This window comes from Mesorhizobium sp. B2-3-5 (assembly GCF_006442395.1).
In the GTDB taxonomy this organism is placed as follows: Bacteria; Pseudomonadota; Alphaproteobacteria; order Rhizobiales; family Rhizobiaceae; genus Mesorhizobium.
The window spans coordinates 449080-532451 of sequence record NZ_VFVX01000001.1; the positions used below are offsets into that span (position 1 = coordinate 449080).

Here is an 83372-nt window from a genome sequence, read left to right on the forward strand (position 1 = left end):
GGGTGCCTGGTTCTCCTACAATTCGCAGCGCCTCGGCCAGGGCCGCGAGAATGCAAAACTGTTCCTGCGCGACAATCCCGACACCGCGCGCGAGATCGAACTGGCGCTCAGGCAGAACGCCGGATTGATCGCCGAGAAATTCCTTGAAAATGGTGGCTCTGAAGGTGGGGACGATGGTTTTGAGGACGAAGCCGGCGCGATGTAGGGCGATGGCCAGAGTTCGGCCATGAATTCAGCCTTTCACCTGATGCTTAAGTAACCGAGTTCTTTAGTACCGCGTTCCAAACCGCCGGCCTTCGCGCCGGCGGTTTCGTTTTGGCGAGCCCGCCAAGCTCCTGGATTGGCCAATTCCGTGTTTCTGGACAGGGTCGGGCGTGCCCGCTAAAAGGCCAAGTCTATTTTCTAAGAAGCAGAGACCAGTTTCCGCCGGCTGTGCCGGCGGTTTTCGCGAAAAGGCAGCAGTCATGAGTGGCGTGAACGAGATCCGGTCGACATTTCTCGACTATTTCCGCAAGGAGGGCCATGAGGTCGTGGCCTCGAGCCCGCTCGTGCCGCGCAACGATCCGACCTTGATGTTCACCAATGCCGGCATGGTGCAGTTCAAGAACGTCTTCACCGGTTTGGAGAAGCGGACCTATTCGCGCGCCACTACCGCCCAGAAAAGCGTTCGCGCCGGCGGCAAGCACAATGACCTCGACAATGTCGGCTATACCGCGCGCCATCTGACCTTTTTCGAGATGCTCGGCAATTTCTCCTTCGGCGACTATTTCAAGGAGCGCGCCATCGAGCTTGCCTGGAACCTGATCACCCGAGAGTTCGGGCTGAAGAAGGACAAGCTGCTGGTCACCATCTATCATACGGACGACGAGGCGGCCGGCTTTTGGAAAAAGATCGCCGGGTTCTCGGACGATCGCATCATCCGCATCGCGACCTCGGACAATTTCTGGGCGATGGGCGACACCGGTCCCTGCGGGCCGTGCTCGGAAATCTTCATCGATCGTGGCGAGCACATCTGGGGCGGACCTCCTGGCAGTCCCGAGGAAGACGGCGACCGGTTTCTCGAATTCTGGAACCTGGTGTTCATGCAATACGAACAGGTGACGAAGGAGGAGCGCATCGACCTGCCGCGCCCGTCGATCGACACCGGCATGGGCCTGGAGCGCATGGCCTCCATCCTGCAAGGGGTGGAAAGCGTCTTCGAGACCGACCTGTTCCGGCACCTGATCGATGCTGCATCCTCGGCGCTTGGGCGCGCTCCCGACGCGGAAACGGTGGCGTCCTACCGCGTCATTGCGGATCACCTGCGCTCGTCCTCCTTCCTGGTGGCCGACGGCGTGCTGCCCTCGAACGAAGGCCGCGGCTATGTGCTGCGCCGCATCATGCGCCGCGCCATGCGCCATGCGCAGTTGCTCGGCGCCCGCGATCCGCTGATGTGGAAGCTGGTGCCGGCGCTGGTGCGCGAGATGGGCCAGGCCTATCCCGAGCTGGTGCGCGGCGAAGAGATGATTACCGAAACCCTGAAACTCGAGGAGACCCGCTTCCGCAAGACGCTGGTGCGCGGGCTTGGGCTGCTGTCGGAGGCGACAGAAAAGCTCCATGCCGGCGACATGCTCGACGGCGAGACGGCGTTCAAACTTTATGACACCTATGGCTTCCCACTCGACCTGACGCAGGACGCGCTGCGGCAGCGCAACATCTCGGTCGATCTTGCCGGATTCACCGATGCGATGGAGCGGCAGAGGACCGAGGCGCGTGCACACTGGGCAGGCTCCGGGGAGGCCGCGACCGAGACGGTCTGGTTCCCGATCCGCGAGAAGACCGGTGCCACCGAATTCCTCGGCTATGAGACCGAACAGGCGGAGGGCCTGGTCCAGGCGCTGGTCAGGGACGGCAAGACCGTCGACAGCGCCAGCAAGGGTGAGGCGATTGCCGTGGTCGTCAACCAGACGCCGTTCTATGCCGAATCCGGCGGCCAGATGGGCGACACCGGCGTTATCTCGGGCGAGGGCTTCTCGATCGAAATCTCCGATACGCAGAAGAAGGCGGATGGGCTGTTCGTACATATCGGCAAGGTGACGAATGGCACGGTCAAGCTGGGCGCCGCCGTGGAATTGAAGGTCGACCATAACAGGCGCTCCAAGCTGCGCGCGAACCATTCGGCGACGCATCTCATCCACGAGGCGCTGCGCGAAGTGCTGGGCACCCATGTCGCGCAGAAGGGCTCGCTGGTCGCGCCCGAGCGCCTGCGCTTCGATATCTCGCACAACAAGCCGATCTCGGCCGAGGAACTCGAAGAAGTCGAGCGCATGGCCAACGAAATCGTCGTGCAGAACGGCCCGGTGACCACGCGGCTGATGTCGGTCGACGACGCCATTGCCGAGGGCGCCATGGCGCTGTTCGGCGAGAAATACGGCGACGAGGTGCGCGTCGTGTCGATGGGCACCGGCCTGCATGGCGCCAAGGCCAACCGGCCCTATTCGGTCGAGCTCTGCGGTGGCACGCATGTCAGGGCGACCGGCGATATCGGCCTGGTGCGCATCGTGTCGGACGGCGCGGTTGCTGCCGGCGTGCGCCGCATCGAAGCGTTGACGGGTGAAGCCGCGCGCAAGCATCTCGACGAGCAGGACCGGCGGCTGAAGACGGCGGCGGCAACGCTGAAGATTTCACCGGCCGACGTGCCGGCGCGTGTCGAGGCGCTGCTCGAGGAACGCAAGAAGCTTGAGAAGGAGCTGACCGAAGCGCGCAAGAAACTGGCGCTGGGCGGCGGTGCGGGGGCTGGCGCGCCAGCTGAAAACGAAGTGGTCGCGGGCGTCGGCTTCCTCGGCAAGGCGGTATCCGGTGTTTCGCCGAAGGATCTGAAGCCGCTGGCCGATGCCGGCAAGACATCGCTCGGCTCCGGCGTCGTCGTTTTCGTCGGCGCCGGCGAGGACAACAAGGCGAGCGTCGTCGTCGCCGTCACCGATGATCTCGTTGGCCGCTTCAGCGCTGTGGATCTGGTGCGCGTGGCGTCCGCCGCGTTGGGCGGGCAGGGCGGTGGCGGCCGGCCCGATATGGCGCAGGCCGGCGGCCCGGACGCGTCGAAGGCCAATGACGCGATCGCGGCGGTGAGGGCGGCGCTCGAAGCCGCATGATCGATTAAGGTTGGGCAATCGCTTCGGGGCGAATTGCTTTGTATTGAGGGGTGGCGCTGCCCCTCATCCGCTTGCCGGCACCTTCTCCCCGTATAGTGACGGGGAGAAGAGACCTGTGGCACACTCGGCACTTTCTTTTGCAAACGCCGGCGATTTGGCGAAATCATCGATGACATCATCCTTCTCCCCGTCACTATACGGGGAGAAGTGCCCGGCAGGGCGATGAGGGGCAGCGCTGGCGTCGACGGCCCCAAGCGATCGGCCTGCTTCGAGGGCGGGACCACGATTGCGGCCGTCGCCGGATCAGCCGACCTTCTCGGTTCTGGCAAAGCTCCGGCGAGCGGCGATGCGCCCATACCAGTCGCTTATGTCAGCGAAACGGGCGAGCAGCTCGCGTCCTTCGGCAACCTTGACGAAATAGCCGATAATCGGCGCCGCGTGCAGATCGGCCAGCGTCAGCTGGTCGCCAAGCAGCCATGGTCCTTCGGCTTTCAGCGAAGCCAGCACCTTGAGGACCGTCTCCGCCCGGCGCAGGCCGTCGGCGACCAAGTTCTCATCGGGCGTTGCCTTTTCCAGCCGTTCAACCGCCACGTCCCAGACCATGGCCCGATAAGCATAGGCATCAAGCATGCCGATGATCTGGCCCATCCTGGCGCGGCCACGCGCATCCGCCGGCTGAAGCGCCGGACCGTCGAACGCCTCGTCGACATAGCGCGCGATCGCACTGGTCTCGAAGAGACGGAAACCATCGTGCTCGAAAGCCGGGATACGGCCGAACGGATGGTGCTCAAGATACCACGCCGGAATGCCATCAGCGGCGAAGATGTCGAGCGGTACGAGCCCGTAGTCGATGCCCTTCTCCTCCAGCGCCATCCGTGCGATGCGTACGTAAACGCTGTAATCCGCGCCGTAGAGCACCGGTTTGGTCACGCTGCCAGCCATCGCTTTGCTCTCGTTGGCCAAAAAAGCGAAGGCTCCTTTCGGAGCCTTCGGCATGCGGAAATTCGGAGTTACGCCATCGCCCTCTGTAGGTTCTCATCGATCTTGTCGAGGAAGCCGGTGGTCGAGAGCCAGGGCTGGTCGGGGCCGATCAGCAATGAAAGGTCCTTGGTCATGAAACCGGACTCGACGGTCTGGATGCAGACCTTTTCCAGCGTCTCGGCAAAACGCTTCAGTTCGGCGTTGTCATCGAGCTTGGCGCGGTGGGCCAGCCCACGCGTCCAGGCAAAGATCGAGGCGATCGAGTTGGTCGAGGTTTCCTCGCCCTTCTGATGCTGACGATAGTGGCGTGTGACGGTGCCGTGCGCGGCTTCGGCTTCCACGGTCTTGCCGTCCGGCGTCATCAGCACCGAGGTCATCAGGCCGAGCGAGCCGAAACCCTGCGCCACCGTGTCGGACTGCACGTCGCCATCATAGTTCTTGCAGGCCCAGACATAGCCGCCCGACCATTTCAGGCTGGACGCGACCATGTCGTCGATCAGGCGGTGCTCGTACCACAGCTTCTTCGCCTTGAACTCGGCCTCGAATTCGGTTTCGTAGACCTCCTGGAAGATGTCCTTGAAGCGGCCGTCATAGGCCTTGAGGATGGTGTTCTTGGTAGACAGATAGACCGGATAGTTGCGCAGCAGGCCATAATTCAGCGAGGCCCGGGCGAACTCGCGGATCGACTCGTCGAGATTGTACATGGCCATGGCGACGCCCGCGCCAGGCGCGTCGAACACGTCATGCTCGATCACCTGGCCGTCCTCGCCGACGAACTTGATCGTCAGCTTGCCCTTGCCGGGGAAGCGGAAATCGGTGGCGCGGTACTGGTCGCCGAAAGCGTGACGGCCGACGATGATCGGCTTGGTCCAGCCGGGTACCAGGCGCGGCACGTTCTTCATGATGATCGGCTCGCGGAAGATGGTGCCGCCGAGGATGTTGCGGATGGTGCCGTTCGGCGACTTCCACATCTTCTTCAGCTTGAATTCCTCGACGCGCTGCTCGTCGGGGGTGATCGTCGCGCATTTCACGCCGACCCCATATTTCTTGATGGCGTTGGCCGAATCGATGGTCACCTGGTCGTTGGTAGCGTCACGGTGCTCGATGCCGAGGTCGTAATATTCGAGCTTCAGGTCGAGATAAGGGTGGATCAGCTTGTCCTTGATGAACTGCCAGATGATGCGGGTCATCTCGTCGCCGTCGAGTTCGACGACCGGGTTCGCCACCTTGATCTTCGCCATGGAAAGAATGCCTCGTTGCTGGGAATGAACGGCCTTGCCAGCATGGCATTCGGCCGGGGGATGCCGCCCGTATATCAAAGCGCTTTTGGCCGCGCAAACGGCGATCGGTCACGAATTGGAGCCTGGGCGGTCGCCATTTGCGAATGCTTCATTTTAGCGGCCAAATATGGCAGGGGACGCTGAAATGCCGCAAACAGCAGTTCATTGACAATCATGCCCGTCACCAAAGATCCCGATAACGCTTCAGCCGCCGGTCCGGCGATCATCCTCGTCGAGCCGCAGCTCGGCGAGAACATCGGCATGGTCGCCCGCGCCATGGCCAATTTCGGCCTGTCCGAACTTCGCCTGGTCAATCCGCGCGACGGCTGGCCAAGCGAGAAGGCGCGCGCCGCGGCCAGCCGCGCCGACCATGTCATCGATGCCGTCACCGTGTTCGACGATCTGGCCTCGGCGCTTGCCGACCTGAACTTTGTTTTCGCGACCACGGCCAGGCAGCGGGATGGCTTCAAAGCCGTGCGCGGCCCTGTGGAGGCGGGCAGGGTGCTGCGCGCCCGTCACGGAATGGGGCAGCGCACAGGCATCCTGTTCGGCCGCGAGCGCTTCGGCCTCTACAATGACGAGGTTGGCCTCGCCGACGAGATCGTCACCTTTCCGGTCGATCCTGATTTCTCCTCCCTCAACATCGCCCAGGCGGCCTTGCTGATGTCCTACGAGTGGATGAAGTCCGGCCTGGAAGACGAGACCAAAACCAACTTTGCGGGTCCGGACATGAAGCCGGCAAGCAAGGAAGAACTGCACGGCCTGTTCGCCTATCTGGAGGGCGCGCTCGAAGCGCGCGGCTACTTCCGCCCGGCACCGAAGAAGCCGAAGATGGTCGACAATCTGCGCGCAGTGCTGACGCGGGCTGGCTTCGCCGAGCCGGAACTGAAGGTGCTGCGCGGTATCATTTCCTCCCTCGACAGGTTTTCACCGGCCATGCCGCGCGGCGACGGCTCTCCGGGCGACGATCCGAGACGATTGCCTGCCGCGGCTGCACGCGCGCGCAAGGCGGATGTCGATCGTCCGGCGCCCGACGCCAATGGCGGCGACAACGACACGCCGCCGCTGGGTGGCAAGGGAACCGACAATGACTGACCGGCCGATCCTGATGTTCGATTCCGGCGTCGGCGGGCTGACAGTGCTGCGCGAGGCACGCGTCCTGATGCCGGACCGGCGCTTCATCTATGTCGCGGACGATGCGGCCTTTCCTTTCGGTGCCTGGGAAGAGCCGGCGCTGCGGACCCACATACTCGATCTCTTTGCCAGACTGCTCGACCGGTTTGCGCCGGCGATTTCCGTTATCGCCTGCAACACCGCCTCGACACTGGTGATCGATGCGCTACGCGACAGATTTCCTGGCCATCCCTTTGTCGGCACCGTGCCGGCGGTGAAGCCGGCGGCTGAGCGCACGCGTTCGGGCCTGGTCTCGGTGCTTGCGACACCCGGAACGGTGAAGCGGCAGTACACGCGCGACCTGATCAGCAAATGGGCACAGAAATGCCATGTCCGTCTGGTCGGCAGCGACAGGCTGGCGGGGCTTGCCGAAGCCTATATGCGCGAGGGCTTTGTCGACGAGGAGGCCGTGCGCGCCGAGATCGCGCCCTGCTTCATGGAACATGACGGTCTCAGGACCGACATCGTGGTGCTGGCCTGCACGCATTACCCGTTTCTGGTCAACCGCATGCGCAAGACCGCGCCATGGCCGGTCGACTGGATCGATCCGGCCGAAGCGATCGCCCGGCGAGCCCTTTCGCTGCTGACGCCGCTTGATGGGTCGCTGCCGCAGGGCGAGCCTGATATCGCCATCTTTACCTCCGGAAAGGCGGATTTCGCCGTCAGCCGCCTCATGCAGGGGTTCGGACTGGCGGTCGCCTGATCTGCGGAACATTGGCGTGTGCGTTGCGTTTTCTCCGACAGGACGATGAAGGAGAACGGCCATGCCAGCCACCTCGAAAGCCCAGCAAAAAGCCGCCGGAGCCGCACTCTCCGCCAAGCGCGGCGAGACGAAAAAGAGCGAACTCAAGGGCGCTTCCAAGGGGATGTACGATTCCATGAGCGAGAAGCAGCTCGAGGAGTTCGCCGAAACGAAGCGCAAGGGACTTCCCGAGAAGAAGTCGAAACACTGAAATCCTGTCGGCTGCATTTGAAGGACGTAGCCCGAACAGACCAAAGCCCGCAGCGCACCGCGGGCTTCGTGTCAGAGGCTAAAATTCTCGGCTAGGCTACCAACGGTGGCAGCGCCGCACCCTTTCGACGATCACCCGGCGGTGACCATGCCGCCACACCACCCTCTTCTTCACGATGACGCGGCAGACCTGTTTATGCCCGTGCCAGTGGCGGGCCATTGCCGGTTCCGGTGCCACCGCCATCGAACCCGCAAGCACCGCGGCGCCTGCCAGGGTAAGGAAGAATTTCTTCATAAGAATTGCGCTCCTCTCGCTCCAGTCCCTTCCTGGTGCCGTTGGCGCAACAACCTCCCGCCACATCCGGCACTGCATCAACGCGTGAAACGCTATATCGTTGTCCTGCCTGGTGCCAGTCATAAGCTTGACACCGGTTAAATCTCGGTTTAATCAGCCGCCAACGCCGGGCAGCGATGTCCGGTGTTTGTTTGTATACGCAAGATCAGTCACCCTGGTTGTCTCTGGTCTTGTTTGAACTGACGTGTCCCGTGGGTTTTCCGCCGCGTTGCGTGGGAAAACCCTGTCAGGTCTCGAAAACGGAGGCCAGAGGAGGGCGCGTTTCCTTCACCCGGACCATGAGGTTCCGGGTGTGTTGTTTTGAAAGGGAATGCGATGAGCAAGCGCGAATCCGCGAAGTACAAGATCGACCGCCGTCTTGGCGAAAATATCTGGGGCCGCCCGAAGTCCCCGGTCAACAAGCGTGAATACGGCCCCGGCCAGCATGGCCAGCGCCGCAAGGGCAAACTTTCCGACTTCGGCCTGCAGCTGCGCGCAAAGCAGAAGCTGAAGGGTCACTATGGCGACGTTTCGGAAAAGCAGTTCCGCAAGGTCTATGAAGAGGCCGACCGCCGCAAGGGCGATACCTCGGAGAACCTGATCGGCCTGCTCGAGTCGCGTCTCGACGCGGTCGTCTACCGTGCCAAGTTCGTGCCGACCATTTTTGCCGCCCGTCAGTTCGTCAACCACGGCCACATCAACGTCAACGGCAAGCGCGTCAACATCGGCTCGTACCGTTGCAAGCCGGGCGACGTCGTCGAAGTGCGCGAGAAGTCGAAGCAGTTGGTGATCGTTCTGGAATCGGTCGCACTCGCCGAGCGCGATGTGCCTGATTACATCGAGGTCGATCATAACAAGATGGTCGCGACCTTCGGGCGTATCCCGGGCCTGTCGGACGTTCCTTTCGCCGTCCAGATGGAGCCGAACCTGGTCGTCGAATTCTATTCGCGCTAAGCGAACATCCTTTGCCATGCCATCGAAAGGCCGCCCCTCGAGGCGGCCTTTTTGTTTCGCTCATCCGCTTTGGCGTTTCGATTTTCCGACCGATGCGCTAATCCGTGCGGACGTCACATTCCGGAGCCGCCGCGCCATGAACATGCAGCCAGACATCGAGACGCTTGAACCGGGCGCCGAAGGCGGCTCCCACCCGCTGTTTGCCGATGTGCCGTCCTCGGTCGAGTTCAACAAGTTGCGCAAGCGGCTGCTGCGGCTGACTCGTCAGGCGATCGAGGATTTTTCGATGGTCAAGCCGGGCGAGCGCTGGCTGGTCGCGCTGTCGGGCGGCAAGGATTCCTACGGGCTGCTCGCAATGCTGCTCGATCTCAAATGGCGTGGCCTGCTGCCGGTTGAACTGCTGGCCTGCAATCTCGACCAGGGCCAGCCGAATTTTCCCAAGCACATCCTGCCCGATTATCTCAACGCCAATGGTATCGCCCACCGCATCGAATACCGGGACACCTATTCAGTCGTCACCGACAAGCTGCCGCAAGGCAGCACCTATTGCTCGCTCTGCTCGCGGCTGCGGCGCGGCCATCTCTATCGCATCGCGCGCGAGGAGGGATGCTCGGCGCTGGTGCTTGGTCACCACCGTGAGGACATTCTCGAAACCTTCTTCATGAACCTCTTCCATGGCGGCCGGCTTGCCGCCATGCCGCCAAAACTGCTCAACGACGAAGGCGACGTCATGGTGCTGCGGCCGCTGAGCTACTGCGCCGAAGCAGATCTCGAGAAATTCGCAGCGGCGATGCGGTTTCCGATCATTCCCTGTGATCTCTGCGGCAGCCAGGAAGGCCTCCAGCGCAACGCCATGAAGGCGATGCTGGAGGACATAGAAAGACGCATGCCCGGCCGCAAGGACACGATGATCCGCGCGCTGTCCAACACCCGACCATCGCATCTGCTTGACAGGAACCTGTTCGATTTTGCCGCCCTGAACCAAACCCTCATCACAGGACAAGACGCTTCCGATGACATTTGATGATAACGCCATCGACTGGCTGGCCAGCCTGCTGGCCGAGGCGGCCGACATCGAAATCATGCCCCGCTTTCGCCGGTTGGGCGATGGCGACATCCGTCAGAAGACTTCGGCCGCCGACTTAGTCACGGAGGCCGATGTCAATGCCGAACGGCTGATCACCGCGCGGCTGCGCCAGCGTTATCCCTCGGCCATGGTTATCGGCGAGGAAGCCTGTTCGGACAATCCGGCGCTGCTCGACGGTCTGGGCGATGCCGATCTGGCTTTCGTCATCGACCCTGTCGACGGCACGTTCAACTTCGCATCCGGCGTGCCCCTGTTCGGCGTGATGCTTGGCGTCGCGGTCAAGGGGGAGACGGTCGCCGGCATCATCCACGATCCAGTCGGCAAGGACTGGCTGATTGGCGCCAAGGGTGCCGGCAGCCATATCCGCCACGCAAACGGCGCGCTGGAGAACGTGCGGGTTGCCGCGCCCGCGCCGATTTCACAGATGACCGGTGCGGTCTCCTGGCAGTACATGGCGGAGCCCGAGCGCACGCGGCTGGCCTGCAACCAGACCAAGACGCTGTCGCAATTCAACTATCGCTGCGCCGCGCATGAATACCGCCTGCTGGCGAGCGGCCACGGCCATTTCGTCGTCTACAACAAGCTGATGCCCTGGGATCATCTCGCCGGTGTGCTGATCCATGCCGAAGCCGGCGGCCATGCCGCGCGTTTCGACGGCAGCGCCTATCTGCCGGCGCATGTCGGTGGCGGCCTGCTGGTGGCGCCAGACAAGGAAAGCTGGCAGGAGCTACGCCGCGAGCTCTGGGCGGAGTAGGATCGACCGGGTTGTGCGACCGACAGATTGATGCAATTTCATGCCAATCGAGAGGGTTCCGTAGATGAAGTCTCGGTCCACGATTGTTGCAGCAGCCCTCGCCATCACCTTGGTTGTTGGCTCCAACCAGGCGAGATCGCAGCAGCGCCCATGCCGCAGTCCCGATCCTGTCGATACGATAAAGGAGATGTCCGCCGCGATCTTCGCTTGTTGGCAGCCGCCGCCTGGAACAGCAGGCATGTCCCTGACATTGCGTTTTTCGCTTCGCCGAAACGGTACGCTGATTGGCAAACCTCGCGCCACCTACTCCAAACTGGGAGGCGACGACGCGCTCAGCCGCGCCTTCGTCGCTTCCATTCTTGAGGCCCTCGACAAGGCCTTGCCGTTGCCCGTTTCAGACAGCATGGGCGAGGCAATCGCAGGACGTATGCTTGCTCCTCGCTTTACGGCAGCCCTCGTAGGCTCATCCTGATGCATCTCGCTCGAAAGCGTGTCGCCCAGAGTGTGCCGTGGCTTGGGACAACGACAAGCGCAAACGACAATTCAATGCAGGTCGGTGATGTGCCCTGAAACGGGTGGGTTGTGCGGTTGGAACATCTTGCCGCGCTCGGCAAGAAGAATCATCAACAGCGCCGCGACCGAGACGCTGCAGAAGCCGGCGGCAAGCGGCGTCACCGTTCCGTTGAAAGCTTGACCGATCAGCGTACCGAGAATGCCGCCGAGAAACGTCTGCATGAAACCCAGGATTGACGACGCCGTGCCGGCCAATTGACCGAGCGGCTCCATGGCCAACGCGTTGAAATTGGCGCCAAGCGCACCGAACGGAAGCATGGCGCCGGCAAAGAAGGTGATGAACAGCCAAAGCGGCATCTTCGTTTCCAGCGAAACGACCAGCCACGCCAGGCTGATGACCAGAAACAGCAGCAGCGCGCTCTGCGACAGGCGGCGCATGCCGATCCGGCCGACGAGACGCGAGTTAAGGTAGTTGGAGAAGGCGAGCACGCCAGCGACCCCGGCGAAGATCACTGGGAACATCTCGCCGACGTTGAAGATATTGACGTAGATTTGCTGCGCCGAGGCAATGAAGCCGAACATGGCGCCGAAAATGAAAGTACTGGCAAAGGCATAGCAGAGCGCGATGCGGTTGGTGAGCACGATGCGGAAGCCGCCGAGGATGGAGGAGACCGTTAGCGTCCGGCGATATTCGGGATGCAGCGTTTCGGGCAGACGCAGCAGCGACCATGCCGAGACGATCAAGGCGCCGATGGCCATGGTGACGAAGATCCAATGCCAGGTCGCGAACAGCATGATGAACTGACCGATGCCGGGAGCAATGACCGGTATCGCCATGAACACCATGAAGATTAGCGACATCACTTCGGCCATACGCCGGCCTTCGAACGTGTCGCGCACGATCGAAACCGCGATGACGCGGGTGGCGGCTGCACCAACGCCCTGCACGGCACGGCAAAGCAGAAGGGTTTCGAAACTTGGCGCAATGGCGGCCGCGGCGGCCGCCGCCACGTAGATGATCAGGCCGGCGACGAGTGGCGAGCGGCGTCCGTAACGGTCCGAGATCGGGCCGAAGAAGAGCTGGCCGCCGCCAAAGCCCAGAATATAAGCGGTGACGACATATTGCCGGTGGTTTTCATTCTCGACGCCGAGCGAGGCGCCGATCTGCTGCAGCGCCGGCAGCATGATGTCGATGGCCAGTGAATTGAGCGCCATCAGCGCCGCGCAAAGCGCAATGAACTCCCAGCGCGGAATGGGCACTTTGCTTGCCCGTTGCGGCGCTATCGATTGCTGGTCCACGGCAAGTCCAATCTCTCAAACGAAGACGCGCCGCCGGGCCGGCGCATTGGCTCGTCTTGGTCCCGACGTTAGGGATATACGACGTCAGAGACAAAAAAATTGCCGAGGTGGGGCCGCCCCGGTGCTCAGCGCAGTCGTTCCGAAATGCCCGAAACCGAAATCAGGCGGCGCCTTTGACGCTCACGCCCTTTTCGACCAGGAAGTCCTGCAACTCGCCGGCCTGGAACATCTCGCGCACGATGTCGCAGCCGCCGACGAATTCGCCCTTGACGTAGAGCTGCGGGATCGTCGGCCAGTTGGAATAGTCCTTGATGCCCTGGCGCAGTTCAGCCGAGTCCAGAACGTTCACGCCTTTATAGTCGGCGCCGATATAGTCGAGGATCTGGACGACCTGGCCGGAAAAACCGCACTGCGGAAAACCGGGCGTGCCCTTCATGAAAAGGACGACGTCGTTGCTCTTCACTTCATTGTCGATGTAGTCGTTGATGCCGCTCATGGAGGATCCTTTCACGCCTGTGGGAGTCAGGCTCGAAGCATGTCCTTCAGATAAACCCATAGGTTGCCCGAAACAAGACATTAGCCGCGCCGGGGCCGAAATGGCGCAAAGAGTGGAGCGTTTTGGGCCAAGCGGGTGCCGAGTTGGTTGATCCTCAGTCGGGAACGCTTGTCTGCAGCGCCAATGCATGCAGCACGCCGCCCATATTGCCCTTCAGCGCGTCATAGACCATCTGGTGCTGCTGGACGCGGCTCTTGCCGCGAAAGCTTTCGGCCACGACTTCGGCGGCGTAATGATCGCCATCGCCGGCGAGATCGCGGATCGTCACGCGGGCGTCCGGTATGCCGTCCTTGATCAGTTTTTCAATGTCGCGGGCGTCCATTGCCATTGCAGAATTTCCTGTTTCGGGCGGGCGGCGACTTGGCCGCCCGTGCGATGAGAGTCGGGGTAAACCTAAAGCCTTTCCGGCTGGGATTGAAGCCGTTCCGTCCGCCATCGGAGCGATTGTCGGCTACGAGGCATTCTCATCGTGATGGATCGCATCGTCCGCAGGCTCGTCATCGCGCATCGAGAAGGTGCGGCCAAGGCTGAAGACCAGCACATAGAGGGGAAGGTTCACCGCCAGATTGGCGATCGGCAGGTAGCCGGTCATCCGCCAGGCGGGCGAGAAGAACGGCTGGCCATAGCCATCGCAGACAAGCGAAGAGCCATATTCCCACAATGCCCCCAGCACGGCCGCGACAGCGAAAAGCTTGATGCAGGTGACGACCTGACCTGTTCGCGTGTTGTCCGGCAGAAGCCGGGTCCAAAGCACCAGGCAAATGATCGGAACCGCGTAGATGAGGTCCTGCAGCACCAGCATCGGAAGTGTGCCGTTGGCCGCGGCGAGAAATTCGGCGCGCGTTTCCAGCCTCGGACAAACCTCGCTCGAGGTTGTCGAGAGCAGGAAGAAACCGAACGGCCCGAGGAACCAGAAGAAGAACAGCGACGGCCAGAAGACAGCTGCGAGCAGCGCCCGGGCGGCCAGCCTCGTCAACTGGCCTGGTCCATGAAGCGCGGGAACCAGCCCTCATGCGCGGCGGTCAACGCGCTGACCGGGATCGCCCTGGCGTCGCCGAGCTTCAGCGCGGCGCCGCCGGTCGAGCCGATCCAGGGCGCGAAGATGCCGAGTTCGCCCTGCTGCTTGCGGATGGCGTCCCATTGCCCGCCATGTGGATCGATCGACAGCGTCAAGAGATAGCGGCCCTGATCCTCGCCGAACCAGACCGGTATCGGATCGGTGCCGACCAGTCCGGGAACGGTCGCGCCAAGGCCCGACGCCATCGCCATTTCGGCCAAGGCGACCGCAATGCCGCCGTCCGAAACATCATGCGCCGCCGTGACGATGCCGGACGCGATCAGCGAACGCACATGGTCGCCGACGCGCCTCTCGTGCTCGAGGTCGACCGGCGGCGGCGGGCCGTCGGTGCGGCCATGGATGTCTCTGAAATAGACGGACTGGCCAAGATGCGTGCCCCAGGAAGCGGGAGCGCCGACCAGCAGGATCATCTGGCCCTCGGCCGCGAAGCCGATCCGCACCATCTTCGACCAGTCGGCGATCAGGCCGACGCCACCGATGGTCGGTGTTGGCAGGATGCCCTGGCCGTTGGTCTCGTTGTAGAGCGAGACGTTGCCAGAAACGATCGGGAAGCCGAGTGCCCGGCAGGCGTCGCCGATGCCTTTCACCGCGCCGACCAGCTGGCCCATGATCTCGGGTCGCTCCGGATTGCCGAAATTGAGGTTGTCGGTGGCGGCCAGCGGCAACGCGCCGGTGGCTGTGAGATTGCGCCAGCACTCGGCCACCGCCTGCTTGCCGCCCTCATAGGGGTCGGCTTCGCAATAGCGCGGCGTGACGTCGGACGAGAAGGCGAGCGCCTTGGTCGGATGGCCCTCGACGCGCACCACGCCGGCATCGCCGCCGGGAAGCTGCAGCGAATTGCCCTGGATCAGCGTGTCGTATTGTTCCCAGACCCAGCGGCGCGACGAAAGATCCGGTCCGCCGAGCAGTTTCAGCAGTGCCTCGGCGACATCGGCCTGCGGAATATCGTTGGCGGCAAGCGGCGCCGGCTTCTTGGGTTCGATCCAGGGACGGTCGTATTCCGGCGCCTTGTCGCCGAGATCCTTGATTGGCAGGTCGGCGACCTGATCACCTTGATGCAATACACGGAAACGCAAATCGTCGGTGGTATTGCCGACAATGGCGAAGTCGAGACCCCATTTGTGGAAGATCGCCTCGGCTTCCTTTTCCTTTTCGGGGCGCAGCACCATCAGCATGCGCTCCTGGCTTTCCGACAGCATCATCTCGTAGGCGCTCATGCGCTCTTCGCGCACCGGCACCTTGTCGAGATCGAGCTCGATGCCAAGGTCGCCCTTGGCGCCCATCTCGACCGCCGAACAGGTGAGCCCCGCGGCACCCATGTCCTGGATGGCGATGACGGCGCCGGAGGCCATCAGCTCGAGGCAAGCCTCCAACAGGCATTTTTCGGTGAAGGGGTCGCCGACCTGCACGGTCGGGCGCTTCTCGTCGATCTTATCGTCGAATTCCGCCGAGGCCATGGTGGCGCCGCCGACGCCGTCGCGGCCGGTCTTGGCGCCGAGATAGACAACCGGCAGGCCGACGCCCTTGGCTTCCGACAGGAAGATGGCGTTGGTCTTGGCAAGGCCGGCCGCGAAGGCGTTGACCAGGATGTTGCCATTGTAGCGGGCATCGAAATTGACTTCGCCGCCGACCATCGGCACGCCAAAGGAGTTGCCATAGCCGCCGACGCCGGAAACCACGCCGGCGACGAGATGCCTGGTCTTGGCGTGGTCGGGAGCGCCGAAGCGCAATGCGTTCATCGCCGCGATCGGCCGCGCCCCCATGGTGAAGACATCGCGCAGGATGCCGCCGACGCCGGTCGCCGCGCCCTGGTAGGGCTCGATGAAAGACGGGTGGTTATGGCTCTCCATCTTGAAGACGACGCAGTCGCCGTCGCCGATGTCGACCACGCCGGCATTCTCGCCCGGCCCCTGGATGACCTGCGGCCCGGTGGTCGGCAGCGTGCGCAGCCACTTCTTCGAAGATTTGTAGGAGCAGTGCTCGTTCCACATCGCCGAGAAGATGCCGAGTTCGGTGAAGCTCGGCTCGCGTCCGACGAGATCGAGAATGCGCTGATACTCATCGGGCTTCAGCCCATGGGCGGCGATAAGTTCTGGAGTGATCGGCACGGAATTGGAAATGGTCATGGGCGGGGATGTATGTCCATGGAGCGGGGATTTTGAGTCCCCTCTTATCGCAAGCTTTGCGGCCGATACACCCGTCGGTTGGCGAAAACGCACGAAAACCTGACAAAGCCACAGGGAGGCCGATGGTTGGCGTCCCTGGTGCCCGAGGCGCTTCGCGGTTCAGGAGAAGCTGTCGTAGCCCGCGCGGCCCTCATCGAGGAGGCGCCTGATGATCGCAACGCCGTCGGCGACGTCTCCACGCAGTCTCGGCTGCGAAACACCGAAACGGACGCCATGAAAGACCTGTTCCGAGCGGCCGGCCTTGAACTCGTCCTCGTCGTCGATCAGCACGCCGTGTTCCAGGCAGGCGTTCTTGAAGGTGCCGGAAAGCCAGGGGTCGGGCAGGGTAAGCCAGACAAAGGGCACCTTGTCGTGTGACTTGAACGCGAAGCCGGCCAAGGTCTCGCGAACGATCGCGATGCGGGCGCTGATTTCGGCGATGCTGCGCTTGCGGATATCGCTGGCCTGCCCCGAAAGCACCAGACGGGCATTCACCTCGGCCAGCAGGAACGGCATGCCGCCGGTCATCATCTTGTGGGCGACGCGGATACGGTGGCGATAGGCGGGCGGGCAGGAGAGCCAGCCACCGCGCATGCCGGCCGCCACCGATTTCGACAGGCCGCCGGCAACGATCGTGCGTTCGGGCGCGAATTCGGCCAGCAGCGGTGTCGGGTCGTCGGTCAGGTTGCCGTAAAGGTCGTCCTCGATCATGACGACATTGTAGTCGCGCGCAACCCGCGCGATCGCCTCGCGGCGCGCGGCCGACAATGTCGCCAGTGTCGGATTCTGCGCGGTCGGCATCAGGAAGATCATCCTGGGATGCTTTTGCGCGCAGACGCGCTCAAAATCGTCGGGATCGATGCCTAGGTCATCCGATGCCACCAGCGCGGTGCGCCGGCCGATCAGCCCAGCACTGCGGGATATCTGCGAATAGGTGAGGTGTTCGAAGGCGACATAGTCGCCAGGCGTTGTCAGCGCGGCGATCGCGCCCATCACCGCGGCATGGGTGCCGAGCGTCGGAACGATGGCGTCGGCGGCTGGTCGAAAGGAATTGCGCGACAGCCACCGGGCGCCGGCTTCATACCAGCGGTCCGGAAAATCGCGCGTATAGCTTGAAATTTCGTGCGGATGATCCTGTGCGGTGCGCGACAGCACATCGGCGACATCAGCGCCCTGGCCGATATCGGGTGCCGCGGTGCTGTCGAAACGCAGCTTGTCCTTGGGCGCATCGACATAGCGCGTGCCTTCCACGCTGACGTCGAGGGCCTCCGGCTTCACGCCTTCGGCACGCTGGCCGAGCACATAGGTTCCTCGCCCCACTTCGCCACTCACCAGCCCGCGCTCGCGCAGCAATTGGTAGGCCCGGCCGACCGTGCCGACGGTGGCGCCGATGTCATAGGCGAGGTCGCGCTGCGGCGGCAGTTTCGCGCCGGCATCGATCACGCCCCGGTCGATATCTGACTCAATGCTGTCAGCAAGGCGCTGATAAAGAGGACCGGAACCGGCGGTGAGGTCTGGAAGCCAACTTGTCATGGTGACAATTTTGTATATTGCACCGAATTGTGAGTCAATACATATCGACAGCGTACCCGAGAAGGGGTACAATCGAGAAGTCCGGTAGATAAAAATGGATACAATCGCGACAATCCGTCATTCGAGACCCGAGCTATCAGGCCAGGCGCTACGCCCGTCCGGCCAACGCGGCTTTGTCGGCAGCATAGTGCGTGTGATCAGGTCGTTAGCCAGATGGATCGACCATTTGCTGGAGCGCCGCCGCAGCCGGCTGGCGTTGCTGGAGATGACCGACGATCAGCTCAAGGACATCGGCATTTCCCGATGCGATGCCCACCGTGAGGCCATCAGGCCTTTCTGGGAGTAGGCTGGTCTTAGCGGACACTCTTGGTCCGCAGACGCGCAACGCCAGGATCGACGAAAACGGCGACAACGCAGATCATCAGAAACATCGCTGTGACGGCCAGCGCCGCCATGGCAACACTGGCTGCACCGTTCTTGGCGACGTCGAGGAAGCGGCCGATGGGCTAGGCAGTTGCCGCACAGGCCGGGTTGCCGGCCTGCCAGCGGGCGATGTCGGCCCCGATGCGTGCGCCAAGCGGGTCGTTCATCAGCGGTCCGAACACGTCGACACGGCTCGAATTGCCTTGCGCCTGCACGACCAGCAACGGCTTGCCGCCATAGTGCTTGGCCGGCACCAGCAGGAAGCGCGGCGTGCCGCTGAAGGAGTTCAGCTCATTGGCCATCTGATATTGCCTGAAGGCCGGGTCCTTGCTGGCGATCCAGCATTTGTGGGCCGATATCGCCACCTGTTCCATGGCCAGCAGCGCAGCACTCTTGCCTGAAGGCACCGGCGTGCTCTTCGGGCTCGATTGGCACGATGCCAAGACAAAGCCTGCCAGGGCAACGAAGGTGATCGTCTTGCTCTTGATCAAGCGGCACCCATCTCGAGTTCGGACAGAAAGATTTTCAGGCCGTCGGTCATCTCGCCCCATACTCTCGACAATGCCGGGTGCTGCAGGGCGATCTGCTCATAGGCATCGAATTTGGGATAGGCGTCGAGCAGGTCTTGGCGGCCTATCATGGCGCGGAAATTGTTGAAGATGAAGCGCGTCGGCGTCAGCCAGGCGTCGGCGAAACTGATTTCGTCGCCGAGCGCGAAAGGGCCTTGCGCCATGCGCGCCTCGATCGCCGCCAGCCCGTGGTGCAGGCGGGCGAATTGGGTTTCGATCTCGGCATTGTTGCGCTCAGGCATGAAATGCAGTTCGAAAAGCTTCATAGTCGGCGCAAGCACATCGAGATCGGTGATGCGTGCGAACATGCGCACAAGAGCGCGATCCCTGGAATCAGCGGGCAGCAGTGCCGGTTCCGGAAAGCGTTCCTCGAGATATTCGGCGATCACCACCGACTCGACGATCGTTTCGCCCGAGCCGGTGATCAGCACCGGAATCCGGTTCATCGGCGAGATGGCGCGAAATTCTTCGGGGATCGGAAAACCCGGCGGTGGCGCGATGATCTTGAGCGGGACGTCCTTGATATAGGCCAGCGCCCGCACGATCGAAGAGTAGGGCGACAACGGCCGCGAATAGAGTTTCATGACCGTCTCTCTCCCCAGTGAAGCGAACTTTTCCAACGAGACGGGCTGGAATGTCCGGCTGTTCTCAACGCGTCCGCCTCGATGATTTCAGGCGGCGATGCCGAGGGCGCCTTCGAAAAGCGCACGGCCGTCGCTGCCGCCATGTGCGGTCTCGATCAGGTTTTCAGGATGCGGCATCAGACCAAGCACATTGCCTTGTTCGTTGATGATGCCGGCAATGTCGTTGATCGAGCCGTTCGGATTGGTGCCCTCCGCATAACGGAACACCACCTGGCCCTCGCCTTCGACGCGAGCCAGCGTCTCGGCGTCGGCAAAATAGTTGCCGTCGTGATGCGCCACCGGCGAGCGAATGATCTGGCCGGGCTGATAGCGGCGGGTGAACATGGTGTTGGCGTTGGTTATCTGCAGTTTTACCTGCCGGCAGACGAATTTCAGCGAGGAGTTGCGCATCAAGGCGCCTGGCAGCAGTCCGGCCTCGACCAGGATCTGAAAGCCGTTGCAGACGCCGATGACCATGACGCCCTTGGCTGCCTTTTCGGCGACCGCCCGCATGACCGGCATGCGCGCGGCGATCGCGCCGCAACGCAGATAATCGCCGAAGGAGAACCCGCCCGGAATGGCGATCAGGTCGACATCGGGGATTTCGGTATCGGTCTGCCAGACGGTAGCCGGCGCATGTCCGGAAATCTTGGTCAGCGCCGCGATCATGTCGCGGTCGCGATTGAGGCCAGGCAGAAGGACGACGGCTGATTTCATTTTGGTTCGAAAGGCCTCTGAGATTCGGCGAGTTCGCGCGGGTCGAGACGGCGGTCAATGCGTTCAAGCCGATCATCCTGACGGGCGAGAATTCCGTAGATGTTGTGGATATCGCTTTGCGTTGCCACCATGTGACCTCGCATTACATTCAATTCCCGTTTCGTCTCGGAGACATCCTGACGAAGTTCGCCGATTTCGTGATGCACGCCCTTCATAAGCTCAAACATCAGTTCGTTCGTGACTTCCGCCATCATGCCCTCCGACACAACCTCAGGTAAGCGTCACACTATAATTCTCAATCACCGTATTCGCCAGCAGCTTGTCGCACATGGCCTTGAGATCAGCCTCGGCCTTGGCCTTGTCGGCCCCGGCCAGCTCGACATCGAACACCTTGCCTTGCCGCACCGTGCCGACGCCATCGAAGCCAAGCCCCGACAGCGCGTGTTCGATCGCCTTGCCCTGAGGGTCGAGCACGCCATTCTTGAGGGTGACGGTAATGCGGGCCTTGATCACGCTGGACATGCTCCTGCTCGAATAGTGGTCTTGGTTAGTGCGGCTTGCCCTTGAGGCCATCGGTCGAGGCGACAAGCACCGGACCGGTGGGGCGGGGCGGCTCGTTCTCGTTCATGATGCCGAGGCGGCGGGCGACTTCCTGATAGGCCTCGACGAGGCCGCCCATGTCGCGGCGGAAGCGATCCTTGTCGAGCTTGTCCTGCGTCGCCACGTCCCACAGGCGGCAGGAGTCCGGCGAAATCTCGTCGGCGACGACGATGCGCATCATGTCGCCCTCGAACAGGCGGCCGCATTCGATCTTGAAGTCGACGAGCTGGATGCCGACGCCCATGAACAGGCCGGAGAGGAAATCGTTGACGCGGATCGCGAGCGCCATGATGTCGTCGATCTCCTGCGGGCTCGCCCAGCCGAAGGCCGTGATGTGCTCTTCCGACACCATCGGGTCGTCGAGCGCGTCGGCCTTGTAATAGAATTCGATGATCGAGCGCGGCAAAACCGTGCCTTCCTCGATGCCAAGGCGCTTGGACAGCGAACCGGCGGCGACATTGCGCACCACCACTTCGAGCGGGATGATCTCGACTTCCTTGATCAACTGCTCGCGCATGTTGAGCCGGCGGATGAAATGGGTCGGGATGCCCATGCGGTTCAGATGGTTGAAGATGTGCTCGGAAATGCGGTTGTTGAGCACACCCTTGCCGTCGACGACCTCGTGTTTCTTCTTGTTGAAAGCGGTGGCATCATCCTTGAAGAACTGGATGAGCGTGCCCGGCTCGGGTCCCTCATAGAGGATCTTGGCCTTGCCTTCATAAATGCGGCGGCGATTTTTCATTTGATTTTTCTCTGGATTTGCGGGCAGGCGGCAAGCGACCAGTTCCTGTCCGTCTGCCTAAATTAGTGCGGCGACGGGGGCGTTCAATGCCGGGTCTATCCCAATCACATCGTTTGCTCAATCGGCAAATCCTTTCAATCAACCGCTTTCAGGACCGAAATGCCGCAGCGCAGCATGCGACGAAGCATATTGACCGGCTCGCGACCTTTTGGTTTGTGCTTTGGCAATACACATATCCATCGCCAACGAATCGGATTTGACCCGGAGGGAAGCCATGAGCAGCATGAAGGATCGCGAAGAGGGCTTTGAGCGCAAGTTTGCCTTCGATGAGGAACTCCGGTTCAAGGCCTCGGCGCGCCGCAACAAGGCGCTTGGCCTGTGGGCTGCTGAAAAGCTTGGAAAGTCGGGCGCCGACGCCGATGCCTACGCCAAGGAAGTGGTTGTTTCCGATATCGAGGAAGCCGGCGATCACGACGTGTTCCGCAAGATCCGCAAGGATTTCGATGCCGCGGGCGTCGCCCAGTCGGACCATCAGATCCGTCGCACCATGGACGAACTGATGGCGCAGGCCATCGAGCAGATCAAGAACACCTGATCCGGGCCGAAGCAGGCTCCGCAAAAGTGTCTGCGACAAACCTAGGAATGACTGGACCAATCGACCGCCCGGCCGTTCCGGGCGGTTTTTCTTTGCCTTTGTCGCGCTTTCCGGCTGAACTGCCGACGTTAACAAGGAAAGAGATTAGATGTCCCTGAGGTCCCGCCTTGCCGCCGATGAAACGCTGGTTACCGCCTGGTCCGGCGTGCCGGATGCCCTGACCGTCGAGATTCTCGCCAGACAGGGATTCGATGCGGTTACGCTCGACATGCAGCATGGCGGCCATCACGAGGACAGCGTGCTTCGCGGTCTCATGCCGGTGCTCGCCGCAAACAAGCCCGCGCTGGTGCGCATTCCTGTCGGCCGTTTCGACATGGCGAGCCGGGCGCTCGATTTCGGCGCCGAGGCGGTCATCGCGCCGATGGTGAATTCGGTGGCCGACGCAAGGCTGTTCGCCGCGGCCATGAAATATCCGCCGCTCGGCGAGCGCTCATGGGGCCCGACCTATGCCTTCCCGCGCCATGGCAAGGGCGACCAAGCCGAATGGCTGCGCGACACCAATCAGCGCACGATGGCTTTTGCAATGGTCGAGACGCGCGCCGCGCTCGATGCTCTCGACGGCATCCTCGACACGCCGGGCATTGACGGCATTTTCCTCGGGCCGTCCGATTTCTCGATCGCCTGGACCAATGGCGCCACGGTCAGTTCCACGCTGGAAAGCATGATGGAGACAGTGGCGTCGGTTGCCGAGCGCACCCGCAAGGCCGGAAAACATGCCGCGATCTATGTCGTCGAACCGGCAATTGCCGGCCGTGTCGTGTCGATGGGCTATCGCCTGCTCGCCACCGGCTCCGAGCATGCACTGATTTCGTTGGGCGCGAAGTCCCTGCTGAAGAGCATGCGGGACTCGATCGGGTCCTGAGTCCGGACTGGACAAATTGCTCCCACAAGAGTCGCGTGGTCATGCCGTTTCGGGCGCCGCCGTGGCTGGCGCGCTGCGTCTGAATTTGTTGAACAGAGCGTTGAGTGCCTGGACCCACCAGTTGTTGAAGGCCATCAGCGGCAACGCGGCGACGATCGAACCCAGTATGGTGGCGGCGGTGGCGAGTGCGGCGGAGCCGCTGGCCAGCACCATCCATGACCCTAATGAGCAGATCACGGGTACATGCACGAGGTAGAGCGGGAAGGACATTTCGCCCAGGAAACGTGCTGCCTTGCTCGACAACCATGACGGCGGGTTCTCCACACTCAGCATGGCGTAGACCAACATGATGCTTGCCGGGATGGACACGCAGGCTTGCCGCAAGCCTACATCGGAAATCGCGATCTCAAGCACGGCGAAAGGGCGGTATATGCCTACGGCACTCCCAGCATAACCCAGCAGCATCAGGGAAACGGTCACCAAGGCACCTCTTACCCATGGCTTCGAGCGAATTACCCATGGCTTCGAGCGAAATTCCATGGCCAGAAGAGAATAGAGAACCAGGCTGGCCGGAAAGGCACAAAGGTAGAAATTGACCTGCAACGCCAAGAACACGCCTATTGCGACGCCGAACCAGGACAGCAGCGCCGAGCGGGCCTGGAGGAAAAAGATGATCGGGGCGAGGGCGAAGATCAGCACGCTCCCCCAGAACTCGACCACCATGGTCCACAGGCTGCTGTCATAATATTGGTCGCCGAAAATGAATGTCCGCCAAGCGCCCTGCAGGAACGCGTCGGCGAAACTCGCGGTCTCCGGCGAAAGCGTCTTTGAAGCGTTGCCGAAGCTGCTCAGCCACTTCGATTGGGTTACGGCGGCCGCATCCTCGAAGAAATATAGATCGAGCTTGAAGACAAGGCAGGACGACAGAGCCGTAACAAGCACCGGGCCAGCCAGGCGTGGCAGGCGCTTGATCGCAGCCAGCCGCAGATATTCTGCTTTGCGGGTCTGAAAATAACGCTTCACAAGCACATAGGAAGACAGGACGAAAAACAGATAGACGGCGGAGGCACCATTGAAGGCGACGAAAGCCGGACTGGTTTTGAGCGATTGCGCAGCGGCGTCTCCGGTGCCGTTTGCCGACGGAGCAAAAGCAGCCAAGTTATGCCCATTCAAAACAACAAGCGCCGCGACACCTCTCAAGAATTCTAGGGAAGCATCCTTGCGCAAGCATTGGCCCTTTGACTGAATATGAATAATACTTATTTCAGTCCGCTCTAAAATATACGTTCAACAAGCGGATGCGCTAGCATGGCAAATAAACGCGAGTTACATTAAGTTATTGTTTATTTCAGGTCCGCGGTTTGATTGCTGCCTCGGCGTAGAGTTTGGCCATATGTCAGAGTTCGGTCAGGAACTTGGCGAAGGTCATCGATCCCTCGGGCCAAGGGCCAAAGCCTGAATCCTCGCTGAGATGACCGGTCTCGCCGGCATCGATGAACAGCGAGCCCCAGGCGCCGGCAATGTCCTCGGCGACATCGAAGGCGCAGAACGGGTCGTTGCGGCTGGCGATCACGATCGAGGGAAAAGGCAACGGCTCGCGTGGGTAGGGGCCGAAGGTCATCAGATGCTTCGGCTTGATCTTGGGGTTCGCGACATCGGGCGGCGCCACGAAGAAGGCGCCTGCCACCGGCTTCACGAATTGCGACATGGCCTGCACGGCCGCCGCGACACCGAGCGAGTGAGCGACGATGACCACCGGTCTCTCGGCCTCGTTGACCGCTCTGGCCACGCTCGCCGTCCAGTCCTCGCGCACCGGCTTGGACCACTCCGCCTGCTCGACGCGCCGCGCCGTCGACAGTTTCGATTGCCAGCGGGTCTGCCAATGCTCGGGTCCGGAATTGGTGTAGCCCGGAACGATCAGAATATCTGCGTCTTTGACCTTCATGGCGCTGAGATAGCGAGCGCGATTGCCGCATGCAACCATTGATCGACGTGCTCCTGTTCGTAATGGTGAACACCATGTTCGCTTTTCGCCGTCTTGTGTGAACGATCGCGATGGACGATCTGTCGTCTGGAGAACCAGCCGTGGAGGACCGGGATTTTGGCGCTGACACGACGTACAATGATCGGCGGCGCCGGGTTCCTGGCCTTGGGAGCTTCCTCAAGCGTTGCCAAAACGGAGACAAGAATGAGCGAATTGCCATTTGCCGCCACCACGCCGGTGAGCGTTGCCCGTGTCGGGCTGAAGGCGCGCGATGCCGAAAGCCTCGCTGCTTATTACCGCCGGGTTGTCGGCCTTCAGGAATTAAGCCGGGCCGACGGCGCGATCACCCTGGGCGCCGCCAACCGTCCATTGCTGGTCCTCGAGCCGGATGCCTCCGCCAAGCCGGACGATCCGCGCAGCGCCGGCCTGTTCCACACCGCTTTCCTGCTCCCCAGCCGTGCCGATCTCGGCCGTTGGATCAACCACGCCATATCAGACAAGATCGCCGTCGAGGGTGCTTCGGACCATCTGGTCAGCGAAGCGCTCTACCTGACCGACCCCGAGGGCAACGGCATCGAGATCTACGCCGACCGCCGTCCACAGGACTGGACGTGGAACGGCGACAGGATCGCCATGGCGACCGAGCGGCTGAACATTCCTTCTGTCGTCGCCGAAGTACCGGCCGGCGACGCGGGCTGGCAGGGCGCGCCGGAAAACAGCATTGTTGGTCACGTCCACCTGCGCGTCGGCAGGCCGGAAGAGGCCGAGGCCTGGTGGAACCAGGAATTCGGCTTCGACACGGTGGCCAAATATGGCGGCCAGGCGGTGTTCCTGTCGTCAGGCCATTACCATCATCATATCGGTGCCAATTCCTGGCAGAGCGCCGGCGCCGGCCGCCGCGACCCGTCCCGCTCGGGCCTTGCCTGGGTGGAGATGCGCTCGGACAATGTTGCCAGCGAAACGACCCGCGAAGACCCTTGGGGCACGATCATCAGGACAGCCCCCGGTAAGGCCTGATCGGCAGTTGGTTGGCGAAACCGTCGGCGACAGCGTCTTTCTCCTGTATAGTGACGAGGAGAAGGAAAGCTCGCCTCAGGCCTTACCGAACACCCGCCTGAAAATCGTGTCGACATGCTTGGTGTGGTAACCTAGGTCGAACTTCTCGCGGATTTCCGCCTCGGGCAGGGCGGCGGTCACTTCCTTGTCGGCCAAAAGCTCCTCGATAAAATCGGCCCCTTGCTCCCACACCTTCATGGCGTTGCGCTGCACCAGCCGGTAGGAGTCCTCGCGCGACAGGCCAGCCTGCGTCAGCGCCAGCATCACGCGCTGCGAATGCACAAGGCCGCGGAACTTGTTCATGTTCTTCAGCATGTTCTCGGGGTAGACGACCAGCTTGTCGACGACGCTGGTCAGCCGCGCGAGCGCGAAATCGAGCGTCACCGTGGCATCCGGGCCGATCATGCGTTCGACCGAGGAGTGCGAGATGTCGCGCTCGTGCCAGAGTGCCACGTCTTCCATCGCCGGCAGGGCCATGGAACGCACCATGCGGGCGAGACCGGTGAGGTTTTCCGTCAACACCGGATTGCGCTTGTGCGGCATGGCCGACGAGCCTTTCTGGCCGGGAGAAAAATACTCTTCCGCTTCCAGCACTTCGGTGCGCTGCAGATGCCGGACCTCGATCGCCAGCCGCTCGATCGACGAGGCGATGACGCCAAGCGTGGCAAAGAACATGGCGTGGCGGTCGCGTGGGATCACTTGCGTCGACACCGGCTCCGGCTTCAACCCGAGCTTTGCCGCCACATACTCCTCGACATAGGGTTCGATGTTGGCGAAGGTGCCAACCGCCCCGGAAATGGCACAGGTCGCGATGTCCTCCCGGGCATGCACCAGCCGCTCGCGGCAGCGCGAGAATTCGGCGTAGGCCTGCGCCAGCTTGATGCCGAAGGTTGTCGGCTCGGCGTGGATGCCGTGGCTGCGGCCGATGGTGACGGTGTCCTTGTGCTCGAAGGCGCGGCGCTTGAGCGCGGCAAGCAGCGCGTCGATGTCGGCGAGCAGGATGTCGCTGGCGTGGGTGAGCTGGACGGCCAAGCAGGTGTCGAGAACATCCGAAGACGTCATCCCCTGATGGATGAAGCGCGCGTCGGGTCCGACGAATTCGGCAAGATGGGTCAGGAAGGCGATGACGTCATGCTTGGTGACGCGCTCGATCTCATCGATCTTTTCGACGTCGAATTTCGCCGCGCCGCCCTTTTCCCATATGGTTTTCGCCGCTTCCTTCGGGATGACGCCGAGTTCAGCCAACGCGTCGCAGGCATGGGCCTCGATCTCGAACCATATGCGAAACCGGGTTTCGGGCGACCAGATGGCGACCATTTCCGGACGGGAATAGCGAGGGATCATATGGATCGATTTCCAGCTTCGCGTTGCGTTGGCCGCGTCCTATCAGAGGTGGGCAAAATGCTCAACGTTGCTGCCGAGCAAAGCAGAGGCTGGTGGCAAACAAGGCGATGAAACCAGGCGGAAAATAGAGCCGGGATACCCAGCACCACGAAATGATGGAGCGCCAAAGTGAAGACGAGCTGAAAGCCCAGGTGAGGTGAAGACGGGTGCATGCCAGTCGGCATGGTGGGGATCGGTATTGCAAGGCATTCGATCTGGCGGTCGGTTCGACGGCCGAATCAAATGTCGTGCGCCAAAAAATGCATCCAAACGGCTCGTCATTTGTTATTGTCGGCAGTCCCCAACGGAGAACCACCATGACCGTCACCAGCAAAATTCGTGAGCATATGGAAGTCGTCGGTGCCGATGGCGTGCATCTGGGCACCGTCGACAAGGTCGACGGCCAGCGTATCAAGCTGACCAAGGCTGACAGCGGCGAGGGCGCCCACAAAGGCCATCATCATTATATCCCTCTGGCCCTGGTTGCCGAGGTCGATGGCAAGAAGGTGTGGCTATCGGCGAACTCGGATGTCGCGGTGACGTTCGAGGAAGAAAAATCCGATCCGGTCTGATTTGACGGCTTCGGCCAATCCCATCGGGGATTGCGTCAACACAACAAGATAGAACGGGTTGCTGTTTGCGTGAACGGCAACCCGTTTTAGCGACGCGACGACCAGACGGGAAACAGATCATTGTCGGCTGGCGTCGCGGCAAACACGCCGCGGCTGATGGCTCGGGCCATGGTGGCGCCGGCCGCGGCATAGAGGTCGATTGCCGCATCGGCTTCGAGCCGGATGCCGCTCTTGCCCGTCGCCAGCGCGAACACCAGATCGCCATCGGCTGGCGTGTGGGTCGGCCAGATGGCGCGTACGAAGCCGTCATGCGCCGACATCGCCAGGCGTTTTGCCGCGGCCTTGGTGAGGATCGCATCCGTGGCAATGACGGCGATGGTCGTGTTGCCGCCGGTTTCCATCTGCTGCCCGGCATACTTGTCGCGAAACTTCAGCAAGATGCTCTTCGCATCGTCCGGCATTGGTGAGGGGTATCCCTGCCCGCCGAATTCGTCACCGATTTCGAACGGCGCCGCCCAAAAATGGCGGGTGCGGCTGACTGTGACCGATCCGGTCGGGTTGACGGCGGCCAGCGCACCGATGGTGACGCCACTGTCCAGCAAGGTCGAGGCTGAGCCCAGGCCGCCTTTCAGCCCCGCGGTCAGCGCGCCGGTGCCGGCGCCGGTGGTGCCGAGTTGGAAATCGGTGGCGGCGGATTGCGCCGCCTCGTAGCCGAGATCCCGGTACGGGGGATAACGCCCCCAATCCTTGTCGCCGCCATTGCGCAGATCGAACAGGATCGCGGCCGGCACGATCGGCACGCGAAAGCCGCCGACCTCGAAGCCGATGCCGCGCTCGCGCAGCGCGCCCTGCACGCCGGACGCCGCGTCGAGGCCGAAGGCCGAGCCGCCCGAAAGCACCACGGCATGGACCGTCTCCACCGAATTGTGCGGTTCGAGAAGGTCCGTCTCGCGTGTTCCTGGCGCACCGCCCAGGATCTGTACACCAGCCACCGCCGGCTCGTCGCAAAGCACAGCCGTCACGCCGGATTTCAGTCTCGTATCGGACGCGTTGCCGACGCGCAGGCCGGCGACATCGGTGATCAGATTGCGCGGACCGGTGCGGAACATCAGTTGCTTTCCAGGGGCATGAAGCGCGTGCCATCGAAGCGGAAGACGCGGTAAAGGCTCTGGTTGAGGTCGCCCTTGGCATCGAAGCGGATCGGGCCGATCGCGGTGGTGAAATCATGCCCGGTCAGGGCGTCGGCGAGCGGCTGTCCCGAGCTCTCGGACAAGGCTGACGCCGCTTTGGCGATCTCGACCGCTGCGTAGGCCGGCAGCGTGTAGCCGTCCGGCACGATCTTTCGGGCGGAAAAGCTTTCCAGCACTTTGCGATCGGCGACATCGGCCCATTCGGGCGGCGCGATCATCAACGTGCCCGTTGCGTAGGGAACGTTGCTCGGCGGCGTGCGCAGATTTTCGCCGCCGGCAAAGACGATACCCGCCTGAAGCTGCGCGGCATCGCGGCCCATAATGGCGATGTCATCCCCGTCACCGCCGGCAAAGACGTGGGTGGCGCCGGCCTTTTTCAGCCGGCCGACGAGGCCGATCTGGTTGTCGAGCTGTGGCCGGAACGTGTCGACAAACACAGGTTTCAGCGCCGCCTGTTCCGCCGCCGCGCGAAATGTCTCGGCGATCTCGCGGCCATAGATGGTGCCGTCATCAATGATGGCGAACAGTTCGTTCTGCCACAGGTGGGTGAGAGCGGAAGCAACGGCGTTGCGCTCATCGTCGCCGCGCGGCCCGAGGCGATAGACCGGCCAGCCGGTCTTGGCGCGGCGGTCGGTCAGACTTTCGGTGCGCACGCCGACGGTGATGACCGGAATATTGGCGTCCTTCAGGATCGGCAACGCCGCCTCGATCGCCTCTGTGCAGAGGAAGCCGACCACGATACCGACCTTGGCCGCCGCGAAGCTCCTGGCCGCGGCCGCGCCGCCATCGGCGGTGCAGGCGTCGTCCTCGGTCTTGAGTTCGATGCCGTTTGCTTCCGCCGCAAGTTCGGCGCCGGTCTCGATCTGCTTGCCGAGGATGGCCGATGGTCCCGACAGGGGCGCGGCGACGCCGATGGTGAGCGTCTCAGCGCTGGCCGTGCTGGCCACGAACAGCCAGGCCAGTACGGATATCGTTGCCCCGGATCGCATCCTTTCGAAGAGTCCCTCCAAGCCCGCGAATAACAGCGCAGGCATCAATCCATCCAAGACCTAAAGGCTGCCCGGCCTTGGTGCAACACGCGAATTCAGGGATATGGGCCAAGCACTTCGCTTGTGGCATGTCATGTCTGGCCATATATAGCGGTAGGGTTTCTGGCTGTGGAAAATTCCGGTGCTGAAGAAGAACGATATTGGACCGCAGGCCTATCGCGACGCGATGAGCCATTTTGCCGGTCACGTCCATGTGGTCACCACGGACGGGCCGGCGGGCAAGCGTGGCGCGACGGTGATTGCTGCCTGTTCGGTATCGGACACGCCGCCGACCATCCTGGTCTGCCTCAACCGGGAGAATCCCAAGAACGAGCCTTTCGTGAAGAACGGTAGATTTGCCTTGAACACACTGGCGTCGCACCAGCAGCCGCTGTCGATTGGGTTTTCCGGCATCACCGGCCTGCCGGTCGAGGAGCGTTTCGCGCTCGGCGAATGGGACGTGATTTCCACCGGCGCGCCGACGTTGAAGGGCGCGCTCGCGGTGTTCGACTGCGAACTGATCGACACCAAGGATCTGGCGACCCATCGTGTGCTTTTTGGCAAGGTGACAGGCCTGCGCATGGCCGATAATTTGCGGCCGCTGATCTATCACGCACGCGGCTACCACGTTCTGGACAGTGGGGCAGCGGCGCCCACGGAGAAGGAATGAGCGATTTGAGACCGCGAGCCGTGCCGCGGACGATCGACGAGACGCTCGATCTCCTGACCGGCGCGGACTATGTGGCGGACCGGTCGCTGGCGACCGTGCTTTTCCTGTCGCTGCGCATGAACAGGCCATTGTTCCTCGAGGGCGAGGCTGGCGTCGGCAAGACCGAGATCGCCAAGGTGCTGGCCGAGGCGCTTGGCCGCCGGCTGATCCGCCTGCAGTGCTATGAGGGGCTCGACGTCTCCTCGGCCGTCTATGAGTGGAACTACGCCGCGCAGATGATCGAGATCCGCATGGAGGAGGCGGCCGGCAAGGTCGATCGCTCCGCCATGGAGCGCAACGTGTTCTCCGAAAAATACCTCATCCGCCGCCCGGTGCTGGACGCGTTGACCGGCAAGGCGGGGGCGGCCCCGGTTTTCCTCATCGACGAACTCGATCGCACGGACGAAGCCTTCGAGGCCTTCCTGCTCGAAATCTTGTCCGACTTCCAGGTGACGGTGCCCGAACTCGGCACCATCAAGGCGGAAGAACCGCCGATCGTCATCATCACCACCAACCGCACCCGCGAGATCCACGACGCGCTGAAGCGGCGCTGCCTCTATCACTGGGTCGATTATCCCAATGCCGAGCGCGAGCTGGAGATCGTGCGCCGCAAGGTGCCGCGGGCCAACCAGAGGCTCTCGGCGGAGGTGGTCTCCTTCATCCAGAAGCTGCGCCGGATGGAGCTGTTCAAAGTGCCGGGCGTCGCCGAGACCATCGACTGGGCCGGCGCGCTGACCGAACTCGACAAGGTGGCGCTCGATCCCGAGACCGTATCCGACACGATCGGCGTGCTGTTGAAATATCAGGATGACATTGCCCGCATCGAACAGGGCGAAGGGCGGCGCATCCTCAACGAGGTTAAAGCCGAACTCGCGGCGGCGGAGTAGCCGCAATGAAGGCGCCGCGTCCAGACCCCAGAGAGGCAACGGCGGACGGCCGCATCGCCGACAACATCGTCTATTTTGCCCGCATCTTGCGCAAGGCCGGCATGCGGGTCGGGCCGGCCTCGGTCAAGGACGCGATCGAGGCGGTGCTCGCCGCCGGCATCGGCTCGCGCGATGATTTCTACTGGACGCTGCATGCCGTGCTGGTCTCACGACATGAGGATCACCCCACCTTCGACGAGGCTTTCCGGCTGTTCTGGAAGTCGCGCGAACTGATCGAAAAACTGCTGGCGATGTTTTCGCCGGTGGCGCCCGACGTCAGGGAGAAGCAGAAGCCGCGCGCGGCTGAAAACCGTGTCGCCCAGGCGATGTTCGAAGGCCACCACAAGAACCAGCCGCCGCGGGAAGTTCCCGAGATCGAGGTCGATGCCCGCTTCACATTTTCCGGTAACGAGGTGTTGCGGGGCAAGGATTTTGCCCAGATGAATGCCGCCGAGATGGCCGACGCCAGGAAGGCGATCGCCGAGTTGCGGCTGCCCGTCGATATGGTGCGGACAAGGCGCTTCAAGGCCGATGCGCATGGCCGCCGCATCGATCCGCGCGCCATGATGCGCGCGGCCGCGCGCACCGGCGGCGAGTTGATCCTGCCGAAATTCCGCTCGGCCCGCGAAGTCCACCCGCCGCTGGTGGTGCTGGCCGACATTTCCGGTTCGATGAGCCAATATACGCGCATCTTCCTGCATTTCCTGCACGCGCTGACGGAAAAACGCCGACGCGTTCACACCTTCGTCTTTGGCACCAGGCTGACCAATCTGACGCGGCAAATGCGCCATCGCGATCCCGATGCGGCGCTCGCCGATTGTTCTGTGGCGGTCAAGGACTGGTCCGGCGGCACCCGCATCGGCGATGCGCTGGCCGAGTTCAATCTGACATGGTCGCGGCGTGTGCTGGGACAGGGCGCGGTCGTGCTTCTGATCACCGACGGGCTGGAGCGCGACGATGTCGCTGGCCTTTCGGATGAGATGGAGCGGCTGCATAAATCCTGCAGGCGGCTGATCTGGCTGAACCCGTTGCTGCGCTTTGACGGTTTTCAGGCGCGCGCTCGCGGCGTCAAGGCGATGCTGCCGCATGTCGACGAATTCCGCTCTGTGCACAATCTCGACGCGCTCGCCGACCTCTGCTCCTCGCTGGACAAGAAATCGGCGCTTTCCGTCGATCCCCGGCGATGGATGGATGCTGGCGCGAGGCGCGCCGCATAGCCATATGTTTTCTCGGCTCCTTGGAAAAACAGACCCCTGAGAGAAGCAACGATGAGCGACAGCATTTATCTCGACGAGGCCCGCGATCCGCTGATCATCGCGGAAGGCTGGATGAAGGAAGGCAGGGATGTCGCGATCGCGACCGTGGTCGAGACCTGGGGTTCGGCGCCGCGTCCGGTCGGCAGCCATCTCGTCATCGACGCGGACGGCAATTTCCACGGCTCCGTTTCGGGCGGCTGTGTCGAGGGCGCGGTGGTGACCGAGGCGATGGACGTCATCGGCTCCGGCAAGGCAAGGATGATGGAGTTCGGCGTCGCCGATGAGACCGCCTGGCAGGTTGGCCTGTCCTGCGGTGGCCGCATCAAGGTTTATGTGGAAAGGCTCGGCTGATCTTCCATGGATCCCTACGCGCTGAAGACACTTAACGCCGAACGACGCGCCCGCCGCGCGGTGATCCTCGTCACCGATCTTGGTGACGGCCGCGATCGTATCGTGCGTGAGGGCGACCAGGTTGCGGGCGAACTCGGAACGGCGATCGCCAGGGCTTTCCGATCAGGCAATTCCGGTTCCGTCGAAGCGGAAGGACGGACCTTCTTTCTCAATGCGCATCTGCCGCAGCCGCGCCTTGTGGTGATCGGCGCCGTTCATATCAGTCAGGCGCTGGCGCCGATGGCAAGGATCGCCGGCTATCCCCTCGAGATCATCGATCCGCGCACCGCTTTCGCCACGCCGGACCGCTTTCCCGATGTCGCCTTGCACGCCGAGTGGCCGGAAGATGTGTTGAAGCGCCAGCCGCTCGACGCCTACACGGCGCTCGCAGCCGTCACCCATGATCCGAAGATCGACGATTTCGCGCTGAAGGCGGCGCTTGACGCCAACTGCTTCTATGTCGGGGCGCTTGGCAGCCGCAAGACCCACGCCAAGCGCATCGAACGTTTGCTGGCGCTGGGCGCGAGTGCCGAGCAGATCGCCCGCATCCACGCGCCGATCGGGCTCGACATCGGTGCCGCGAGCCCCGCCGAGATCGCCGTTGCCATTCTCGCGCAGACCATCTCCGCCTTCCGCTCGCGCGGCCTCGATGCCTCTGCATCGCGCGTCCAGGTTGACGCGCGGCCTTCTGCGGGCGCGGTGGCGTGAAATTCGGTCCGATCCCAATCGAGGCGGCCGAAGGCGCGGTGCTGGCGCATGCCACCACCGCCGGCGAAAGGCGCTTTCGCAAGGCCCACAGGCTGAGCGCCGAAGATGTCTCCATACTCAAAGGAGCGGGGATATCGCAGGTCGTTGCGGCCGTGCTGGCCGCGGACGATCTCAGCGAGGACGCCGCGGCGCAAAGAATTGCCGAGAGCATGAGTTTCAGCGGCATCGAAGCCAGGCCAGCCGCCACCGGTCGGGTCAACCTCCATGCCAGGGCGGCCGGCATCTTCACGGTCGATGCCGCCATGATCGACGCCATCAACGCTGTCGATCCCGCCATCACCATCGCGACGCTGCCCCAGCACGCGCCGGTCGAGAAAGGCGGGATGGTCGCCACGGTGAAGATCATCCCGTTCGCTGTCGCCTCCACGCTTGTCGGCGCCGTGACGAGAATCTGCGCTGGCGGCGAGATCTTTGCGGTCAACGCCTATCAACCGGTGCGCGTCGGCGTCATCCAGACGGTTCTGCCGGGCATCAAGCCCGGTGTGCTCGACAAGACGTTGCGCGTCACCGAAGCACGGCTGGCGCGCACGGGCGGCAGGCTGACGGCGGAACGCCGCACGCCGCACGAGATCGCGCCGCTGGCCGAGGCTGCCAGCTCGCTGGCGCGCGACAACGACATGGTGGTGATCTTCGGCGCCTCGGCGATGAGCGATTTCGCCGATGTCGTTCCGGCGGCGATCGAAATGGCGGGGGGGACCGTCATCCGCGCCGGCATGCCGGTCGATCCCGGCAACCTGCTGGTGCTCGGCACGCTTGCCGGCAAGCGCGTCATCGGTGCGCCCGGCTGCGCCCGCAGTCCCAAGGAAAACGGCTTCGACTGGGTGCTTGACCGATTGATTGCCGGGCTCGACGTCACCGCCCGCGACATTGCCGGCATGGGGGTCGGCGGGCTGCTGATGGAAATCCCGACGCGGCCGCAGCCGCGCGAGCCGCTGCCCGCCAAGAGCAAGCTCAAGGTCGGGATCGTTCTTCTGGCGGCCGGCCGGTCGAGCCGCATGGGCGGGCCGAACAAATTGCTCGCGCTGTTCGATGGCCAACCGCTGGTGCGTCGTACCGTCGAGCGTACGCTCGCCTCGAAGGCATCGGGCACGATCGTCGTCACCGGCCATCAGCGCGAGCGGGTACGCGCGGCCTTGTCGGAGCTCGACGTCATCTTCGCCGACAATCCCGATTTCAGCGATGGCCTGTCCACCTCGCTGAAAGCCGGTATTGCCTATCTGCCCGAGGACGCCGCCGGCGCGATGATCGTGCTAGGAGACATGCCGGGTGTCGCGTCCGAAGACCTCGACAGGCTGATCGATGCCTTCCGCAAGGCTGGAGGCAATTCGGTGGTTCGCGCCTCGCATGAGGGCAAGCGCGGCAACCCGGTGCTTTTGCCACGCTCGCTGTTCCCGGCGATCGCCCATCTCGAAGGCGATACCGGTGCCCGCCATCTGGTCGAGGCCGAAGGGCTCGATGTCATCGATGTCGATATCGGCGAGGGCGCGTCAGTCGATGTCGACACCCGCGAGGCGCTGGAAGATGCCGGCGGCGTGCTGCAGGATTGACAAACCCAAGCTGTATTACGCATGGCTGAGGTATGGCTTTTCGTATCCTCTCCCCGCTCCATGGCCTTCTGGTCGCGACATTCGCTCTTTGCACTGCCGCCAATGCGCTTGAACTAAAGCCCTTCAAGGACGATCTCTTTGCCTATCCGGCCACGCTCTCGTCCGACACCAATGGCGCCTATACGGTCATCGACTACCGCGAGATGCGCGACATCAACCAGCGCGACGAGGTGCCGGAAAAACGCGTGCATCCGCAATATACCGATACCGGCGTGCGCAAGGTGCAGCAGGATCTGATGCTGAAGACGGACGCCGGCGATGTCAGGCATGTCGCTGTCGGCAAGATGCAAGGCGCTGCCATCATCGTGCTCTATCTGCATGGACAGGGCGGCAGCCGCAAGCAGGGGGTCGACGACTTCACTTTCGGCGGCAATTTCAATCGCATCAAGAACCTGATGGCCGGCAACGGTGGCCTCTATCTCTCTCCGGATTTCCCCGATTTCGGCGACAAGGGCGCCGCGCAGGTCGCGGCCATGATCGATCACTATGCCGAACAGTCTCCGGGTGCGAAGATCTTCGTCGCCTGCGGCTCCATGGGTGGCGCACTGTGCTGGAAGCTTGCGGGACGCAAGGATACGGGCGGCCGCATCGATGGCTTTCTGCTGCTCGGTTCGCTATGGGACGAGAGCTTTTTCGCCAGCCCCGCCTTCAAACGCCGCGTGCCGGTCTTCTTCGGCCAGGGCAGCCATGACGTAGTCTTTCCCGTCGCCAATCAGGAAGCCTTCTTCCGCTCGATCCTGGCCAGGTCGAAGACATATCCGACCCGCTTCGTCCGCTTCGAGACAGGCACCCACGGCACGCCGATCCGCATGGCCGACTGGCGGGGAACACTCAACTGGATGCTGTCGAAGGCGCCTTGACCGCCGCCGGCTGGAAGCCTGCCGGCCTTCAGGGGGCGGTGTTGTAGTCGACGACTGTCTGCGGGTTCTGCTCGCCGTCATAGGACGCGTCGACATCATACTGGACCAGCGAGAAATCGCCGTTGCGGAATAGATAGGTGCCCGACGAAGAGGCATCTGCGGCGCCACGCCATTTGTTGAAGTTGGTGATCGTGTGGGCATCCTTGTCATAGCTGGAATTGGTCGCCCAGCCTGTCGTCCGGAAGCCGTCGATGTGCATGGATTCGACCTTGCCCTCGCTGTCATTGTTCACGTAGCGGATATCCATCTCCGGCTCGGTGAACTGCAACTGCCGCACACCTGATACATCATCGCTCATGTAATAGATGGAGTTCTCATTGTAGGCCGCGGCCGAACAGGAGAAATGGAAAAGCCGTGTTTCCCGGTCGGGATCGCTGGCAGCCGCGTCCTTGTCCCTGTACTTGATCGAAAAAATTTCCGGGTCGTTGGCCAGAAGGTTTTTGTCGCATTGGTCGCCATACGTCGCCAGAAAAGCCTTCTTGGCCTGTTCGAGCGCGGTGTCCTTCTTGGGCGGCGGCGGTCCGTCGCCACAGCTTGCCGGCAACGCCCCTTCGAAATCGGCCGTGGAAGGTTTCAGCGCGCCTTTCTCGATATGGATGGGATCGAAGGGTGGCTCCGCCTGGGCCTGGGCATTGACCTGGCGCAGCGTGTAGCAGCCGGCGAAGACCTTTTCGCCGCCCTTCTTGTCCGTGGCACGGATGGCGACGGGCACGTTATAGTAGATGCTGCCGGCGGCTCCCTCGTCTGAAACCGCACCGGTCGCGACTTCGACCTTGTCGGTGCCGTCATAGCCCTTGACGAAACTGTCGAAATCATTAGCCGGCTTGGTATCGCCGAAATAACCCCAGGCGCGAGCGAACTCGTGGCGGCTGATGGCGCTATAGAGCGAACGGATGACCGCCTCGGCGCTCGACCTATCGTCGATATAGGGTGCTTCCGGAGCATCGCCGGCGGCGAGGGACGGCAGGCCCGTCGCGGCAAGGGAGAGAAGGGCAGTCGCTGCGAGAAGGACGCGTCTCATCGGGAATCTCCGCGTTCGATAACGCGGATTCTACCATTGCGATTGCGGCGGCGTGGTGACGCGGCGCTCATAGCGCTTGAAGAATCGCGCCTTGAGGCGCTAGCTCCAGCTGGCGGCGCTCAGACCGGACAGGAGATTTGACGTGACAATATCGATGTATGAGGCTTCCGTGCCGGTGTTCTCGGCCAGGCTGAAAGCCCTTTCCAGTGTTCTGGCGGCTGCCGAACAGAATGCGCTTGATCGCAAGATCGACCCGCAGGTGTTTCTGACGGCGCGGCTGGCGCCCGACATGTTCGCCTTGACCAGGCAGGTGCAGATCGCAACCGATCATGCCAAGGGCGCGCCCTCGCGGCTGGCCGGCCGCGAAGTGCCGAAATATGAGGACAGCGAGGCGAGCTTTGCCGACCTTGAGGCGAGGATAGCCAAGACGGTTACACATCTGACAACTTTTTCCGCAGCCGATATCGACGGTTCGGAAGACAAGACGATCGAGTTGAAGCTCGGTGGGCGTGAAACGACGATGGGCGGGATGAAGTACCTGCTGCATCTGGCCATGCCCAACTTCTATTTTCACCTCACCACCGCCTACGACATCCTTCGCCATAATGGCGTGCCGCTCGGCAAGGCGACATTCCTCGGAACGCGTTGAGGATTGAGGTCTTGAGATGTCCCGGATCGATCCGGGACATCTCGCAAACCAGCTTAGCGAACGGACATTTCGCGGGCGATGCGCGGAAAATCGGCTGGCTTGATGCCGATATCGGCACGGTCGGCATTGCTCATCGAATGAAGCAGCGCCAGTGCCGCACGGTATCTCAGATGTTCCTGCGGCCGTGGCCGGGCGAACATTTCAGTGAAGAAACCCATGATTCAGGCTCCTGATTGGTCCTCCACGGCCCTTAATATAGGTGAATCGTGACAATTGTGCAGTGCAGCATTCGCATGCCTGCCATGTGCGAATGATTTTCCATAAGATTTTTTCGCGAACCCGGTGAAACTTTCGCGCCGCACAAACCGTAAGCTTCGTCCCTGGCACATGGCCAGTTTTCCTCGCCACTCCTGGCGAATTTCCGGGCTGCACGAAAGTGCAGTCCGGCTTTTGTTGGGAACCGGGCGCGATCCTCCGAATGGCTAAATTCATCAAGACCGGTGGCATCTATTTTTAACGAGCCGGTTCTATGTTCTGATAACGGAACAGTCGGGCAAGGAGGAGGCTGACATCGCTACCAGCGCAAAGCGTGATTTCGCTTCGTTGCTCGACGATCTCTTCGTTGCTTCCGAAAAGGGTGACGGCATCGAGGCCGACGAGACGGGCGCGCGTCCGTCCATTCCCTTCGACTATCTCTCGGTTGCGGATGAACTCCATTCCGGCCGCATCAAAGTATCCGCCGCCGAATATCGTGAGGCTGGTGCCGATCTGGCGAGCGAATTTGCCGCCTTGCTGGACCACGCTAGGCTGGCGCTGGCCGGCGAGGAACCGAAACCCGAGGAAAAATTGCCCCCGATCGATCCTGAATCGATCGCGGCCGAACTGGGACTGGACCAGCCCAAGGGCGCTGCCGATTTCGGCCGCATGCGCCGCAGCTTTGCCTTCGCCAATCATCCGGACCGTGTCGCCCCGCATCTGCGCCAGCGCGCCATGGTCCGCATGCAGGTGGCCAACATGCTGATCGACGAGGCCAAGCGCCGCGCCGTAGCCCGCGTGCGCCGCTAAACGCCTCGACTTAAAAGTCCGGCCTTGCGAGACTTGGAGAGCGCCACCGCTTTCCTGTAAGGTGCGATTTCCTCCCCGCGCGGCCGCGCAAGCTTTCCCTCCGGAGCAGAATTCCATGCACAAACGCTGTCTCGGTCGGACCGATCTTCTTGTTACCCAGATTTGCCTAGGATCGATGACCTGGGGCCAGCAGAACACCGAGGCCGAGGGGCACGCCCAGATGGACCTGGCCTTTTCGCGCGGCGTCAATTTCATCGACACCGCCGAACTCTATCCGATTCCGCCCAAGGCCGAGACACAGGGGCGGACCGAAAAGATTATCGGTAGCTGGATGAAGGCGAGAGGTAACCGCGACAAGGTGATCCTCGCCTCCAAGGTCGTCGGTCGCACCGCCAACAGCTGGTTTCGCGGCGACAGGCCCTCGCAATTGGTGCGGGCCGATATCTTTGACGCCATCGACAAGTCGCTGGCCAAGCTTGGCACGGACTATCTCGATCTTTACCAAATCCACTGGCCGGAACGGGACATCCCCTGGGGCGCCAACCCAACACGCGTCGGCGCGGTAGCGCGTCGTGCGGATTCTGTCGGCGCGTCGGCTGGCGAAACGCCGATCGCCGAGACACTCGCAGTGTTCGATGAACTGGTGAAGGCTGGAAAAATCCGCCATTTCGGCCTGTCGAACGAGAGTTCGTGGGGCGTGATGCGCTTCGTCGCAGAGGCCGACAAAGGAATCGGTCCACGCGTCGCGTCGATCCAGAACGCCTACAATCTCGTGAACCGCACCTTCGAGGTTAACCTTGCCGAGGTCTGCTCGCGTGAGGACGTGTCGTTGCTCGCCTACTCGCCGTTGGCGCAGGGCTACCTGACCGGCAAATACGATCATGGCGCGCGCCCGCAGGGCTCGCGCTCGCAACTGTTCAACCGTGGCCAGCGCTATGAGACACCGAATGCGGCCGAAGCGCAGCTCGAATACAATGAGCTGGCGCGCAGTTTCGGGCTGGAGCCGGCCCTGTTTGCCAATGCCTACGTATCGAGCCGTCCCTTCGTCACGTCCAACATCGTAGGAGCCACCAGTGTCGAGCAACTCGACATGGCACTATCCTCCGTCGATGTGGTGTGGACCGAAGAGATGCAGAAGGCAGTGGATGCCATTCACCAGAGGGTCGGTAATCCCTGTCCTTGATCGGGTCCGGTTGCAGAATTATCGCGGCAAAACAGAGGGGTAGAGAGAATGGTTGGTTTTTCGATCGAGGCCGTGCGTGGAAAATTTCCCGCCCTCTCACTGACCGACAAGGGCCGCCGCCGTATCTATCTCGACAATCCTGCCGGCACTCAGGTGCCGCAAGCCGTCGCGGACGCCGTCTCCCACTGCCTGCTCACCACAAACGCCAATCTCGGCGGTTATTTCGAAACGACGGTCGCTGCTCAAACAGTCGTCGACGAAGCGCATCAGGCAATGGCCGATTTCCTTGGTGCGGAGAGCCCGCGGGAAATCATCATCGGCGCCAACATGACGACGCTGACCTATCACATGTCGCGCACGCTTGGCCGCACGTTGAAGCCGGGCGACGAGATCATCCTCACCCGCATGGATCACGAGGGCAATGTTTCGCCCTGGCTGCAACTGGCCGAGGATCTCGGCCTGGTTGTGCGCTGGCTGCCGTTCGATGAAAAGAGCTGGCAGGTCGAGGAGGCAACGCTGGCCGGTCTGCTGTCCGGCAGGACACGGCTCGTCGCCTTGAACTACGCCAGCAATCTCACCGGCTCGATCAACAGGGTTAGACCTCTGACCCAACTTGCAAAACAGGCCGGCGCCCTGGTCTATGTCGATGCCGTCCAGTTCGCGCCGCATGGTCTGATCGACGTACGGGATCTCGGCTGCGATTTCCTGATCTGCTCGGCCTACAAGTTCTTCGGCCCGCATATGGGCATATTGTGGGGCCGGCGCGACGTCATCGACAGTCTGGAAGCCTACAAATGCCGCTGTTCGTCCAACGGTTTGCCGGAGCGCTTCGAACTCGGCACGCCGCAAATCGAACTGATGGCCGGTCTTACGGCGGCGGTCGATTATTTTGCCGGGCTGGGTGCGGCGGCGGGCGAGGGCGGCTCGAGGAGGCAGAAGATCGCCAGGGCGTTCGAAGTGTCCATCGCCTATGAAAACCCGCTGGCGCAAAGGCTGATCGACGGCCTGTCCGATATTTCAGGCCTGACCATCCACGGCATCACCGATCCGAAACGGCTCGGTGATCGGGTGCCGACGGTCTCCTTCACCGTCGAGGGTATCGTCCCGGAAACGATCGTGCGGCAGATGAACGCCGAAAACATCTTCCTGTGGTCCGGCCATAACTATGCCTGGGAGATCGTCCACCAACTCGGCATTCCGGCCGAGCACGGTGTCGTTCGCATCGGCATCGCTCATTACAATACGGCTGCCGAAATCGACGAGACGCTTGAGAGCGTGCACCGGGTCATTGCCATGCTGAGACAGCAGCGCTCCTGAGGCCGCGTCGGAACGATATCACCGCGCCTTGCCGCCAAAACCGGTGAGGAAGGCGGTGAGATTGTCGCCGAGCGCGTCGCAAAGATAGCCGCCTTCCTGGACGATGACCGTCGGCAGGCCGAGACCGGCGATGGCCTCTCCGATGCGCGAGAAGCCAGGCGTCGTCACCGAAAGCCCGCCGAACGGATCGCCTTCGAAGGCATCGAGACCGAGCGCTACGACCAGCGCATCTGGGGCGAAGGCGCGAATACGCTGGAATGCCACTGAGAGCGCTTCGAGAAACGCGGCATCCGCGGATTTGCGCGGCAGCGGCAGGTTGAAATTGTAGCCGAGGCCGGGCCCTTCGCCGCGCTCGTCGGCATGGCCCCAGAAGAAGGGATAAAAGCGCACCGGGTCGGCATGCAGTGAGACGGTGAGCACGTCGGGCCGCGCATAGAAGATGCCTTGCGTGCCGTTGCCATGGTGCAGGTCGACATCGAGGATGGCCACGCGCGCGGCCTGCTTGCGCAGCACCTGGGCCGCGACGGCCGAATTGTTGATGAAGCAGAAGCCGCCGGCGACGTCGGCAAAGGCGTGGTGGCCAGGCGGGCGGCACAGCGCATAGGCGGCCGGCGCGCCAGCCATCACCGCCTCTGCGGCTTCAACCGCGCTCCAGGCGCTCCACAACGCGCTTTGCCAGGTTTCGCCCGAGATCGGGCAAGCGGTATCGGCCATGTGGTAGCCGGCTTGACCGACCGCCGAGGCCGGATAGAAGCCGCTGCGCACGATCGGGTGGATGTTGGGGATCACCTCGGCCGAGGCGCCCTCAATGCGCTGCCAGCGCGCGAAGATGTGCTCGAGGAAGTCGAGATATTCAGGCGTATGCACCGCCGAGACCGGACCGAGCCCATGATCGCGGGGCCGTTCAATCGTGCAGCCGGCAGATTTTGCGCCGGCTAACAATCTCTCGACGCGCTCCGGCTTTTCCGGATTGGGCTGCGGCGCGCCGCTGGAAAGAAAGGCCTTGGGATCGTGGCGCTTCTGCTCCTCGGCATAGAAGGCTTTCATTCCTGCTCTCCATTCTCCGGCGCGCCGGCAAAGGCAAGGAAGGCCTCGCCGATGATCTTCTGCGTCTGTTCATAGCTCGACCAGGCAATGCCCAGCCTTTCATAGAAGGCCTTGGCGCCCTCATTATCCGTATCGACCGAGAGCCTGAGATAGACGCCGCCTTCTTTCCGGCATTGCGCAGCGACGCGTCGCAGCAGGCGCTCGCCGATCTTGCGGCCGCGGAACCGGTCCTCGACATAGAGGTCCTGCACATAGACGCCGGGCCGGCCCATCCAGGTCGAGAAGATCGGGAAATAAAGGCAGAGGCCGGCGAATTCGCCGTCGATCTCGGCAATCAAGGTTGAAAAGGCAGGCTTTTCGCCGAACCCGTAGCGGCGAAGATCATCGGGCGTCGAAGTGATCTCCTGATGCGCGCCAATATGGGTGCCGAGTTTAAGAAGCGCGGCGTGGATCGTGTCCACATCGTCGATCCGGCCGGGGCGGATAAGGATGCCGCTCACGACAGGTAGGGCGCCAAGGCACCCCCCTCTGTCCTGCCGGACATCTCCCCCGCAAGGGGGGAGATTGACAGCTTCGATCCAGCCGCCCTTCTTGCAACGTTGGTGATTTGCGAAAGCCGGCGTGAAATCCGATCTCCCCCCTTGCGGGGGAGATGTCCGGCAGGACAGAGGGGGGTGGGACGGAACGCCAACATTTCAGATCATCATCATCAGAACGCCACCCGGTCGCCACCTTTCAGCGCCAGCATCTCACGTGCCTCTGCCGGCGTGGCAACTTCCAGCGACAATCCATCGAGAATGCCACGGATGCGGCGCACCTGATCGGCGTTGGATTTCGCCAGGTGGCGGCCGTCGTAGAGACTGTCTTCCAGCCCGACGCGGACATTGCCGCCCATCGCCGCCGCGATCGAGATCAGCGGCATCTGGTTGCGGCCGGCGGCCAGCACCGAGAACTGGTAACTATCGCCAAACAATTTGTCGGCGATGCGCTTCATATGGATGAGATTGTCGGGATCGGCGCCGATGCCGCCCAGAATGCCCAGCACGAACTGGATGAACAGCGGTCCCGACACGAGCCCCCGATCACGGAAATGCGCCAACGAATAGAGATGGCCGACATCGTAGCATTCGAATTCGAAGCGAGTGCCGCAGCCCTTGCCCAGCCTTTCCAAAACACTTTCCATGTCGGCGAAGGTGTTCTTGAAGATGGTGTCCCGCGTGGCCTCAAGCAGCTTGGGCTCCCATTCGTGCTGCCATTCCCGTGGCTTGTCGAGCATCGGGAAGAGCGCGAAATTCATCGAGCCCATGTTGAGCGAGCACATTTCGGGCTCGGCGCGTAGCGGTGCCGCCAGCCGCTGGTCCAGTGTCATCAGCGAGGAACCGCCGGTGGTGATGTTGATCACCGCTGACGTCGCCTGTTTTATGCGCGGCAGGAACTGCATATAGACGTCCGGATCGGCGGTCGGTCGGCCATCCCTGGGGTCGCGGGCATGCAGATGCAGGATCGAGGCGCCGGCTTCGGCAGCCGCGATCGCATCAGCCGCGATCTGGTCCGGCGTCACCGGCAGATAGGGCGACATCGATGGCGTATGCACCGAGCCGGTGACGGCGCAGGTGATGATGACTTTTCGCGGCGCCATTCCTTTACCCCCGGCCTTCGACGGGCAGGTCGAGTTCGGAAGCCAGAACCTCCAGCGAGTCGCCGATGATGGAGATGATCTCGCCGACCTGTTCGCCGGTGACGATCATCGGCGGCGCGACCATGAAATTGTCGCCGTCGATGCCGCCTTTGACCTTGCGGCCATAGATGATCAGCCCACGCTCATAGGCAAGGTCGAGCAGACGCTGCGTGGCTTTCTTGCTCTGGTCGATCGGCTTCAGCGTATCGGGATCGGCGACCATCTCGGCGCCGGTGAGCAGGCCCTTGCCGCGCACGTCGGCGATGAAGGGGAAGCGCTTGGCCAATCCCTTCAATCCATCCATCAGCACATCGCCCATGGCAGCCGCGTTGGCGATCAGGTCGAGTCGGTCCATTTCTCCGAGCACGGCGAGCCCAGCGGCGCAGGCGAGCGGATTACCGGCATAGGTATGGCCGTGCTGGAAACCGCCGGAAGCGAGCAGCGGCTGTACAAGCCGCAGGGGCGCTGCCAGCGCGCCGAGGGGCGCATAGCCGGAGCCCAGCCCCTTCGATAGCGCGACAATGTCAGGCTTGCAGTTCCAGTGGTCGCCGCCGAGGAATTTTCCGGTGCGGCCGGCGCCGCTCATGACTTCGTCGTGAATCAGCAGGATGCTGTAGCGGTCGCAGATATCGCGGATGCGCGCATAGTAGCTGTCCGGTGCCACCAGGGCCGCGGTCGCGGCACCGCCGATCGGCTCCATGATGAAAGCGACGACGCTGTCCGGGCCTTCGGCCAGGATCTTCTCCTCCAGCATGTCGGCGTAGCGGATGCCGCGCTGCTCCATCGACAGATTGTCGCGATCGCGCCAGGCGGTTGGCGCCGGCACCGTCGGCATCACCCGCATCATCGGCGTGAAGGTTTCGGCCAGCGCATCGTCGCCGGTGATCGAGAGCGAACCCAGCGTGCCGCCATGATAGGAGGGGAAACGCGTGATCACCTTCCAGCGGCTGGCCTGGCCGGTGGCGACGGCCCACTGCCGCGCCAGCTTGATGCAAGATTCCGTCGCCTCAGAGCCGCCGGAGACGAAGAAGATCCGGTCCATGCCTTCCGGCAGCTTGCCGGCCAATTCGCGCGCCAGCTCTTCCGCCGGTTCGTTTTCGAAATGCAGCCGATAGGCGAAGGTGGCGCGGTCCATCTGCCGCTTCATGGCGTCGAGCACGTTGCGGTTGGAATGGCCGATATTGGCGACCATCGGGCCGCTCGATCCGTCGATGAAGCGGCGGCCGTCCTGCGTCCACATGTAGATGCCTTCGGCGCGGTCGATCAGCGGCCGGCGCAGGCTGGAGAGGTAGAACAGATGCGATTGGCGCCGGGCGTCAGTGTCTCGAATGGCAGGCTGGACTTTCGACATGTCAGGACTTTCCAAGGTAGCGATCAAGGACATTCTGGGTGACGCGTTCGACCATTGGGTCTTGTCTTAGCAGGCCGGCGACCCATTCGCAGCTTCCGGCGTGGAACACCTCGCCCTTGCCGCGCGGGAAGTTGACGATCATGCCGTTGCTGCGTTTGACTTTTTCCAGATTGGCGTCGCTCCTGTCGCCGAAAAGCGTTTCGGCGCTGAAGCGGCCATCCTCGTCGGTGAGGAACTGGTCCTCGACCGGAATGTCGGCGCTTTCCTCGACCTGGGACGCCATGCCGACGGCAAGAACCTGCAGCCCATCAGGCGCGCCGCTGGTCGGGGTGGGATAGGGCAGACCGCCGCGTATCTCGAAATCGAGCCCATCGACCTCATAGCCATAGACATGGCTGTCGGCGCCGAGGAGATCACCATAGTAGATGCCGGTGCCGGCGAAAGCCCAGTGCTCCGGCCGGTAGACCGGAAAGCCGCGCACGCCGCGCGGCGCGCAGCCGCCCCAACCGGCGTAAAGGCCACGCGTGGCATTGAGCCCGAAGGTTGCGGAACCCGGCCGGCCGATTTCCGGCGCCTCCCAGGAATTGGTGGCGCGGGTCACGTCGCCACCGCGATAGGCCGGGTCCTCGGCGCGGGCGCGGTATTTGTAGCAGACCTGCCGGCGGCCTTCGTCCTCAAGGCGGGTCTGCCACATGAAATTGCCGGCGAAGCGCGCCGCATGACCGCCGCGCTCGACATAGTGGTCGACGGCGTCGCGCATTTCCCAGGTCCAGTATTCGTCATGACCGACGAAGACGGCGCAGTCGTAGCCGTCGAGAATTTCGGGCGAGAAATGCAGATCGTGCTGGCTGGCGAGATCGACGCCGTAGCCGGCACGTTCGGCAAAGCGAAAAAAATGGCTGTCGTAGCTGGCCCAGCCCGATGAGGCGTATTTCTTCGAATGGCCAGTGGCGAGCGCCCATTCCATATGCGGATAGCGCGGCACCGTCTTTGGCGGCACGGCGACCTCCAGCGGCACGCGCGGCGCATCTTTCGGCAGCACGACGAAGCCACGGCACCAGGGGCGCTGCGTCGAGACGATTGGCGAGTACTGGTTGCGATCCGGCCCGGTGATGCCCTGATAGTGGTTCGAGCCGCCCCAGGTGTTGTAGGCAAGCCAGGTGCCCGTCGCCGCCACCTGCAGCACGCGGCCGGACTTTCTCCCGGATTGGGGAGAGACGATGAACAGATGATGGCTGTGAATTGGCTTGCCATCGCGTCCGTCGGCGGTGAGCGTCACCCGATAGGCACCGGACGGCCAGTCATTCCCCACGCGCAATTCGAACGAGGCTTCCCAAGCACAGCCCTCCGCCGAGCATTGATCCGGACTTTCCTGCCAGCGCGCCGCGATGCCCGATTTCTCGAACATTTTTGTCTCGCTGCCGCCATCGCGGACGATCGTCATGCTGAAGGACGGTGCGGTCGAACTGACATGCAGCGTCACTGTCTCGCCGGCGCGATAGGAAAAGCGGTCGCTGTAGCACCAGATTTCGCCGCGATCGCCGTCCATCCCGGGCCATTCATAGTAGTGGCCGCGCACCGCGTGGCGGCGCTGCTCCTCTGTCAGTCCGAAATCAGGGAATTCCGTGGCTAATCTGGTCATCGGCGTGCTCAGGCGGAAAGATATTTCTTGAGGAAGCTGCGCGTGCGTTCTTTCTGCGGCGAACGGAAGATCTCGATCGGCGGGCCCTCCTCGACGACCACACCGCCGTCCATGAACAGCACCCTGTCGGCGACTTCACCGGCAAAGCGCATTTCATGCGTTACGATGAGCATGGTCATGTGCTCGGCGGCAAGCTGTTTCATCACCGCGTTGACCTCGTCGACGAGTTCGGGGTCAAGTGCGGAGGTGGCTTCGTCGAACAGCATCACCTTGGGCTGCATGGCCAGCGCACGGGCGATCGCCACACGCTGCTTCTGGCCACCCGAAAGCCGCGAGGGGTAGGCGTCGATCTTGTCGGCGAGCCCGACCTTGGACAACAGACCAACGGCCAGCGCCCGGGCTTCGGCCTTCGGCATGCCCTTCAGGATCACCGGCCCCATCGTGATGTTCTCGATCACGGTCAGATGCGGGAACAGATTGAAGTGCTGGAACACCATGCCCATTTGCTGGCGCACCTTGTTTATGTGCCGCTCGAAGGCCTGGCCGTGCAGCTTCTGGTTGACCTGCACGCCGTCGAGCCAGACTTCACCGCCGTTCAAGGTCTCGAGATGGTTGATGGAGCGCAGCAGCGTGCTCTTGCCGGAGCCGCTCGGCCCGATGATGGCCACGATCTGCCCACGCTCGACCGACAGGTCGATGCCCTTCAAAACATCGACGGCGCCGAAGGATTTGCGTGCGCCGCAAACCTCGACCATCGGCCGCTGCGTGTTCATCGGGAGACCTCCACATGTCTTTCAAACCGATGCAAGGCCGCTTCGAGCACGAGGTTCAAGAGGTAATAGAGCGCGGCGGCCGTGATGTAGAACTCGAAGGGGCGGAAGGTTTCGCTGATCGCGAGTTGTGCCGAGTGGACCAGCTCGGCGATGCCGATGACCGAGACGATCGAGGATTCCTTCAACAGCGCGATCAGGTTGCTTCCGATCGGTGGCGCCGTGTTGCGCACGGCCTGCGGTATGACGACATAGCGCAGCGTTTGCCACTTGCCGAAACCGATGCTGCGCGCCCCTTCCGTCTGGCCAAGGTCGACAGCCACTATGCCGGCGCGCATCACATCGGCATTGTAGACGGCAAAGTGCAGGCCGAGCCCGACGATGCCGGCGGCAAGCGCGGGGATGTCGATACCGACCTGCACCAGGCCGAAATAGATCAGGAACAGCTGCAAAAGCAGCGGCGTGCCCATGAACACCCACATGAAGGCACGCACGGGATAGGCGAGAATTGCCGGCGCATAGAGCACTATGACGGCAAACAGGATGCCGAAGATGAAACTGAGTGTTCCCGCCGAAACCGTCAGCACAGCGGTCCACAAGGCACCCGTCAGCAAGAGATCCCAATAGGGTGCGATGACGGTGAAATCCAAACCTTGCATCGTTGCTCTCCCCTCAGACGATGGCGAAGCGCTTGTCGAGCAGATCGACGAGGCGGGCGACGGCGTAGACCATGAGCATGTAGAGCAGCGCCGCGACGCCGAAGATCTCGAACGGCTTGTAGGTCGAGCCGATGAACCGCTGCGCGGTATAGGTCAGCTCCACCACCGAGATGGTGGATACCAGTGCCGACCCCTTGAGCAAGGCGACCGTATTGACGCCGAGCGGCCGGATCATCAGCCTGGCCGCCTGCGGAAGCACGACCTTGCGCAAGGTCTGGAACCGGCTGAAGCCGATTGTGCGGGCAGCTTCCGTCTGGCCCCGGTCGACCGCCATCACCGCGCCACGGATCGATTCGGCCATATAGGCCCCGATGTTAAGGCCAAGGCCGATCACACCAGCCGCGAATGGATCGAGGTTGATGCCGATCTGCGGGCCGCCGAAATAGAGCACGAAGAGCTGGATCAGGCAGGGCGTGCCGCGAAACAGGCTGACATAGGCCGTGCCGATGGCGCGCAGGATCGCCGACCTCGACATCCTCGCGGCAGCGGTCAGCGCTGCCGCGACTAGCCCCAGAACCAGGGCTAGGGCTGTCAGCTCCAACGTCACCAAAGCGGCTTCCAGGAAGAACGGAAAGACGCGTTGCATCAGGGAGAAATCCATGGAACGGCCCGGCGGAGTGGCGCTTGGGTCAGGTGGCCTTGGCAGCCACCTGAACCTGCGGGATTCAGCGGATGTCGCTGCCGACCCACTGCTTGGAGATCTTCTCATAGGTGCCGTCGGCCATCATCTCGTCCAGCGCCTTCTGCATGGCGGCCTTGAGCCCCGGATTGTCCTTGCGGATGGCGATGCCGATGGCGACGCTGCCGCCCTCGATATTGGGCGTGTCGAGCCTGCGGACCTTCTCGCCGGTTTCCTTGACTGCGACCATCACCGGAATGTTGTCGACGACAATGGCGTCGACGCGTCCGGCCTTCAGCTCCAGCAGAAGTTCCGGCAGGCCCTTGTAGGTGCGGACGTCCCAGCCGCCTTGTGCGCGTGCCCATTTCTCATGGGTTTCGCCCAGCGTCACGCCAAGGGTCTTGCCCCTGAGGTCCTCCAGGCCCTGGACCTTGGAAGCCTCGCTCACGAAAACAGCGCGGCCGGCGTGATAGTAAGGGCCGACAAAATCGACCACTTTTTCGCGCTCCGGCGTAATCGTCATCGAGCCGACGACGGTGTCGTATTTGTTGGCCAGCAGCCCGGCGATGATGCCGTCCCAGGCCGTGGTGATGATGGTGCCCTTGATGCCAATGCGCTCGGCGATGGCCTTGCCGATATCGGCGTCAAAGCCGACGACCTCGTTCTGGTCGTTGACGAAGTTGAAGGGCGGATATTGCCCGCTCATGGAAATTTTCAGTTCGCCCGCCGCCTTGACCTTTTCGAGATCGTCGGCCTGCGCCGAAACGGTGGTGAAGGCCGACGCAAGCAGCAGTGCGGCACCCGCGATGCCGGAGAATACCTTGTTCATCTGAAATTTCTGTCCTCTGGATGGAGCGCGAAGGCTTGTTCTTGGGAGGCGTTGGGGCGCTCTCCTGACGGCAATGATTGCTTTTGCGCAAGCATTACGCAAATAGATAATTGGAATAGGGAGCATAGATATCAGGAATGGCCTTGCCGCGCCCCGAACGTCTGGTCTGGGACCTCGACTGGAACCTTCTGCGGACGTTCGTCGTCATCGCCGAAGTGAAAAGCATCACCCGCGCCGCCGAGCGCCTCAACCTCAAGCAGCCCAGCGTCAGTAACGCTTTGCGGCGCCTGGAGGACCGCGTTGGCCGGCGGCTGGTCGAGCGCGATGCGACGCGCTTCGAACTCACCGAGGTCGGGCGGCTGGTCTACGAGCAGAGCGTCGAGGTCTTCGGCAGCATATCGCAGCTGCCGCTCTTGATGCGCGGCATCAGCGACGATGTCACCGGCCACGTCATGATCGCTACCGCCAGCCATGTCGTCTCGCCGCTGTTCGACCGCGCGCTGGCGGAATTCCACCGCAACTACCCGCGCGCCTCGATCACCATCTCGGTCGCGGCAAGCATGGACGTGGCCAAGCAGGTGAGGGAGCGTCGCGCGTCCTTCGGCATCTGCCTGGTCAGCCAGCGCGATCCGACACTGGATTATCAGATGGTCTATCGCGAGTTCTTCGGTTTCTTCTGCGGCCCGCGGCACGGGCTTTACGGGAAAACCGGACTGACACTGGCGGATCTGCGCGGCGAGCCCCAGGTCTCCTTCCAGACCGACCACATTTCGGACGCGTTGAGGCCTGTCGCGTTGCTGCGCAGCGAAGCCCGGCTGAACGCCGATGTCGTCGGCGTGTCCTCGAGCCTGGAGGAGGTGCGGCGCATGATCGTGGCGGGGCTCGGCATCGGCCCGCTGCCGCTGCATGTCGCACGGCGCGATGTGCGCGACGGCATGCTATGGCGGCTGCCACCCTACGATGCGCCGCCGGCCATCGACATCTTTCTGCTGACCAATCCCGACAAGGCGATGAACCGGGCCGAGAAGGCGTTGCTTTCGGGGCTTCAGACGCTGATCACCGAGACGCCGATGGCGGATCGCATCTACAACGGCTGAGCTGTCGAAGCCGGCCTATTCGATCAGGAACGCCGCCGCGCGGTTGCGCATCGGCTCTTCGAGCGCCATCGAGGCCCGCGCGGCAAGATCGAAGCGCACGCTGGTCGTGCGGCTCGATGCATGGACGACGCCGTCGAGCGATCCTGACATGACCTGTTCGAAGGTGACGGAGGTGCGGCCGATCTTCACAACATGCGAACGGATGGTAATCAGCGAGCCGGCTTTCGTTTCATGACGATAGTCGATCTCGGTGCGCACATCGGCCCACCCGGTCGCCGCTGCCTGGCTGCCATCCTGCCCGGCGATATGGCCGAGGAGCTGGAAACTGGCATCATCGAACATCGCCGCGTAGTGGCGCACATTCACGTGTCCCATCACATCGCACATCCAGGGATGGGCGACGCCGACGAAGGTGACGAGGGATTTGCTCATGGTTCTGTGGCCTATATTAGGATCGCGAGACGCCATAGCGAAACGCGTGGCGAGAGGCAAACCGGTGGACGGGCCGATATTCGTTAGCCGCGCCCTTGGCCCTCCTGAACAAACCGACTATCTCGGGAAGACGGCGGCGGTTCCGCCACGGGGGCAGGCATGCTGAGGGTGCAAAAGGTCAAGGTCGACGACATCTACGTGCCGACTGCGCGCAGGAAGACGCTGCATCCCGAGACGGTGCGGCATCTCGCCGAGGACATACTGGAGAACGGCATGAAGACGCCGATCCAGGTCCGCCACGACGGCAAGCGCCATGTACTCGTCGAAGGCCTGCATCGTCTGGAAGCAGCCAAGTGGCTCGGCGAGACCGAGATCGACGCTTATCTGGTGCAAGCCAAGCGCCACTGACGCGAGCTCGGTTCGCCATTCTTCCCAGCAATAATCTCCAGAGTTTTTTCGCTGGCCATGTCGGGTTGCGTTCTTCCGGCTCGTCCTTGGGACGGAAGCCAGATGAAACCCGAGGAGACCACCGTGACCACCAAGCTCGATATCGCCCCCGCCAATGACCGCGAACTGGTTGTCGCCCGCATTATCGATGCGCCGCGCGAGAACGTCTATCGCTGCTGGACCGACCCGAAACTGGTGACGCAGTGGTTCGCGCCAAAGCCGTGGACGACGCCGCGCGCCGAAATGGATGTGCGCACCGGCGGCTCAAGCCTTGTCGTCATGGCCGGCCCTGACGGCAATGAATTCCCCAACCCCGGCGTTTTCCTGGAAGTCGTTCCCGGCAAGAAGATCGTCTTTACCGATGCCTATACACAGGCATGGGAGCCATCGGAAAAGCCGTTCATGACCGGCGTACTGACCTTCGAGGACGAAGGCGAGGGCAAGACCCGCTACATCGCCCGCGTCCGTCACTGGAGCGTCGCCGACCGCGAACAGCATGAGGCGATGGGTTTTCACGCGGGTTGGGGCCAGTGTACCGACCAGCTTGAAGACCTCGCCAAAACGCTCTGACGCCAGCGCACGAGAGGAGATCGATATGTCCAAGACCCTGCTTTTCGCCATTCTTGCCTCGTTTGCAGCGCTTCTCGGCTGTCCGGGCACCACCAATGCAGAGGAACCTGCCATGACCACCGAAACGAAACTTCCGAAGCCGGAAAAGTCCGACCTGCTGCCGATCAACGGCCTGAACTATTATTATGCCGTCTACGGCAAGGGCGAGCCGCTGCTTCTCTTGCATGGCGGTCTCGGCTCCATCGATATGTTCGCGCCGATCCTGCCCAAGCTTGCCGAGAACCGCACCGTGATCGGCGTTGACCTGCAGGGCCATGGCCGCACGTCGCTCGGCGACCGGCCATTCAGTCTGGAAGCGATTGGCGACGACATGGCCGTTGTCGTGAAGGCGCTCGGCTACGACAAGGTCGACGTCATGGGTTATTCGCTGGGCGGCGGGGTGGCCTTCCGCATGGCGGTCCAGCATCCCGAGACCGTGCGGCGCCTTGTCCTGGTCTCGACCGGCTATGCCGCCGACGGCTTCTATGACGAGATGCGTCCGCAACAGGCACAGGTGAGCGCGGCCGCGGCCGAATTCATGAAGGACACGCCGATGTACAAATCCTACGTCGCCGTGGCGCCGCACCCGGAAGATTTTCCGAAACTGCTCGACGCGCTTGGCAATTTCATGCGTCAGAACTACGACTTCTCGGCTGACGTTGCCAAACTGAAGATGCCCGTCATGCTGGCTTATGGCGACAGCGACATGTACAAGCCCGAGCACGAGATCAAGTTCTACCAGATGCTCGGCGGCGGACTGAAGGATGCCGGCTGGATGCGTGAGAACCTGTCGCAGAACCGCCTGGCGATCCTGCCCAACCGTACCCATTATGACGTCTTCTTCGCTCCGGAACTGACGGCCGCCGCGCTGCCGTTCCTCAACGGCGAAACCAAGGTGAAGAGCTGGGACGAGGTGGTCAGCGAAACGAAATGACGAGCTGCCGCCGGCTGTCTCCCACGAGATGGCCGGTGTCTGTTCAGGAGGCCCGTGCCCGACGGGGCTGCCTGAGATGCTTGATGCCGCTCATCTCGACGAAATTCGTCGCCGAATCCCAGAGATAGTCGCCATAAAGAAACGGCTCGAAAGGTTCCGTGCCGCACAGTGGCAACGGAGCAATCTCGGCATCGACGCGCGGCTCGTAGAAAAACGGGATCGAAAAACGCACCGTCTTCGGCGCAATCACCCGGTGCCGCGTCGCTCGGACGCGGCCGCCGGTCCAGCGCTCCAGCAACTGGCCGAAATTGACCGCCAGCGTGCCGTTGGCAGGCGGCACGTCGACCCACTCGCCGGCGAGGTTTTTTGCCTGCAGGCCGTCGACGCCGTCCTGTGCCAGTAAAGTGACGAAGCCTGAATCGGCATGTTCGCCGCCGATGATGGTGCGCGTTTCCCCCTTATGGACCACCGTGACCTGCGGGCCACCAGCGTCGACGCCGGCATTGATGTCACGCAGGGGATAGCGGATCAGGCGCAGCGTCGAGATGCCCTGTTCGAAATAGGCATCGAAGATCGTCTCCGGCAGGCCAAGCCCGCGGGCGATCGACCGCATCAGCGCGTTGCCGACCGTCTCCATCGCGCGATAGTAGTCGGCCGCCGCGGAGCGCCAGCCGGGCAGGGCATTTTCGGCCGGCAAAGGTGTTGGCTCGCGCAAAGGATCGTCGGAGGCCAAAACACGCGTCGCATCGGCAAGGTCGGGCCCCATGTCGATGCCTTCCTTGTAGGAAACGGCTCGCGGCTGCAGCGGGAACCAACCGCGGTAGAAATTCTTCTTGGTGCGGTCGAAATTCCAGCGCAGCAGTTTCTGCTTCTCGGCATCGGGAAGCTCGAAGATGCGCAGCAATTGCGCACGCTTGTCCGGCGTCAGCCAGTCATCGCCGGGAAAATCGCGGACCGCCATGAAACCGATGCCCGAGGCGGCGGCCATGATCCTGGCGTCGGTGCGCTCGCGCGTAGGCGAGGGCGGCCCGAACAGGTCCGCAATGCCGATGGTTTCGATATCCGGCGTCATGGCTTCCGTTCCATCCGCATCATCATAATCGATGACCTTGTATCAAAGCTTTTCAATTGACCCAATCGGTTCCGCCGCTAGCCTGTCGATTACTCTCTCCGAGATTGGATCAGGACGATGGCTGGATATCAGGGCGGGTGCTTGTGCGGAGCGGTGCGCTATCGCGCCGACGTGGTTCCCGTCAATGAACGCATCTGCCATTGCCGGCTTTGCCAGAAGGCGATCGGCGCTGCCTTCAACGCGCGCGTGCTGTTTCGCATCGATGATGTGACGATCGAAGGACCGCTTGCGACTGTGAACACCTCGCCGGATCTCCAGCGCGGCTTTTGCCCGAACTGCGGCACGACGATGTTTTCGCGTCGCGATTCCGCCGGCATCATCGGTATCACCACCGGATCGCTCGACGACCCTTCGCTGTTTCGGCCGCGGATGCATATCTGGACCGGCTCGAAGCAGCCCTGGTTGGTGCTTGACGACGGCCTGCCGCAATATGAAGGCGCTCCGCCTCCGTAACCGCCCCCCTTTTCCTGCAGGGAGAGGACGAAGTCGTCCAGTCATGACAAAAAATTAATCCAAATCGACACGCGATAGCCGGCAAAACGTCATTGGCGGGCCATCTTTGCGTCCTATCTATGCTGCGCGGGCCGGCATTCGAGGAGACGACGGATGAACGACAGCATCAGCACCCTGGACGAGCTTTTGAGCGATCCGATGGTCCTGCTTGTGATGGAGCGCGACCGTGTGCGCCCGGAACAGGTACGCATGCTGCTCGAACGGGTGCGCCGACCATCGGCCGAGGAACCTTTCGTTCCCCCGGCCCATGTGATCGCCAGGACCTGCCAGAAACCCTGGCTGTGCCCGTAATTGCTTGCCGTTCTATCCCATGAGAACACCGGCCGGCCTCTTGGGCCGGTCCCGGACGACGTATTTCGACGCACGGCGCCAGCTTACAAATCCGTAAATTGATTATCCGATCCATGACGGTAAGGCTTGCGCGGGACCGGCCGACGCCGGTAACACCTGCGCAAGCTAGATCTCTCACACACGGAACCCGACATGGCTGACATCTGCACTCAGGGCGTGGATACGGGCTTTGTCGGCCTGGGATATGCCAAGGTCGCCTTTCTCGGCCTCGTTCAGGGCATCACCGAATTGCTGCCGATTTCCTCGACCGCCCACATGCGCATCGTGCCGGCGGTGCTTGGCTGGCAGGATCCCGGCTCCGCCTTCTCCGCGGCCATGCAGCTTGCCGCGCTCGCCGCCGTCATCAGTTATTTCTGGGTCGATGTCAGGGAACTCGTGTTCGGCTCGCTCGGGGCTCTCGTGCGGCGCGATTTCGCGGACCGCGACTTTCGGCTGGCTTCCTGGATCGTGCTGGCGACGATCCCGATCGTCATTGCCGGCGTGGCGCTGTCAGGCGTTCTTAACACCTGCAATTCGCCGCTGCGCAGCCTGAGCGTGATCGGATGGGCCTGCATCGTCATGGCGGTCCTGCTGGCGCTGGCCGAGATTTTCGCCCGCCACCGCCGCACCATGGGCGAAGCGTCGCTCGCCGACGCCCTTCTGGTCGGCATCGCCCAGATCGGCGCGCTGATACCCGGCGTCTCACGCTCGGGCTCAACTTTGACGGCGGCATTGGGGCTCGGCTTCAAACGGGCCGAGGCGGCGCGCTTCTCGTTCCTGCTCGGGCTGCCGGCGATCGCGCTGGCCGGTCTGAAGGAACTGTGGGAACTGCACAAGGTTCACCTTGATGCCCATGGGTGGTCGGTTCTTGCCACGGGGCTGGTCGTCGCCTCGATCTCCGCCTTCTTCGCCATCTGGGGGTTGATGCGCGTGCTGGAACGGTTCTCCGCCTGGCCCTTCGTCATCTACCGTGGCCTGCTCGGTGTCGTCCTGCTGCTCGGTGTGGCGATGGGATGGCTGGCCTAGCCTGGGAACCTGAATCCTGGTGTTGCGCCCCTGCAACCCCCGAAGGCCCGTGCGGCGCCAGCAAAGATGTGATCAGCCGCGTTCATTGACTTCGGGACATAACCGCCCTTAACGTTCCGTTAACAAAAACGATGGGCGGGGCCGCATGGCATCCTCGACAGGTTGGCGCCGCAAGGCGAAGGGGCTGGGGCTGGCGGCTGCGCTGACCGCTTTCTGTTCGGCGGCGAGTTTCGCCTATTCCGCGCCCGCGTCCATGGTTATCGGTGGCTCGACCTCCCAGCCGATCGGCCACTATGATTTTTGCAAGATCCATGTCGCGGAATGCTCCATCCGCTCCCACGACAGCGCGCCGGAACATATGACCGGCAAGCTGCTGCACGAGATCACGGCCGTGAATCTCTCCGTCAACACGCGCGTCAAGCCGATGAGCGACCTCGACAATTACGGCAAGGAGGAATGGTGGGCCTATCCCGACAACGGCTTTGGTGATTGCGAGGATTACGCGCTGGAAAAGCGCCGCGAACTCAGCAGTTTGGGCATTGCCATTGCCAATCTCCTGATGACGGTGGTGCGCAAGCCCGACGGCGAAGGTCATGCCGTGCTGACAGTGCGCACCGACAAGGGCGACTTCATCCTCGACAACCTGACAGACAAGGTCCGCCTCTGGAACCAGACCAGCTACGGCTACCTGAAAAGGCAGGCGAGCGACAACACCGGGCACTGGGTTTCCATCCTTGGCGGCGACGAACAGCTGGTCAGCGCTGTCAAATAGTCTCCGCGCCGCCGCATCCGGACCGTGTCCGCGCTCTCTTCAATCCGTCTTCCATAGTGGCGTCCAGCGATGCTATCCACGTCCGCTCATTGAAGCTGGCGATCCGGTAGGCGCATGGATTTTCCGACACTTCTCAACGCCGTCCCGCTGTTGGCGACCTTCGCCAAGACCGCGCTGCCGCAGGCGATCGCCACGATGATGGCGTTCGGCCAATGGTTCGCAACGGTGCCACCGTGCCGCGATTTTGCCTTTGAGGCGGCCAGCTATCTCGTCTGCGAGGTCGACCCGAAACGCTATTCGATCGAGCTGTTCTGGAAGGATCCAGCCGGTAAACCTTTTCAGTCGCTGCACAATCTCGACAATGCCCAGCGCGCGGCCGGCCGCACAATGCTGTTTGCCATCAATGCCGGCATGTATCACCCCGACCTCAGGCCGGTCGGCCTCTATATCGAGCGAGGCCAGGAAATGGCTGACGTGAAGACGGGATCGGGAACCGGCAATTTTTCGCTGCAGCCGAATGGCATCTTCTACATCAGCGGCGGCAAGGCCACGGTCCGGGCGACGAGGGACTTCGTCAGGAAGCGGCCGCCCACCGACTATGCGACGCAATCCGGGCCGATGCTGGTCATCGACGGCCAGCTTCATCCGAAATTCCAGTCCGACAGCACCTCGCGCAAGACCCGCGACGGTGTCGGCGTGCGAAAGGACGGTGTCGCGGTCTTTGCCATTTCGAATGGCGCGGTGACGTTCCATGGATTCGCCCGGCTCTTTCGCGATGCGCTCGGCTGCGACAATGCGCTGTTCCTCGACGGCTCGATTTCAAGCCTGCTCGCCCCGGCCATCGGCCGTAACGACGATTACTGGAATCTGGGACCGATGATCGGCGTGTTCAGGAAGCGCGGCTAGGCTGGCGCCTGCCGCGCAGCTTGACCGCGACCACCGCGATGATGACCAAGGCGATAGCAGCGATCGTCGCCATGCCGAACAGGCTGGTCGCATCGAGCTCGGGGAGACTGCCGGCTCCCTTGGCCACCAGCCATCCCGGCGACAGCACGGCTGGAGCCCAGATGACCGCCGACAGGATGTTGGCGATCTGGAAACGGTGGCGGTTCATGCCCATCATGCCCGCGACCAGCGGCACGGTGGCGCGGACCGGGCCGAAGAAGCGGCCGACGAAAACGGCCGCGAAGCCATAACGATGGAAGAATAGCCGCGCCCGGGCAATCTCGCGGCGGCAGCGATTGAGCGGCCATTTATGGACGACACCGCGTCCGAGCCATTTGCCAAGGAAATAGGAGACGGTGTCGCCGAGCGCCGCACCGACCATCGCTGCGAGAAGAACGGGCAAAGGCTGGACAATGCCTGCGCCCACTAGACCGCCGACGATGACCAGGACCGTGGTGCCGGGCAAGAGGATGCCGATCAGCACCAGCGACTCGCCGAATGCCAGCAGCCCGACCACGACGCCTGCCCAGGCCTGATGGTTTTCGATGAAACAAACGCTCTGGTCGATGAACGACTGCACGCAAGCTCCTTGATAAAAGCGTCTCTCAGCTGCCGCTGTCGAGCAGGCTCCTGAGTTCGTCGAGCTTGTCGTTGACGAGCCAGCCGTAATAATTCTCCACCGGCCGCTTGCGGCCCTTTCCACTGGCGGCTGCCGCGCGCAGGTCGGCCGCTCGCTGCCGGGGTTGGCCGACATTATAGAGCGTGGCCGTTACGCCCGGATTGCCCGATATGTCGAAGCCCTCCTGTTTGTAGGCGTCGATGGCGTCGCGCACGATCGCCGCGATGTAGACGATGCTGCGGTCCGGATCCATAACATCGCGATAGATCGCCTGCGGATGATCTGGCGTCAGCTTGTCATAGCCGCTCACCCTGTTGACCAGGTCCGTCACTTCAAGCGCGGTCAACGGGCTGATCTGGCCAAGGCCGAATGTCTGGCCGGCAAAGAAGGGCTGGAAGAACGCCTGCTGGAAGGTCATGGCCTCGTAGGCGACGCCATCGACGCTCTTGCCACGGAAATGTTCGACCCAAACCTTGTCGCGGCAACTCCACAGGGCGGCACTGTCCTTGGCCTCGGCGCAGGCCGCGAACTCCGGCCGCTGGACAAAGGTCTGCACCGGCACGCCCTTGTAGCGGAAGGCAAAGTCGAGGCCGGAATAGGACAGTGCCTTCACATAGTAAGTCTGCACCGAGCCGACGGCGGTGACGTTGTAGGTGTGTTCGCCGACAAGCGCGCCGACGATATGGATGGGATCGATATCGTAGGCGGCCGCCACCTGCTTGATGTGCGCCACCAGTTTCTTCTCGCGCTTCAGCAGCGCGACGATCTTCTCGTATTTTTCCGCGTAGGTGGTCTTGAAGGCGTGCGTACGCGTCGCGGATGCATCCGGGATTGGCGGTTGCGTTTCGGAGCGATTGCCGGGTGGAACGACGACCAGCCCGCTGGCATGCGCCGTCCCCACCATGAGGGCGCCACTCCAGGAGAGGGCCGCGAGCAGGAGGACCAGGAGAAATCGCTGCAACGCAATCATCGGGCGCCTTTTTTGGGCTCGCGGGAAACGTCGGCTGAGAACGCCGCATACCGCTCTCAACAGCCACATCATGGCGCTGTCAAGGCTTGGGCCGCCATCGACGGCGGATGTCTGAAATGGGTCACAGGTTTGGTAAAAAACTTGATTCAAACTTTATTGGTAATTTCTCGTTCATAACTGAGCCTGGTTGTCCGTCGGCCGTCGCCTTCGGTCTGTTGTGTTTCGAGTACAGGTCCAGATGCGGTTACCAGGCGTCATCAGTTTCGTGATCGCATCACTGTGCCTTGCCGGCTGCTCGTCGACATCGGGCATGGACGCGCTCGATGTGCAGAAGCCGTCGAACGAGACCACCAGTTCGGTGGTGCGGCCAAGCGCGCCGATCGCATCCGTCCCCGTCAAAAGGTCCAACAATGCGCGCAAGCGGACCGAGCCCGCGCCCGTGGACGACACTGTTCGCCCCTTTGGCCTGGCGGAGGAGGAAACGGCGGCGTTTCCGGCGCCCGAATTACCCGACAGCGTCGATCCGCCGGTCGAGCCGGCAGCCCTGGTCTCGCCCCCGAAACTTTTGTCGCGGGCGGCCCCGCCCATGCTTGCCGGGCCGATCACGCGCTATGGCTTTCGCGATGCCAAACCGATCAATTTCGGCCGCTCCTCGCCCCGGCATCTTGCCGTGCACGGGGTCGACGTGTCGCGCTGGCAAGGGAATGTGAATTGGGAGAAGCTACGCGCCCAGGGCGCCAACTTCGCCTACATCAAGGCGACCGATGGCGGCGACCATCTTGATCCGATGTTCACCAGGAACTGGCGCGGCGCCGACGCGGCCGGGCTGAAGCGCGGCGCCTATCACTTCTTCTACTGGTGCCGAACCGCCGGCGAGCAGGCCGACTGGTTCATCCGCAACGTGCCGAAGGTCGAAGGCGCCTTGCCGCCGGTGATCGATGTCGAGTGGAACGGCGACTCCAGCTGCCAGCGGCGGCCGTCGCGCGAAAAGGTCCTGGAGAAGATGCAGGTGTTCATGGACAAGCTGGAGCGTCACTATGGCCAGCGTCCGATCATCTACACCGCGCCGGATTTTTATCGCGACAATCTCCAGGGCGCTTTCCTCGACTACCCGTTCTGGCTGCGTGCGGTGGCGAGACACCCGTCAAAGGTCTATCCCGACCGCAAATGGCTGTTCTGGCAATATTCCGGCTCCGGCCTGTCGCACGGCGTCACCGGCCGCATCGATCTCAACGTCTTCCATGGCGACGAGCGGCAATGGCGCGCGTGGGCTGGTGGGCGGCAGATGATGGCCGACGCGGACTAAGGCTGAGCCGTCCGACGTTCACCTTTGCGGCATTTAACGCCGGCAGCCTGCCGGGCGAAGCAACTGTGAACAGCATTGCACCACCGCATACTGGAATGACGCGGGCGGGGCGCTATGATGGTGGTCAGGCTGGGCTTCTGCCGGCGCCGTCAAAGGCGCCATGGGACTTACCGATGTTCGGACTTGGCTGGGACCATCTTGTTGTCATCTTCGTTGTGGCGCTGGTTGTTTTCGGGCCAGGAGAGCTTCCAAGTGTGATGCGCTCGCTTGGCGCGACTATGAAGACGGTCAACCGGTATCTCGGCGATTTCCGCAGGCAGTTCGACGACGCCATGCGTGAGGCCGAGAAGGAGCTTGATCTGGAGGAAACCCGCTCGAAACTTCAGCAAGCCGTAAACAGCGTGCCGCAAGATGCCGGCGGAATCGCGGTGACGAAGGAGAGCAGCGAAGACGCGCGGACCGCTGCTTCGTAAGCAAGTTCTACGACGCCTGGTGGCTGATGGAATTGCGGCTGGCGGCCGAATCAGGCTTGCTCGCCGAGGCCTCCGTGGCCTGCTAAGCAGGCCGCGGCCTCGACGTCTCCATGGCGACGAGCGGCAATGGTGCGCTCGGGCCGGCGGCCGGCGGATGATGGCGGACGCGGACCAGGCTTCGCGTCGCCGTTCATTCCCGTTCCGGCCAGCTATTGGAGCTGGCTGCTCCCGCCATTCCGTTCCTCGCTCAGCCGCAGCTTCATCCTCAAGCTCATGATCTCGGCAATCGCGGCATCGATCATCGCAAGAAGCGTAAGCGTGTCGTGCTGGGTTGGGTCGGCTCTGACATAGGCGAGCTGATTCACGATATCGGTGTCATCGTCGGTTTCGTCGCTCATGCGCATCGTCCCGGCTGTTGTTTTTCCAGATTTCTCCGTCCGATCGGATCGATCGTCAAATTGCTCTTTTATCACTTCCTCATGTGGATGGCCTTCGCGTTTCGTTCAGCCATAGCGTGTCTGAGGGAATAGTTCTTGTTCCGGCCCCATACCTGGATATCAAGGCGGCTTCATCGGATCGCGCCGCCCGACATCGACCAGGTTCAACTCGGCCAGAAGGCGGTCCTTCGCCTTTCCGCTTTCAATCAGCGCACCACGCCGGAACTCAACGGAAAGGTGTCTCGCATCGCAGCTGATCTGACGATGAACGAGCGCTCCGGCGGGCGCTCCGGCTCGCTCCGCCGAGCTTTGTCTTCTGACTGATAGGCCGAGCTTCTCGCGCGGCTGCAACTATGGGCGACTACCTACAACGCGCTCTTGCGGCGCCGATCTTTCCGCTCGGCCGTCATTTCGGGTGCAGGCTCGATGATGTCGCCAGCCACGACGGCGCGCGTACGCTCCAGCATTGCGGGGATTTCCCGAGCAGGTAGCGGCCGACTGAGCAGGAAACCCTGTGCCTCGGTGCAGCCTTCTCTTCGTACCCGCTCGAGCTGTTCCGCTGTCTCAACTCCTTCGGCGGTGGTCTGTATCCCGAGGCTGTTGCCAAGGCTCGTGACGGCCCGGATGATGGCAACCGAGCTGTCGACGTCATCGGCATCCCTCACGAAGGACTGGTCGATCTTGATCTTGTCGAACGGGAAAGAGCGCAGATAGCTCAAGCTCGAATATCCGGTTCCGAAGTCGTCCATCGCAATATGCACCCCCAGCATGTGGATCTGCTGCAGCAGCGCGAGCGTCGCCGGGCTGTTGGCCAGTAGCACCGTCTCGGTGATCTCAAGCTCGAGCTGACTCGCGGGCAGCCCCGAGGCATCCAGTGCCTCGACGATCGTCGAAAGCAAGCGTGTGCTGCGAAACTGCGTCGGCGACAGGTTGACGGCAACCTTGATGCCTTTGGGCCAGCCTGCTGCGTCGAGACACGCTTGCTTGATCACCCAGTCACCGATCGGGACGATGAGGCCGATCTCCTCGGCCAGGGGAATGAACTCTGCCGGAGAGACGATGCCACGCTTCGGGTGGTGCCAGCGCAGCAGCGCCTCGAAGCAGCTGACCTCGCCGCGGTCGATATTGAGGAGCGGTTGGTAATAGATCTCGAACTGCTCCCGTCCCACCGCCTCGCGCAGATCGAGTTCGAGAAACCGCCGCGCCTGCATGCGGGCATCCATTTCCGGCTCGAAGAACCTATATGTTCTGCGTCCGTCCGCCTTTGCCCGGTAGAGCGCCATGTCACCGTTCTTGAGCAGTTGATCGGCGTTCTCGCCATCGTCCGGCGCAATCGAAATGCCGACGCTGGCGCTGATCATAACCCCATGTCCATCGACGATGTAAGGCGCGCTCAGCGCGTCTATGACCCTTTGAGCAAGGGCAGTGGCCTCGACCGGCTGATCGGTCCCCTTTTGAATGATCACGAACTCGTCGCCACCGAGCCTGGCTACCGTGTCGCCTTCACGGAGGACGCGCCTCAGCCTGGCGGCGACCTCCTTCAGCAGGGCGTCACCAATCGGATGCCCCAGCGTGTCGTTGACCGTCTTGAAATGATCGAGATCAAGGCAAAGGACGGCGACCTTGCCGTTCTGCCGGCTCATCTCGATCAGAGCTTCCTCGGCGCGTTCGTGGAACAATGTACGGTTCGGAAGATCGGTAAGCCCGTCGTGGCGGGCCATGTGCGAGATGCGGGCCTCGCTACGCCGCAAATCGGTCACGTCGTGGTGCGTGGCAAGCCATCCGCCGCCTGGCAGCGGCTGGTGGATGAGGTCGATTGTGCGCCCGTCCCGGAGTTCGACGAGGCTCACGACGCGCTCGGCACGGTCGATCGTCGCCGAGAGTTCTTCCAGATATCTTTCAGGCTCCAGGCCGACATAGAGCCCCGCGGCTATCCGGAACCGCTTCAAATCGGCCCAATGCGAGCCTGGACGGGTCAGGGTCTCCGGCAAGTGATAGAGGTCAGCGTAGGCCTGGTTGCAAAAAACCAGCCGCCGCTCGGCATCGAACATGCACAGACCCACCGGCATGTTTGCTGCTGCCGCGGCCAGATGCTGCCGTTCCAACTCCGCCTCGCGGGCCAAGGCATCACTGCGCTCCAGGCTGGCACGGTAGCCGGCAAAGGCCGAGAACAACACCCCGATCTCGTCCCGGCGATCCCTTTTGGGTGCGACGAGGGTTGAGCGGCGGTCACCCAGTGTTAGGCGATGCATCGCCTCGCTCACCGTGAGGATCGGCTTGCTGACATTGTGTCGAATCCAGGCGACAAGCCCGCCGAGGCACACGGCGGCAAAGGCAATCGCGGCCCAGGTCAGCCGCTGCGCGATGGTGTAGGTGCGATCCGCCATGGCTGCGACAGCCGTGCTGCGCTGATTGGTGAGGGCCAGCAAGCCGTCCAGCCGCTGCGCCGCCTCGGCGACGGTCGGCAGCGATACCGTCTCGAACTCTTTAAGGGCCTTTGTTGGCCCCTCTGTTTCCAGGAGCGGGAAAATGGATGTCAGGGAGTCTTGATAGGCCGTCCACAGATAAACGAACTGATCGAACAGTTCCTGCTCGGCGCGCGATCCGGCGCTCCTACGGTAGGCACGCCGACCCCTCAGAATCTCGTCGCTCTCCCTCGCCATCTCGTCATCGATGCGCAGCAGCTGTCGGGTATCGTCGGTGCGCATGCGCAGCGTCGCATAGAGCTGATGTTCCGCCAGATTGCGCTTCATCTCCTCCACGACCTGGACCTGCGGCAACCAAACGCCTGTGATCTCACCTGTGATTTCATTGAGAGATCGCAGCTGATTCACGCCAAATAGCCCTACTGCCAGGACGCACAACAACGCCAGACCAAAGCCCAGCGAGAGCTTGGTCCTGACGCTAACATCCTTCAATGGCTTCAGGTAAAACATTGGTGCAATTGGACCAATTCCGCCCCCTACGCTGATTCCGCAGGAAGTTTAGAGCGCTTTCCTTAATATAGCGCCAAACGTATTAAGGCTGACTTAAGGATGGGAATTAGTGATATTATCCGTTTGCAGCAGGTAAAAGCAGCTCGGATACTTCCTCCAACTATCGAGGGCGTCGAGCGCAGGCTTTCCTGCCAGATCTCGCGATGATGGATGAGGCCGAAAGGACAATGCTTTCCTGTTGCTCCAAGGTTTGCGCCGAATAATCGCGAAAATACAAAGAGATGTCAGGATGGCGCTTCGGTCGGCCTGTACGGGTTAGCCGCCAAGCCGCTGGCGGATGTGGCCGTCCTCGCAGTGCTGATCTGGGCGATGATTCACATGGTCGCTTCACATTGAATCGCCGGCGCAGAATAGAATTCATGTTCTGCTCCCGTCTGCGCGACGAAGATGATCCTTTGACGATCATTCGTGCCAAGCCACCCTCGTTGCCGTGTAACTGATGCCGCCGAAAGCGAAAAGCGTCAGAACCGCAATTTGCGAGATGACCGTATTCCCAGCGCTGCCGGAGCCTTTCCCATTGCGGTGGCTGGGTCGTCCAGTTTGAGGTCGCGACATTGGTGGGCTGGATCCACAGGAAGAACACGATCAGGCCGCACCCGATGAGCACAGCGGAGACATTGCGCCGTAGACCGCCCGGCGTTTCGTTCGCAGCAACAGGACGGCGAGTATTGCATCAAGGATGATCTGCCCGATCCGTCACGAGCCTGTGCGGTATCTCTAAAAGATGCGCGCCGCTCGGGATGAGCAGCATGGCTCCCAGCCAAAGCGAGACAAGGACCATTGCTCTCATCACCGACCTCGATCGCGCGGCCAGCTTGCCACCTGACATTCCGCGCTAACGATCGATTTCTCCAAACACGATGTCGAGCGAGCCGATGATTGCCGACACATCGGCGATCATGTGGCCTCTGGACAGGAAATCCATCGCCTGCAGGTGGGCAAAGGATGGGGCCCGAATTTTGCATCGATACGGGACATTGCCGCCATCTGAAATCAGATAGACGCCGAACTCGCCCTTTGGTGCTTCGACAGCCGCATATACCTCCCCAGTGGGGACACGGATGCCTTCGGTGTAGAGTTTGAAATGGTGGATAGTCGCTTCCATGGAGCGTTTCATTTCGGAACGGTTTGGCGGCGTGATCTTTTGATTGGGAATCGCGACTGGTCCTTGGCCCGCCGGCAGCCGCAACTTTTCCAAACACTGCTTGATGATCCGGACGGATTGGCGCATTTCCTCCATTCGAACCAGATAGCGGTCGTAGCAATCCCCGTTGTTGCCGACGGGAATGTCGAAATCCATCTCGGGATAGCATTCGTAGGGCTGGGCCTTGCGCAAATCCCAGGCGGCTCCGGAACCGCGCACCATCACGCCTGAAAAGCCCCATGCCCAGGCGTCGTCCAAACCGATCGTTCCGATGTCAACGTTTCGCTGCTTGAAAATCCGGTTGCCAGTCAGCAGTTCATCGAGATTGTCGCAGACCTTGAGGAAAGGGTCACAAAAATTCCAGATGTCCTCGAGAAGTTCCGGTGGTAGATCCTGATGCACGCCGCCAACCCTGAAATAGTTGGCGTGCATCCGGGCGCCGGAAGCACGCTCGTAGAAAACCATCAGCTTCTCACGCTCGGCGAAGCCCCACAGCGGCGGCGTCAGAGCGCCGATGTCCATTGCTTGCGTCGTGACGTTGAGCAGGTGCGACAGCAGCCGCCCGATTTCGCAGAAAAGGACGCGGATGAGCTGCCCGCGTCGCGGAACCGATATCTGGAGCAATTTCTCAGCCGCAAGGCAGAAGGCGTGCTCCTGATTCATCGGGGCGACATAGTCGAGCCGATCAAAGTAGGGGAGTGCCTGAAGGTAGTTCTTGTGCTCGATCAGTTTTTCAGTGCCGCGGTGCAGCAGTCCGATATGCGGATCGACGCGCTCGACCACTTCGCCGTCGAGTTCGAGCACAAGCCGCAGGACGCCATGCGCTGCCGGGTGTTGCGGCCCAAAGTTGATGGTGAAATTACGAACCTTCGCTTCGGTCACGGAACCCTCGGCGTTCAGGATTATCCGCTCAAATGGCGTGATGGTTTTGTGGAAGCACGAATTGAAACGGGAAGAATGCGTGGGGGTTCCATGGATCGGTGTCTGTGGGCTTTTGTGGTGCACGCAGCTCGTGGGAAGCATTTGACGACTGGGACGCGCACGGGAGCACATTGAGCAGGTCCAGGATTGGGATCTGGTCTCGCGATATCTCGGTGGAACTGCCTGCCAAGCTCCGGGAAAGCGAAAGGTTGTCCGTGACGTGTTCTAGGTCTTCCGCGCACGGGTTTCGGCAGCCTTGCGTGCCGCGGCCGAGCGACCGGACGGGCCCTTCGTCTCGCCTGCCTTCTTCGCCGCAGCCGAGCGTTCTTCCGCCGTCCGGTGTGATGCCGCGCGCTTGGTCTGCCGTGAGAGAGCCTCATGCGATGCCGTGTTCTTCGGTTCGTGTTCGAGGACCTCGGACACAGCCTTCGAGACCTTCGGGCGGCGCTTCGGCGTGCGCTCGCCCTGGCCGACTTCGTAGGCGTATTCGGCGCTCTTGCGCGTGCTCTCCTTGACCTTGCCTTTCTTGGGCGGCGGCAGATCAACCCCAGCGCGACGTGCTTCCGATAGGCCGATGGCGATCGCCTGCTTGGTCGAGCGCGCGCCATGCTCGCCGCGCCGGACCTTCTCGATCTCCTCATGAACGAATTCGCCAGCCTGGGTGCTCGGCGACTTGCCTTGGCGCTTGTCCTTTCGCGCCTTCTCGATGGTCTTCTTGTCTGGCATTGCATTTCTCCTTCCTGGCTCGGCAACCGTTCGAAAAGTGGCGGTGCGTCGCCATCAAGGCCGCTGGATCACGCACGCCGCGCCATTTGAGTTGGGTTTCCACCATGTGCCGCCGGGCGCGGGTGAAATCGGCAACATCGAGCATGACCCGGTCCCTATTGTTCTCACCAACGGGCAGCACACCGGCATCAAGCTCGGCCATCACCTGAGCAGCTTGCTGGAGAGTTTCCCCTGGATTGGCGATGCGCACGTCGCGTGTCATCGTTTCGCGCACTTGCATGCCCAGTCTCCCCTGTTTTTCGGATCGAAAAAGACCGAGCGTCAAACCTTCAGGCAATCCGCCGGTCTGCTAGATTTGAAGAACGACCCGACGGTGCGAAGAGTTCCTGCGTCGGAACGACAATGGATGCGACACGTTCGCCCAGAAGTCTTGCACGCGGTTCGCAAAGGAGATTGGCGGGGATGCTTCCAGATGCGCCATTGTAGGGCAGGCGTCGGGTCGGCTACGGAGTTTCCGTCGTTTGGGCTCCCGCTTGCAGGCCGGGCCAAACAAGACGCATGACGACGTCAACGATCTCATCGCGTGTTTTGCCAGGATTTTCGAGCCACCAAACGGCAAGTGCGTGCAGGCCTTCCTTGAGAAACTCGGAGGTGGCGCGCAGGCGCCACACGGGGCTGCCCGGCATGAACGCGACAAGCAGGGCTGCTATTCCCGCGGAAGCGCCGGCCTGAACCTCGCGCGAAACCCGCGCGGCCGCGGGATCACCGGACGGGATCGTTAGCAGCACGCGAGCGGCATCCGGTTCGTCCTCGACAAATCGCAGGAAGGCATCGACGGCGCGGCGAAACTTCTGCTCCGGCTCGCAATCGCCATCCACGACCGACTTGCCCTTGGAGATCAGCCCGTCAAAGCGGAGGTCGAGGCCGCTGGGAAAAACGCAGTTAGGTGCAGGGCGTTTCTGATTTGTTCCTCTTCGCATTCCCGGGCGCGAAAAGCGCCCGGGAAATTGTGTTTTTCGGCTTACCGCCGGAGGTGAGCGGACTTCGTGTGTCGAATGAGCGATCTACCTTGACGTTGAGCGAGATTCAGTGACGCGGCAGGAGAGAGAGCATAAGGGCAAAGGATTTCAGCTGCACCCGCTCGTGGCGCCACACGTGTCGCACTTCTCGCAAGTCCCGTTCCGCACCATCGTAAAATTCTGGCACTCGGAGCAGGAATTGCCGGTGTAGCCCTGGAGCAGTGACTTGGCGCGGCGGTCGGCGGCGAGTTTCTTCGCCTCAGCGGCTTCATTGGCGGCGGCGTCCGTGAACAGGGCCGCGGCGCCGGAGGCCCCGGAGGCCGCGTCGGCCGCTTCCTCGAAGGCCATATCCTCGGCCAATTCCCTGGCCCGCTCCTCATAGTCGCGCTTGTAGGCGATTGCCTCGTCGCTGGCCGGTTTCAACGCCAGCACGTTGGAGCCGGAGAAGGCCGACGGCGCCGAGCGGGCAGGGGTGCCGGAGGCGGAGCCGGCAAAACCCTTCGGCTCGTTGCCGCTTACCCGGGAAACCAGCTTCACCGGTGAACCGCGCGTCAGCCCCTTGGAAACGGCGTCGGTCTTGCCTTCGCTGATGCCACGGCCAAGCGCGGTGTTGGAGAAGTCCGACTGGTCGACATGGGCGAGGTCGTTGCGGCCGAGATAGGAGATCGCAAGTTCGCGGAACACGTAGTCGAGGATCGACGTCGCGCTCTTGATGGCGTCGTTGCCGATCACCATGCCGGCCGGCTCGAACTTGGTGAAGGTGAAGGCATGCACATATTCGTCGAGCGGCACGCCGTATTGCAGGCCAAGCGAAATCGCGATGGCGAAGTTGTTGAGAAGACCACGCAGCGTCGCGCCTTCCTTGTTCATGTCGATGAAGATCTCGCCGAGGCGGCCATCATCATATTCGCCGGTGCGCAGGAAGATGGTGTTGCCGCCGATCTTGGCCTTCTGGGTATAACCCTTGCGGCGACCAGGCAGCTTCTCCTGCTCGCGCGACACGCGCTCGATGATGCGCTCGACGATGCGTTCGGTGATCTGCGCCGCCCGCGCCGCCTGCGGCGCCGCGATCAGCTGCTCGACCGCTTCGTCCTCATCGTCCTCGCCATCGGCGAGCAGCGAGGCATTGAGCGGCTGCGACAGCTTGGAGCCGTCGCGATAGAGCGCGTTGGCCTTCAGCGCCAGCTTCCACGACAGCATGTAGGCGTTCTTGGCGTCCTCCACCGTCGCATCGTTCGGCATGTTGATGGTCTTGGAAATGGCGCCGGAGATGAAGGGCTGTGCGGCCGCCATCATCTGGATGTGGCTGTTGATCGACAGCGAGCGCTTGCCGATCTTGCCGCACGGGCTTGCGCAATCGAACACGGCAAGATGCTCGGGCTTGAGGAAGGGCGCGCCTTCCAGCGTCATGGCACCGCAGACATGGATGTTGGCGGCCTCGATATCTTTCCTGGAGAAGCCCATCGCCGGCAGCATTTCGAACGAGAAGTCGTTGAGCTGCTCGTCGGTGAAGCCAAAGGTCTCCTTCACCCAGTCGGCGCCGAGCGTCCACTGATTGAAGACGAACTTGATGTCGAAGGCCGACTTCAGCGCTGCATTGAGCGCGCTGATCTTCTCGTCGGTAAAACCTTTGGCCCTGAGCGAACCGGGATTGATGCCGGGCGCCTGGTTCAGGTTGCCGTGACCGACCGCATAGGCCTCGATCTCGGCGATCTGGCTCTCGGAATAGCCCAGCGTGCGCAGCGCCTCCGGAACGGCGCGGTTGATGATCTTGAAGTAGCCGCCGCCGGCAAGCTTCTTGAATTTCACCAGGGCGAAGTCGGGCTCGATGCCGGTGGTGTCGCAATCCATGACGAGGCCGATCGTGCCGGTCGGCGCGATCACGGTCGCCTGCGCATTGCGGTAGCCATGCTCCTCGCCAAGCTCGATGGCGCGGTCCCAGGCGGCTTTCGCATGCTCGGCAAGCGCCTGCTGCTTGAGGTCCGAGGCGACCAGCGGCACCGGATTGACGGCCAGCTTCTCGTAGCCGTCCCTGTCGCCGTAGGCGGCGCGGCGATGGTTGCGCATGACGCGCAGCATGTTCTGGGCGTTGCGGTCATAATCCGGGAAGGCGCCGAGCTCGGAGGCCATTTCCGCCGAGGTGGCGTAGGCGACGCCGGTCATGATCGCGGTCAGCGCCGCGCAGATGGCGCGGCCCTCGCCGGAATCGTAGGGAATGCCCGAGGTCATCAAGAGACCGCCGATATTGGCATAGCCCAGGCCGAGCGTGCGGTAGTCGTAGGAGAGCTTGGCGATCTCCTTCGACGGGAACTGCGCCATCATGACGGAGATTTCGAGAACGACGGTCCACAGCCTGACCGTATGCTCGTAGGCGGCGATATCGATCGTGCTGTCGGCATTGCGGTAAGGGAGCAGATTGATCGAGGCGAGATTGCAGGCCGTGTCGTCAAGGAACATGTATTCAGAGCACGGGTTGGAGGCCCGGATCGCACCAGCCGAAGCGCAGGTGTGCCAGTCGTTCATCGTCGTGTTGAAATGCAGGCCGGGATCAGCCGAAGCCCAGGCGGCGTAGCCGATCTTTTCCCAGAGGTCCCTGGCCTTCAGCGTCTTCAGCACCTTGCCGTCCTTGCGGGCGGTCAGCTGCCAGTCGCCATCCTGCTCGACGGCGCGCAGGAAATTGTCCTTCAGCGACACCGAGTTGTTGGAGTTCTGGCCCGAAACGGTGAGGTAGGCGTCCGAATCCCAGTCGGTGTCGTAGGTCTTGAACGACATCGACGTATAGCCCTGCTTGGCGAACTGGATGACGCGGTAGATGTAGTTCTCCGGCACGGCGGACTTCTTGGCCGCCTTGATCTCGCGCTTCAGCGCGGTGTTGATCGACGGATCGAAGCAATCGTCATCCTGACCTTGGCAGTTGACGCAGGCCTTCATGATGGCTTCGAGATGCTTCTTGACGATCTTGGAGCCGGTCACCAGCGAGGCGACCTTCTGCTCTTCATTGACCTTCCAGTCGATGAATTCCTCGATATCGGGGTGATCGGCATCGACGATGACCATTTTTGCGGCGCGGCGCGTTGTGCCGCCCGACTTGATGGCGCCAGCAGCGCGGTCGCCGATTTTGAGGAAGCTCATCAGGCCGGAAGAACGGCCGCCGCCCGACAGCTTTTCGCCTTCGCCGCGCAGCAGCGAGAAGTTCGAGCCGGTGCCCGAGCCATATTTGAACAGGCGCGCCTCACGCACCCAAAGGTCCATGATGCCGCCCTCGTTGACGAGATCGTCCTGCACGCCCTGGATGAAGCAGGCATGCGGCTGCGGATGCTCGTAGGATGATTTCGACTTGGTCAGCTTGCCGGTGAAGGGGTCGACATAGAAATGGCCCTGGCTCGGACCGTCGATGCCATAGGCCCAGTGCAGGCCGGTGTTGAACCATTGCGGCGAGTTCGGCGCCACGCGCTGCGTGGCCAGCATGTAGGCAAGCTCGTCGCGGAAAGCGCGCGCGTCGTCTTCAGACTTGAAGTAGCCGCCTTTCCAGCCCCAATAGGTCCAGGTGCCGGACAGACGGTCGAAGACCTGGCGGGCGTCGATCTCGGAACCATAGCGCTCGGCTTCCGGCAGCTTGGCAAGTTCGGCCTCGTCGGCGATCGAGCGCCACAGGAACGAGGGAACGTCATTCTCCTCGACCTTCTTCAGCCGTGCGGGGACACCAGCCTTGCGGAAATACTTCTGCGCCAGGATGTCGGCCGCCACCTGGGAGAACTGCGCCGGCACGTCGATATTGTCCAAACGGAACACCACCGAGCCATCCGGATTCTTGATCTCGGAAAGCGCCTTGCGGAATTCAATCTCCGCGTAAGCAGATTGCCCCGACTTGGTGAAACGACGCTCGATGCGCATTGGTCCTGTCCCTTTTGCCTATATATAGCGCTTTCGTCAGGGGATTTCTGCCCCCAAAGCGAAAAGCACAGTCCGCCGTTTGCAGGCATCGCGAACAATGCCGGCATCTCCCCATCGCAAGCTGCTGCCGCGCGCACAACAAGACGCCTTGCCAGGCGCTTGCCGAGGCTGCCGACCGACCTTGCGGGTCCTTCGAAATTGAATTTTTCGATTCCCTCGATCGAGGGAAATTCACACTATCTAGCGCCGAACCTACCTGCAAACACTAAATATAGTATTAACAGACAATTTATTCCAGTCCGACAATTCTCCCTTTCGTCGCCCCATGCCCCACGATCCCAACGCTTCCGCCGGCCTCGTAAACAGGCGGAAATGCGGGCAAAAACACACATAATCCGGGAAAAAGACCGGGCTCAGAACTATCCGGTCGCGCTCTCAACAAGAGCACATGGCCTATAAAAGGCGACTCGTTTTGCGCCGTCAAGGATTCGTTTGCGTAGCTTTTGTGACCCCAACATCTTGTGTGTCACACATGTGGATAACGGGGATAGAAATGCGCCGCCGCGATGGTCGTTTGGGTCGCCGGTTTGCGAATTACCGACCGTTGGGAGGCGCTGGGCAACTCGTGGTTCAGCCGTAGTGCATCTTGGGCTTTGGCTCGGTGCCGGTGAACTGCACGCCGATCCTGTCTTTGCGGCGCCAGCGGACCTCGCAGCGATAGCCGACGCCGTCGAGCGGCACGTAAAGAAGGAAGCGATCGGGAATCCGGGCCTCGAGCGGTATTTTCAGTTCGGCGCCGCCCGCATGCTGGTTGCGCAGCAAAACGGCGACTTCCGAATGGGCCCCGGTGATGATGCTTGCACCCTTGAGCACGCGTGGGCGATGCTCGCGCTTGGGCTCGCCCGGGTCTTGCGGAAGTGGTTCTACAGGATTCGCCATCGATCAAACGCCAGATTGGCCGCTTCCTAGCGAAGAAGAATTAGCAAACCATTCATGCGGCACATCACAGGCGTATGAATCCGCCGTGGCGCACGCGGCACAGGCCGGCGGCGGGCTAGGAAAATCTGTGCGGGTCGGCGCAGAAATAGGCGATGATCTGGCACAGGTCGCGTTCATGGACCATGCGCACCGCTTCGCTGGAACTGACCCATTTGCGGGTGCGGGCGTGTTTTTCCTTCCAGCGGTCGGCGATCTTGTCGACATGCAGCGGAAACACCAGCACCTCGCAGGGCACTTCTTCGCGGGAAGCGAGCACCTTGGCATAGAAGTAGCGGCCAGCTTCGAGATGGGAGACGCTTCCGTGCAATCCGGCTTCCTCGCCGGCCTCGCGTGCCGCCGCCTCGCAGAGCGGCTCCCTGGCCTCAGGCCAGCCTTTGGGAAGCACCCAGCGGCCGGTGTCACGGCTGGTGATCAGCATGATCTCGACACGGTTCCCGACATTACGCCAAGGCAGGGCGGCAACCTGCAAGCGGCAGGGCGCGGTGCCGAAGAGTCGTCGGACCCGTTCAGCCAGATGGTTGTGTGTCGTTGGCCCCATTAACATAGGAGAAGCTAGCCCCAGCCCTTAGAATCGTTTTGCCGCCTCATAAATTTAGGTGGAATTGTCTACAATAAAAGTAAAAACTTTCATCGGACTGACTGGTTGCACCCTTGGCAACCAATTTCACCAGCAAATTTGCGCGCTGGCTCCTTCAGCAAGCAAAGGAGGCTTGCTCGTACTGCAGCGCGGAAGAGGCCTCTTGCGAATCAACCGGCGTGATCGTCAGCGATCGGCTTCTGATAGGTGAAGCCCATATCCCAGGGAAAATAGATCCAGGTGTCCTGGCTGACCTCGGTGACGAAAGTATCGACCAGGGGCCTGCCCTTGGGCTTGGCATAGACGGTGGCGAAATGGGCCTTGGGCATCATCGCCCGCACGATGCCGGCGGTCTTGCCCGTGTCGGTCAGGTCGTCGATGATCAGCACCCCTGCGCCATCATCGGCAAGCAGCGCCGGCGTGACTTCCTTCAGCACCTGCAACTGCCCCTGGCTGGTATAGTCGTGATAGGAGGCCACGCAGACCGTCTCGATGATGCGGATGCCCAACTCGCGCGAGATGATCGCCGCCGGGACCAATCCGCCGCGCGTGATGCAGACGATCGCCTTCCATTGCCCCTTGTTGGTGCCGGCAAGCCGCCAGGCGAGCGCGCGGGCGTCACGGTGGAACTGGTCCCAGGAGACCGGGAAGGCTTTTTCGGGAAGGGACATGTCTCGCGCACTCCGCAGCACGCGAGGACCGCGTGCAAGAAAACAGGGGAATGCGCGCGGAATTAACTGGAAACCCTTGGGTTTGGCAAGGGTGGTCACCAGCGATCGTTGTGGACTTATCGCGACAGGAAGGCCGCCACCTGCGCCGTGCGCAGTACCGTGCGCGTCACCCCGCCGAACAGAAGCTGGCGCAGCCAGGAGTGGCTGTAGGCGCCAAGAACCAGGAGATCGGCACCGCTCTCGGCGACCCTGTTCTGGATCATGTCATCGACCGACATGCCGCCCGATTTCTGCACCGAGACGCTGACGGTGGCGCCGTGACGTGACAGGGCGGAAGCGATCTCGGCACCGGCGGCCTCTGGGCTTTCGTCGAGCGTATCGGGCGGATCGATCACCAGTATGTCGGTTTTCTCGGCCTCGATGATGAAGGGCAGCGCGTCGAAGGCGGCGCGGGCGGCTTCCTTGCTGCCGTTCCAGGCGAGCAGCACGCGTTTGAAAGTGGTGATCAGCGGGCCGGCATGGGGCACCACCAAGACCGGCCGGCCGGCGTCATAGACCAACGTATCGACGTCGGCGCTGGGGTCGCCGCCGGTCTCGCGCTGGGCGGCGATGATGAGATCGGCGGCGCGCACGCTTGAAATGCCCGTCAGCGCGCTGTCGCCGGAAAAGCTCTCCAGGCTGCGCCACTCGAAGGAGAGGCCGGAATCCTCGATACGCCTGAGGAAGACGGCCTGGAGTTTGTTGGCCCGCTCGCGGTTCATGTCGGCCGAGACCTGCAGGAATTCGGTGTCCGGGAAGCCGGTCGCCGACGTGTAGGGCACCGGAAGCGCCTCGGCATGGATACCGGTCAAATGGCTCTGGAAGCGGGTGGCGAGCGGAATGGCACAGTCGAGCACGCGCTCGGCGTCCTGCTCGTTCTGCAGAATGGCAACGATGGTCTTGAAACGCATGATGACCCCTCAATCTTGCGAGCGCCGGAACTCGCAGGAAGGAAACGTCGCGGCGTCGTGCTTGGTTCCGGCCTGAAGCCGATCAGCCCGCCTTGCCGGCAAATCCCGCCACCATCGCCTCGACATCGGCGCGCGCGGCGTCGAGTGCCTCCTGGCTGCGGGCGCGAACGACCAGTTCAGTCCAGAACTTGCCATCGCCATATTTCGGATAGGAGCCGATGATCGTGTCCGGATGCGCTTTCTGGATCTCGCCCAACGGCCCGCCGACAAGGCCTTCACCGAAGGGGCAGTGCACCGCCGCCGACAGCATCTTCGTGCCGGTCTTCAGCGTCGGCACGACATTGTCGAGCATGGCCTGGAAGATCGCGGGCACACCGGCCATTACATGGACATTGCCGATGCGGAAGCCGGGCGCCACCGACACCGGGTTGTCGATATGGTCGGCGCCGCGCGGCATCCGCGCCATGCGTTTGCGCGCTTCTGTATATTCGATGCCGCGCGCGGCATAGCTCGCCTCCAGCATCGCATAGGCCTTGGCATCGTATTCGCAGGGCACGCCGAACGCCTTGGCTATCGAATCGGCGGTGATGTCGTCATGGGTGGGACCGATGCCGCCGGTGGTGAACACATAGGTGTAACGTGCGCGCACGGCATTCACAGCCGCGACGATCTCGTCTTCCTCGTCGGGGACGATGCGCACCTCCTTCAGGTCGATGCCAATCGCCGTCATGATGTCGGCGAGATGGCCGATGTTCTTGTCCTTGGTGCGGCCGGACAGGATCTCATCACCGATGACAAGCATGGCGGCGGTAACGATTTCGGGCATGGAGGCTCCGGCAAGACGGGTCGTCTGGGAAGGCGATGTCGCCTGAGATAGCGCGGCGCGCGGCCTGCGGCAATGCCACCCGGCCGGCGCTGTGTTTCGGCCGGCCGGCGGCGTCTGTATTCGCAATTTCAATGTGTCGACGGACGATCCCCTGGCCCGTTTCGATGCAAGCTTGCGGCCAGCCCATTTCCAGGCAACATCGGCTGATGTCGTGGCCATCGAACAGGATCCCGGCCGCATAGAGCAACGCTATGGCGAGATTGCCATGCCCACCGGCATCCTTTTTGGAACCGCCGACCGCGTGATTGGCATCCGCATCCACGGCCAGTCAATGCGAAGCAAGATCGAAAAGCTTGATTTCGAACATGTCGAAGGTGCCGGCCACATGCCGCAGTTCGTCGAACCGAAGCGGGTCGTGGTTTCATAGAGCGGATTGCAGCCCGTGCATTTCCATCACCGCGGCCTCACAACAATTTCAATGAACCATCCTGCTGATCGCCGGGTTTACCCCGTGTCGCACCCAAGGCGGCCAAGATACGGAGTGATTCAATGTATACGAAACTTCTCGCGGCGACGGTTCTGACAATCGGGTTCGCAACATCGGCGATGGCCCAGCCGTCGGACGGCACCTATTCCAGCCATCACAACTGGTGGCTGTTCGGCAATGAGGATTCCTCAGGCGTCGACCAGAGCACCACCGGAAGCATCAATGCGGATGGCACTGGGCTGAACAGCCTTGGCAACCCTGGTCCGGTCGGGCCTTGTGCGTCCAGCACCCCTGGTCCCGACGCCAATGCCGGACTGAACGTCAACGATCAGTACTGCGGCAAATAATTCCGCCGCGGGGCGGTTGCTGACCGCAGGACGTCGTCTCTCCTGACGTCCGCGGTCGGCACCCTGTCTTTTGTGCGGGCAAGTTTTTCTTCTGTTGGCAGCCTAGTCGGAAACCTCGGTCTGCGGCCGATCGCGGCCATCGGCCAATTCCTCGTGCCATTTGCCTTCGGCGTCCTCATACTGGATGCCGTCCGTGGCGCCCGCGACCTGTTGCTCGGCCGAAGCGATTTCGGCGGCGCGCAACGCGTCCTGGTGGGTGGGAAACGTCTCCGAGAAGGTCGAGCCGACCTTGTAGGCCCAGCCGCCGTCATGTTCGACGATCTTGTAAGTCAGCTTCGCCATTAAAAACCTCCGGTTGAAAGCTCCGCCTGCTCAATGCAGCCGGTCGTCGGACAGCCTGTCGTCGGGCACAAGCACTTCCGATTCCCTGGCGGCCTCGATCAGGTGCCCGTCGTGCATCCGCCGTCGAACGATAACCTTCCAGCACTTTGAGGCAAGTGTCGAGAGCATCACGGTGACGCGGGCCGCGATTGAGCGGCCAAACCGTCATCAGGCACTCCGCCGCCTCCTGGGTGCTGCGGATATGGCGATATTTGCCGACATGGCCAAGCTCGACCACCACAGGCGTTTCAAAGGGTTTGTTGTCCATCATGGCCGCAACGCAAAGCAGCCAATTTGGTTTCAAAAATGGCCCTCAGACTGCGCCTAAAAGTCGCGTCGCGTTTGCGACGCGACTTAAGTCTTTGTTTGATGCATGTCGTTGGCAGGCCGCGCCGGCATTGGGAGGTGGGATCGGTCAGCCCGCCGCCTTCATCCAGTGTTCCATCGTCGTCACCGAGCGGGCGAGCTGCGGCGCCGGACGGATCTTTTCGCTGAACGTTGCGGCCGCACGCCAACCCCAGCGCGGGTCGGCGAGGAAGGCGCGCGCCAGCGCCACCATGTCGGCGCGGCCCTCGGCGATAACAGCCTCGGCCTGCTTCGGATCGTCGATCAGGCCGACCGCACGGGTCGGTATGTCGGCGCCCTTACGCACGGCTTCCGCCAGGTGCACCTGATAGCCTGGGCCGGTGGGCAATTCCTGCAACGGCGAGTTGCCGCCGCTGGAGCAGCAGAGATAGGCGACGCCCTCGGCCTTCAGCGCTTTGGCCACCTCGATCGCGTCCTCGACGTCAAAGCCGCCATCGACCCAGTCCTTCACCGACAGCCGCGCGCCGAGCATCAGGCTCGGAGCTGCTTTCTTCACCGCCTTGGCGATCTCGACCGCGAGACGCATCCGGTTTTCCAGCGAGCCGCCCCAGCGGTCCGTGCGCTGATTGGAGAGCGGCGACAGGAACTGGAAGATCAGGTAGCCATGCGCGGCATGCAGTTCGATGAAGTCGAAGCCGGCGCGTTCGGCCCGCCTTGCGGCCTCCGCGAACCGCTCGATGAGCTGGAGGATCTCGTCGTCTTCCAGCGCACGCGGCACGTTCCAGCCGGTGTCGTAGGCTATGGCCGAGGCCGAAACGGTCTGCCAGGGATCTTCGTTTGGCTGCAACGGCCCGCCGCCTTCCCAGGGCTTGCGGTTCGAGGCCTTGCGGCCGGCATGGGCAAGCTGCGTGCCGAACTTGGTGCCCGGGGCGGCAACGCGTCTGGCTGCGTCCAGCGCCCGCCGCGCGGCGGCTTCATTGTCTTCGGAATAGAGACCGAGGCAGCCATGGGTGATACGCCCACGCCGTTCGACATCGGTCATCTCGACAGTGACCATGCCGGCGCCGGACATGGCCAGGTTCATCCAGTGGTAAAGATGCCAGTCGCTGGCCGAGCCGTCTTCGGCGGAATACTGGCACATCGGCGCCACGGCAATGCGATTGGGAAAGCTGAGCCCGTCGAGCGTGATGGGCTGGAAAAGCGATGTCGTCATGGAAGAAACTCCGGGGAGGGAACCTGCTATTTAGGCAACGGATATCCTCCATGCCACACACGAGAGAGTGAAACACCTGCTGGACCAATCGCTGGCCCGATTGCGCCGCAGCCGGTTCGCCGCTAGGGCTGCCTGTGCCAACAGCTCAGAGGGTATCCGATGGAAGACCGCGTTCGCATCCGCTCGGAAGAGGTTCTTTCCGACGATTGGGCGATCCTGAAGAAGACCGTGCTCGACTATCGCCGGCGTGACGGCCAGTGGGAAACGCAAATCCGCCAGACCTATGATCGCGGCGATGGGGCGGTGATCCTGCCATATGACCCTTTGCGTTCGACCGTGCTTCTGGTGCGCCAGTTCCGCTATCCCGCCTACGTGACCGGCCATCGTGAACCGCTGATCGAAGCCTGTGCCGGACTGCTGGATGAAAACGATCCGGAGACCGCCATCCGCAAGGAAGCCGAGGAAGAGCTCGGCTACCGCCTGAAGGATGTCGAGCGGCTGTTTTCGCCTTACATGAGCCCGGGCAGCGTCACCGAGCGGCTCTGGTTCTTCGTCGCCCGCTATTCGCCCGCCGACCGCATCTCCGCCGGCGGCGGCGCCCCGGAAGAAGGCGAGGACATCGAAGTTCTGGAAATGCCGCTCGACGAAGCGCTCGCCGGCATAACCGACGGCCGCATCGTCGATGCCAAGACCATCATCCTGATCCAGCATCTGAAGCTGAACCCGATCGCGGCTTGAGTCGCGTTCTGGCGCCTCGAGGCCGCTGCCCGACGATGGTGGGCCTTTTATGCCAACGCTACCGACATGAACGCTGACACGAACGATTTCTGAGGAGCAGCGGGCGCCGTCCGGCGCGCGCACCTGGCTCCTGCGAAGCGTCTTATATTAGCAATAAACGATATATTAATGGCTGTGATGCAGCTTTGAGACAGGGGAGGGGACATGTCCTCATCGACGTTCCGACGCGTCCTGGAGCGCCGGAAACGCTTGACCAATGCGGAGCAAACGCATGAGTGTCGGAGCAGCTCTCGAACAATTGCTGCGATTGATTCATCGCCGAGCCATGAGATTAGCGGCGTTGCCGGAGGATGAAAGGGATTCGCACTACGATCTCATCCGCCTGTCATGTTGCGCGGCCGCCGAGCACATTGGGCAGAGTCCCGACAAGGCAGCTCTCACCGCAAACGATATGGTTGAGTTTGTTCGCGCGCTGGTCGGAATCATTGAGGCGGGCGGTGGACCAGACCATGGGCGAAGCACCGATCAGCGGCCGCCGGTACGACATTTTGGTGGCCAAGGGAATGGCACCACAAGCATCTAACAAGCAGGGACGAACGTCACCGTATTCGGCACAGCAGAACATCACCATCAACAAGTTGAGTGATGTCACGGCGATCGCAGTTGCAGAGCCGCCGCCCCGGCAGAATCGCTTAGGGCATTGCAACCTGTCACAGACATCTCTGCCATAGCGGGGGTGGAGATGAGTAAGAAAGCCAGAGCTAGTCGCTTCATCGGTAGAGCTGCGCCTCGTTTCGAAATGCTTTGTCGACAAGAGTGTTGTTGGCAAACGCACCATCGACGTCGACGATCTCCAGGCTGATGGGTTTCTCGCCGGCCGAAGGATCCTCGGGGTCTTTGGTGTTGTCCTGCTTTTGTACCGGAGTGTTGACGAACACGCTTACATAGCCATCTGGCTTCAACTGTATATGCCCGTTGAGTTTGGCCTGATTTGCGATGCAGTTGACGATCGCCATGAGACGCCATTTTCATCGACGCCGGCAGCGCTCAACCCGGTGCTGTCGCTGGCAGGGATTCCAGTTAGAAATCCTTTCGTTGCGGCGACCCCTTCAAAAAAGGAGATCGCCAAATGGCCAGGAGCAAACCATCCAAACAGTTTTCCGAGGCGGAAATCGAGCGTTTCCTAAATTAGCGGCGGCCGAGGCGCTGCACTTGAGCATCGTGAAGCCATTTATATCGCGGCAGTGCAATCATTACCGCTCGATGCAAGACCTTCATGAGGCGCTGTTGAAGGCCGTGCGGGAAGTGACGGCAAAGGAGGTCGAGTTCATCCAGTGGAATACCACGGGGCCGGTGCGGCCGAGTGAACCCTTATGAGATCAACCCGCTACAGCGTGGCCTATGGCGATACCCAGGCCGATCGCGAGGCCTTGCGGACGCGTTTCAAACAAGCCCCGACGTTTGGATCAGGTGGGCAACTCGCATACCGAGGCGAATGGTGAATTCGCCTTGATTGGCGGCGAAGTCCCAGCCGAAAATTGCCGCCCAGCCAAAAAGCACAATGGAGAAGCGCATGCTCCAACTCTAAATTGGGCGCATTGAACAAACGTTAAGGTATGGATTGCGAACGTAGTACGGCGCTATTTCCGCAGCCTCACGCCCGCGCCGCCGTCTATCATCTCGCCATCGCCGAGGGGACGAACGCCACCGTAAGCCAACGGGAACGAAGCTCCTATTGCTCGTGCGGTACGACATAACTGCTCGTGACGGCGTCGTCGTCCAGGCCGCGAGTCACAAGAACCGTTGTAAGGCCGACCGATACGGCGCCGGTGACGGCCGCATCAACCAGGCGACATCGCCCAATGGTTTCGCCGTTCGGAGAACTTGCGAGCCTTTCCTTCAGTGAAGCCATGCACAGATCGAGCGATGCGTAAATTGTCGTCCCCGTGTCGATAGGTTTGCAGATGGAGGTCTCGCCCGGGCTGCACGAGAGCAAAACCATCACTGCCGCAGTTGCCGGATCCATTTTCTAAAATCTCCCTCGTTTTGACGAACCTCAACGTGGAAATGCAGCCTTCGTTTCGCTTCGGCTAAAAAACGAATTCGGATGGCCGTCTTTGGTCCGGCTACCCAGCCAGACTTTTTCAAGAGGGGCGAGCCTGTGCAGGGCAGCCGAATTTCGCTTTGGTTTCAACCTGGTGCGGACGACGGGAATCGAACCCGTACGATCAGAGATCGAGGGATTTTAAGTCCCTTGCGTCTACCAATTCCGCCACGTCCGCAGGCCAGCCCTTTTCAGATGCCAGACACAGGCCGTCAAGTCATGTTCTGGGCTGTCGAACGCGCGATCCAGAGGAGGGGGCGTGGCGATACTGGCGCGATCGCGGAATTATCCGTGGCGCAGGCATTGCTAAACATCCTCGCGGCGGATTTGATCCGCCAAGGCCGGCGCCTCTCAGGCCCACCCCATTCCCC

Annotated in this window: 93 protein-coding genes, 1 tRNA gene and 2 pseudogenes (1 of these 96 running past the window's edge); 42 read left to right on the top strand and 54 right to left on the bottom strand. The window is 62.1% G+C overall.

Features of this window, described 5'->3' with window-relative positions; all coding sequences use genetic code 11:
• On the top strand, positions 1-205 hold the final stretch of the coding sequence (recA, locus tag FJ958_RS02285; RefSeq protein WP_027028105.1) for a recombinase RecA. Its footprint begins 893 nt before the window's first position; only the last 205 of its 1098 coding nucleotides appear in the window; the start codon falls outside the window, past its left edge; the stop codon is at positions 203-205.
• A gap of 259 nt (positions 206-464) precedes the next feature.
• Entirely contained in the window at positions 465-3131 is a 2667-nt protein-coding gene (gene alaS / locus FJ958_RS02290; RefSeq protein WP_140738857.1) for an alanine--tRNA ligase, read from the top strand.
• Positions 3132-3434: 303 nt separating this feature from the next.
• Here alaS and FJ958_RS02295 read toward each other — a convergent pair whose 3' ends face one another.
• Together FJ958_RS02295 and FJ958_RS02300 are read right to left on the bottom strand one after the other, a co-directional pair.
• Positions 3435-4073 (bottom strand): glutathione S-transferase family protein, encoded by a 639-nt coding sequence (locus FJ958_RS02295; RefSeq protein WP_181176255.1) that lies wholly within the window; start codon positions 4071-4073, stop codon positions 3435-3437.
• 68 nt (positions 4074-4141) lie between these two features.
• Positions 4142-5353, bottom strand: coding sequence for an NADP-dependent isocitrate dehydrogenase (locus tag FJ958_RS02300; RefSeq protein WP_140738860.1), 1212 nt, complete (start codon positions 5351-5353; stop codon positions 4142-4144).
• A 213-nt stretch (positions 5354-5566) separates the two neighbouring features.
• On the opposite strand from FJ958_RS02300, the gene FJ958_RS02305 reads away from it, so the two are divergent.
• The 3 genes from FJ958_RS02305 to FJ958_RS02315 all read left to right on the top strand — a co-directional run bounded on the left by FJ958_RS02305 (position 5567) and on the right by FJ958_RS02315 (position 7518).
• Complete coding sequence (locus FJ958_RS02305) at positions 5567-6487, top strand: RNA methyltransferase (protein WP_140738863.1); 921 nt, start codon at positions 5567-5569, stop codon at positions 6485-6487.
• Positions 6480-7268: a glutamate racemase gene (murI, locus tag FJ958_RS02310; RefSeq protein WP_140738866.1), complete on the top strand. Its 789-nt coding sequence runs from the start codon at positions 6480-6482 to the stop codon at positions 7266-7268. Before FJ958_RS02305 ends, murI begins: the two co-directional genes overlap by 8 nt.
• A gap of 61 nt (positions 7269-7329) precedes the next feature.
• Positions 7330-7518 carry a DUF3008 family protein gene (locus FJ958_RS02315; RefSeq protein ID WP_140738869.1) on the top strand — a complete coding sequence of 63 codons (189 nt, stop codon included), beginning with the start codon at positions 7330-7332 and terminating at the stop codon, positions 7516-7518.
• A gap of 96 nt (positions 7519-7614) precedes the next feature.
• Here the strand turns inward: FJ958_RS02315 and FJ958_RS02320 are convergent, their stop codons facing one another.
• On the bottom strand, positions 7615-7812 hold the full coding sequence (locus tag FJ958_RS02320; RefSeq protein WP_140506376.1) for a hypothetical protein: 198 nt from the start codon (positions 7810-7812) through the stop codon (positions 7615-7617).
• Between the two features lie 375 nt (positions 7813-8187).
• Between FJ958_RS02320 and rpsD the strand changes: the two genes are divergently transcribed.
• The 4 genes from rpsD (at position 8188) to FJ958_RS02340 (ending at position 11118) form a co-directional block, all read left to right on the top strand.
• Positions 8188-8805, top strand: a complete 618-nt coding sequence (rpsD, locus tag FJ958_RS02325) for a 30S ribosomal protein S4 (RefSeq protein ID WP_140609390.1) — start codon at positions 8188-8190, stop codon at positions 8803-8805.
• A gap of 136 nt (positions 8806-8941) precedes the next feature.
• The gene (gene ttcA / locus FJ958_RS02330) at positions 8942-9829 is read left to right on the top strand and encodes a tRNA 2-thiocytidine(32) synthetase TtcA (RefSeq protein ID WP_140738872.1); all 888 of its coding nucleotides are present in this window, start codon (positions 8942-8944) and stop codon (positions 9827-9829) included.
• Complete coding sequence (locus FJ958_RS02335; RefSeq protein ID WP_140738875.1) at positions 9819-10646, top strand: inositol monophosphatase family protein; 828 nt, start codon at positions 9819-9821, stop codon at positions 10644-10646. The genes ttcA and FJ958_RS02335 overlap by 11 nt, the downstream gene beginning before the upstream one ends.
• A 64-nt stretch (positions 10647-10710) precedes the next feature.
• Positions 10711-11118: a cell envelope integrity protein TolA gene (locus FJ958_RS02340; RefSeq protein WP_140738878.1), complete on the top strand. Its 408-nt coding sequence runs from the start codon at positions 10711-10713 to the stop codon at positions 11116-11118.
• Positions 11119-11189: 71 nt separating this feature from the next.
• Here the strand turns inward: FJ958_RS02340 and FJ958_RS02345 are convergent, their stop codons facing one another.
• The 6 genes from FJ958_RS02345 to FJ958_RS02370 all read right to left on the bottom strand — a co-directional run bounded on the left by FJ958_RS02345 (position 11190) and on the right by FJ958_RS02370 (position 17790).
• On the bottom strand, positions 11190-12413 hold the full coding sequence (locus FJ958_RS02345; RefSeq protein WP_181176263.1) for a multidrug effflux MFS transporter: 1224 nt from the start codon (positions 12411-12413) through the stop codon (positions 11190-11192).
• A gap of 205 nt (positions 12414-12618) precedes the next feature.
• Positions 12619-12954 (bottom strand): Grx4 family monothiol glutaredoxin, encoded by a 336-nt coding sequence (gene grxD, locus FJ958_RS02350; RefSeq protein WP_095806028.1) that lies wholly within the window; start codon positions 12952-12954, stop codon positions 12619-12621.
• 154 nt (positions 12955-13108) lie between these two features.
• Entirely contained in the window at positions 13109-13342 is a 234-nt protein-coding gene (locus tag FJ958_RS02355) for a BolA family transcriptional regulator (protein WP_056562227.1), read from the bottom strand.
• A 123-nt stretch (positions 13343-13465) separates the two neighbouring features.
• Positions 13466-13990, bottom strand: coding sequence for a hypothetical protein (locus FJ958_RS02360; protein ID WP_140738884.1), 525 nt, complete (start codon positions 13988-13990; stop codon positions 13466-13468).
• On the bottom strand, positions 13987-16218 hold the full coding sequence (purL, locus tag FJ958_RS02365) for a phosphoribosylformylglycinamidine synthase subunit PurL (RefSeq protein ID WP_140738887.1): 2232 nt from the start codon (positions 16216-16218) through the stop codon (positions 13987-13989). Before purL ends, FJ958_RS02360 begins: the two co-directional genes overlap by 4 nt.
• Before the next feature lie 159 nt (positions 16219-16377).
• Positions 16378-17790, bottom strand: a complete 1413-nt coding sequence (locus FJ958_RS02370; RefSeq protein ID WP_140738890.1) for a PLP-dependent aminotransferase family protein — start codon at positions 17788-17790, stop codon at positions 16378-16380.
• Between the two features lie 94 nt (positions 17791-17884).
• Here FJ958_RS02370 and FJ958_RS02375 point away from each other — a divergent pair, with 94 nt between their 5' ends.
• Positions 17885-18136, top strand: a complete 252-nt coding sequence (locus FJ958_RS02375; RefSeq protein WP_140738892.1) for a DUF1127 domain-containing protein — start codon at positions 17885-17887, stop codon at positions 18134-18136.
• A gap of 160 nt (positions 18137-18296) precedes the next feature.
• Here FJ958_RS02375 and FJ958_RS02380 read toward each other — a convergent pair whose 3' ends face one another.
• From FJ958_RS02380 to purC, 6 genes are all read right to left on the bottom strand, one after another.
• The gene (locus FJ958_RS02380) at positions 18297-18704 is read right to left on the bottom strand and encodes a hypothetical protein (protein ID WP_140738895.1); all 408 of its coding nucleotides are present in this window, start codon (positions 18702-18704) and stop codon (positions 18297-18299) included.
• Positions 18701-19366, bottom strand: coding sequence for a glutathione S-transferase family protein (locus FJ958_RS02385; RefSeq protein WP_140738898.1), 666 nt, complete (start codon positions 19364-19366; stop codon positions 18701-18703). The genes FJ958_RS02380 and FJ958_RS02385 overlap by 4 nt, the downstream gene beginning before the upstream one ends.
• An 87-nt stretch (positions 19367-19453) precedes the next feature.
• Positions 19454-20122, bottom strand: a complete 669-nt coding sequence (gene purQ / locus FJ958_RS02390; protein ID WP_140738900.1) for a phosphoribosylformylglycinamidine synthase subunit PurQ — start codon at positions 20120-20122, stop codon at positions 19454-19456.
• Positions 20119-20373, bottom strand: coding sequence for a hypothetical protein (locus FJ958_RS02395; RefSeq protein ID WP_140738903.1), 255 nt, complete (start codon positions 20371-20373; stop codon positions 20119-20121). Before FJ958_RS02395 ends, purQ begins: the two co-directional genes overlap by 4 nt.
• Positions 20374-20392: 19 nt before the next feature.
• Positions 20393-20635: a phosphoribosylformylglycinamidine synthase subunit PurS gene (gene purS / locus FJ958_RS02400; protein ID WP_140739168.1), complete on the bottom strand. Its 243-nt coding sequence runs from the start codon at positions 20633-20635 to the stop codon at positions 20393-20395.
• Between the two features lie 34 nt (positions 20636-20669).
• Positions 20670-21464 (bottom strand): phosphoribosylaminoimidazolesuccinocarboxamide synthase, encoded by a 795-nt coding sequence (gene purC, locus FJ958_RS02405; RefSeq protein WP_140609361.1) that lies wholly within the window; start codon positions 21462-21464, stop codon positions 20670-20672.
• Positions 21465-21738: 274 nt separating this feature from the next.
• Here purC and FJ958_RS02410 point away from each other — a divergent pair, with 274 nt between their 5' ends.
• Both FJ958_RS02410 and FJ958_RS02415 read left to right on the top strand, forming a co-directional pair.
• Positions 21739-22059 carry a DUF1476 domain-containing protein gene (locus FJ958_RS02410; RefSeq protein ID WP_140738906.1) on the top strand — a complete coding sequence of 107 codons (321 nt, stop codon included), beginning with the start codon at positions 21739-21741 and terminating at the stop codon, positions 22057-22059.
• A 148-nt stretch (positions 22060-22207) separates the two neighbouring features.
• On the top strand, positions 22208-22981 hold the full coding sequence (locus FJ958_RS02415) for an HpcH/HpaI aldolase/citrate lyase family protein (protein ID WP_140738909.1): 774 nt from the start codon (positions 22208-22210) through the stop codon (positions 22979-22981).
• Between the two features lie 39 nt (positions 22982-23020).
• Here FJ958_RS02415 and FJ958_RS02420 read toward each other — a convergent pair whose 3' ends face one another.
• Positions 23021-24208, bottom strand: a complete 1188-nt coding sequence (locus FJ958_RS02420) for an acyltransferase (RefSeq protein WP_140738911.1) — start codon at positions 24206-24208, stop codon at positions 23021-23023.
• Between the two features lie 169 nt (positions 24209-24377).
• Positions 24378-24926: an alpha/beta hydrolase gene (locus FJ958_RS02425; protein ID WP_140739170.1), complete on the bottom strand. Its 549-nt coding sequence runs from the start codon at positions 24924-24926 to the stop codon at positions 24378-24380.
• Between the two features lie 243 nt (positions 24927-25169).
• Here FJ958_RS02425 and FJ958_RS02430 point away from each other — a divergent pair, with 243 nt between their 5' ends.
• Positions 25170-25982 carry a VOC family protein gene (locus FJ958_RS02430; protein WP_140738914.1) on the top strand — a complete coding sequence of 271 codons (813 nt, stop codon included), beginning with the start codon at positions 25170-25172 and terminating at the stop codon, positions 25980-25982.
• 75 nt (positions 25983-26057) lie between these two features.
• Here FJ958_RS02430 and purB read toward each other — a convergent pair whose 3' ends face one another.
• Positions 26058-27365 (bottom strand): adenylosuccinate lyase, encoded by a 1308-nt coding sequence (gene purB, locus FJ958_RS02435; protein WP_140738917.1) that lies wholly within the window; start codon positions 27363-27365, stop codon positions 26058-26060.
• A gap of 356 nt (positions 27366-27721) precedes the next feature.
• Here purB and FJ958_RS02445 point away from each other — a divergent pair, with 356 nt between their 5' ends.
• Complete coding sequence (locus FJ958_RS02445; protein ID WP_140738920.1) at positions 27722-27976, top strand: DUF2171 domain-containing protein; 255 nt, start codon at positions 27722-27724, stop codon at positions 27974-27976.
• An 86-nt stretch (positions 27977-28062) separates the two neighbouring features.
• Here the strand turns inward: FJ958_RS02445 and FJ958_RS02450 are convergent, their stop codons facing one another.
• Complete coding sequence (locus FJ958_RS02450) at positions 28063-29085, bottom strand: P1 family peptidase (protein ID WP_140738923.1); 1023 nt, start codon at positions 29083-29085, stop codon at positions 28063-28065.
• Positions 29085-30155, bottom strand: a complete 1071-nt coding sequence (locus FJ958_RS02455) for a branched-chain amino acid ABC transporter substrate-binding protein (protein ID WP_140738926.1) — start codon at positions 30153-30155, stop codon at positions 29085-29087. The genes FJ958_RS02450 and FJ958_RS02455 overlap by 1 nt, the downstream gene beginning before the upstream one ends.
• Before the next feature lie 181 nt (positions 30156-30336).
• Here FJ958_RS02455 and FJ958_RS02460 point away from each other — a divergent pair, with 181 nt between their 5' ends.
• From FJ958_RS02460 to FJ958_RS02490, 7 genes are read left to right on the top strand one after another with little or no spacing between them, the layout of a single operon-like run.
• Positions 30337-30864: a flavin reductase gene (locus FJ958_RS02460; RefSeq protein WP_140738929.1), complete on the top strand. Its 528-nt coding sequence runs from the start codon at positions 30337-30339 to the stop codon at positions 30862-30864.
• On the top strand, positions 30861-31790 hold the full coding sequence (locus tag FJ958_RS02465; RefSeq protein WP_140738932.1) for a MoxR family ATPase: 930 nt from the start codon (positions 30861-30863) through the stop codon (positions 31788-31790). The genes FJ958_RS02460 and FJ958_RS02465 overlap by 4 nt, the downstream gene beginning before the upstream one ends.
• Before the next feature lie 5 nt (positions 31791-31795).
• The gene (locus FJ958_RS02470; RefSeq protein ID WP_140738935.1) at positions 31796-33046 is read left to right on the top strand and encodes a VWA domain-containing protein; all 1251 of its coding nucleotides are present in this window, start codon (positions 31796-31798) and stop codon (positions 33044-33046) included.
• Between the two features lie 51 nt (positions 33047-33097).
• A complete protein-coding gene (locus FJ958_RS02475) occupies positions 33098-33436 on the top strand; it encodes an XdhC family protein (protein WP_140738938.1) in 339 nt (112 codons plus the stop codon).
• Positions 33437-33442: 6 nt separating this feature from the next.
• Positions 33443-34183 carry an XdhC family protein gene (locus tag FJ958_RS02480; protein WP_140738941.1) on the top strand — a complete coding sequence of 247 codons (741 nt, stop codon included), beginning with the start codon at positions 33443-33445 and terminating at the stop codon, positions 34181-34183.
• Complete coding sequence (locus FJ958_RS02485; RefSeq protein ID WP_140738944.1) at positions 34180-35790, top strand: molybdopterin-binding/glycosyltransferase family 2 protein; 1611 nt, start codon at positions 34180-34182, stop codon at positions 35788-35790. The genes FJ958_RS02480 and FJ958_RS02485 overlap by 4 nt, the downstream gene beginning before the upstream one ends.
• A 32-nt stretch (positions 35791-35822) precedes the next feature.
• Positions 35823-36710 (top strand): alpha/beta hydrolase, encoded by an 888-nt coding sequence (locus tag FJ958_RS02490; protein ID WP_140738947.1) that lies wholly within the window; start codon positions 35823-35825, stop codon positions 36708-36710.
• 28 nt (positions 36711-36738) lie between these two features.
• Here FJ958_RS02490 and FJ958_RS02495 read toward each other — a convergent pair whose 3' ends face one another.
• Complete coding sequence (locus FJ958_RS02495; protein WP_140738950.1) at positions 36739-37791, bottom strand: DUF1176 domain-containing protein; 1053 nt, start codon at positions 37789-37791, stop codon at positions 36739-36741.
• Between the two features lie 142 nt (positions 37792-37933).
• Between FJ958_RS02495 and FJ958_RS02500 the strand changes: the two genes are divergently transcribed.
• A complete protein-coding gene (locus tag FJ958_RS02500) occupies positions 37934-38440 on the top strand; it encodes a DUF1993 family protein (RefSeq protein ID WP_140738953.1) in 507 nt (168 codons plus the stop codon).
• 53 nt (positions 38441-38493) lie between these two features.
• Here FJ958_RS02500 and FJ958_RS02505 read toward each other — a convergent pair whose 3' ends face one another.
• Complete coding sequence (locus FJ958_RS02505; protein WP_140493788.1) at positions 38494-38658, bottom strand: hypothetical protein; 165 nt, start codon at positions 38656-38658, stop codon at positions 38494-38496.
• A 385-nt stretch (positions 38659-39043) separates the two neighbouring features.
• Between FJ958_RS02505 and FJ958_RS02510 the strand changes: the two genes are divergently transcribed.
• From FJ958_RS02510 to FJ958_RS02520, 3 genes are all read left to right on the top strand, one after another.
• Positions 39044-39505: a hypothetical protein gene (locus tag FJ958_RS02510; protein ID WP_140738956.1), complete on the top strand. Its 462-nt coding sequence runs from the start codon at positions 39044-39046 to the stop codon at positions 39503-39505.
• A gap of 115 nt (positions 39506-39620) precedes the next feature.
• A complete protein-coding gene (locus tag FJ958_RS02515; protein WP_140738959.1) occupies positions 39621-40688 on the top strand; it encodes an aldo/keto reductase in 1068 nt (355 codons plus the stop codon).
• 48 nt (positions 40689-40736) lie between these two features.
• Complete coding sequence (locus tag FJ958_RS02520; RefSeq protein ID WP_140738962.1) at positions 40737-42005, top strand: cysteine desulfurase-like protein; 1269 nt, start codon at positions 40737-40739, stop codon at positions 42003-42005.
• Between the two features lie 18 nt (positions 42006-42023).
• Here FJ958_RS02520 and FJ958_RS02525 read toward each other — a convergent pair whose 3' ends face one another.
• The 9 genes from FJ958_RS02525 to FJ958_RS02570 form a co-directional block, all read right to left on the bottom strand.
• On the bottom strand, positions 42024-43052 hold the full coding sequence (locus FJ958_RS02525; RefSeq protein WP_140738965.1) for a histone deacetylase family protein: 1029 nt from the start codon (positions 43050-43052) through the stop codon (positions 42024-42026).
• The gene (locus FJ958_RS02530; RefSeq protein WP_140738968.1) at positions 43049-43552 is read right to left on the bottom strand and encodes a GNAT family N-acetyltransferase; all 504 of its coding nucleotides are present in this window, start codon (positions 43550-43552) and stop codon (positions 43049-43051) included. The genes FJ958_RS02525 and FJ958_RS02530 overlap by 4 nt, the downstream gene beginning before the upstream one ends.
• Before the next feature lie 209 nt (positions 43553-43761).
• Entirely contained in the window at positions 43762-44691 is a 930-nt protein-coding gene (locus tag FJ958_RS02540) for a 3-keto-5-aminohexanoate cleavage protein (protein WP_140738974.1), read from the bottom strand.
• A gap of 4 nt (positions 44692-44695) precedes the next feature.
• Positions 44696-46081 (bottom strand): aspartate aminotransferase family protein, encoded by a 1386-nt coding sequence (locus FJ958_RS02545; protein ID WP_140738976.1) that lies wholly within the window; start codon positions 46079-46081, stop codon positions 44696-44698.
• A 1-nt stretch (position 46082) separates the two neighbouring features.
• Positions 46083-47723, bottom strand: coding sequence for a N,N-dimethylformamidase beta subunit family domain-containing protein (locus FJ958_RS02550; RefSeq protein ID WP_140738979.1), 1641 nt, complete (start codon positions 47721-47723; stop codon positions 46083-46085).
• 8 nt (positions 47724-47731) lie between these two features.
• On the bottom strand, positions 47732-48496 hold the full coding sequence (locus tag FJ958_RS02555; protein WP_140738982.1) for an amino acid ABC transporter ATP-binding protein: 765 nt from the start codon (positions 48494-48496) through the stop codon (positions 47732-47734).
• Positions 48493-49152, bottom strand: a complete 660-nt coding sequence (locus FJ958_RS02560; RefSeq protein WP_140738985.1) for an amino acid ABC transporter permease — start codon at positions 49150-49152, stop codon at positions 48493-48495. The genes FJ958_RS02555 and FJ958_RS02560 overlap by 4 nt, the downstream gene beginning before the upstream one ends.
• Positions 49153-49165: 13 nt before the next feature.
• Positions 49166-49813 carry an amino acid ABC transporter permease gene (locus FJ958_RS02565; protein WP_140738988.1) on the bottom strand — a complete coding sequence of 216 codons (648 nt, stop codon included), beginning with the start codon at positions 49811-49813 and terminating at the stop codon, positions 49166-49168.
• Positions 49814-49877: 64 nt separating this feature from the next.
• Positions 49878-50660, bottom strand: coding sequence for an ABC transporter substrate-binding protein (locus FJ958_RS02570; protein WP_140738991.1), 783 nt, complete (start codon positions 50658-50660; stop codon positions 49878-49880).
• Positions 50661-50797: 137 nt separating this feature from the next.
• On the opposite strand from FJ958_RS02570, the gene FJ958_RS02575 reads away from it, so the two are divergent.
• Positions 50798-51757 (top strand): LysR family transcriptional regulator, encoded by a 960-nt coding sequence (locus FJ958_RS02575; protein WP_140738994.1) that lies wholly within the window; start codon positions 50798-50800, stop codon positions 51755-51757.
• Positions 51758-51772: 15 nt separating this feature from the next.
• Here FJ958_RS02575 and FJ958_RS02580 read toward each other — a convergent pair whose 3' ends face one another.
• Positions 51773-52189, bottom strand: coding sequence for an acyl-CoA thioesterase (locus FJ958_RS02580; protein ID WP_140738997.1), 417 nt, complete (start codon positions 52187-52189; stop codon positions 51773-51775).
• Between the two features lie 159 nt (positions 52190-52348).
• Between FJ958_RS02580 and FJ958_RS02585 the strand changes: the two genes are divergently transcribed.
• The 3 genes from FJ958_RS02585 (at position 52349) to FJ958_RS02595 (ending at position 54179) form a co-directional block, all read left to right on the top strand.
• Positions 52349-52597 (top strand): ParB N-terminal domain-containing protein, encoded by a 249-nt coding sequence (locus tag FJ958_RS02585; RefSeq protein ID WP_127320334.1) that lies wholly within the window; start codon positions 52349-52351, stop codon positions 52595-52597.
• 123 nt (positions 52598-52720) lie between these two features.
• On the top strand, positions 52721-53206 hold the full coding sequence (locus FJ958_RS02590; RefSeq protein ID WP_140739173.1) for an SRPBCC family protein: 486 nt from the start codon (positions 52721-52723) through the stop codon (positions 53204-53206).
• Positions 53207-53231: 25 nt separating this feature from the next.
• Complete coding sequence (locus FJ958_RS02595; protein ID WP_140739000.1) at positions 53232-54179, top strand: alpha/beta hydrolase; 948 nt, start codon at positions 53232-53234, stop codon at positions 54177-54179.
• Between the two features lie 43 nt (positions 54180-54222).
• On the opposite strand, the gene FJ958_RS02600 is transcribed toward FJ958_RS02595, so the two are convergent.
• Positions 54223-55251: a 2OG-Fe(II) oxygenase family protein gene (locus FJ958_RS02600; protein WP_140739003.1), complete on the bottom strand. Its 1029-nt coding sequence runs from the start codon at positions 55249-55251 to the stop codon at positions 54223-54225.
• 117 nt (positions 55252-55368) lie between these two features.
• Between FJ958_RS02600 and FJ958_RS02605 the strand changes: the two genes are divergently transcribed.
• The 5 genes from FJ958_RS02605 to FJ958_RS02625 all read left to right on the top strand — a co-directional run bounded on the left by FJ958_RS02605 (position 55369) and on the right by FJ958_RS02625 (position 58858).
• Positions 55369-55764 carry a GFA family protein gene (locus FJ958_RS02605; RefSeq protein WP_140739006.1) on the top strand — a complete coding sequence of 132 codons (396 nt, stop codon included), beginning with the start codon at positions 55369-55371 and terminating at the stop codon, positions 55762-55764.
• 153 nt (positions 55765-55917) lie between these two features.
• Positions 55918-56115: a hypothetical protein gene (locus FJ958_RS02610; RefSeq protein ID WP_140739009.1), complete on the top strand. Its 198-nt coding sequence runs from the start codon at positions 55918-55920 to the stop codon at positions 56113-56115.
• 192 nt (positions 56116-56307) lie between these two features.
• Positions 56308-57180, top strand: coding sequence for an undecaprenyl-diphosphate phosphatase (locus FJ958_RS02615; RefSeq protein WP_140739012.1), 873 nt, complete (start codon positions 56308-56310; stop codon positions 57178-57180).
• Positions 57181-57325: 145 nt separating this feature from the next.
• Positions 57326-57952: a transglutaminase-like cysteine peptidase gene (locus FJ958_RS02620; RefSeq protein ID WP_140739015.1), complete on the top strand. Its 627-nt coding sequence runs from the start codon at positions 57326-57328 to the stop codon at positions 57950-57952.
• A gap of 114 nt (positions 57953-58066) precedes the next feature.
• Positions 58067-58858: a phosphodiester glycosidase family protein gene (locus FJ958_RS02625; RefSeq protein ID WP_140739018.1), complete on the top strand. Its 792-nt coding sequence runs from the start codon at positions 58067-58069 to the stop codon at positions 58856-58858.
• On the opposite strand, the gene FJ958_RS02630 is transcribed toward FJ958_RS02625, so the two are convergent.
• Together FJ958_RS02630 and FJ958_RS02635 are read right to left on the bottom strand one after the other, a co-directional pair.
• Positions 58842-59477, bottom strand: coding sequence for a DedA family protein (locus FJ958_RS02630; RefSeq protein WP_140739021.1), 636 nt, complete (start codon positions 59475-59477; stop codon positions 58842-58844). The genes FJ958_RS02625 and FJ958_RS02630 overlap by 17 nt on opposite strands.
• A gap of 25 nt (positions 59478-59502) precedes the next feature.
• Positions 59503-60420, bottom strand: a complete 918-nt coding sequence (locus FJ958_RS02635; protein ID WP_246679462.1) for a DUF1402 family protein — start codon at positions 60418-60420, stop codon at positions 59503-59505.
• A gap of 304 nt (positions 60421-60724) precedes the next feature.
• Between FJ958_RS02635 and FJ958_RS02640 the strand changes: the two genes are divergently transcribed.
• Together FJ958_RS02640 and FJ958_RS02645 are read left to right on the top strand one after the other, a co-directional pair.
• Positions 60725-61792 (top strand): GH25 family lysozyme, encoded by a 1068-nt coding sequence (locus tag FJ958_RS02640; RefSeq protein ID WP_140739027.1) that lies wholly within the window; start codon positions 60725-60727, stop codon positions 61790-61792.
• Positions 61744-62265 carry a twin-arginine translocase TatA/TatE family subunit gene (locus FJ958_RS02645; RefSeq protein ID WP_140739030.1) on the top strand — a complete coding sequence of 174 codons (522 nt, stop codon included), beginning with the start codon at positions 61744-61746 and terminating at the stop codon, positions 62263-62265. The genes FJ958_RS02640 and FJ958_RS02645 overlap by 49 nt, the downstream gene beginning before the upstream one ends.
• 209 nt (positions 62266-62474) lie before the next feature.
• Here FJ958_RS02645 and FJ958_RS02650 read toward each other — a convergent pair whose 3' ends face one another.
• Positions 62475-62663, bottom strand: coding sequence for a hypothetical protein (locus tag FJ958_RS02650; RefSeq protein ID WP_140739033.1), 189 nt, complete (start codon positions 62661-62663; stop codon positions 62475-62477).
• A 174-nt stretch (positions 62664-62837) separates the two neighbouring features.
• Here FJ958_RS02650 and FJ958_RS31880 point away from each other — a divergent pair.
• Positions 62838-62984 (top strand): annotated as a pseudogene (locus tag FJ958_RS31880) (HlyD family secretion protein); the annotation flags it as partial.
• Positions 62985-63067: 83 nt separating this feature from the next.
• On the opposite strand, the gene FJ958_RS02660 reads toward FJ958_RS31880, so the two are convergent.
• From FJ958_RS02660 to FJ958_RS02710, 11 genes are all read right to left on the bottom strand, one after another.
• Positions 63068-65638, bottom strand: coding sequence for an EAL domain-containing protein (locus FJ958_RS02660; RefSeq protein ID WP_140739039.1), 2571 nt, complete (start codon positions 65636-65638; stop codon positions 63068-63070).
• An 895-nt stretch (positions 65639-66533) separates the two neighbouring features.
• The gene (locus tag FJ958_RS02665; RefSeq protein ID WP_140739042.1) at positions 66534-67724 is read right to left on the bottom strand and encodes an NADH-quinone oxidoreductase subunit D; all 1191 of its coding nucleotides are present in this window, start codon (positions 67722-67724) and stop codon (positions 66534-66536) included.
• 264 nt (positions 67725-67988) lie between these two features.
• A complete protein-coding gene (locus FJ958_RS02670; protein WP_140739045.1) occupies positions 67989-68489 on the bottom strand; it encodes a DUF6496 domain-containing protein in 501 nt (166 codons plus the stop codon).
• Positions 68401-68769 (bottom strand): hypothetical protein, encoded by a 369-nt coding sequence (locus FJ958_RS31480; RefSeq protein WP_181176256.1) that lies wholly within the window; start codon positions 68767-68769, stop codon positions 68401-68403. Before FJ958_RS31480 ends, FJ958_RS02670 begins: the two co-directional genes overlap by 89 nt.
• Positions 68770-68992: 223 nt before the next feature.
• Positions 68993-69469, bottom strand: a complete 477-nt coding sequence (locus FJ958_RS02680) for a hypothetical protein (protein WP_181176257.1) — start codon at positions 69467-69469, stop codon at positions 68993-68995.
• A gap of 147 nt (positions 69470-69616) precedes the next feature.
• Positions 69617-73402, bottom strand: coding sequence for a vitamin B12-dependent ribonucleotide reductase (locus tag FJ958_RS02685; RefSeq protein WP_140739051.1), 3786 nt, complete (start codon positions 73400-73402; stop codon positions 69617-69619).
• Positions 73403-74032: 630 nt separating this feature from the next.
• Entirely contained in the window at positions 74033-74341 is a 309-nt protein-coding gene (locus FJ958_RS02690; RefSeq protein WP_140739054.1) for a PilZ domain-containing protein, read from the bottom strand.
• Between the two features lie 115 nt (positions 74342-74456).
• Positions 74457-74945: an NUDIX hydrolase gene (locus tag FJ958_RS02695; protein ID WP_140739057.1), complete on the bottom strand. Its 489-nt coding sequence runs from the start codon at positions 74943-74945 to the stop codon at positions 74457-74459.
• A 203-nt stretch (positions 74946-75148) separates the two neighbouring features.
• Entirely contained in the window at positions 75149-75649 is a 501-nt protein-coding gene (gene gpt, locus FJ958_RS02700; RefSeq protein ID WP_140607521.1) for a xanthine phosphoribosyltransferase, read from the bottom strand.
• Positions 75650-75765: 116 nt separating this feature from the next.
• Positions 75766-76599 carry a universal stress protein gene (locus tag FJ958_RS02705; protein ID WP_140739059.1) on the bottom strand — a complete coding sequence of 278 codons (834 nt, stop codon included), beginning with the start codon at positions 76597-76599 and terminating at the stop codon, positions 75766-75768.
• An 82-nt stretch (positions 76600-76681) separates the two neighbouring features.
• Complete coding sequence (locus FJ958_RS02710) at positions 76682-77425, bottom strand: competence/damage-inducible protein A (protein WP_140739062.1); 744 nt, start codon at positions 77423-77425, stop codon at positions 76682-76684.
• Between the two features lie 211 nt (positions 77426-77636).
• Between FJ958_RS02710 and FJ958_RS02715 the strand changes: the two genes are divergently transcribed.
• Together FJ958_RS02715 and FJ958_RS02720 are read left to right on the top strand one after the other, a co-directional pair.
• Entirely contained in the window at positions 77637-77852 is a 216-nt protein-coding gene (locus tag FJ958_RS02715) for an alpha/beta hydrolase (protein ID WP_246679464.1), read from the top strand.
• Between the two features lie 122 nt (positions 77853-77974).
• Positions 77975-78259 carry a hypothetical protein gene (locus tag FJ958_RS02720; protein ID WP_140739065.1) on the top strand — a complete coding sequence of 95 codons (285 nt, stop codon included), beginning with the start codon at positions 77975-77977 and terminating at the stop codon, positions 78257-78259.
• 102 nt (positions 78260-78361) lie between these two features.
• Here the strand turns inward: FJ958_RS02720 and FJ958_RS02725 are convergent, their stop codons facing one another.
• The 3 genes and pseudogenes from FJ958_RS02725 to FJ958_RS02735 form a co-directional block, all read right to left on the bottom strand.
• Complete coding sequence (locus tag FJ958_RS02725) at positions 78362-78601, bottom strand: DUF2188 domain-containing protein (RefSeq protein WP_140607517.1); 240 nt, start codon at positions 78599-78601, stop codon at positions 78362-78364.
• Between the two features lie 30 nt (positions 78602-78631).
• Positions 78632-78911: pseudogene (locus FJ958_RS02730) on the bottom strand (DUF982 domain-containing protein).
• Positions 78912-79055: 144 nt separating this feature from the next.
• The gene (locus FJ958_RS02735) at positions 79056-80159 is read right to left on the bottom strand and encodes an NADH:flavin oxidoreductase/NADH oxidase (protein WP_140739067.1); all 1104 of its coding nucleotides are present in this window, start codon (positions 80157-80159) and stop codon (positions 79056-79058) included.
• Positions 80160-80318: 159 nt separating this feature from the next.
• Here FJ958_RS02735 and FJ958_RS02740 point away from each other — a divergent pair, with 159 nt between their 5' ends.
• Together FJ958_RS02740 and FJ958_RS02745 are read left to right on the top strand one after the other, a co-directional pair.
• Entirely contained in the window at positions 80319-80897 is a 579-nt protein-coding gene (locus tag FJ958_RS02740) for an NUDIX domain-containing protein (RefSeq protein ID WP_140739070.1), read from the top strand.
• Between the two features lie 271 nt (positions 80898-81168).
• On the top strand, positions 81169-81480 hold the full coding sequence (locus FJ958_RS02745; protein WP_140739072.1) for a hypothetical protein: 312 nt from the start codon (positions 81169-81171) through the stop codon (positions 81478-81480).
• 187 nt (positions 81481-81667) lie between these two features.
• Here the strand turns inward: FJ958_RS02745 and FJ958_RS02750 are convergent, their stop codons facing one another.
• Complete coding sequence (locus tag FJ958_RS02750) at positions 81668-81913, bottom strand: hypothetical protein (protein WP_140739074.1); 246 nt, start codon at positions 81911-81913, stop codon at positions 81668-81670.
• Positions 81914-82109: 196 nt separating this feature from the next.
• On the opposite strand from FJ958_RS02750, the gene FJ958_RS02755 reads away from it, so the two are divergent.
• A complete protein-coding gene (locus tag FJ958_RS02755) occupies positions 82110-82274 on the top strand; it encodes a hypothetical protein (RefSeq protein WP_246679466.1) in 165 nt (54 codons plus the stop codon).
• Between the two features lie 66 nt (positions 82275-82340).
• On the opposite strand, the gene FJ958_RS32390 is transcribed toward FJ958_RS02755, so the two are convergent.
• The 3 genes from FJ958_RS32390 to FJ958_RS02765 all read right to left on the bottom strand — a co-directional run bounded on the left by FJ958_RS32390 (position 82341) and on the right by FJ958_RS02765 (position 83179).
• Positions 82341-82472 (bottom strand): hypothetical protein, encoded by a 132-nt coding sequence (locus FJ958_RS32390; RefSeq protein ID WP_281406639.1) that lies wholly within the window; start codon positions 82470-82472, stop codon positions 82341-82343.
• Positions 82473-82629: 157 nt separating this feature from the next.
• Positions 82630-82923 carry a hypothetical protein gene (locus tag FJ958_RS02760; RefSeq protein WP_140739077.1) on the bottom strand — a complete coding sequence of 98 codons (294 nt, stop codon included), beginning with the start codon at positions 82921-82923 and terminating at the stop codon, positions 82630-82632.
• 170 nt (positions 82924-83093) lie between these two features.
• Positions 83094-83179 (bottom strand) — tRNA-Leu (locus tag FJ958_RS02765).
• Positions 83180-83372 lie beyond the last annotated feature (193 nt).

Excerpts from the sequence above, each read along its gene's own strand:
- FJ958_RS02560 (WP_140738985.1), bottom strand. The coding sequence starts at position 49,152 with ATGCAAGGTTTGGATTTCACCGTCATCGCACCCTATTGGGATCTCTTG.
- purQ (WP_140738900.1), bottom strand. The coding sequence starts at position 20,122 with ATGAAATCAGCCGTCGTCCTTCTGCCTGGCCTCAATCGCGACCGCGAC.
- FJ958_RS02525 (WP_140738965.1), bottom strand. The coding sequence starts at position 43,052 with ATGAAAGCCTTCTATGCCGAGGAGCAGAAGCGCCACGATCCCAAGGCC.
- FJ958_RS02515 (WP_140738959.1), top strand. The coding sequence starts at position 39,621 with ATGCACAAACGCTGTCTCGGTCGGACCGATCTTCTTGTTACCCAGATT.
- FJ958_RS02690 (WP_140739054.1), bottom strand. The coding sequence starts at position 74,341 with ATGGCGAATCCTGTAGAACCACTTCCGCAAGACCCGGGCGAGCCCAAG.
- FJ958_RS02605 (WP_140739006.1), top strand. The coding sequence starts at position 55,369 with ATGGCTGGATATCAGGGCGGGTGCTTGTGCGGAGCGGTGCGCTATCGC.
- FJ958_RS02470 (WP_140738935.1), top strand. The coding sequence starts at position 31,796 with ATGAAGGCGCCGCGTCCAGACCCCAGAGAGGCAACGGCGGACGGCCGC.
- FJ958_RS02685 (WP_140739051.1), bottom strand. The coding sequence starts at position 73,402 with ATGCGCATCGAGCGTCGTTTCACCAAGTCGGGGCAATCTGCTTACGCG.
- FJ958_RS02545 (WP_140738976.1), bottom strand. The coding sequence starts at position 46,081 with ATGTCGAAAGTCCAGCCTGCCATTCGAGACACTGACGCCCGGCGCCAA.
- gpt (WP_140607521.1), bottom strand. The coding sequence starts at position 75,649 with ATGTCCCTTCCCGAAAAAGCCTTCCCGGTCTCCTGGGACCAGTTCCAC.
- FJ958_RS02575 (WP_140738994.1), top strand. The coding sequence starts at position 50,798 with ATGGCCTTGCCGCGCCCCGAACGTCTGGTCTGGGACCTCGACTGGAAC.
- FJ958_RS02495 (WP_140738950.1), bottom strand. The coding sequence starts at position 37,791 with ATGAGACGCGTCCTTCTCGCAGCGACTGCCCTTCTCTCCCTTGCCGCG.
- FJ958_RS02410 (WP_140738906.1), top strand. The coding sequence starts at position 21,739 with ATGAGCAGCATGAAGGATCGCGAAGAGGGCTTTGAGCGCAAGTTTGCC.
- FJ958_RS02650 (WP_140739033.1), bottom strand. The coding sequence starts at position 62,663 with ATGAGCGACGAAACCGACGATGACACCGATATCGTGAATCAGCTCGCC.
- rpsD (WP_140609390.1), top strand. The coding sequence starts at position 8,188 with ATGAGCAAGCGCGAATCCGCGAAGTACAAGATCGACCGCCGTCTTGGC.
- FJ958_RS02615 (WP_140739012.1), top strand. The coding sequence starts at position 56,308 with ATGGCTGACATCTGCACTCAGGGCGTGGATACGGGCTTTGTCGGCCTG.
- FJ958_RS02445 (WP_140738920.1), top strand. The coding sequence starts at position 27,722 with ATGACCGTCACCAGCAAAATTCGTGAGCATATGGAAGTCGTCGGTGCC.
- FJ958_RS02480 (WP_140738941.1), top strand. The coding sequence starts at position 33,443 with ATGGATCCCTACGCGCTGAAGACACTTAACGCCGAACGACGCGCCCGC.
- FJ958_RS02570 (WP_140738991.1), bottom strand. The coding sequence starts at position 50,660 with ATGAACAAGGTATTCTCCGGCATCGCGGGTGCCGCACTGCTGCTTGCG.
- FJ958_RS02745 (WP_140739072.1), top strand. The coding sequence starts at position 81,169 with ATGAGTGTCGGAGCAGCTCTCGAACAATTGCTGCGATTGATTCATCGC.
- purL (WP_140738887.1), bottom strand. The coding sequence starts at position 16,218 with ATGACCATTTCCAATTCCGTGCCGATCACTCCAGAACTTATCGCCGCC.
- FJ958_RS31480 (WP_181176256.1), bottom strand. The coding sequence starts at position 68,769 with ATGCAAGTGCGCGAAACGATGACACGCGACGTGCGCATCGCCAATCCA.
- FJ958_RS02660 (WP_140739039.1), bottom strand. The coding sequence starts at position 65,638 with ATGTTTTACCTGAAGCCATTGAAGGATGTTAGCGTCAGGACCAAGCTC.
- FJ958_RS02520 (WP_140738962.1), top strand. The coding sequence starts at position 40,737 with ATGGTTGGTTTTTCGATCGAGGCCGTGCGTGGAAAATTTCCCGCCCTC.
- FJ958_RS32390 (WP_281406639.1), bottom strand. The coding sequence starts at position 82,472 with ATGCGCTTCTCCATTGTGCTTTTTGGCTGGGCGGCAATTTTCGGCTGG.
- FJ958_RS02295 (WP_181176255.1), bottom strand. The coding sequence starts at position 4,073 with ATGGCTGGCAGCGTGACCAAACCGGTGCTCTACGGCGCGGATTACAGC.
- purB (WP_140738917.1), bottom strand. The coding sequence starts at position 27,365 with ATGATCCCTCGCTATTCCCGTCCGGAAATGGTCGCCATCTGGTCGCCC.
- FJ958_RS02475 (WP_140738938.1), top strand. The coding sequence starts at position 33,098 with ATGAGCGACAGCATTTATCTCGACGAGGCCCGCGATCCGCTGATCATC.
- FJ958_RS02760 (WP_140739077.1), bottom strand. The coding sequence starts at position 82,923 with ATGGATCCGGCAACTGCGGCAGTGATGGTTTTGCTCTCGTGCAGCCCG.
- FJ958_RS02375 (WP_140738892.1), top strand. The coding sequence starts at position 17,885 with ATGGATACAATCGCGACAATCCGTCATTCGAGACCCGAGCTATCAGGC.
- FJ958_RS02585 (WP_127320334.1), top strand. The coding sequence starts at position 52,349 with ATGCTGAGGGTGCAAAAGGTCAAGGTCGACGACATCTACGTGCCGACT.
- FJ958_RS02505 (WP_140493788.1), bottom strand. The coding sequence starts at position 38,658 with ATGGGTTTCTTCACTGAAATGTTCGCCCGGCCACGGCCGCAGGAACAT.
- FJ958_RS02710 (WP_140739062.1), bottom strand. The coding sequence starts at position 77,425 with ATGCCCGAAATCGTTACCGCCGCCATGCTTGTCATCGGTGATGAGATC.
- FJ958_RS02450 (WP_140738923.1), bottom strand. The coding sequence starts at position 29,085 with ATGTTCCGCACCGGTCCGCGCAATCTGATCACCGATGTCGCCGGCCTG.
- FJ958_RS02565 (WP_140738988.1), bottom strand. The coding sequence starts at position 49,813 with ATGGATTTCTCCCTGATGCAACGCGTCTTTCCGTTCTTCCTGGAAGCC.
- FJ958_RS02540 (WP_140738974.1), bottom strand. The coding sequence starts at position 44,691 with ATGGCGCCGCGAAAAGTCATCATCACCTGCGCCGTCACCGGCTCGGTG.
- FJ958_RS02740 (WP_140739070.1), top strand. The coding sequence starts at position 80,319 with ATGGAAGACCGCGTTCGCATCCGCTCGGAAGAGGTTCTTTCCGACGAT.
- FJ958_RS02635 (WP_246679462.1), bottom strand. The coding sequence starts at position 60,420 with ATGGTGGGGACGGCGCATGCCAGCGGGCTGGTCGTCGTTCCACCCGGC.
- FJ958_RS02640 (WP_140739027.1), top strand. The coding sequence starts at position 60,725 with ATGCGGTTACCAGGCGTCATCAGTTTCGTGATCGCATCACTGTGCCTT.
- FJ958_RS02455 (WP_140738926.1), bottom strand. The coding sequence starts at position 30,155 with ATGCGATCCGGGGCAACGATATCCGTACTGGCCTGGCTGTTCGTGGCC.
- FJ958_RS02490 (WP_140738947.1), top strand. The coding sequence starts at position 35,823 with ATGGCTTTTCGTATCCTCTCCCCGCTCCATGGCCTTCTGGTCGCGACA.
- FJ958_RS02720 (WP_140739065.1), top strand. The coding sequence starts at position 77,975 with ATGTATACGAAACTTCTCGCGGCGACGGTTCTGACAATCGGGTTCGCA.
- FJ958_RS02645 (WP_140739030.1), top strand. The coding sequence starts at position 61,744 with ATGGCGCGCGTGGGCTGGTGGGCGGCAGATGATGGCCGACGCGGACTA.
- FJ958_RS02705 (WP_140739059.1), bottom strand. The coding sequence starts at position 76,599 with ATGCGTTTCAAGACCATCGTTGCCATTCTGCAGAACGAGCAGGACGCC.
- FJ958_RS02750 (WP_140739074.1), bottom strand. The coding sequence starts at position 81,913 with ATGGCGATCGTCAACTGCATCGCAAATCAGGCCAAACTCAACGGGCAT.
- FJ958_RS02620 (WP_140739015.1), top strand. The coding sequence starts at position 57,326 with ATGGCATCCTCGACAGGTTGGCGCCGCAAGGCGAAGGGGCTGGGGCTG.
- FJ958_RS02695 (WP_140739057.1), bottom strand. The coding sequence starts at position 74,945 with ATGTTAATGGGGCCAACGACACACAACCATCTGGCTGAACGGGTCCGA.
- FJ958_RS02395 (WP_140738903.1), bottom strand. The coding sequence starts at position 20,373 with ATGGCGGAAGTCACGAACGAACTGATGTTTGAGCTTATGAAGGGCGTG.
- FJ958_RS02550 (WP_140738979.1), bottom strand. The coding sequence starts at position 47,723 with ATGACCAGATTAGCCACGGAATTCCCTGATTTCGGACTGACAGAGGAG.
- FJ958_RS02625 (WP_140739018.1), top strand. The coding sequence starts at position 58,067 with ATGGATTTTCCGACACTTCTCAACGCCGTCCCGCTGTTGGCGACCTTC.
- FJ958_RS02580 (WP_140738997.1), bottom strand. The coding sequence starts at position 52,189 with ATGAGCAAATCCCTCGTCACCTTCGTCGGCGTCGCCCATCCCTGGATG.
- FJ958_RS02595 (WP_140739000.1), top strand. The coding sequence starts at position 53,232 with ATGTCCAAGACCCTGCTTTTCGCCATTCTTGCCTCGTTTGCAGCGCTT.
- FJ958_RS02415 (WP_140738909.1), top strand. The coding sequence starts at position 22,208 with ATGTCCCTGAGGTCCCGCCTTGCCGCCGATGAAACGCTGGTTACCGCC.
- FJ958_RS02425 (WP_140739170.1), bottom strand. The coding sequence starts at position 24,926 with ATGAAGGTCAAAGACGCAGATATTCTGATCGTTCCGGGCTACACCAAT.
- FJ958_RS02725 (WP_140607517.1), bottom strand. The coding sequence starts at position 78,601 with ATGGCGAAGCTGACTTACAAGATCGTCGAACATGACGGCGGCTGGGCC.
- alaS (WP_140738857.1), top strand. The coding sequence starts at position 465 with ATGAGTGGCGTGAACGAGATCCGGTCGACATTTCTCGACTATTTCCGC.
- murI (WP_140738866.1), top strand. The coding sequence starts at position 6,480 with ATGACTGACCGGCCGATCCTGATGTTCGATTCCGGCGTCGGCGGGCTG.
- FJ958_RS02355 (WP_056562227.1), bottom strand. The coding sequence starts at position 13,342 with ATGGCAATGGACGCCCGCGACATTGAAAAACTGATCAAGGACGGCATA.
- FJ958_RS02340 (WP_140738878.1), top strand. The coding sequence starts at position 10,711 with ATGAAGTCTCGGTCCACGATTGTTGCAGCAGCCCTCGCCATCACCTTG.
- ttcA (WP_140738872.1), top strand. The coding sequence starts at position 8,942 with ATGAACATGCAGCCAGACATCGAGACGCTTGAACCGGGCGCCGAAGGC.
- FJ958_RS02430 (WP_140738914.1), top strand. The coding sequence starts at position 25,170 with ATGAGCGAATTGCCATTTGCCGCCACCACGCCGGTGAGCGTTGCCCGT.
- FJ958_RS02305 (WP_140738863.1), top strand. The coding sequence starts at position 5,567 with ATGCCCGTCACCAAAGATCCCGATAACGCTTCAGCCGCCGGTCCGGCG.
- FJ958_RS02335 (WP_140738875.1), top strand. The coding sequence starts at position 9,819 with ATGACATTTGATGATAACGCCATCGACTGGCTGGCCAGCCTGCTGGCC.
- FJ958_RS02385 (WP_140738898.1), bottom strand. The coding sequence starts at position 19,366 with ATGAAACTCTATTCGCGGCCGTTGTCGCCCTACTCTTCGATCGTGCGG.
- FJ958_RS02670 (WP_140739045.1), bottom strand. The coding sequence starts at position 68,489 with ATGCCAGACAAGAAGACCATCGAGAAGGCGCGAAAGGACAAGCGCCAA.
- FJ958_RS02555 (WP_140738982.1), bottom strand. The coding sequence starts at position 48,496 with ATGAACACGCAGCGGCCGATGGTCGAGGTTTGCGGCGCACGCAAATCC.
- FJ958_RS02465 (WP_140738932.1), top strand. The coding sequence starts at position 30,861 with ATGAGCGATTTGAGACCGCGAGCCGTGCCGCGGACGATCGACGAGACG.
- grxD (WP_095806028.1), bottom strand. The coding sequence starts at position 12,954 with ATGAGCGGCATCAACGACTACATCGACAATGAAGTGAAGAGCAACGAC.
- purC (WP_140609361.1), bottom strand. The coding sequence starts at position 21,464 with ATGAAAAATCGCCGCCGCATTTATGAAGGCAAGGCCAAGATCCTCTAT.
- FJ958_RS02600 (WP_140739003.1), bottom strand. The coding sequence starts at position 55,251 with ATGACGCCGGATATCGAAACCATCGGCATTGCGGACCTGTTCGGGCCG.
- FJ958_RS02370 (WP_140738890.1), bottom strand. The coding sequence starts at position 17,790 with ATGACAAGTTGGCTTCCAGACCTCACCGCCGGTTCCGGTCCTCTTTAT.
- FJ958_RS02320 (WP_140506376.1), bottom strand. The coding sequence starts at position 7,812 with ATGAAGAAATTCTTCCTTACCCTGGCAGGCGCCGCGGTGCTTGCGGGT.
- FJ958_RS02680 (WP_181176257.1), bottom strand. The coding sequence starts at position 69,469 with ATGCGAAGAGGAACAAATCAGAAACGCCCTGCACCTAACTGCGTTTTT.
- FJ958_RS02300 (WP_140738860.1), bottom strand. The coding sequence starts at position 5,353 with ATGGCGAAGATCAAGGTGGCGAACCCGGTCGTCGAACTCGACGGCGAC.
- FJ958_RS02610 (WP_140739009.1), top strand. The coding sequence starts at position 55,918 with ATGAACGACAGCATCAGCACCCTGGACGAGCTTTTGAGCGATCCGATG.
- FJ958_RS02315 (WP_140738869.1), top strand. The coding sequence starts at position 7,330 with ATGCCAGCCACCTCGAAAGCCCAGCAAAAAGCCGCCGGAGCCGCACTC.
- FJ958_RS02735 (WP_140739067.1), bottom strand. The coding sequence starts at position 80,159 with ATGACGACATCGCTTTTCCAGCCCATCACGCTCGACGGGCTCAGCTTT.